The sequence below is a fragment of the Bombilactobacillus sp. ESL1187 genome (assembly GCF_058107155.1).
Genome location: NZ_JBYLTZ010000001.1, coordinates 1,038,084 through 1,153,426, shown reverse-complemented (window position 1 = coordinate 1,153,426; position 115,343 = coordinate 1,038,084). Strand labels below are relative to the sequence as shown.

77 protein-coding genes, 1 tRNA gene and 2 pseudogenes (2 of these 80 cut by a window edge) are annotated in these 115,343 nt (G+C 39.1%); 7 read left to right on the top strand and 73 right to left on the bottom strand.

From position 1 onward, the window contains the following. From AC3B5B_RS05375 to AC3B5B_RS05365, 3 genes are all read right to left on the bottom strand, one after another. A protein-coding gene (locus tag AC3B5B_RS05375) for a DHA2 family efflux MFS transporter permease subunit (protein WP_489769532.1) crosses the window boundary here: on the bottom strand, positions 1 to 1,290 show its 5' portion. It extends 102 nt beyond the left edge of the window; only the first 1,290 of its 1,392 coding nucleotides appear in the window; it begins with the start codon at positions 1,288 to 1,290; its stop codon lies beyond the left edge, outside the window. After that, positions 1,280 to 1,711, bottom strand: coding sequence for a MarR family winged helix-turn-helix transcriptional regulator (locus AC3B5B_RS05370; protein WP_489769531.1), 432 nt, complete (start codon positions 1,709 to 1,711; stop codon positions 1,280 to 1,282). Before AC3B5B_RS05370 ends, AC3B5B_RS05375 begins: the two co-directional genes overlap by 11 nt. Positions 1,712 to 1,879: 168 nt before the next feature. Further along, on the bottom strand, positions 1,880 to 3,259 hold the full coding sequence (locus AC3B5B_RS05365) for a cytosine permease (RefSeq protein ID WP_489769855.1): 1,380 nt from the start codon (positions 3,257 to 3,259) through the stop codon (positions 1,880 to 1,882). A gap of 306 nt (positions 3,260 to 3,565) precedes the next feature. Here AC3B5B_RS05365 and AC3B5B_RS05360 point away from each other — a divergent pair, with 306 nt between their 5' ends. Then, entirely contained in the window at positions 3,566 to 4,972 is a 1,407-nt protein-coding gene (locus AC3B5B_RS05360) for a basic amino acid/polyamine antiporter (RefSeq protein ID WP_489769530.1), read from the top strand. 115 nt (positions 4,973 to 5,087) lie between these two features. On the opposite strand, the gene AC3B5B_RS05355 is transcribed toward AC3B5B_RS05360, so the two are convergent. Next, positions 5,088 to 6,290 carry a metal-dependent hydrolase family protein gene (locus AC3B5B_RS05355; RefSeq protein WP_489758146.1) on the bottom strand — a complete coding sequence of 401 codons (1,203 nt, stop codon included), beginning with the start codon at positions 6,288 to 6,290 and terminating at the stop codon, positions 5,088 to 5,090. A gap of 175 nt (positions 6,291 to 6,465) precedes the next feature. Between AC3B5B_RS05355 and AC3B5B_RS05350 the strand changes: the two genes are divergently transcribed. Then, complete coding sequence (locus AC3B5B_RS05350) at positions 6,466 to 7,641, top strand: hypothetical protein (protein WP_489769529.1); 1,176 nt, start codon at positions 6,466 to 6,468, stop codon at positions 7,639 to 7,641. 106 nt (positions 7,642 to 7,747) lie between these two features. Here AC3B5B_RS05350 and AC3B5B_RS05345 read toward each other — a convergent pair whose 3' ends face one another. The 14 genes and pseudogenes from AC3B5B_RS05345 to AC3B5B_RS05280 form a co-directional block, all read right to left on the bottom strand. Beyond that, on the bottom strand, positions 7,748 to 15,883 hold the full coding sequence (locus AC3B5B_RS05345) for a mucin-binding protein (RefSeq protein WP_489769528.1): 8,136 nt from the start codon (positions 15,881 to 15,883) through the stop codon (positions 7,748 to 7,750). 174 nt (positions 15,884 to 16,057) lie between these two features. Next, positions 16,058 to 16,795 carry an amino acid ABC transporter ATP-binding protein gene (locus AC3B5B_RS05340; protein WP_489758143.1) on the bottom strand — a complete coding sequence of 246 codons (738 nt, stop codon included), beginning with the start codon at positions 16,793 to 16,795 and terminating at the stop codon, positions 16,058 to 16,060. Beyond that, a complete protein-coding gene (locus tag AC3B5B_RS05335) occupies positions 16,792 to 18,228 on the bottom strand; it encodes an amino acid ABC transporter substrate-binding protein/permease (RefSeq protein WP_489769854.1) in 1,437 nt (478 codons plus the stop codon). The genes AC3B5B_RS05340 and AC3B5B_RS05335 overlap by 4 nt, the downstream gene beginning before the upstream one ends. Positions 18,229 to 18,651: 423 nt before the next feature. Then, positions 18,652 to 18,936: pseudogene (locus AC3B5B_RS05330) on the bottom strand (transporter substrate-binding domain-containing protein); the annotation flags it as partial. A 278-nt stretch (positions 18,937 to 19,214) separates the two neighbouring features. After that, positions 19,215 to 20,576 carry a threonine/serine exporter family protein gene (locus tag AC3B5B_RS05325; RefSeq protein ID WP_489758142.1) on the bottom strand — a complete coding sequence of 454 codons (1,362 nt, stop codon included), beginning with the start codon at positions 20,574 to 20,576 and terminating at the stop codon, positions 19,215 to 19,217. 138 nt (positions 20,577 to 20,714) lie between these two features. Beyond that, positions 20,715 to 21,014 (bottom strand): glycine cleavage system H family protein, encoded by a 300-nt coding sequence (locus AC3B5B_RS05320; protein ID WP_489758141.1) that lies wholly within the window; start codon positions 21,012 to 21,014, stop codon positions 20,715 to 20,717. Positions 21,015 to 21,070: 56 nt separating this feature from the next. Then, entirely contained in the window at positions 21,071 to 22,192 is a 1,122-nt protein-coding gene (locus AC3B5B_RS05315) for a 5-methyltetrahydropteroyltriglutamate--homocysteine S-methyltransferase (protein WP_489769527.1), read from the bottom strand. A gap of 405 nt (positions 22,193 to 22,597) precedes the next feature. After that, a complete protein-coding gene (locus tag AC3B5B_RS05310) occupies positions 22,598 to 23,740 on the bottom strand; it encodes an ArgE/DapE family deacylase (protein WP_489769526.1) in 1,143 nt (380 codons plus the stop codon). 10 nt (positions 23,741 to 23,750) lie between these two features. After that, positions 23,751 to 24,509, bottom strand: a complete 759-nt coding sequence (locus AC3B5B_RS05305) for an amino acid ABC transporter ATP-binding protein (RefSeq protein ID WP_489758138.1) — start codon at positions 24,507 to 24,509, stop codon at positions 23,751 to 23,753. Beyond that, the gene (locus tag AC3B5B_RS05300) at positions 24,496 to 26,001 is read right to left on the bottom strand and encodes an ABC transporter substrate-binding protein/permease (RefSeq protein ID WP_489758137.1); all 1,506 of its coding nucleotides are present in this window, start codon (positions 25,999 to 26,001) and stop codon (positions 24,496 to 24,498) included. Before AC3B5B_RS05300 ends, AC3B5B_RS05305 begins: the two co-directional genes overlap by 14 nt. Positions 26,002 to 26,259: 258 nt before the next feature. Then, positions 26,260 to 27,192, bottom strand: coding sequence for an NlpC/P60 family protein (locus AC3B5B_RS05295; protein ID WP_489769525.1), 933 nt, complete (start codon positions 27,190 to 27,192; stop codon positions 26,260 to 26,262). Between the two features lie 230 nt (positions 27,193 to 27,422). Next, complete coding sequence (locus AC3B5B_RS05290; protein ID WP_489758135.1) at positions 27,423 to 27,776, bottom strand: iron-sulfur cluster biosynthesis family protein; 354 nt, start codon at positions 27,774 to 27,776, stop codon at positions 27,423 to 27,425. A gap of 95 nt (positions 27,777 to 27,871) precedes the next feature. Beyond that, positions 27,872 to 28,525 (bottom strand): HXXEE domain-containing protein, encoded by a 654-nt coding sequence (locus AC3B5B_RS05285; protein ID WP_489769524.1) that lies wholly within the window; start codon positions 28,523 to 28,525, stop codon positions 27,872 to 27,874. A 5-nt stretch (positions 28,526 to 28,530) separates the two neighbouring features. After that, entirely contained in the window at positions 28,531 to 29,178 is a 648-nt protein-coding gene (locus AC3B5B_RS05280; RefSeq protein ID WP_489769523.1) for an HXXEE domain-containing protein, read from the bottom strand. A gap of 104 nt (positions 29,179 to 29,282) precedes the next feature. Between AC3B5B_RS05280 and AC3B5B_RS05275 the strand changes: the two genes are divergently transcribed. Continuing rightward, positions 29,283 to 29,831 (top strand): TetR/AcrR family transcriptional regulator, encoded by a 549-nt coding sequence (locus AC3B5B_RS05275; RefSeq protein ID WP_489769522.1) that lies wholly within the window; start codon positions 29,283 to 29,285, stop codon positions 29,829 to 29,831. Between the two features lie 70 nt (positions 29,832 to 29,901). Here the strand turns inward: AC3B5B_RS05275 and guaA are convergent, their stop codons facing one another. Both guaA and AC3B5B_RS05265 read right to left on the bottom strand, forming a co-directional pair. After that, positions 29,902 to 31,449, bottom strand: a complete 1,548-nt coding sequence (gene guaA, locus AC3B5B_RS05270) for a glutamine-hydrolyzing GMP synthase (RefSeq protein ID WP_489769521.1) — start codon at positions 31,447 to 31,449, stop codon at positions 29,902 to 29,904. A 19-nt stretch (positions 31,450 to 31,468) separates the two neighbouring features. Continuing rightward, positions 31,469 to 32,140 (bottom strand): hypothetical protein, encoded by a 672-nt coding sequence (locus tag AC3B5B_RS05265; protein WP_489769520.1) that lies wholly within the window; start codon positions 32,138 to 32,140, stop codon positions 31,469 to 31,471. Between the two features lie 171 nt (positions 32,141 to 32,311). Here AC3B5B_RS05265 and AC3B5B_RS05260 point away from each other — a divergent pair, with 171 nt between their 5' ends. Further along, positions 32,312 to 33,013, top strand: coding sequence for a hypothetical protein (locus AC3B5B_RS05260; protein ID WP_489769519.1), 702 nt, complete (start codon positions 32,312 to 32,314; stop codon positions 33,011 to 33,013). Between the two features lie 161 nt (positions 33,014 to 33,174). Here AC3B5B_RS05260 and AC3B5B_RS05255 read toward each other — a convergent pair. The 3 genes from AC3B5B_RS05255 to AC3B5B_RS05245 form a co-directional block, all read right to left on the bottom strand. Further along, positions 33,175 to 33,247: transfer RNA gene (locus AC3B5B_RS05255), tRNA-Thr, on the bottom strand. A gap of 89 nt (positions 33,248 to 33,336) precedes the next feature. Next, entirely contained in the window at positions 33,337 to 35,187 is a 1,851-nt protein-coding gene (locus tag AC3B5B_RS05250; protein ID WP_489769518.1) for a cation:proton antiporter domain-containing protein, read from the bottom strand. Positions 35,188 to 35,306: 119 nt separating this feature from the next. After that, positions 35,307 to 35,822, bottom strand: a complete 516-nt coding sequence (locus AC3B5B_RS05245; RefSeq protein ID WP_489769517.1) for an HdeD family acid-resistance protein — start codon at positions 35,820 to 35,822, stop codon at positions 35,307 to 35,309. 96 nt (positions 35,823 to 35,918) lie between these two features. Between AC3B5B_RS05245 and AC3B5B_RS05240 the strand changes: the two genes are divergently transcribed. Then, complete coding sequence (locus AC3B5B_RS05240) at positions 35,919 to 36,578, top strand: metal-dependent transcriptional regulator (protein WP_489758126.1); 660 nt, start codon at positions 35,919 to 35,921, stop codon at positions 36,576 to 36,578. 114 nt (positions 36,579 to 36,692) lie between these two features. Here the strand turns inward: AC3B5B_RS05240 and AC3B5B_RS05235 are convergent, their stop codons facing one another. The 48 genes and pseudogenes from AC3B5B_RS05235 to AC3B5B_RS05000 all read right to left on the bottom strand — a co-directional run bounded on the left by AC3B5B_RS05235 (position 36,693) and on the right by AC3B5B_RS05000 (position 111,251). Continuing rightward, positions 36,693 to 37,427 (bottom strand): DUF975 family protein, encoded by a 735-nt coding sequence (locus AC3B5B_RS05235; RefSeq protein ID WP_489758125.1) that lies wholly within the window; start codon positions 37,425 to 37,427, stop codon positions 36,693 to 36,695. Between the two features lie 23 nt (positions 37,428 to 37,450). Further along, the gene (gene tyrS / locus AC3B5B_RS05230; RefSeq protein WP_489758124.1) at positions 37,451 to 38,713 is read right to left on the bottom strand and encodes a tyrosine--tRNA ligase; all 1,263 of its coding nucleotides are present in this window, start codon (positions 38,711 to 38,713) and stop codon (positions 37,451 to 37,453) included. Between the two features lie 64 nt (positions 38,714 to 38,777). Beyond that, positions 38,778 to 39,761, bottom strand: coding sequence for a glycosyltransferase family 2 protein (locus tag AC3B5B_RS05225; protein ID WP_489769516.1), 984 nt, complete (start codon positions 39,759 to 39,761; stop codon positions 38,778 to 38,780). Next, positions 39,758 to 41,215, bottom strand: coding sequence for a hypothetical protein (locus tag AC3B5B_RS05220; RefSeq protein WP_489769515.1), 1,458 nt, complete (start codon positions 41,213 to 41,215; stop codon positions 39,758 to 39,760). Before AC3B5B_RS05220 ends, AC3B5B_RS05225 begins: the two co-directional genes overlap by 4 nt. Beyond that, positions 41,215 to 42,396 carry an aminotransferase class I/II-fold pyridoxal phosphate-dependent enzyme gene (locus AC3B5B_RS05215; RefSeq protein ID WP_489758121.1) on the bottom strand — a complete coding sequence of 394 codons (1,182 nt, stop codon included), beginning with the start codon at positions 42,394 to 42,396 and terminating at the stop codon, positions 41,215 to 41,217. Before AC3B5B_RS05215 ends, AC3B5B_RS05220 begins: the two co-directional genes overlap by 1 nt. Positions 42,397 to 42,536: 140 nt before the next feature. Then, positions 42,537 to 43,325, bottom strand: coding sequence for an alpha/beta fold hydrolase (locus tag AC3B5B_RS05210; RefSeq protein ID WP_489769514.1), 789 nt, complete (start codon positions 43,323 to 43,325; stop codon positions 42,537 to 42,539). A 217-nt stretch (positions 43,326 to 43,542) separates the two neighbouring features. Then, complete coding sequence (citX, locus tag AC3B5B_RS05205; protein ID WP_489769513.1) at positions 43,543 to 44,085, bottom strand: citrate lyase holo-[acyl-carrier protein] synthase; 543 nt, start codon at positions 44,083 to 44,085, stop codon at positions 43,543 to 43,545. Between the two features lie 238 nt (positions 44,086 to 44,323). Further along, entirely contained in the window at positions 44,324 to 45,013 is a 690-nt protein-coding gene (locus tag AC3B5B_RS05200) for a DUF6198 family protein (protein WP_489769512.1), read from the bottom strand. Positions 45,014 to 45,017: 4 nt separating this feature from the next. Further along, positions 45,018 to 45,569, bottom strand: a complete 552-nt coding sequence (locus AC3B5B_RS05195; RefSeq protein WP_489758117.1) for an ECF transporter S component — start codon at positions 45,567 to 45,569, stop codon at positions 45,018 to 45,020. Further along, positions 45,566 to 46,384: a PfkB family carbohydrate kinase gene (locus AC3B5B_RS05190; RefSeq protein WP_489769511.1), complete on the bottom strand. Its 819-nt coding sequence runs from the start codon at positions 46,382 to 46,384 to the stop codon at positions 45,566 to 45,568. Before AC3B5B_RS05190 ends, AC3B5B_RS05195 begins: the two co-directional genes overlap by 4 nt. Then, on the bottom strand, positions 46,371 to 46,934 hold the full coding sequence (efp, locus tag AC3B5B_RS05185) for an elongation factor P (protein ID WP_489758115.1): 564 nt from the start codon (positions 46,932 to 46,934) through the stop codon (positions 46,371 to 46,373). Before efp ends, AC3B5B_RS05190 begins: the two co-directional genes overlap by 14 nt. 414 nt (positions 46,935 to 47,348) lie before the next feature. Further along, entirely contained in the window at positions 47,349 to 47,618 is a 270-nt protein-coding gene (locus AC3B5B_RS05180) for a hypothetical protein (protein ID WP_489769510.1), read from the bottom strand. Further along, a complete protein-coding gene (locus AC3B5B_RS05175) occupies positions 47,611 to 47,874 on the bottom strand; it encodes a hypothetical protein (protein WP_489769509.1) in 264 nt (87 codons plus the stop codon). The genes AC3B5B_RS05180 and AC3B5B_RS05175 overlap by 8 nt, the downstream gene beginning before the upstream one ends. Before the next feature lie 690 nt (positions 47,875 to 48,564). Continuing rightward, on the bottom strand, positions 48,565 to 49,254 hold the full coding sequence (locus tag AC3B5B_RS05170) for a 2,3-diphosphoglycerate-dependent phosphoglycerate mutase (RefSeq protein WP_489758111.1): 690 nt from the start codon (positions 49,252 to 49,254) through the stop codon (positions 48,565 to 48,567). 67 nt (positions 49,255 to 49,321) lie between these two features. Further along, on the bottom strand, positions 49,322 to 50,308 hold the full coding sequence (locus tag AC3B5B_RS05165; RefSeq protein ID WP_489769508.1) for an acyltransferase family protein: 987 nt from the start codon (positions 50,306 to 50,308) through the stop codon (positions 49,322 to 49,324). 167 nt (positions 50,309 to 50,475) lie between these two features. Beyond that, on the bottom strand, positions 50,476 to 52,203 hold the full coding sequence (locus AC3B5B_RS05160; RefSeq protein ID WP_489758109.1) for a hypothetical protein: 1,728 nt from the start codon (positions 52,201 to 52,203) through the stop codon (positions 50,476 to 50,478). 72 nt (positions 52,204 to 52,275) lie between these two features. Beyond that, positions 52,276 to 53,286, bottom strand: a complete 1,011-nt coding sequence (locus AC3B5B_RS05155) for an AI-2E family transporter (protein ID WP_489758108.1) — start codon at positions 53,284 to 53,286, stop codon at positions 52,276 to 52,278. Positions 53,287 to 53,298: 12 nt separating this feature from the next. After that, positions 53,299 to 54,777 (bottom strand): hypothetical protein, encoded by a 1,479-nt coding sequence (locus AC3B5B_RS05150; protein WP_489758107.1) that lies wholly within the window; start codon positions 54,775 to 54,777, stop codon positions 53,299 to 53,301. 333 nt (positions 54,778 to 55,110) lie between these two features. Then, on the bottom strand, positions 55,111 to 56,481 hold the full coding sequence (locus AC3B5B_RS05145; RefSeq protein ID WP_489769279.1) for an IS3 family transposase: 1,371 nt from the start codon (positions 56,479 to 56,481) through the stop codon (positions 55,111 to 55,113). 478 nt (positions 56,482 to 56,959) lie between these two features. Then, entirely contained in the window at positions 56,960 to 59,719 is a 2,760-nt protein-coding gene (locus tag AC3B5B_RS05140; protein ID WP_489769507.1) for a hypothetical protein, read from the bottom strand. Between the two features lie 534 nt (positions 59,720 to 60,253). Next, the gene (locus tag AC3B5B_RS05135; protein WP_489769506.1) at positions 60,254 to 62,893 is read right to left on the bottom strand and encodes a hypothetical protein; all 2,640 of its coding nucleotides are present in this window, start codon (positions 62,891 to 62,893) and stop codon (positions 60,254 to 60,256) included. Between the two features lie 463 nt (positions 62,894 to 63,356). Beyond that, positions 63,357 to 63,836, bottom strand: coding sequence for a sigma-70 RNA polymerase sigma factor region 4 domain-containing protein (locus AC3B5B_RS05130; protein ID WP_489769505.1), 480 nt, complete (start codon positions 63,834 to 63,836; stop codon positions 63,357 to 63,359). A gap of 173 nt (positions 63,837 to 64,009) precedes the next feature. Beyond that, complete coding sequence (locus AC3B5B_RS05125; RefSeq protein ID WP_489769504.1) at positions 64,010 to 64,804, bottom strand: hypothetical protein; 795 nt, start codon at positions 64,802 to 64,804, stop codon at positions 64,010 to 64,012. A 170-nt stretch (positions 64,805 to 64,974) separates the two neighbouring features. Further along, positions 64,975 to 65,895, bottom strand: a complete 921-nt coding sequence (locus AC3B5B_RS05120) for a peptidoglycan recognition protein family protein (RefSeq protein WP_489769503.1) — start codon at positions 65,893 to 65,895, stop codon at positions 64,975 to 64,977. A gap of 230 nt (positions 65,896 to 66,125) precedes the next feature. Continuing rightward, on the bottom strand, positions 66,126 to 67,238 hold the full coding sequence (locus AC3B5B_RS05115; protein ID WP_489769502.1) for a GH25 family lysozyme: 1,113 nt from the start codon (positions 67,236 to 67,238) through the stop codon (positions 66,126 to 66,128). Positions 67,239 to 67,240: 2 nt separating this feature from the next. Further along, a complete protein-coding gene (locus AC3B5B_RS05110) occupies positions 67,241 to 67,582 on the bottom strand; it encodes a hypothetical protein (RefSeq protein WP_489769501.1) in 342 nt (113 codons plus the stop codon). A 118-nt stretch (positions 67,583 to 67,700) separates the two neighbouring features. Further along, entirely contained in the window at positions 67,701 to 68,975 is a 1,275-nt protein-coding gene (locus AC3B5B_RS05105; protein WP_489769500.1) for an NlpC/P60 family protein, read from the bottom strand. A 28-nt stretch (positions 68,976 to 69,003) separates the two neighbouring features. After that, positions 69,004 to 69,279, bottom strand: a pseudogene (locus AC3B5B_RS05100) (hypothetical protein); the annotation flags it as partial. 984 nt (positions 69,280 to 70,263) lie between these two features. Then, the gene (locus AC3B5B_RS05095) at positions 70,264 to 70,713 is read right to left on the bottom strand and encodes an ArpU family phage packaging/lysis transcriptional regulator (RefSeq protein ID WP_489769499.1); all 450 of its coding nucleotides are present in this window, start codon (positions 70,711 to 70,713) and stop codon (positions 70,264 to 70,266) included. A gap of 113 nt (positions 70,714 to 70,826) precedes the next feature. Beyond that, positions 70,827 to 71,021 (bottom strand): DUF1492 domain-containing protein, encoded by a 195-nt coding sequence (locus AC3B5B_RS05090; protein WP_489769853.1) that lies wholly within the window; start codon positions 71,019 to 71,021, stop codon positions 70,827 to 70,829. A gap of 368 nt (positions 71,022 to 71,389) precedes the next feature. Further along, entirely contained in the window at positions 71,390 to 71,734 is a 345-nt protein-coding gene (locus AC3B5B_RS05085) for a hypothetical protein (RefSeq protein ID WP_489769498.1), read from the bottom strand. A 37-nt stretch (positions 71,735 to 71,771) separates the two neighbouring features. Next, positions 71,772 to 72,116: a hypothetical protein gene (locus AC3B5B_RS05080; RefSeq protein WP_489769497.1), complete on the bottom strand. Its 345-nt coding sequence runs from the start codon at positions 72,114 to 72,116 to the stop codon at positions 71,772 to 71,774. 51 nt (positions 72,117 to 72,167) lie between these two features. Beyond that, positions 72,168 to 72,515: a hypothetical protein gene (locus tag AC3B5B_RS05075; RefSeq protein WP_489769496.1), complete on the bottom strand. Its 348-nt coding sequence runs from the start codon at positions 72,513 to 72,515 to the stop codon at positions 72,168 to 72,170. Positions 72,516 to 72,628: 113 nt separating this feature from the next. Beyond that, positions 72,629 to 72,973: a hypothetical protein gene (locus tag AC3B5B_RS05070; protein WP_489769495.1), complete on the bottom strand. Its 345-nt coding sequence runs from the start codon at positions 72,971 to 72,973 to the stop codon at positions 72,629 to 72,631. 54 nt (positions 72,974 to 73,027) lie between these two features. Then, complete coding sequence (locus tag AC3B5B_RS05065; protein ID WP_489769494.1) at positions 73,028 to 73,375, bottom strand: hypothetical protein; 348 nt, start codon at positions 73,373 to 73,375, stop codon at positions 73,028 to 73,030. 649 nt (positions 73,376 to 74,024) lie between these two features. Continuing rightward, entirely contained in the window at positions 74,025 to 75,101 is a 1,077-nt protein-coding gene (locus AC3B5B_RS05060; protein ID WP_489769493.1) for a glucosaminidase domain-containing protein, read from the bottom strand. Between the two features lie 199 nt (positions 75,102 to 75,300). Further along, complete coding sequence (locus AC3B5B_RS05055; RefSeq protein WP_489769492.1) at positions 75,301 to 76,827, bottom strand: hypothetical protein; 1,527 nt, start codon at positions 76,825 to 76,827, stop codon at positions 75,301 to 75,303. 422 nt (positions 76,828 to 77,249) lie between these two features. Continuing rightward, the gene (locus AC3B5B_RS05050; RefSeq protein WP_489769491.1) at positions 77,250 to 79,703 is read right to left on the bottom strand and encodes a DUF1542 domain-containing protein; all 2,454 of its coding nucleotides are present in this window, start codon (positions 79,701 to 79,703) and stop codon (positions 77,250 to 77,252) included. A gap of 269 nt (positions 79,704 to 79,972) precedes the next feature. Next, positions 79,973 to 80,509, bottom strand: a complete 537-nt coding sequence (locus tag AC3B5B_RS05045; RefSeq protein WP_489769490.1) for a TetR-like C-terminal domain-containing protein — start codon at positions 80,507 to 80,509, stop codon at positions 79,973 to 79,975. Positions 80,510 to 80,720: 211 nt separating this feature from the next. Next, a complete protein-coding gene (locus AC3B5B_RS05040; protein ID WP_489769489.1) occupies positions 80,721 to 91,433 on the bottom strand; it encodes a DUF1542 domain-containing protein in 10,713 nt (3,570 codons plus the stop codon). A 246-nt stretch (positions 91,434 to 91,679) separates the two neighbouring features. Next, positions 91,680 to 93,569, bottom strand: a complete 1,890-nt coding sequence (locus AC3B5B_RS05035; RefSeq protein WP_489769488.1) for a mucin-binding protein — start codon at positions 93,567 to 93,569, stop codon at positions 91,680 to 91,682. 168 nt (positions 93,570 to 93,737) lie between these two features. Next, positions 93,738 to 106,268, bottom strand: a complete 12,531-nt coding sequence (locus AC3B5B_RS05030; protein WP_489769487.1) for a DUF1542 domain-containing protein — start codon at positions 106,266 to 106,268, stop codon at positions 93,738 to 93,740. A gap of 262 nt (positions 106,269 to 106,530) precedes the next feature. Further along, positions 106,531 to 107,064, bottom strand: a complete 534-nt coding sequence (locus AC3B5B_RS05025; protein WP_489769486.1) for a TetR/AcrR family transcriptional regulator — start codon at positions 107,062 to 107,064, stop codon at positions 106,531 to 106,533. A 181-nt stretch (positions 107,065 to 107,245) separates the two neighbouring features. Then, positions 107,246 to 107,953 carry an MgtC/SapB family protein gene (locus tag AC3B5B_RS05020; RefSeq protein ID WP_489769485.1) on the bottom strand — a complete coding sequence of 236 codons (708 nt, stop codon included), beginning with the start codon at positions 107,951 to 107,953 and terminating at the stop codon, positions 107,246 to 107,248. 150 nt (positions 107,954 to 108,103) lie between these two features. Continuing rightward, positions 108,104 to 108,316 (bottom strand): DUF2922 domain-containing protein, encoded by a 213-nt coding sequence (locus AC3B5B_RS05015; protein WP_489756682.1) that lies wholly within the window; start codon positions 108,314 to 108,316, stop codon positions 108,104 to 108,106. An 11-nt stretch (positions 108,317 to 108,327) separates the two neighbouring features. Continuing rightward, the gene (locus AC3B5B_RS05010; RefSeq protein ID WP_489756683.1) at positions 108,328 to 108,546 is read right to left on the bottom strand and encodes a DUF1659 domain-containing protein; all 219 of its coding nucleotides are present in this window, start codon (positions 108,544 to 108,546) and stop codon (positions 108,328 to 108,330) included. A gap of 300 nt (positions 108,547 to 108,846) precedes the next feature. Next, complete coding sequence (locus tag AC3B5B_RS05005; RefSeq protein ID WP_489769484.1) at positions 108,847 to 110,526, bottom strand: hypothetical protein; 1,680 nt, start codon at positions 110,524 to 110,526, stop codon at positions 108,847 to 108,849. After that, a complete protein-coding gene (locus AC3B5B_RS05000; RefSeq protein WP_489769483.1) occupies positions 110,526 to 111,251 on the bottom strand; it encodes a MucBP domain-containing protein in 726 nt (241 codons plus the stop codon). The genes AC3B5B_RS05005 and AC3B5B_RS05000 overlap by 1 nt, the downstream gene beginning before the upstream one ends. 340 nt (positions 111,252 to 111,591) lie before the next feature. On the opposite strand from AC3B5B_RS05000, the gene AC3B5B_RS04995 reads away from it, so the two are divergent. Further along, positions 111,592 to 112,464: a hypothetical protein gene (locus tag AC3B5B_RS04995; protein WP_489756686.1), complete on the top strand. Its 873-nt coding sequence runs from the start codon at positions 111,592 to 111,594 to the stop codon at positions 112,462 to 112,464. A gap of 109 nt (positions 112,465 to 112,573) precedes the next feature. Here AC3B5B_RS04995 and AC3B5B_RS04990 read toward each other — a convergent pair whose 3' ends face one another. After that, positions 112,574 to 113,752, bottom strand: coding sequence for an NADH-dependent flavin oxidoreductase (locus AC3B5B_RS04990; protein WP_489769482.1), 1,179 nt, complete (start codon positions 113,750 to 113,752; stop codon positions 112,574 to 112,576). Positions 113,753 to 113,837: 85 nt separating this feature from the next. Next, positions 113,838 to 114,212 (bottom strand): winged helix-turn-helix transcriptional regulator, encoded by a 375-nt coding sequence (locus AC3B5B_RS04985; protein ID WP_489756688.1) that lies wholly within the window; start codon positions 114,210 to 114,212, stop codon positions 113,838 to 113,840. Between the two features lie 291 nt (positions 114,213 to 114,503). Between AC3B5B_RS04985 and AC3B5B_RS04980 the strand changes: the two genes are divergently transcribed. Beyond that, positions 114,504 to 115,343 carry the 5' end (the start) of a hypothetical protein gene (locus AC3B5B_RS04980; protein WP_489769481.1) on the top strand. 1,716 nt of this gene lie beyond the right edge of the window, so only the first 840 of its 2,556 coding nucleotides appear in the window; the start codon lies at positions 114,504 to 114,506; its stop codon lies beyond the right edge, outside the window.

Here is a 115,343-nt window from a genome sequence, read left to right as displayed (position 1 = left end):
TTGAGTCAAAGATAGATTCTGCTGTAATTGACTCTGAGCCACAATCGCAGCGACTAAAGAAGTGCCCACAGCACCCGCTAATTGCTGCAAAGTATTCAGCCAAGCATTACCATCCGCCTGTTGTTGATTATTTAACTGTTGTAAAGCACTAGTCATAATGTTGCCATAAGCAATGCCAACGCCACCCATATACAGAACATACAAACAGATTAATAATCCTGAGTTCAGATGAGCGGTTGCTAGAGTAAAGATCAACAAGCTCACAATTGCTAACAAAACACCACTCAAAATTGGTTTCCTGGCACCAAAGTTATCTAACAATTGGCCGCCAAACGGTGCCAAAATAGCTCCTAAAGCTGCGCCTGGCAAAACTAATAAACCGGCAATCGTGGTACTTTGATGATTCACCAATTGAATATAATTAGGTAATAAAAACGAAGTTCCCAAACTAATAATTTGAAAACAGAAAAAACTAATTAGATGTCCGCTAAAACTAGCTTGCTTAAATAAACCTAAGTTTAAGACCGGTTCTTGGGTGTGTTGATAGCTAATAATAAATAAGATGAGACCAATAATTCCTAATAGCCAAGCACCGCTAACTGACCAACTCCACAGTTTTTTGGTTCCTAAATTACTAAAGCCAAAAATTAAGCCCACAAAAAAGATTAGTAAACTAATGATCCCCGACCAATCAAATTTAGTTTTGACCAATTGACTGACTTGCTGGATACAACTTAAACCCAAAATTAAAGAAATTACTAGAATTGGCAGTAACAAAACAAAAATAAAGCGCCAACCCCACAGATTAACGACCACTCCGCCAAAAGTTGGCCCAACGGCTGGTGCTACTGCGGTAATTAAGGAACCAATTCCCATCATAAATCCAATTTTTGCCGGCGGAACTTCTTCTAAAATAATGTTAAACATTAATGGTAAGGCAATCCCTGTTCCTAGTCCTTGAACCATCCGTCCCAAAAGCATCACTGGAAAAATTGGTGCACAGGCATCAATGATTAATCCAACAATAAATAAAAAATTAGCTGTTAAAAAGAGCTTTTTAGTTTTAAAGTTTCGTTTTAACAAAGCCGATAGCGGTACTACGATTGCCACCACTAATAAATAAATCGTCGTCATCCATTGAACAGTAGCTGTGGAAATGTGAAATTCGCGCATCAAAGTGGGAAAAGTAATATTCATGGCCGTTTCCACAACCACCCCACAAAATGACATTAACCCCGCAGCTACAATGGCGCCGATGACTTTCGGCGTAATGGCTTTATCAGTTTTCATTTTTTTTGCGTCCTCCTTGTTGATAATAAGTTAAAATCTCTTCAAATATTTGCACCTGTTGGGTGGAAAAATGTTGTTCTAATTGTGCTTGTTCCTGTTTCATATAACGCTTAATCACTTGCACAATTGCTTGACTATGTTCAGTCAAAAATACTGCCCGTTGGCGCGCATCAACTTGACTAGTTTGGCGCACCACTAATTGCTTTTTTTCCATACGCTGTAAAATTAAAGTCGCCGTAGAACGCCGAATATTGAACTCTTGCTCCAAATCCCGTTGTAAAACCTCAATCTGCGAATGATCACTTAAGTAATCAATAAATGACATCTGCATACTAGTTAAATCATATTTTTTAGCAAATTGGTCAAAATCATTCGTCATTTGCCGCGCAGCTTTTTGTAATAACCGACCAGTGTTGCGCACTAGATTCACCTCACATTTCAAACGTTAGCTAGCTAACCTTTCAAAAAATATATTCTACACTTAACTAAACGATTGTCAAGAATTAAAAAAGTTGGGACAATCAGCTTAATAATCGGTCCGCAGACCCGTTATTAATACCTGATGATCCCAACTTTACCTACTAAGAGATTAAGCTTTTTTCCTGACTACCTTGCTTTTCATTAAAGCCCAATAAATTATGGCACTCACTAACATGGCAATAAATGTTGCACCAACACTGTCATTAATGATTGCCCAGCGCCGCAAAACAAAATACAAAATCACTCCTACAATCCAAGTTCCAAAAGCATTGATATTGATACCGTGATGATACCAATAACGACCGTTGGGCCGATCAAAGTCATCAATTTGATATTGCCGGTGATTTAAAATGAAATAATCAACCAAGAAAATTGCAATTTCGGGTCCTAAGAACATACCCACTCCATCTAAAAAGAGTTCAAAAGTTTCTAAGAAAGTTGTCACATAAGCCGGAATAAATGTTACTACTGTCGCAACTAAGGTCACAATCCACAGTGCAACCTTTAATTTTAATTTTGGGAAAATATTCGTAGCCGCTGAACCAGCGGCCATCAAGTTCACCGCATTCGCCGTCGTACTAGTCAGCATGATCACAATTAAGGCCAATGCACCCAAGCCCAATTTGGTAGCAATCGTACTTGGATCGGAGTTATTGGGATCAAATTTATTCAGACTAATCGCGGTCGCAATGGTCGCAACAATGCCCATTAAAGCAAACCAAACTAAACCCAAGTTGGCGCCAATAAATGACCACCAAGTGGCGCCCGATCTTTTCTTGGCAAAGCGACTAAAGTCCGCAGCGGCGGTGACCCAAGCCAAGTTAAAGGCAGCAATCGTATCAATCGCTACACCATTAGCTAAATGTAATTTAACCGGTGGTTGCCAAGATAAAATTTGGCTCAAGGGCACCATTCTTAAAACAATAATTGATTCCCAAAGAACAAAAATGGTGACCAAAATAATGCCAATGCGTTCAATCCATTTAACTGACTTTTCGCCTAACGAAATACTACCTAAATGTAGTAAGGACATAATCAGAATGCCAGCAAATAAGCCCCACCGATTTAACGTTTGATTGTGCGAGGACCAACCAAAAATTTCCCGCAAAATATAACTTACAGACACTGCCGCAATGTAAGTATTAACCGCAGCCCAACCGATAAACTGAACAATATTAATCAATGACGGTAGAATCGACCCCTTAACTCCAAAGGAACCGCGCATTAACGTCATCGTGTTTAAGCGACTTTGATATCCGGCTAATGAAACCAAAGCCAATAACAAATAGGAAATAATCCCCACAATAATGAGTAACGTTGACGAAGTCAAAAAACCACAAGCGGCAATGACCCCGCCTACATACCAAGTACCGTTATTGGCGTTTGCCCCAATCCAAGTGGCAAACATATCCCAATTAGACATATTTTGTTCAGAACTGCTGATGACGTTTTGCTGTTTAAATCCCAATTTTAAATTCTCCTTTGTCATTTTAGGTACAAAAAAAGCTCGCAAGTTCAAACCTCCGAGCAGAACTGAAACCGTGCTCCTTTCTTAATCTCACAGGATTAGGTTAAAAGGACTAAACTTATGACCTAGGTTACTGATTTAAAATGTAAAAGTCAATGGATTTTTCAAAAAGATTTTAGTTAACTGCTGAAATTTGCTATGATAGTAAGGCTTAGTTTTCAACCTCAATTACAAATCATCTCAAAGTTCAAACGTTCTGGAAAAACTGAAGCTATTGATCAATCAACTTTTCACCATTTGAAATAGTATTAAGGAGAAATTGCTTTCATGGAAAATAAAGCAAAAAAAATTAACGGTTTTACCTTAACAACGCTGGTTGTCACTACTGCGATTGGTTCGGGAATCTTTGCCTTAAGTAGTGATTTAGCCAAAGCGGCCGCCCCCGGTCCAGCATTAATTGCTTGGTTAATTATTAGCGGTGGTATTTTATTATTAGCTATGACTCTCAACGATCTCTTACAAAAGCGGCCCGATTTACAGGGAATCTTTAGTTATGGTCAATCTGGCTTTGGCAATTTTTGGGGGTTTATCAGTGGTTGGGGCTATTGGATGTCCGGTTGGCTTGGTAATGTAGCTTTTTCAACCGTTTTTATGAGTACCTTGGGCTATTTTTTTCCCATTTTTCAAAAGGCCAACGGTTGGCCAGCAATTTTAGTAGCCAGCCTGTGTTCATGGTTACTGACGTTATTAGTGAATCAAGGCGTGGAAAATGCTGCCTTGATTAATTCCTTAATTACCCTGTGTAAACTCATCCCTATTTTCGCCTTTATTGTGGCATGTTTACTCGTTTTTAATACCCATGTCTTTAGTTCTCAGTTTTGGGGTAATCTGCACAACAATTTGGTCTGGAGTAGTGTTGCTCCCCAGGTTAAAAGCTGTTTTATGATTATGATGTGGTTGTTTGTCGGTATTGAAGGCGCGACCGTATTGTCTTCACGCGCTAAGAGTCAAAAAACTGCTGGTAAAGCAACAATTATTGGTGTTAGCTGTTTGTTGCTGATTTATATTCTAGCCTCTATCTTACCTTATGGTTACTTTAGTCGAGCTCAATTAATTCATGCGCAGCAACCGGTGATGGCTTACTTATTTCAAAAAATTGTGGGCCCTTGGGGTGGAACTTTCATTAGTATTGGTCTTTTAATTTCCATTTTTGGCGCCTGGATTTCGTGGACCATGTTGCCGGCTGAAACTCTCAGTACCATGGCACAGCATCATCTCCTGCCCCAAATCTTAGGTAAGAAGAATCGTCATCAAGCGCCGACTTTAGCGTTAATTGTCACCGGCTTAATGGTTCAAATCTTTTTATTAACCCTGCTCTTTACTGACCAAGCTTACGAATTAGCTTATAGTTTAAGTACCGCAGCAGTAATTGTTTGTTACATCATTGTCGCCGCTTTTGAAATTAAGTTTTCATGGCAACAAAAAAATTGGCGGACCTGCTGTTTGGGCTTAGGAACCATCAGTTTTGAAATTATCGGGATTACTTTATCCGGACTACAATATTTACTAGTCTGCACCATTATTTATTTGCCCGGAATTTATTTATACTATCATGTTAACCATCACGAATTAAATACTCCCTTATCTCCGAGCGAACGCGTAGGCACCACCAGTTTAGCTATCATTGGTTTACTGGCATTAGTCTTGGTGAGTTTTCACCGATTAATTTTGTAATTAATTAGACAAAAATAGGCTATGGCATCTGCAGTTAGTTTTAACAAGTAGTTGAACTTTGATTCACTTCTTATTAATCCGACTACACAATGCTTTAGCCTATTTTTCATTAAATTTAATATTGGCGGATCCCTTGTTGATAGACCTGCTTGTCCTTTTGGGCAATAGCTTGAATGTCAGCTAAAGGATTTTGCTTCAAAACGAGAAAGTCCGCATATTTACCAACTTCCAAAGTTCCATACTCTGCGTCAATCTTCAACAATTGGGCCGCGGATTGACCAGCTGCCTGCAATGCTTGAAAATTCGTGGCACCGACTTGCGTCATTAATTGAAATTCTACTGGGACATCCGTAAAATCATTAAATGGCGTTCCTGAGTCGGTTCCAAAAGAAATCTTCACACCAGCTTTGATAGCTTTACCGATATTAGCAAAATAATCATCTAAAAAAGCACTCGCTTTATCAAGCATATATTGGGGCAACTTGCCTTGACCATAGGTTGGAATCGTATAACCAGCAATCAAGGTTGGCGTTAAGAAAGTTCCCTTTTCTAACATTAACTCAATGTCTTCATCACTCACATAAGAACCATGTTCCACGGAATCAACTCCCGCAACAATCGCGTTATGGATGCCTTGACGTCCCTCGGCATGGGCTGCGACAGTCATGTGTTTAGAATGGGCTTCTTCAACCGCAGTTTGAATTTCTGCCAAACTCAACTCTGTATCATCAATTTGATCCGTCGGTGACATTACCCCACCGGTCGCCATCACTTTAATATTTTTAGCACCATGTTTAAACGCAGTGCGCACAGCTTTACGCATTTCATCTTGCGAATCAGTTAAATAACCCCAGTTCTTTTCACCATAAGTTCCTTCTTGAAAATCTCCGTGACCACCAGTCATCGACATTGGTCGTCCTGATGGGCAAATCTTCGGGCCCTTAATCTGATAGACGCCAGCTTGTGCGATTTTGTTTAATTTAATATCAACATCAAAGACACAACCACAATCACGAATATAAGTGACACCTGTTCTTAACAATGCTTGTAAATTCTGCAAAGCCGCCACAGTTGCATCTGTTTCATTGACGAATGAGATATCGCCGTCATTTGGATCCATCATAATATGGGTATGCACATCAATAATTCCCGGCATTACATATTGACCCGCTAAATCAACCGTTTGTTGAGCTTGAGGTGCCGTACCCGTTCCAGTTTGTGTAATTTTACCTTGGTCATCCACTTCAAACCAGGCATTCGCCAATACTTCATCTTTAGTACCCACAAACAAGTTACAATTTTTATAGACTGTTGTCATTAAAGAACCCTCCCTTTTAATTAAAATACAATTAAATATTTATACATTGTAATTTACCACGTTAATCGCATAAAGTCACGCTTGAATTTTTTATATTGTCGTTTTATGATTAAAAATAAATTAATTAGATTTGCTTTTATTAATTTTAAAGCAAAAATACAAGGGGGCTTTATCAATGAATTCTTTAGTTGCTTTAGGCATTGTGATGTTATTTTTACTAGTTGGAGAATGGGCTTCCAAATTTACCAAGTCTTATTTACCATCCGTCTTTATTACCGCCATTTTATTTGTGATTGGATTTTGGACAATTTTGCCTAAAGATATTGTTGCTAAAGCTTCTTTCAACACTAATTTTGCCAATATCTGCATCTCATTATTACTAGTACATTTAGGAACTTTAATGGATTTAAAAGAACTATTACAACAATGGCGCGCGGTTTGTATTGCTTTATTAGGAACCATCGGTGTTATTGCTTTAACCTTAACTGTCGGCACTGCTATTTTTGATTGGCGCACCGTGGTTGCTGCTATTCCACCGTTAACTGGTGGTTTAGTTGCCGCTTTATTAATGACGAATGGCTTAAAAGCTGCGGGCATTAGTACTTTAGTCACTTTACCAGTAGCCATGTTTGTCTTACATTCAGTTGTGGGCTATCCATTAACTTCTGTCATGCTCAAAAAAGAAGGTCGGCGCGTTTTAAAAGAGTACCGGGCCGGCAATATTGCTGATCCACAGCAAACGCAAAATGCGAATACTTCAACAACTCCCAAAAATGTGCTCGGCATTCCAAGTGATTATCAAACTTCAGCTTTTATTATTGTGCGGGTGCTCATTGTCGCCCTATTAGCCAATGGCTGTAGCATGTTAATTCATAACGCGATTAATGCGAATGTTATTTGCTTAATTTTTGGCGTAATTGCTCATCAATTAGGCTTTTTGGAAGACAATGCTTTAAACAAAGCCGGCGTCTTTCAATGGTTAATGTATGGATTATTAGCTTATATTTTCTCCCAATTAAGTATTACCACACCCAAAATTATCGCTGGCGTTTTAGTACAAATCATTGTGTTAATTGCTTTAGGTCTTTTAGGAATGTTTTTAGCATCTTGGATTTTAGCCAAACCATTTAAGATGAGTCCTGCGATGGCCTTTGCTTGTTCTCTAACTGCCTTATTCGGTTTTCCCGCTGATTATATTTTAACTACTGAAATTTGTAGTCAATTAGCTACCAATCCTAAGGAAGAAGCAGTTTTAAATGACCAAATGCTCCCCAAAATGTTAGTGGGCGGTTTTGCCACTGTTTCGGTGGCTTCAGTCATTATCGCTTCTGTGTTCTTAAAGATGTTATAACTACAATTCACAATTAAAAAGTTAAAAAATGCTTCATAGCAGTTGATTAAATTTCCAACTAGCTATGAAGCATTTTTCAGTTAACCTTTATTAATAATCCTTTTAACTATTCATCCCTTTCATCTTTTCGCTTCTTATTTGCTAAACCAAAGAAGCTTAATAATGTTCCTAACAATCCGAATCCCAATAATGACACGGTGCGGTCTTTTTGTTGATCATCAGACATTTGTGGTAATTTATTTTGAGCAGCAGATTGTGCTTTCTTTAAATTCTGTCCGGATAATGCATTCGGATCAAATTGTAGATTATGCGCTGCAGGCTGGTTGCCAGTTATCGTTCCATTAGGATTAGTTGCCGCAGAATTTGAAGTTTGTCCATTACTATTGGCACCTGTAGTGTTATTACCTGGAGTATTTCCAGTTGAATCATTACCTGAAGCAGTCTTTTGATAGTTAGCAACCACAATCACATCCGGATCGTTAGTATCAGCCACTGCACTGGCAACAACTTGAGTATCTGGAACATAACCTTGATTACTTAAATCTGGCACTACTTGTGTAGCAAAGTTTTGCGTGCGATTGATTTTGGCAAACGCTGCAGTTAAATCTTGGGTATCAACTTGACCATCACCATCAGTATCGTAACCTAACAGCTGACCGGTTGTTTTATTGACCACAGCAGCAATTTGATAAACAACTTGCTGCATCGTTGGTGAGCTCAAAGTATTACCATATTGATCTTGATACTTAATAATTCTCGTAACTGTCTTTTGCAGATCTTCTTGCGCAGTTCCTGTCGGCCAAACAACGCTTGGATTATTGCTGTCAATTGATTGACCTGGTTTAACATTATCGCTTGGTTTAACAACAATAATGTCATTGCTATTATTATCAGAATTATTGTCACTTGGCTGGTTATTATCAGGTACAGTTGGCGTAGTTCCACCACCATTATTATCAGCTTTATAAGTGACGGTCACGGTGCCAGCTTGTGTGCTTGCCGCTACGGTAGCTTGATCTGGCTTATAGCCTGAAACTGTTGGTGAAGTTACTGCAGCAAATGGAGCCTTAGCAAGTGCAGCAGCAATCGCAGCTGTCTTATCCTTGGTATCAGCTGTACCATTACCATCAGTATCGTAGCCTAAGAAACTACCATCTGCTTTATTCACAATTGCCGTTAACTGATAAGTCTTATTTTGGGTAATAGGAGTAGCTGCTTGAGTACCGTCACTCTTGACATAATTAATGATTCTTGTAGTTTCACCCGTTAAATTATTTGCCCAAGCTTCTTGTGGCATCTTCAGTGTAGTGCTATCACCGACTGGTGTTTGTGCATTGGCATTGTCAGCAACCGTTACTGGAATCGTACCAGTTTCTTCGGGTGGAGTAACTGAACCGCCATCGTTAGTGTAAAGAACAATAACATCACTAGGATCACTAGTTGCATCCACAACTTGTTGATTTGGAGTATAACCTGAAACTGGTGTCGATGTTATTGCAGCAAATGGGGTCTTTGCCAAAGCTGTTTTGATTGCCACATTCTTATCAGTGGTATCAGTTGACCCATTACCATCAGTATCATAGCCCTTAATTTGACCCGTTGCTTTATCAACAATTGCCGTTAAACTATAATCTTGGCTTTCTTGCTTAGCAACTGGAGCAGTAGTTCCATCACTCATGACATAACTAATAGTCTTTGTTGCAGTACCGTGCATAGTTACAGTAGTAATTCCTGTTGCTGGGGCGGTGCCCGGCTTTGTATAAACAACAACTATATCATTAGGGTCATTACTTGCGGCAACCGTAGTTTGACTTGGATCATAACCAGAAACACTTGGCGAATCTATCGCATCAAACGGTACCATAAATAAAGCAATTTTGATAGCTTCATCTTTATCAGTCGTATCAGCTGAGCCGTCACCGTTGGTATCATAACCCAACAATTGACCCGCTTTATCAACAATCGCGGTTAAACTATAATCTTTCGTTTGTAATTGTGAATCCGGAGCTAAACTACCATCATTCATGACATAATAAACAGATCTGGTGGCCGTACCGTTAATTTTGACTGAAGTCGTATCCGTTACTGGCGGTGTAGTTCCGCCACCATTATCAGCGGCAGTGTAAGTTACCGTCACTGTTCCGGCTTGTGTGCTTGCGGCTACTGTGGTTTGATCTGGTGTATAACCTGAAACTGTTGGTGAAGTTACTGCAGCAAATGGGTCTTGAGTAATGGCGGCAGCAATCGCTGTTGTCTTATCTTTCGTATCAGCCTTACCATTACCATCAGTATCATAACCTAAGAAAGTCCCGTCAGCTTTATTCACAATTGCTGTTAACTGATAAGTCTTACTTTGAGTAACAGGAGTAGCTACTTGAGAACCATCACTCTTGACATAATTGATAGTTCTCGTGGTTTCACCTGTTAAATTACTTGCCCATGCTTCTTGTGGCATTTTCAACGTAGTGCTATCACCTACTGGTGTTTGATCATTGGCATTATCAGCAGCTGTCACTGGAATCGTATCATTTTCTTCAGGTGGAGTTGTACCATCAGCAGTGTAAGTTACCGTCACTGTTCCGGCTTGCGTGCCTGCTGCCACTGTAGCTTGATCTGGTGTATAGCCTGAAACTGTTGGTGAAGTTACTGCAGCAAATTGATCTTGAGTAATGGCAGCAGCAATCGCTGTTGTCTTATCTTTCGTATCAGCCACTCCATCACCAGTTGTATCATAACCTAAGAAAGTCCCGTCAGCTTTATTCACAATTGCTGTTAACTGATAAGTCTTACTTTGAGTAACAGGAGTAGCTACTTGAGAACCATCACTCTTGACATAATTGATAGTTCTCGTGGTTTCACCTGTTAAATTACTTGCCCATGCTTCTTGTGGCATTTTCAACGTAGTGCTATCACCTACTGGGGTATTACCATTAGCGTTATCACCAGCAGTTACTGGGATTGTACCAGTTGCCATGTTATCAGGCGTATAAGTGACGGTCACTGTTAAAGTATTCTGATTAGCAGCAGCGTCACCGGCAGCATTTTTATCAGCATTACCATTTAAGACCGGTGCAACATTTTCAATCACTGCTTTATCAGGTTTATAGCCAGTAACGGTTGGCGAAGTTACAGAAGTAAAAGTCTTATCTCCAAATGATTGCCGAATAGCATCTTGCTGGTTCGTGGTATCAACTTTACCATCAGTATCAGTATCGTAACCAATAAATTTTCCCGTAACAGCATTGACAATCGCCGTCAAATGATAAGGAATTTCCTGCGAACTTTCTGCAGCAACCTCCGTACCATCAGCTTTAACATACTTAATTACCAATTTGGCAGAACCAGTCAAGTTTTCCTTCCAAGCAGCCGCCGGTGTCGGTAAGTTACTGCCGGTTTGCAATGGCGTATTTTTATCATGATTATCGCTATCTTTAATCGTAACAGTTGCTTGCGGTGTATAAGTGACTGTTACGGTTTCAGCATCCAAATTGGCAGCTTTTGAATCAACAACTGATTGATCAGGTGTATAATTAGCAATTTCTGGCGATTGAGCTTCATAGAAAGTTCGACCACTAATTGCCTTTTTAATAGCCTCGTTCTTAGCATCAGTAGCATTAGCTGCAATATCAACGTTACCATCACCGTCGGTATCATAGCCCAAGAAAGCCCCGGTAAAGTCCACAATGGCCGTCAAACTGTACGGTACCACTTGAACCACTGGCGTTGCTGCAGGGCTACCATCAGCCATGACATACTTGATCGTCCGCGTCACGTTCCCTGTTAAGTTATCCTTCGTAGCTTCTATTGGCGTAGTTGCTTTACTACCTGGTTCCACTGGTTGCCCTACGCTATGAGCTGCCCCGCCAGAAATCGGTAAAGTCCGATTCTTAGTGTAAGTGACTATCACATCTGGAGTAGCATTAGCTGCTGAACTTGCTTCTACAGTTGGTGTATCTACTGAATAGCCTAATTGTGTTGGTGAGGTTACCGCTGCAAACTCACTCTTGTTTTTTGTTAAATATTCATCAATCGCATAATCTTTATCTTGCGTATCAGCTTGCCCATCACCAGTCGTATCGTAGCCCATGAAGGCACCAGTGGAATCCACAACTGCTGTTAAATGATACTCAATACTCTGAACGTGATCTTCAGCAGCTGTTGAGTCAGGTAAGCTGGAGCCGTCTTTGGATTTATAATGAATAGTACGCTGAACAGTTCCATTTAATGCTGCTGGCTTAGCTTCATCTGGTAAAGTAATCGTTGTGCCTTCATGATCAATGGTCGTAGCATCACTAGCTAACTCTTCACCCTTAACCGGAATCAAATCATTCGCGGTGTAATAAACTTTAATATCTTTTGTATCACGGCTCGCAGCTACTTCTTTCGTACTTGGAGTATAACCAGTTACGGTTGGAGACGGTTGGTCATAAAAGGTCCGATCTTTTAACGCAGCCGCAACCGCCGTATCTTTATCCTGAGTATCTGCCATTTTATCACCCGTGGTATCATAGCCAAGGAATTTGCCGGTAGTGGCATCCACAATACCAGTCAATTGATAATTAACTGTCTGCTTAACTATCACATTATTTGAATTATTAGGATCTGGATCGACATTTAAGCCACTTGCAACTTCATTAGCCACGTCCTTATTTGGTGTAACATAAATAATATTCCGAGATACTGTACCATTTAAGTTAGCCCCTGTAGCTTCTTCTGGAACCTTATACTGACTACCAGGTTCAATTAAATCATCAGTAGTTTGATCACCACCAGTAATGGCAATCGTACGATTCTTTGCATATTTGACGGTTACGGTCAAATTATCCATATTTGCGTCAGTAGCAGCGACAGTTGCTTGATCAGGTGTATAACCTGCAACCGTTGGTGTTGGTTGAGCATAAAATGAACGCTGATTTTGATTAATATAGGAAGTGACAGCAGCTTTTTTATCTTTAGTTTCGGCGGTACTACCATCGCCATCGGTATCATAGCCAACAAAAGCACCAGTATTCGCATTTACCACGGCTGTTAAATGATAATCCACCAACTGCGGCACTGAAACGACCGTATTACCATCATCATCAGTTAATATTAGATATGGCACACCGACACTACCATCAGGTTCTTCTTGCTTACCTAAAGCCTCCTTGATCTCACTCAAAGCAGCTGGATCATCAGCTGGTACTACATAATTGATTGTCCGTTGCACATTACCCGTTAAGTTAATTTTCCAAGCTTCTTCGGGCATCTTCACCGAACTGTCAGTTTCTACTGGTGTATCACCCTTCGCATTAGCAGAATCCTTCACTGGGATAAAGCGATTTTTCGTATAGTTAACTGTTACAGTTTGATCGCTACTATCATAAGGAATTGCTACAGCTGCTACAGTGCCCACATCGGGAGTTCCATAATCTTGAGCACTTAAGTTCGGCGAAACAACAGCTGCTGCCGTTAATGATTGTGGATAGTTCTGATTGATAGCTGTCTGCTTATCAGTGGTTAAAGAACCATCTGGTAAAACGTAACCATCAAAGTGAATGCCGGTAACTTTACCGTCAGTCTTCTCTTCGGTAAATTGTGCAATCACCTGGTAATCAATAATTTGCGTGACTGGCTTAGAGACTTGAGCTCCTGTATCTTTATCAACATAATTAATCGTGCGCGTAATTTTCTTTCTTAAATTGCTTGCCATGGCTTCTTGTGGCCATTGAGGACTATCAGAGTCATCTTGATCAACAATATACCCCGGTTGTAAATCCATTGCAGCGTTTGCTTGAATTGTATCTTCACTCAAAACTGGTAATTTAGAATAATAAACTGTCACATCTTTTGTTCCAGGCACAGCCGAACTAGCAGTCACAAATGGTTGATCTGGAGTGGAATAACCTGATACACTTGGAGATTCTTGTTGTTGGAAGTTTTTAGCGACTTTCGTCACCGCCGCGTCTTTCGCGTCAGCAGTAGAAGCAAAATCACTTAACAAGACGTCAGCTTTGCCATCGTTATCGGTATCATAACCTAAGAATTGATCATTATTCCCTTTATCAATGACCCCCGTTAATTGGTAATCAGCCTGTTGGACAACATCCGGACTAATCGGAATCCCCGGTTTAGCTTGATCTTGATAATGAATGGTACGATGAACGGTATCTACTAAATCATCAGCTTTTACTGTATCGGGTAAATCATCGCCGGTCGTCACCATTGCTAAACCAGTATCGGGAAGCTTAGATTGAACATAATAAACATCAACATCATATGGTTCATCTTCTTGGCGCGCAATGGCTTGTTCTACCACCGCTTGACTGGGCGCATTGTACCCATCAACATTCGGTGAAGTTACTGCCGCAAAGCTCTTAGCATTAGGATTCGTTGTCGAGCCTGCTGCCCCAATGGTCTGCAATGCTTGGTTTTTATCTTTCGTATCCGCTTGGCCATCACCATTAGTATCGTAGCCTAAAAAAGTTCCATCATCACTCACAACTGCTGAGAGATAATAATTAACAGTTTGCGTCACAGTAGGCGCAATTGATTGATTAGTTGCACCATTTAAATAATTAATCGTCCGCGTAATTGGGACAACTAAGTTGGATTTATAAGCTTCTGCGGGGGCCGCAACACTGGTTCCTGGTAAATTACTACCTTCTACTAAATTATCTTGATCAGTAATGACTTGTTGGCCGGATTGTGCTACGGGTTTATAAACATAAGTAACCGTCTTACCACTCGTACTACTGTCTAAAGTTCCGGTTTTTGGCAGTCCCGTGGAATCTACAGCTACGTATTGATAACCCGCAATCTCTGGCGGTTCTTGGGCAGTATAAGTCTTACCATCTGCACTGATCGTAACTGTTTGAGAAACTGTTCCTTTGCCAATAGGATTACCGTTCAGATCAACATAATTCAAATTGACAAATTGGGCAGGTTTGAATTTAAATTGATCAATTTGGAATTCTTGTAAGTTCGTATTCCAACCTGTCGAAGCCGCCATCATTAAGGATACTGAACGATACATATCGGTATCTGGAATGTCTTTCGTCCAAACCATGGTGACACCATTAGTAGTCTTGAACGTAATTTTTAATTCACGAGTGCTAGCGGTATAAGTTACCGTAAAATCATGTAGCGAATTATTTAAATTATTATCGGCCAAACCTTGAACAGACTTTTGGTCAACAGTAGCCCACCAACGTGGATAATCTTTACCATCAGTTCCTTTGACATTTTTAAAAGAAGTCGTGACAAAGGCACCATAAGCGTAATAACCATTTGGCTGATCAGCATCCCAACCAAACTCATTATCAGAATTACTTGGATCGGGGGCTTGATAATCTTCATTTGGATAAGTATCTAGCTTAAAGCCAAAAGCATTTTGTAAACCACCAATCCCGAGGTTACCACCAAAGGCTCCAATATCATCGGTATTACCAGTATGAATGGCAAAGCTGACACCATCAGCACCACCATAATAACTGGGCTTATCGCCCAAACGAACTTTGCCACTTAACGAAAAGTCATTACTTAAATCAATCTTTTTCTTTAAGCTAAAACTGCCGACATGAGAACGATCATCTGGTGTAAAAGTAAACAAACCGGTACTTGGATCGTAGGAACCACTACCACTGTAATCAAAATAGTCTAAGAAATTATCTTTGGTAACGGTGGCAATCCCATTCTGGTCAATCCCCGAATCTCGTAAAACATCTTGATAGGAAACTTGTTGGGGTGCTGTTGCAGTAGTGCTACGTAATAAAGAATTAGTGGCGTTCGACTGTACAGCCGTTGAACTTGCTGGAGTAGTAGTTACTGGCTCATGAATAGCAGTTTGATTATTAGTTGTAGAATTAGTAGTTGACTGAACTGTATTATTCGACTGAACTGCTGTTGCTGCCGGAATTTGATTAGTAGTTGTTGTATTTGAATTAACTGTCACAGTGGATTCAGCAATAGGAGTGGCAGATGCTGGCGTTTGCGCCACTGGAGCAGGCTTTTCTTGCTCGGTTGGCACCGATGGTGTAACAGATGAAGTAGAACTATCAGAATTGCTGCTAGCCAGTACTTGATCGACGCTTTTGGCATCATCACCACTTACGGTTGCCGCTTGCGTTGTCATATTATTTAAATTAGCGCCAAACAAGAAAATAGTTGACGTCGTAATTGCTGCAAACACCCAGTGCTTCTTAGCTTTGTACATTTTATAATGAACTTTTTGGTCTTGCGTATATTTTGTATATTTCGACATCATCCAGCCTCCATTATGTCTATTGTTCAAAAAATAAGAACATTCTTAATACGCATTCATAATATAGCGTTTCCACCCAAAATAAAATTAAAACGCTTGTGAACAAAAAGCCAACTTGATCTTTTTTAGACCAAGTTGGCTAATAATACAGTATTAATTTTTTAAATCTTATTTTTAAACATTCAAAACTTTATCTAAAAAGTCCTGCAAACGTTGATTTTGTGGATGCTCAAAAATTTGTTGGGGTTCGCCTTGTTCCTGAATCTTACCCGAATCCACAAAGACTACCCGATCGGCAACTTCTTTGGCAAAACCCATTTCGTGCGTCACCACAATCATGGTCATTCCTCTTTTGGCTAAATCTTTCATAACTGCCAAAACGTCCCCAACCATTTCCGGATCTAGTGCTGAGGTTGGTTCATCAAATAACATGACATTCGGATCCATCGCCAAAGCGCGGGCAATCGCCACTCGCTGTTGTTGCCCACCTGACAAAGACTGCACAGTCGCATCAAATTTATCGGACAAACCGACCGTTTCTAACAATTGTTGGGCACTCTTTTGCGCTTGTTCTTTGGTTTGCTTTTTTAATTCGACTGGCGCCAACATAATGTTCTGGCCCACAGTTAAGTTATGAAACAAGTTAAAATGCTGAAAAACCATTCCAATATTTTCCCGCACTTGATTCATATTCGTCTTGGGATCAGCAATATTAATACCATCAACTAAAACACTACCTGAAGTTGGTTCTTCTAACTTATTAAGTGTCCGTAAAAGCGTACTCTTACCAGAACCAGAAGGACCAATGATGACCACAACTTCATTATCTTGAACCGTTAAGTCAATTCCTTTTAACACTTCATTAGTGCCGTAGGTTTTAACTAAATTTTTCACTTCGACTTTGGTACTCATCCTTGTGTCCTCCTTTGCACCCAATTAGATAACCAAGTTAATAGAGTAATTACAACGACGTAAATAATCGCAATAATGGTCCAAACTTTAAAGCCTTCTAAGTTTCTAGCAATAATAATTTTTCCGGTTTGGGTTAATTCCAAAATTCCAATAATAGATAAAATGGACGTATCTTTTAACGTAATAATAAACTGATTAATAAATGACGGAATCATAATCTTAATTCCTTGCGGCAAAATAACTTTACGCATTGCTTTACCAAATGGCAAACCTAAACTACGAGCCGCTTCCATCTGTCCCACATCGACTGCTTCAATTCCGCCTTTAACAAAAGCGGCAATATACGCGCCTTCGTTTAAGGTTAACGTAATCGTTCCAGCTAAAAAGGCGGGAATTTTTTGGCCAGTTAAGCTAGGAATTCCAGTATAGATAAATAATGCCAAGACTAATAGCGGCATGCCCCGGAACAGATAAATCACTGTACTAGAAATCCAATGACAGAATTTCATTGGCACAACACCTAATAAACCGATAATGACGCCAAAGATTGTTGCAAAAATAATGGCAACTACGGTTAACCACATGGTTTCAACAAAACCGGACCACAGCGCACCTTTATTTTGTTTCAACAAACCGATAAAGCTCCGATCTTCATGATCAGCTCCTGCTTTAGCAACGCCTTTATCTGCCTTACCACCAAGATATTTAGCTTTAATATCATCATAGGTACCACTAGCCTTAATATTGGTTAAGCCTTGATTGAAAGCTTTCAGTAATTCTTGATTTTGGCCTTTTTTAACAGCAAAACCATATGGTGCTTTTAATGCCGGCTTGGTAACAATTTTCAGATTAGTGCCTTTTTTAATCGCATATTGCATGACTGGCTGATCTTCAAAACAAGCCGCCGAATTACCAGTTAACACATCTTGGTACATGTTATTGGAATCATCAAACGTGACTGTCTTAAAACCATATTTGCGTTTAATACTATTAGCGTATTGCGCACCAGCCGTCCCCGTCTTAACTGCTACTTTTTTACCACGTAACTGGCTCAAACTAGTTACTCGACCCTTATCCGAAGTAGCCATGACGACCCCAGAATGATAATACGGATCGGAAAAATCTAATTTGGCTTGACGTTCTGGTGTAATTGACATGCCGGCCATGACCCCGTCAATTTGGCCAGATTCAACAGCTTGCACAGCAGCATTAAAGCCAAGCGGTTTGATCTTTACCTTAAAGCCTTGATCCTTAGCAATCTTCTTGACAACATCAATATCAATACCGACGTATTGATTATTTTTATTGGCAAATTCAAACGGTGGAAAAGTCACATCAGTCCCAATGGTAAAAGTCTGACCTTTAACTGCGGAGTGCGTCTTACCGCCCAAATACTTGGCCACAATTTTGTCATAGGTTCCATTAGCCTTAATCTTTTTAAAGCCGGCATTAAACTGCCGGAGCAATTCCTGATGCGTACCCTTTTTCACACCGAAACCGTACCAACCACCTTGTGCTGGTTTGGTAACAATTTTTAATTTCATACCTTGATTAATCGCATATTGCATCACTGGTTGATCTTCAAAACAGGCCACCGAATTGCCCGTTACAACGTCTTGGTACATGTTGTTAGAATCATCAAACGTGACTGTTTTAAAGCCGTAACGCTTCTTCAGCTTCGTAGCGTATTGAGCAGCCGCTGTTCCTGTTTTAATCGCTACTCGTTTGCCTTTTAACTGTTTAAAATCTTTGATGGAGCTATCTTTACCAACAGCCATGACAACCCCAGTTTTAAAATAGGGGGTTCCAAAATCAAACTTGGCCTGTCGTTCCGGAGTAATTGTCATTCCGGCCATGACACCATCCAACTGTCCTGCTTGTGCGGACTGCACAGCAGAATTAAAACCAACTTGTTTGGTATTGACTTTAAAGCCCTCTTCTTTAGCGACGGCATTAATAATATCAATGTCAATGCCGATATATTTATTTTGATCGTTTGCAAATTCAAACGGCGGATAAGTAACGTCGGTTCCAATTTGGTAGGTCTTAGCCTGGACATGATGACTAGTAAGACTAAAGCATGTCCAGAAGCTAAATATCAACACTAACCAACTACTTAGTGTTTTTAAATGACTTTTCATCAATATCACTCCATTTATTAAATAAATTTAAACCCTCCATTAATTCCTAAAGACTCAGTGGTAACTACTTCAACATCTCCTTTGCTAAATTATTCTAAATTAAAGTTTAATGATACACCATTAACGCTTCTTCAGCATAATAAATATTAAGTCATAATTTTACTCTAAAATAATTAAGTTGTCATTTATTTACCCGCAAATCCGCTCAAGAATAGGCAAACGCGCCGAGCTAGTCTAGACCAATTAACCCCATTCTTGAAAAAATTGCACTTTTGAGTTTAACTCGCCCGTCGCCAATCAGAATCCATCAAGACTCGCGCTAAGATTAAACCTAGTGGTAAAAAGATGACAATCATCATCGCATTCAATAGCCATTGAGAACCTTGTGAAATCGCACCGACGCCTAAATAATACATTGCTCGATACATATATAAACCGGGAACCATAATTACAATAGCAGGTACGGTTAAACTAATCCGCGGATAATGAAACTTTTTATGGATAATTGATGCTAATAAACCGGCCACTAAGGCCCCAACAAAAGCGGCCGCAGCGGGCGGCAATGTGGTTAAATCAACTAATTCTAAGCGTAAAGTATTGGCAATGGCGCCATTAAAAGCGGCCAGAGTCGCCATTTTTTTGGAACTGTTAAACATCACAGAAAAACCAAACACTCCACAAAAACTGGCCGGAAACCGAAGCACTGCTAACAACCACGGATTCAACCCTAAGGGCACAAAATTATCGGGCCGTAAGTCACTGGCTAAGGCGACCATCCAGCCGACTAAGGTCGCGACCATGATAATCGTGACAGCATGGACAAAGCGTTCAATGCCCGAGCGCATATCCAATTTAGCAATATCTAAACCACTGGTAATAAACGGAAATCCCGGAATAGCGAATAACATCGAACCAATGTAACCCGCTTCATGCGCCACATTGATATGCAAACTAAATTCTAAGGTTCTGGAAATGACTAAATAAGTTAAACAAGCCACCGCCACTCCTGCTGCTAGACCTGCAAAGAGTGTTAAATGCTTACTATTCATTAACGACCGGACATAATTACCTAAACCAGCCCCGACAAAAGTACAAAACATTTCGACTGGACCACCGCCCAACAAAAAGACGAAGGCACTACAAGCTACTGCCGCGGCTAGCCCCAATATCAAAGGAGAATAATTTTTGGGTCGCTGTTGAATTTTATCCAGTAAATGATGAATTTTGCCAACACTTAAAAAAGCGCCTTCTTCTTCAAAAAGCGCTACAAAATTTTCCATGGCTGCTAATTTAGTCGTATCTACCCCACTGCTAGCTAACGATAAAGCTTCTGTCACACTGCGGTACTCATCTTGCCCATCAAAACAACTGTACGAAATCGAAACCAAACCGATATCCGCTGAACACGTCACTTTTAAAATCCGCGCAATCGTATTCATTGAGTCGCGCACGCGCCACGCTCCCGTACCGGAAGCTAACATAATCATGCCCACTCGTCCAATAATCGTAGCTTTTTCCATCAAGGAAGCATTGACTGCAGTTTGCTTTAAATGCTGGGCCACAACTCGGGACCAGGGAATATCCATATGATTTTTCGCAGCTAAATGAAAATGGGGTTGTAATTTTTTATCATTAGGCACTAAATTCGCCAACCTTTTTTGTACAATTTAAAATTTAATCAACTGCTTTTCATTATAGCATACCTGTTTTCAGTAAAATGCTTCTACCAGTCGTGAGACTTTTAAGTAGCAAAATTGATCAACCATTAATATTTTAATTTAAGCTAATTCTACAATCCAATTATGCTGCTGATCAGTTTCGTTTAACAATTCTGGATGCTCTACCAAAGCTTGGTTAAACTGAACAACACGGCCAGCGCAGGGCGTATGCAACTCCGTCACTGCTTTATCACTTTCCACTGATAGTAAGAAATCGCCGACGTTTAATTCGCTAACTTGCGGCAAATCAACAAACCCGACACTTCCCACTTCCTCTTGTCCTTTAGGCGCCAAACCAACGCGTGTATGCCCATTAGTTAGCTTTTGCTGCCAAAAATAATCCGCTTCTTCATTATCCATTTGCTTGCCTCCATCATCTTTATTAAACATATTTTAATTATACTGCTCTTTTTAAACTACGCATCCCAAACTTCATGCGCCACGTCTTGAAGCAGCTGAATTTTAGCCCATTGTTGTTGTTCGGTTAAAATATTTCCTTCCTCAGTTGAAGCAAAACCACATTGAGGACTCAAAGCCAAGTTTTCTAATGGATGATACTGACTAGCCACCTGCAGCCGTTGAATTAATTGGGCTTTGTCTTCTAATTGCCCCGACTTGCTCGTCACTAAGCCCAAAACCACGCGCGTATCTGCTGGAATAGCTTGAATTACTTCTAAACTGCCAGCTCGCTTTGTATCATATTCTAAATAAAAACTTTGAACCTGCTCTTTTTTAAATAAAACATCTGCCACGCTCTCATAACCCCCGGCCACAAACCAAGTGGAATGATAATTACCACGACAAATATGCGTATTAATAGTTAACTCTGACGGAGCACAAGCAATCACTGCATTATTCAAATCGACAAATTGTTGCTTAATTTGGGCAATACGAGCTGGAGTTTGCGTTTGATGCAGCGTCCAGTCAATGATCTGCCCCCAAGAACAATCATCAAACTGAACTAACTGACAACCTGCTGCCGCTAAATCTGTTAAAACCTGTTGATAGGCAGTTGTAATAGCTTGCAGTAATTTGTCCTCATGAGGATAAAACTGCCGCACACTATCCTGATTTTCTGGTCGACTTAACTCCGCTAATAATTGACTCGGTGCTGGAATGGTTTGCTTAACTAATAAATTATCCGGCGTATGCGCCTGTGTAAATTTAAAGTGCTCCACAAACGGATGTTGTTCTCCACTAATCGGACCGCTCAGATTAACGGTCTCATTTCGAGTTTGTTCACCATGAAATTGATAACCCGTTTGCGCTTGAGCCTTTTGTAAACCATTTAATCCCCAGAAAAAGTCTAAGTGCCACCAACTGCGGCGAAACTCGCCATCTGTCACGACTTTTAAGCCCGAATTCGCCTCTTGCTTTAATAAGTCAATAATCGCTTGATTCTCAACTTGTTTTAAATCCTGGACACTTATTTTGTGTTCAGTAAAAGCCTGGCGCGCCTGTTTTAAATTTGATGGGCGCAAAAAACTACCGACGATATCATAATGTAATGCTGCTAATGGATTAACCTGTTGTTTCATAATTATCCTCCTTAGATTACTGCGAAATCGGCCTTGGCGAAAATCAAAAAAAGCGTCCTACATGAATTCATGCAGGACGCACTTAGCGTGTTACCACCTTTTTTTAGCAGTATCTCACAATACTACTCTTAATCAGTACCTTTCATACTGAAACAAGTTATCAGTTGTTAACCGCAAGTTAAACTTGAGATTGCTCCCAGACCATCTTCAATATCCGTTTTAAATCACTTTTCAGCCACCGTGACTCTCTAAATTAGCGTGATATTTACTCATCTTTTCTCAGCAATTTTTAATTATTGCAACTTTAAAACAGCAACAACTTTTTGTCAACCTTTTTCTTAAAAAGTAGAAACCAAATTTCTGAGTAATGAAACTTAACACAACAACTATTGTGAAGTGCTATTTTTAATTCATTTGCCAAAAATTTTGTGCCAAAGCTTGATAAAATTGGCAGCCTAACAAATAATTTTGGCCACTGACCCATTCATTAGCTTGGTGATCACTCACTCCTTCACCTGGACCACAAATGACAATCGGAAATTTACCAACTTGAATATATTCTGAAGCTTCAGTTGCTCCTTGACCCGCGATGATTTCGCCTGGCAAATGCAGTTGCTTTTGTAAAACAGACTGGGCTATAGTCACTAATTTACTTTGCGATTGATCCGGTAACGGTAACTCCGGATAACGATACTCAATGGTTAAATCGGCCCCTTGAGCATTTAATTGTTGAATTTGCTCATTTAAAAATTGATAAATTTGTTCATGAGTGTAAGCCGGCGTTGTCCGAATATTTCCCGTTAAACTTGCTTGTGCGGGGACGGAGTTAATCTGTTCACCGCCCTGGATTTGGCTCAGAACATGCGTCATTTTACCTAAAATAGGATCTGCTAGCTCAGCTTGTGCAAAATAGGCTTGCACTTTTTGAGCAAAGTCTATTAATGGCCAAATCGCATTTTTGCCCGCTGCTGGTGTTGAAGCATGAGCCGCCTTTCCCCGTGAAGTGACACAGTAATCAATGACGCCTTTATGCGTAACTTCCAGCTGCAAATTGGATGGCTCACCAATAACTAGTCCGGATAAATCATCGACTAAACCCAACTTGACTAATTGAGCTGCACCATATTCGCCCGTCTCTTCACCAACTGTGGCTAATAGTCGGACTCGTCCTGCCAACGGCTGTTTGGCCGCTAATAAATCAAGCATGGCCACAATCATTGCTGCTAAGCCGGATTTCATATCACTCGCACCGCGGCCATAAACTTTACCATTACGAACAGTTCCTGCAAAAGGCGGCGTTTGCCAAGCATGAGCATCAGCTGCAACGACATCTTCATGACCACTAAAACCCAAAATCGGTCCGGTTTGTCCAATTGTAACTAATAAGTTATCGCGTCCCGGAGCAAAATTAACGCGTTGAATTGCTACTTGATCGGCATACGGCTGAAACAACTGTGCAATATAGTCGGCGACCTGGCTTTCGTTTTGATCAACGGTCTCGATTGCAATTAAATCAGTTAAAATTTTTAACGCTTGTTGTTGTTCCATAAAATAACCCCTAAGACTCTAAAATCTTATCTAAAAAGTCCTGTGCCCGCTGAGTTTGAGGATGTTGAAAGAATTGTGCTGGTGTAGCAGACTCTTGAATGCCACCATCGGCCATAAACCAAACCTGATCAGCAACGTTACGGGCAAAACCCATTTCGTGAGTAACGACAATCATCGTCATTCCTTTTTGAGCCAGATCCTGCATTACTTTCAAAACTTCGCCCACCATTTCGGGATCTAAGGCCGACGTAGGTTCGTCAAAAAGTAGCACTTGCGGATCCATCATTAAAGCCCGCGCAATGGCCACTCTTTGTTGTTGGCCCCCTGATAAATTAGCCGGATAGGCCGTTTGTTTATCACTCAAACCTACTTGTTCTAACAGTTCTTGTGCTTTCGCAGTCGCTGCCGTTTCTGAAATTTGCTTAACTTTCAGCGGTGCTAAGGTTAAGTTATCCAAAACTGTCATGTGAGGGAACAAATTGAATTGCTGAAAAACCATCCCCATTTGCTGACGCAACTGATCCAGCTGTTTATCCGCTAACTGTGTTAAGTCTTGCTCTTTGAAAAGGACCGCTCCCGAAGTTGGTTGATCCAATAAATTTAAACATCTTAAAAAGGTACTTTTCCCAGCTCCTGAAGGTCCAATTAAACAAATTACTTGACCTTCGTGTACTTGTGAATCAATATTTTTGAGCACTGTATTGGTGCCAAATGCTTTTGTTAATTGTTTCGTTGCTAACAAAACTGGCTGTTGTTTAGTCGTTTCCATGGCCCATTTTCCTTTCAAAATATTTCATTAAACGAGACAAACTGAACGTAATGATAAAGTACAAAATCATGGTGATGACTAAAGGCATTACGCCACGATACGTATCTGCCTGCACTAAACGCGATTGATAGATCAAATCTTTAACTCCAATTACGGACACAATCGAACTTTCCTTAATCAAAGAAATAAATTCATTACCTAAAGCGGGCCAAATGTTTTTCATTGCTTGTGGAAAGACGACATACCGCATGGTTAAAACCCGTGACATTCCTAACGAACGGGCAGCTTCTCTTTGCCCAACATTAACCGAATTAATACCGGAACGAATCACTTCAGCCACATAAGCTGCCGAATTTAGCGAAACCGCAATAATTCCCGATAATAAAGCGGGAATATTAACAACCACACCTAAACCAAAATAAATAAACAGTAATTGCACCATCAACGGTGTGCCCCGCACAAATTCAATATAAGCTCCTGCTAACTTTTGCGCCCAAGAACTCTGACTTAACCGCATTAAACCTAAGATGATTCCTAATAAGAACCCAAAGAAGACCGAAATTGCGGAAATCATTAAGGTATAACCCACACCAGCAACAAAGAAATCTTTATAAGCCCACATGGAGTTAGCTTTTTGCTTGGCTTTCTTAGATTTATTATTGGTCATATATTTACCAACTTTGGGTAAATAGACTTTATTAATTAAATTATCCTTGTGAATCGTATCAATGGATTTATTGGCTGCTTGTACTAAAGAATTGGCCCCTTTGGGAAAAGCAATTGCAGAACCCGCTGACGAAATCTTAAAACCCGAAGGAATCCGAACCAAACCATTAGTATTTTTGACAAAGGCTTTAGCGGTTGCCGTATCAACTGCCACTGCGTCAATCTTATGTGTTTGCAACGCCAAAACTAAATCATTGTCTTTATCCATGCCTTTGAGTTTCGAAGCTTTAGCTTGTTGTTTAATCAATGAATACTGAATAGAACCTGTTTGTGCGCCAATAGTTTTGCCTGAAAATGATCGGTAATTATGATACCTATGTACATCAGCTTGCCGAATTAATAAATCTTGCCCTGTTTGATAATAATCCTTGCTAAAAGCCACACTCTTCGCCCGTTGTGGCGTGTTATTCATACCTGAAATGACCATATCAACCTTGCCAGTCTCTAAAGCCACCAACAACGAATCAAAATCCATCCGCTCAATAACTAATTTCACACCCAAGTCCGACGCAATTTTTTGACCGACTTCGACATCCATTCCGACAACTGTTGATTTGCCATGAATATTTTTAACGAATTCATATGGTGGAAAATCAGGACTAGTTCCCATCACTAGCTCTTTTTTAGCTTGCACTTTTTGCAAATAGTCATCTTGCACTTGACCATTTGTTCCCGCGGCTTGCGCTTGTGTGGTCGCCGTCAATCCTCCCCAAATGACCGTCAAAATTACAATTAATACTTGTAACCAAGACTTATGCTTGTTCATAAATAATACCTCCTTTACTTAATAACTCACATTATAAAATAATAAGCAAAAATTGCAAGATTTTAATTAAATTTAAAATCAAAAAAATAACTTTGAAACTATTGTTCCAAAGTTATCATTAGACCGCAGTAACAATCAATCACCTATTACATTTTTTAAACGTAATTAATTTATGAGAAAAGTCTCAATTACCTTGGCTCACCAACGTAGTGAAGATTATTACTATTCGGTTGATTAATTTCCAATATTTTAGCAATTTTAACGAATTGGCCGCGCAATCGTTAACGTATAATTACCTTGTAATAAACTCAAAAATGACGTAGCAAAGCCATCTTCATTAACACCCTTAGCAGTAGTGCGACCACCCATCTGAATCACTGGTGTCATGTTACTACCAGGTGTCACATTCTGCCACGGTCCTTCTAAGATCGCAGTATGTCCATTTTGTCCAAAGCCATCATTGGTATTAACAATAACAATATCCCCTGCTTGAGCTTGACTAGGATCAATCGCTTGTAAATATTGGTGAGCACCCTTAGCATCGTTTTCCATGGTTTGTGTGTACCAACCCATATTAGCCGGAACACGATAACCAGCTTTGGCTAAAGCTAGCCAAACAAAACCAGAACAATCGGTAACACCATTAGGATTGGGATTGGCCACGGAACCGATGTTACCAATACCATGAGTCGCACCATAATTAAAGTAACCCAGCATACTCTTAGCCGTCGTCACTACATCACCATTATTAACTGGCGTAGCAGTGGTAGCAGGAGTATTGGTCACACTAGTAGCATTAGTAACTGGTGTTGGGCTGACTGGTGTTGTCACGCCGGTATCCAAATTCTTAGTCACTACGTTAGTGGGCGTGACGTTTAAAGAACTATCTTGAGCGCGTAACCACTCGTTAGGTGCAACCTGATACATCAAAACATTTTGTAAGTTTTGACTTCCACCTTGAAAATAAGCAACTTTACCAACGCGCCATTGCGTATTGGCCGGTAGTTGTCGATTAGGGATTACTTGCCCTTGGTTATTATATAAATTAACCGTACTCGTTTGCGCATTAGTTGTGGCAATCTTGGCATTGTAAGTATCAGCTTTAGTCGGTGAAGTTTGAGTCGTTACCGCCGCTACACCAGCCGCCATCAAAGTACCAGCTGCTAAAACTTTATTCAATTGTTTCACCATAAATCATCCCTTATCTCCACTCAATTCCTGTTGTAATTTACTAATACTAATTTACAACGAATTGTGCCAAATGTGAAGCAAAATGTTTAAGAATTTCTTAAGATGCTACAAAGCAATTTGTCAATTTCCATCAGTGTTGCAATAGTCGCCATTATTTAAAAAATAAAATACGCGTAATTAAAAAATTACACGTACTTTGTTTAAGATTAAGTAAGTGGTACTCCTAAATGTTAACGTTCATCGACAACTGGTACGCGACTAGCAATCATCCCCGCATGCGCCCCGGTCAACTGTAAAACACCACCGGCGGTAGCTTTTAATTGCATTTGTTCGTCTAAAAAGTCCTGTGAATAAGATTTGATTAAAAAGTCGCCGACCGAGGTTGTTAACATCTGTTGAAAATCATGATGATCAGCACTCTTTTGAATCACAGTCAAGTTAAAGTTCACATTTAAGGTACAACTAGCTTGCGTATGCGAATAATCACTTACCCCGTCATCAAAGTTTAATAGTATCAAAGCATTTGGATCATCCAAGTACGGTTGCAATTTAGTTTGTGCAGCTGAATCAACTTGTAAAAACATTCTACTTAACTCCCTTTCCTTTGAGCCTCATTGATTATGATAGTTAAAAAGCGGAGAATTGCCAAGCAATTAGAATTATAATCTGTTAAGCAGAGTTACTTTTGCCAGCTAGCAAAAGCTTTAACTTTACGATATTGTTGCACTTGCCAATCTGCGACTTTGTATGGTGAGTTAGGATTTTTGAGTAACTGCACTGGTAAAACAATAATTGCAACCATTGCCACAATCAATACTCCAACGCCTAACAACCAGTCTAATGGCACCACCAAGTTATTTTCTACAATATAAATGAAATAGCCCACACTGACTGGCATTAACAAACAAATCGCGGTAGCCATGCCCGGATTGTACCACGTCTTTAACGCTTTATTCATCATCAAAGCATGCCCGGGTAATTGAATCAAATTAAAGAACATAATCCCTAGTCCTAACCAAATCCAGTGGGGAAAAATTATTCCTAACAAGTAAAACAACCACGAAATGACATTAACTAACATGGAGGATAAAGTATTTCCCGGGAAATTGCGATAATTCTGCGGCTCATGATAAATTCCTAAATTAATCACTAAGGCTGCGCCACCAGGCAAAATGTATTCTTCAGATTGGTGCGCTAATAAAGCCATCAGACTCATAATCATAAAAACTTGCAGAGTGTTTAATTGACGGCCACCCCAAAAGCCCATATAAAACGCCAATCCCACAAACATTATTGCAGCTAAGTGCTGCCAGTGTCGACATAAAAATTTCATTGCTATTACTCCTTATTCATTTTCTTCATATAATACTGCGCACGGTTCACTTCTTCAGTAGTAAAAGAATATTGTTTCAGCGATCCTAACTTTTTATAGATTGGCGAACGAAAAGCGACCCAATAATTAAAAGCAATCCAAATCACAGCCATTACTAAATCGAGCCATGAATATTGCCCCTGTGGGATCGCACGCCATAAATAATTAACCGAAATGGGTAATAGTCCCAATAATGCAGTTAATAATCCCGGATTATACCAAACTTTCATGGCCCAATTGAAATAAAACAGGTGCATCGCAATTTCCGCAAAAGCAAAAATTACTGCTGTCAAGGCTAAAAAGTGAACTTGTGGTACAAATAATGGCAAAAGGTACACGACCACAGCGAACCATTCATTGCCAAAAAATGATGAAGCTTGATTTAAATCCCACTGACGAGAATCATCATCAGTTAAATGCAATTCAATTTTCATCCCGATCCAGGGAAAACCACCGGGAAAACCCATTTCTTCATAAAAATGTAGGTGTAAAACTACTAAAGAAGCCAATAACGTTTGTTGCAGCAATGTCCAGTCGCCACAAACCAAAATGACAGTCAACAAACCTGCCACATAAACTGCCCATTGGTACCAATGTTGAACTAATCGCTTCATTTCTGATGCCTCACTCGCTATTGTTTAGCTAATAACTTTAGATTATAATAACTGCAAATAATTTTGCATAGTAACTTAATCCAATGAGAGTGAGAATTGCACAATTGTCAAATAATGAGCCAATTTATCTTGCTAAACAAACCACTAAGTCCCGTCAAACACAGGCCGATTTTATCAGCGCATTGTTAGCTTTATTAACAGATCATTCTTTTAGCTCCTTAAGAGTCCTTGATGTGGTCAACAAAGCCGGTTATGCCCGCCGGACTTTTTACCATTATTTTCAATCTTTAGAAGATGTTTTAACGACTTATTTGAACCAGCTAACTTGTACCTTATTCAGCCAATTAGCCCAAGAAGATCACCAACAGTTTACTGAGATTGTTTTTTACTTTTTTAACTTTTGGCAACAACATCGCCAAATTTTGTTACTCTTACAAAAAAATAAATTACTTCATTTATTAGAACGTTCTTGGTTAGATAATTTACAACAGAGTGCCTTAGCCAACCTTCCCACGGACAACGCCAGTTATTTACAAAATTTTGCCATTGGGGGTATGTTTGCGATGTTAATTAATTGGTTAAACCGCGGTGCTACCAAGTCGCCCACTGAAATGGTGCAAATTGCCTTAGATATTAAACAACATTTGACTTAATAATCAAAAAAGCAATGTCATCAAAAATAACTGATTACATTGCCTTTTCTATTCAACAGATTAACAAATTTTATTCCCACTCAATCGTTGCTGGTGGCTTAGAAGTAATATCATACACGACGCGGTTAACGTGGTCGACTTCATTCGTAATACGCGTAGAAATTTTGGCTAACACGGCCCACGGAATTTGGGCAAAGTCGGCTGTCATGCCATCAATGGAAGTTACTGCGCGAATACCAACAGTATAATCATATGTGCGCCCATCACCCATCACACCAACACTGCGCATACCTGGTAACACGGTAAAGTATTGCCAGATCGATTCCTGCAAGCCCGCTTTTTTAATTTCATCGCGTAAAATCCAATCACTGTCCCGCACAATTTGGAGTTTATCCGCTGTGACTTCTCCCAAAACTCGAATTCCCAGTCCGGGGCCGGGAAACGGTTGCCGCCAAACTAAATCGTGGGGCATCTCTAATCTTTCGCCGAGTTCACGCACTTCATCTTTAAATAACGTCCGCAAGGGCTCAATCAAGGTAAATTGCAAATCCTCAGGTAAACCACCGACATTATGGTGGGACTTAATTGTTTGCGCCGTATTAGTGCCACTTTCAATTACATCAGTATACAAAGTACCTTGCGCTAAGAAATCAATGCCATCTAACTTACGTGCTTCATCATTAAAAACTTGAATAAATTCATTACCAATAATTTTCCGTTTTTGCTCTGGATCAGTAACACCTTTTAATTTGTCCATAAACCGTTGTTGGGCATCAACCTTAATAATATTCAGACCGAACTTACCCTCTAAGCTCGCCATTACTTCCTGCGCTTCACCTTTGCGTAACAAACCATGATCGACAAAGATACTAGTTAATTGTGAACCAATGGCCTTATGTAGCAGGACACCAGTCACTGAAGAATCAACGCCGCCAGACAAGCCTAATAATACTCGGCGCTTACCCACTGTGGCACGAATTTTAGCAATTTGTTCAGTGATAAAATCTTGCATGCTCCAATTAGCCGTAGCTTGGCAAATTTGAAATGTAAAGTTGCGTAAAATATCCAAGCCATACTCACTATTACGCACTTCCGGATGAAACTGGACGCCATAAAATTGACGTTGGGTATCAGCAACTACGGCAAACGGGGTACTATCGCTCACGGCTACTGCCGTAAACTCTTCCGGGATTTGGGTCACCCGATCGCCATGGCTCATCCAAACAAATTGCTGTTGGGGCAAGTCAGCAAATAATAAATTCGTGGTATCTGAAACTTCAATTTGCGCCCGACCATATTCTGGTTTGCCTGCGGCTTGCACTTGCCCCCCCAGATCATGCATCATTAATTGCATCCCGTAACAAATTCCCAAAATGGGAATCCCTAATTGCCAAATTTGCGGATCAATCGTTAAAGCATCATGATCATAAACGCTATTGGGACCCCCAGATAAGATAATACCTTGCGGTTGTTTCGCCTGGATCTCCTGCGCACTGATGGTGTGTGGTAATAACTCGGAATAAACTCCCATATCACGAATCCGCCGGGTAATTAATTGATTGTATTGACTACCGTAATCTAAAACTAAAATACTATCAACTTGCTTCGACTCTGTCATGCAATCACGTCTCCCTTTTTTAAATCAAAATCACTCGTAAAATAGCTACAAAAATTCCTAATAACAAACTAATCTGAAAATTTTGTGTCGCTAAATAAACCACGGCTAATAAACAACCAATTGCACAGTAAATAAAGAAATTAATAAAATGAAAGACTTCCATATTCAGTAGTCCATACAAAATACCACTAATAATAATGCCTAATAAAGCATTGGTTAAAGTATTTTCTCGAAAGAAATAATTAAAGAAAAAGCCCGTGACAACAAATTGTTGTTCCACAGCCACTATAAAAGCAGAGGCCAACAAATCAAACCAAAAAACTAACAGTCCCCGATCCAGATAGTCTGAGGAGACCCTTAATGATGGTAACCGCCCTTGCGCTTTTAAATAACTAATCAGGAATAAGAAAATACCAATAATGAGCGCTATAAAAGTCACAAAGCCAAAAAACAACCCCAATCCTTCGAATAAGTTGGGGGCTGAGCCTTCAAACGATAGCTGCTCATGGCGATAGCGCCCGACCATCATTAACAAAAAAAATGCTGAAACAATCAAAAAAAGCACGGCATAAGCCCAACGGATCGACTTACTACCAATACTTAATTGTTCCAAATGCTGCGAAATTACAACCATTATTAACCAGATGACATACCAAATTCCACGTAAAGTTGGTGATTTTAAAACATTCATATTATTCTCCATTTGTAACAGTTATCCTTAGCGAATTATACCATTATCAAAGTCGCGACTACAACTTAATTATCAAAGTCAAAAGTTTTGTGACTCATCATAGGACTAAACGTGAAAAACTGCTATAATGTGATTGTTAACAAATAAAATGAAAGTGTGGTTAGAACAACAATGTTTAATAAAAAATTAACTGTTGCTGTGGCAGGTTTTGCATTCTTATTAGCAGGCTGCTCAAATTCAAATAATAGCGCAGATAATAAGCCCTTTAGCGCACACAATACTACGGGCACTAAAGTTTTTAAACAAGAAATTACGGGTAATTCCAACAAAGGTAGCAAAGTTTATTACCAAGTTGCAGATAATCCTAAGCAAAGTGTGACTGTCAAAAACGATAAGTATACGATTTCTTTACCAGCAGCAACTAAAAAGCGTCAAGTGAAAGTTAGTCAAAGCAAAGCTTTGAAAAAGCCAATTAAAGTAACGGTGCAAAAGCCGAAGAAAATTTTATCTTTGCAAGATTTTGCTAATAACTTTAATAATTCAAAGCAACTACAAGCTAAGATGGCTGCTAAATTGCCAAAATTAAATCAACCAATGGAGCTTTTATTTAGTCCAACAACGACTTATAAAATGCTCAGTGATGGAACGAACCTCTATCGGGTTGCTTTAACTTTCAACGATTATAAGAGTAACGAAGTCAAAGCTAACGTCAATGCTTTTGCCAGTGGGTTGAAGATCAAACGGGCTGACTTGAATAACCTCGTTAAAAAAGCTAAAAGTAATAAAGGACAACAACAAAATCAGAAGTTGAATCATTACCAAGTAACCGCTGTTGTTCAAGGCAAGAAGTTAAGTATCGGTGTACTTAAATAATTAGTTAAATTGATGCCGTTTAAAAAAGATTGTGACCAAGTTTGAAACAACTTTGGTTGCAATCTTTTTTTGTATAATCCAGACCCGCTCAACTAAGTTAGGAGTTGCATTTTTTAAACACAAAAATAGGATGAGATCAAAAATCTCATCCTATTACCTTAAGCCATCTATCGGGTTTGAACCGACGACCTCCACCTTACCACGGTGGCGCTCTACCTACTGAGCTAAGATGGCAATTGAGCACTTATTTATATTAGCAAACAATTACCTATTTGCCAAGCCCAATTTGTATTTATCGCAAAATTATTTTTATCTCCGTGTCCTTAATTCTGTTCACCCAAAGTCGTCCGTAATTTTACAATCGACTCCCATGGTCCCGTCAAAATTAAGTGATCATTTTGCTGCAACAACGTTTCGCCATGTGGAATTAACGGCTTGCCGTTGCGAATAATGCGACTGACCACCACATCTTTCGGCAATTGTGCCACTGTTGTTCCAGCAAAATTAGGGTTAACCAATTTAAATTCAAAGATGCGTGAATGCTTCGAAGTAATTAACGGTAAAATTCGTGAAGATTCAATGGCTGAACGCAAAACGCCTGCGCCCACATCAAAGGTATTGAAGAACTCAACATGCGCTTGCGTCAATTCTTGGGCCATCGTGCCAGATTTATCAGGATCTGGATTATCTAATCGAACCAAGACTCGCGGGACACCATATTTTTTAGCCGCTAACGCTAATTGAAAATTAATATTTGAATGAATGTGTGAAATCACCAAAATATCAGTATCAAAAATGCTGGCGGCAATTAATTTGGAAACATCTAAGTCTGGCAGTAAAGTAATGTCATAACTAGCTTTAAATGTGTCATAACTATCCTGATGGTTGGTATAAAGCGCCACTTCATACCATTCTTTCGGCAATTGTTGAGCGGCGGCTACTGCCAACGCAGTTGTGCCAATAATATGCACATTCGTCTTCGTCACTTTTTGTTCTTGGGGTTGATAATATTTCTTAAACAATAACGGTCCCAGTAAACAAGTGATAATTGCCGCCAAAGTAAAAGCGCCACTTTGCTGACTGGTCAAAGCATGAATATCTTGGGCAATGGCTACGCCGGAAATCACTAGGGTCATCGTCGTTTCCACTAACCACGTTCCCGCGATCGCATTCGACTTAGAAAATAGACGTTTGAAGCTCCAATAAGCTGGTAATTTAGCTACTAAGAAGGCCACTAATAATAGTGGAATCAAAATTAAAGTCTTTTTCGAACTTAATAATGTTATCAAATTCAGCTTAACTCCCGTTAAGATAAAGAAAAAGGGAATTAAAAAGCCATAACCAATGGCATTCAACTTCACTTCCGTGGCCTTCTGTGGCTCCAAAAGTTTGATCACAATTCCTGCTAAAAAGGCCCCCAAAATATTTTCGGCCCCTACCGACATGGCAAGCACTACCAAAATAATAATTACCAAAAAGGCAAAGCGCATATCTAGTTGTGTCGTCGATTTATTGAGCTTAATGACACTTTTAAAGAAATTCCGAAAACGTGCTAACAAAAAAGCTGCCGCTAGAAAAACTAAGGACAATAACCACAAAGTCGTACCATGGCCACCTTTAATGGCTGAGAAAATCGTCAATCCCATTAAGGGAATAATTTCTCCTAAGACACCAAACAATAATAACGTTTGACCATAAGTATTACCCAATAAATTGTTTTCCTTTAAAATTCCAATCATGACGCCTAGAGAAACTGTCGCAAATAAGATTGATGATAAGAAAACGTCCTTAAACAAGCCACCCACGGCAAATAAAATTCCTAAAACAATACAAGCCACTAACGTTGAGCCATAAGCGATGGCTGCCGTTTTTAATGGTGAGACATTGTCTGCTGTTTGGGCCCGCTTAATTTCTAAAGTGGTGGTCGGTTCCGGTTTTTTAAATAATGAAAAATCAATTTCCATCCCGCTTAAAAACAACAACATGATGGTTCCCAAAGTAGCGAGCGTATCTAAAACAGAATTAATGTGAATCACATTCAAACAACTTTTGCCTAAAATCACTCCAACAATAATTTCCGCAATGTTAGACGGTATCAAAGAAACTTTGAACCGCGCCAAAATCGTTGGTGTCAAAAAAGCCGCCAACGCCACAATAACTAATGAAAGATCCATGCTAATAACTACCCCTCTGTTGACTAATATGTAGTACCATCAATGATTTGCTGAAACAGCAAAATTGACAGCATTAATTATACTATGAATTGTCAACTGTCGGTAGTCTCATTAACAATTTAAAAAGCTTCCACGATTTCTAATATACCAGCGACAAAGAAATAAGTTGCCGCCAACGCCACGATCAATATGGCAGCTAACATTGGACGAAATAATAAGCTGACGCCCGCAACGATACTCAAAATTGCCAGCCCAATAATTAGCCAATGATAACTTTTGCCCATAGTATGGTATAAAGGCGCAATACTAATTTCTGCCAGACCATCAACAATAAACCAAATGGCAAAAATATAAATTAAAGTAGAAACTGCCAATGGTAAATTGAATAAGAAGATAATGCCCAAAATGATATCTACAATGGCTGCAAAAATTAACCACCCCGTCTGCCGTTTTGTCACTTTCCTCAAGCGGTAGCTTAACCATAATTGATAAACGCCACGCACGAACGCAAAAATACCAACTACGACAATGATGGACAATAAGCCGGTCAGAGGATGGCTCATAATCAAGTAGCCAACATACAAAGAAAATATTCCAATAATTAGACTAAAGAAATCAAACTTCCGGGTCTTCATCAACTATTCGCCTCGATTTTTAAAATTAAATTGCACGTTTTTTACGAACACTTTATAATGAGCATAGTATCCTAAATTATAGGGGGTAGCAAGAATTTGTCACCCAGTCAAGAAAATTATTTAAAAAACATTTTTGAATTACAGCAAAGCGCACAAAAAGTTACGAATAAGCGCTTGGCAGCCATGATGAATGTTAGTGCCCCATCCGTTACTGAAATGCTCTTGACCCTCAGTCAAAATGGTTTTATCGAGCACACGCCATATAATTCCATTGCCTTAACTGCCAAAGGTCAAGCTTTAGCAGAAAAGTTAGTCCAGAAACATCGACTTTGGGAAGTCTTTTTAGCTGACAAATTACACTATCCATTAGTGGAAGTTCATCCGGAGGCCGATGCTTTAGAACATGCGACTGATGCCCAAATGACGGCTGCTTTAAATCGTTATTTGAACTTTCCGCAAAAGTGTCCACACGGCGGTATCATTCCGGGCAATGGTCAAGGCGAAACCGATGCCGATGATCTCATTTTAAGTCAGGTGAAACCTAATCTGCCCGTTAAAATCGTGCGGATTTTTGATAACCGCGACTTTTTGGCACATTTTGCTAGCTTAGGCTTAAAATTAAACCAAGTCATTACCGTTACGGAACACTCCAGCTTTGATCACTCAGTTTTAATCATTACTGATGAGCAACAAAAGATTTCTTTAAGTCAAAAATTAGCTAATTACATTTTTGTCGAACCAGTTGATGAAGCATGAGTAAGGTTGCTTACCAATTAAGTATTTCTTCAAATTACAATGAACACAAAAAAAACAATACCAGTTCAGACTAATGGTCCTTTCTGGTATTGTTTTTTGTTACTTATTATTCAGCTAAAATTGAGATTTCATGCGAACAGCCAAAATATCTTGATAAAAGGCGGCATAACTAGCTGCTTTATAAGGTGCTACATATAAGTTAGTCAACCCGAAAGTTAAACCATTCAGTATATCCCAGCCTAAAAAGCTCAGATCCAACATAAATAACCGCCATTTATTGCCCCGCATCATTTGCCAACTAAACCAAAGAGTTTTCAAAGTCTGGGTCCAAGATAGTTTTTGAACTTGAGAAAGATCTTTCAGGATAAAGTAAACCATACGTAAACCATAACTAAAATAAAGCCCGAAAATCCATAATAGTTGCAAACCTAATTCAAAAATGCCATAGCAAATCAACCATAAAAACAAAACGCGAAAGAAATACACTCCCGAAAAGACTTGTAAACTTTGCGATACGCCGCCTTTATAATTCAGACCACGCGTCCAATTTAAAGCTGCGAACTGAGTGCCAATCGCTACTAAAGCGTAAGCTAATTGTGCTTCAAGGCTATACCATAATAATTTAGGGCTGGCACTAACGAACTGCTGCACAACACGATATAATTGCTGTGAATCTAACCCACTAGGTAATTGATTAGTTATTTTTACGGCTAAACAAAAAATTAAATAAATAATCAATATTAATACTAGAGTTGGTACTAATCCTAAATACAACCAACTGCGCGGATGTTTCGCTAAATTGAGACGGGCTTGACGCTTAATTTCATAAATATTTTGGGGAAGTCGCAATCTTTTTTACCTATTCTTTCTAACTACCCTTGGATGCGAACCAAAGTGTACTTCTTTTTACCTTTACGAATAATCACAAATCGCCCATCAAACGCCTGGGTTGGATCTAATTCATAGTTAACGTCTTGTTGACGTTGACCATTAACATAAATTGCTCCGTTTTGAATATCTTCACGAGCTTGACGTCTTGAAGGTTCAATTTGGGTTTGATCAACCAAAAATTCCACCAAGTTACTAATTTGACCAGTAACACTCACTGATGGCACCGAGCTAAAACCTTGTTCAATTTCTTGCGCAGATAAAGCAAGTAAATCTCCACTAAACAAGGCAGCTGAAATTTTTTCTGCTTCATCAACAGCCGCTTGACCGTGCACAAAGCGGGTAACTTCTTGAGCTAATACGCGTTGGGCTTCCCGTTTTTCCGGAGCTGAATGCATTTGTTGTTCTAATTGCGAAATTTGGTCTTGATCTAAGAAAGTAAAGTACTTCAAGTACTTAATCACATCTCGATCATCAGTGTTAAACCAAAATTGGTAAAATTCGTACGGGCTAGTTTTCTTCGGATCTAACCAGACTGCGCCCCCTTCCGTTTTACCAAATTTAGTCCCATCGGCTTTCAGTAAGAGCGGAATAGTTAAGCCAAAGACTTGCGTATCATTGCCTTCAACTCGGTGAATCAAATCAATGCCCGCAGTAATATTGCCCCATTGATCACCGCCACCAATTTGCAAGCGAACTTGATGTTGGCGATAAAGCGTTAAGAAGTCAATCGCCTGTAAAATTTGATAAGTAAATTCAGTATAAGAAATCCCTACTTGTAAGCGCGAAGAGACAATCTCTTTATTCAACATTGTATTGACATTAAATAATTTGCCGTAATCTCGTAAAAAGGTGAGTAAATCAATTTTTGACAACCAATCATAGTTGTTAACAATTTCAAAGTTATCAGTTCCAAATAAAGCCACCATCTGCTTAGTTAAAGCCGCTTGGTTCTTTTGCACTTGCTCCATTGTTTGTAGAACACGTTCAGATTTTTTACCCGACGGATCGCCAATTGAACCCGTTGCTCCGCCAATAACGATCACTGGTTTATGACCTAATAATTGAAATCTCTTTAAAATCATAAAAGTTACTAAATGACCCACATGTAACGAATCACCGGTCGGATCAACCCCACAATATAGTGCAATCTGATGATCTTGAACATAAGACTTTAAACCTTCTGCATCAGTTTGTTGATTAATGGCACCGCGCCAAGTTAATTCATCAATAATATTTTTAGTCACGAACCTCACTCCTTTAGCAAGTATTTATCTTTCATTATAGCTAATTTTAACTAGAAAATTGACCCTAATTTTTTACTTTTGTGTTAGCTGATTCTTTAGCATGGTACAAATCTTTCTCAATTGTAAAACGCGGTCGTTGTTTTACTTCTTGAAAAATTTTCCCCACATATTCACCAATCACACTAATGCAGATCAGTTGCACACCACCTAACGCCCAGATTGAAATCATTAACGACGACCAGCCAGATACTACGGCGCCCCGTATTTTCTGCACAATAGTATACAGTAATAATAACAAGGCTACTAGCACAATAAAAAAGCCTAGACCCATGATTAATTTAATCGGCGCAATTGAAAAGGAAGTAATGCCATCAATAGCTAACTTCAACATTTTACTTAACGGATACTTGGATTCCCCTGCGACACGCGCTGCCCGTCGGTAATAGACTTTAGCACTCTGAAAACCGACTAATGGTACCAATCCCCGTAAAAACAAATTGCGTTCGGGATAATCTAATAGTACTTGAACAGCTCGTTGGCTCATTAATCGAAAATCTGCCGCATCCGGAATCATTTTAACTCCTAAAACACTCATCACTCGATAAAATAGTTCGGCCGTTGAACGTTTAAACGCACTATCAGTAGCGCGATTATTGCGTACACCATAAACTACTTCGTAGCCTTGATGATACTTGCCTACCATTTCAATGATGGCTTGGGGGTCATCTTGTAAATCCGAATCAATCGACACTACCATAGCGGAATCATGCACCACAGTACTTAAGCCAGCTAGTAGCGCACCTTGGTGCCCAAAATTACGGCTGAGCTTAACTCCGGTGACATTTTGATCCTCAGTACTATATTGTTCAATTAACGACCAAGTTTGATCTTTACTACCATCATCTACCAAAACGATTTGACTATCAGTCGCAATTTGGTGTTGAACAATCAGCTTTTGTAAGACTTGTTTTAAAACCGGAATGGATTGCGGCAAAACCGCCTGTTCATTAAAACAGGGCACCACAATACTTAATTTATTTGTGCTCACTGACCGCACCTCGACTCTTTTATCCCCATCCAAAACTGATTAACACCCACACTGGCAATGATCGCTAATATCGGCACGAACTCTAAGCGATAACGCCCTTGCACTTCGATGATTAGTTGCGCGCAAACGTAGGCAAATAACACCAGTAATAAGAGATTAAACTTTGAATTACTGGACTGCTTCAACCACAATACCACAGCTCCCAGCAACACTAATCCCATCTCAATCACACTAATCCCGTAAGCAATAATCGTTACCCACCAAGTATGTCGTGGCGTATGATTTTGGTCAAAAAGGGAAAAAGACAGCGTGTTAGACGGATTAGACCATAGAACAAAAAATTTCTTTACAAATAATTTCAGCCAGAGGTGATGCTTGTTCAAATAACGAATATGCTGCTGGGTGACATTTTTTTCTTTGTGTAACATCACTTGCCGGCTATCATGTAAATTAAACTGGTGCCGTACTTCATTTGAGTAAGCGCCAGCGGTCGGATAATTTAAGCCCATGACAAATTTCCATTCACTATCTCGATTACTTAATCCGTACGCGTTTAAACCAGATAATTTAATGGCGGAGCCCAAACTAGCCAGTAGCAAAAAATAAACTGCGACTAAACCCAATAGCTGAGCTATTGAAAATTTCCAGTTGCTTGGTACTGTCCACAACCGATAAATAAGCCAAAATACGATAATTCCAGCCACAAAAACGATCCCTAAGGGCCGTAAGACATTGCCGAGTGCTAAGCAAATTCCCGCTGCTAACCAGTGAAACGGTCTAGCATCAATTAGCAGAATAAAGGTCAACAAGAAAAAGATTAACGCCAAATATTGGCTGGTCACCCGATTGTTCAGTGCCCACCATTCCAGATTAATCCCAATAAAAAATACACTAAGGCGACTAATTGTTACTTGGTGGAATAACTTTTGTGCCAACACATAAGTTAGAGCTAGCACCACAACTTGTTGTACGACCGTGAACCATTGAAACAGTCGCAAATTAACACCAAATAATTTAATAAAACCCATTACGTAAACTAAAAAACCGGTTTGATAAGCCCACTTAGAAAAATAACTGTTATCAGTATGATAAATCGGATGTCCGTGAACTGCTTGAGCGCCCAATTTCCAAAATTTATGATAGTCACTAAATTGTTTAGTTGGTGTTTGATAAATCCAAGCTAAAAAAAGCCCCGCAAAAATAATTAATAAAAGTGTGACCACCGCTAAATTGTTAATTGGTTGATCGGGAATTTTGACTAATAACCAGGTGCAAACTGTGATTAAGCCTAGTAGTAAACACCAACTTACTACCAATAGCCACCGATCTGTACCTACCTGTTCTTTTAACAGCGTCCAACTATTTAAAATGGCTCCGACAACCATCAAGCCACTAAAGCCAATTAAAACCAATTTTAAAACTTTAGTCATCCATGATTGGAAAGTTGCACCCATCAAGCAATAGAACCTTCCTTTTTCTTCAAGTAATCAGCTAAACGCGTGACCGTCGTTTTAATTTTTTCCATGCTGGCAGCATAACTAATCCGCAAATAACCAGCACCTCCTAAACCAAAGAAACTGCCTGGTAATAAAGCCAACTTTTCTTGTGCAATCAGTTCTTGCGCCACTAGGACGTCATCTTGCGGCAAACTGGCTGGCAATTTAATAAACAGGTAAAAAGCTCCCTGCGGTTTAGAAGTTTGAAAACCTAACTGTGTTAAATGTTGGTATAAATAATCTCGCCGTTTTTGATATTCCACTTTCATAGCTTTTGTATCATCTTGACCAGCTGTCAAGGCCGCAATGGCCGCATCCTGACTAACTTCTGGAATGGAAGTAGTGACTAATTCATGCACATGTAATAAATGAGCCATAATTTTTTGGGGACCACAAACATAGCCCACGCGCCAACCAGTCATCGCATGCGATTTAGATAAACCGTTCATTAAAATTGTTTGTTCCGGTAAAAACTTCGCTAAACTAACGTGTTGAACATCATAAGATAGTTCACTATAAATTTCGTCACTCAAAACAAAAATTTCAAATTGCCGTAACACATCAGCTAACGCTTGTAGCTGCTGTTGATCATAGGTTACCCCTGTCGGGTTATTCGGATAATTCAAAATAATAGCCTTAGCTTTCGGATGTTGTTGTAACAACGTTAATAAAACTTGAGGATCAATCCGAAAATCAGTTTGTGAAGTATCTAAATAAACTGGTTTTGCTTGGTTTAATAAGATATCCGGTTCATAAATAGTAAAACAAGGTGTCGGTAAAATTACTTCATCACCAGGATTTAATATCGCTGTTAAAGTGGTATAAACACTTTCCGTCACACCAATTGTAGTGACAATTTGTGTTTTGGGATCATATTGTAGATCATATTTGGTCTTTAAAAAGTCCGCAATTGCCTGTGTTAATTCAGGTTTGCCTTCCGGAATTGTATAGTGCATCTTATCATTTAAAATTGCTTGACTAGCCGTTTCACGAATATGCTGGGGCGTAATAAAATCTGGTTCCCCGACTGTCATATTCACAATGCCTGGTGTTTGATTAGCTTGAGCATTAAACAAAAAAATATCTTGTGGTTTTAACTGCAATGCAGCTGTACTCATTTTGGATTCTAAATCACTCATGTCAATCTTCCCTTCTTGGATTACCTAGAACAATCAGTTGTCTTTTGAAATTCTTTACCATTAGATTCTGATTGCTAACTTATTAGCAAACTCTGTAAGCTTTTATTATACAGCTAAACCCGCTTTTGAACCAATAACTCTCAAACTACCGTTTGCAAAAACGTTAATACCCACTGATTAAACTGCGACGCTTCTTCTAAATGCGGTAAGTGCCCCGAATTTTGAAAAATCTGGGCATAACCTTTGGGAGCTAACTGCAAGCATAAGTCGACATAACCGGGGTGCCAAATCGGCGAATGCACACTACCTAAAAATAATTGCGGTAACAAACAGGTAGCAATCACATCGCGCCAATCTTGCAACAAGTGATTAGTTAATAAGGGAGCATTTAATTCTGGATCAAATGGATGCGCCTGCTGTTGTGCTTTCAATGCTTGCCAAATTGGTGTTGGTACTTGTTGATAAGTCATTTTCGTTTGTAAAATGCGCTGTTGCTGTTGCCGCACAGTTTCCCAAGTTAGATCTAAAGCTCCGTATTGCCAATGCGGCGTATTCAAAGCTTTAGGGGATTCATCCACATCAACTAGCGCTTTTATGCGCTGCGTTCCAAACAAACTAACATAACACCACATCACGGCTGCGCCCATGGAATGACTAATTAAAACTGCATTATGTAAGTCCAAGGCCGCAAATAATTCCGCCAAATCGGCGGCCAAGCGAGCAATTCGTAAATTATGCCGCGTCCGTTGTGATTGACCGTGATTGCGTTGATCAATCGTCACTACTTGGTAGTGTTGTTGCACAAAAAAATCGACTTCTTGTTGCCATTCTAACTGCGTTCCAGAATAACCCGCAACAAAGACTAAAACTGGTCCCTGCCCACGGACTTGATAATTTAACTGGATTCCGTCACTTGTTGTCAGCCACATCCTAAGCATCTCCTAAAATGTTCAGCATTAAAATTAACTAATTTTAAACTACACTTTTTTGGAAGGGGGTTCAAGTCCCAAATAACGGACTACACCACCGGATGAACAAAAGCTGAGCACTATAATTTTCACCACTAAAATAAGACTGCAACAAGCCGAAATGGTTCATTTTTGAACACTAACTTTGCTTGCTTCAGTCTTATACTTTTACTAAAAATTATTGACCAAAATATGCCCAATAGCACTGATCAACTGCTAATTTTAATTGCTCTAAGCTATGCTTTTGCTCGCGACAACATTGTTGAGCTGGTTGCGAACAAATTAAGCACTGTCGTTGTCTACGACCAACATCGGTCCGTGATAAACACTTGTCTGAACCATACGGCCAAATATCAATTTTAAATAAACAGCCTAAAGTAAATTGATCTTCAAAGCGAACCATTCGCCGTTTAATTAGCACTGAGCTTTCTGACAAAATCAAAAAAGCTTCTGGCCCTGTCAGTCGATGTAAATAGTTCTCAAAATAAATTATAGGCAGTTGTTCTTTGGAACAAATTAATTCTAGTTCTTTTAAACCTGCAATAAAAACTCTACGTAAAGCTTCATTATTCTTGACATTGCCAGGAATTATCAACCGAATTGTTAAAAGTACATCCATACGGTAATTTTTTGTCAGAGTTGCTTGTTGTTGAGTACGCCAAATTTGATTCTGCTTCATGGCAGCTAATGTAATCGGCGTCCCGTGGTCAAGTATTGTCATCGTCTACTACACCTTATCAATTATCTGAAATTACAGATATGCTTTAATTTACTCGCGCTAAGTTTAACATAATGTTCATAAGACACAAGTTATTTTAATGATTAATTTGGAAGGCTAAAAGTCTCAGAAGTTATCAAAACTCTAATTAATTGCCAAAACTCTCACTTCTCATCATGTCCTAATTTTAGCACGCAAAAATTAGTGGTATAGACAACTACACTAACATTTTGCAGTTAGTTTATTCAGTCGGCTTAGTTGTAAAACGGTGCTGTAATTTGCTAAAAATGTGGTGATCAGCCCAGCCGATGACAAAACCTTGGCAAAACAATGAGAACAAAGTTCCGATGCCCACGGACTGCAATTGTCCTGAACGTACCCAGCAATAAATCATAATTAATACTGGAATAATATAACTAACAATTTGCCCCCACGCGGCATTTCCGTGAAAAAAATGAAACCGTAATAAAAAACTAAATTCATCATTAGGATGTAACATCACATTCACACGTTGATATACGGACACCGCCGTGGCAATTAAGCAAACACCTAAAATATCGAGAATTAAGCGCCAAATTAATGGTAATTGGGGAACTTTCAATAAAGTAAACCAATGATTACTAAATTGCACGAGATAACTAAAGCACAGTGCAAACAACATATTACTGATAAACATGGTCAAATCTAATTTTTGACTAATCAGAGTATTTAAGCACTGAACTAGCAATGCGTAAACCAACAAAATTGTACCTAAGCTCCAAGAAATCTGACCTTCGAGATTAACCGCTGAGGCCGTCCAAACAGCACTACCTAAATGAGTAGCAACTGTTAAGCCATTGGCCAGTGAATTTAAAATAATGGAAAAGCCCAAATAAAAAATCATTTCGGAACTTTTAAGGCGTCTTCTAGTTCCATCAGCTAATTCAATCATATGATTATATTTTCATCCGTTTCAATAAGGTTCGTTCCAATGCTACATAAATTAACGGTACTATGATAAAAGTCGCAAGCGAATTAATCAAAGTCGCTGGCAAACTAACAAACGCATTAATCATCGCTACGTGTAATTGCGTTCCAACCATTAACCCTTCAATAATCCCCGTACACCAAGAAGTTAACAACTTAATAGCCCCCGCGGCAAACGATACTACATACAACTTACTGATCCGCTTGTCAGTTACATAATGTACTCGTTTAAAGACCCAGGAAGTGACAAAGGCTAAAATCAAAGCTTCCAAAATGGTTAACCACGATGTTGCCGCATAACCATTGAGAATATCAAATAGTCCCAGACCAATCATCGAAGCTAACGCACCTGCTCGAAAGCCTAGCAACATGACTGAAATAACCGCAAAAGTATTGCCAAAATGAATAAAGGGCCGCCCCGTTGGTGCTGGCAAATAAATTCGAAACAGACTAATTCCAATAAAAATAATTGCGGCACACAAACCGGTAAAAATCGTTTTCCGTAATGTTTTTGATGTCATTTTCTCATCCTCAATTGTTCTAAATCGGCCGCGATTGTCGCTACTTGGACATCACTTTGCTCTATTGGTGTTAATGTTACTGCCTTCGTCGTTAATCGTGTTGCCGTTTGCACTGCTGATAACCAATCCATTTGCTGTAGTAAACAACCAGCCAAAATACTGGTAAATAAATCACCACTACCGCTCACAGAATGATGAGCTTTCGGATACGCTAAATATTGTAATTTTCCTGCTACAAGATAAGCACAACCAATCTTGTCCCGCTTAGCAACACCGGTAATCACCACTTGATTGCCTTTAATTTGTTGTGTTAATTGTTTCAATGCTTGAACTAATTGGTCTGGAGTCGTAATTGTAGTATTTAATAACAGCTGCGCTTCTGTGAAATTGGGGGTCAAAACATCAGCGAATGGTAATAACTGGCGTTGCGCTTTCACATAATCATGATTCAATAAACCGTACAATTGACCATGATCAGCCATTGCGGGATCAAGCACGACTAACGGCAAGCGATGTCTTGCTAAATATTTTTGCCAAATAGTAACTAATTGCTTCGTACCCAAATAACCAAGTGCCAAACCACTAAACGCGACTTGATCCCAATAAGTTAGCACTTGCTGGAGCCATTGACTCACATCTAATTTAGGCGCCTGCACATCATGTCCTGGATGCGTTGCCAAAAGGTTAACTGGTAAACTGACACTAGGTATTCCCAAATTTTGCAAGACAGTGGTCGCTACCTGCAAAGACATACTGCCCCAACTGGACCAATCTTCAGCTACTAAGAAGTGCTGATCTGGTCTACTTATTGGCACGTTTGACATAACTTCCGTCTTGCGTATTAATTTCCAGTTTTTCACCAACATTAATAAAATCAGGAACGGCGACCACCAAACCTGTATTCATTGTTGCCGGCTTATTAGAACCTGCTGCCGTAGCTCCTTTAATTAAGGGTTGCGTGTCCGTCACCGTCAATACAACAGTTGTTGGTAAACTAATTCCAACCACCTCAGAACCATAAAAATCAATTTTTACTTCCATATTTTCCATTAAAAATTTCATTTCCTGGGAAATAATTGCCAAAGGAACTTCATATTGATCATATGTTTCCAAATCCATAAACACTGCTACATCATCTTGCGTGTATAAGTATTGTGCCGCTTTTGTATCAATAACTGCTTGCTCCAATTTAACATCTGGATGCATGGTTGTGTCGACAATTGAACCACTGCGCAAATCCTTAAGCTTCAAGCGCATTACAGTATTGCCCTTACCTGGCTTATGATGATCAGCCTTCATTACCTTGATTAATTTTCCATCTTGAATAAATGTCATCCCAGCACGTAAACTTACTGCTTCAATCATAATGTCTCTCCTCCAAATCCTTAATTACCTATCATTGTAGCAGATCTAGCCAAATAGTTAAGTCTAGAACCATTAATTACGCGTGATTCTTTCTATACGTTGACAGTTAATTATAATAACTTTAAATTATTATCCAAAAACTAAAATAATCCCCTATAATCTTATCCAAAATAACAGTACAAAAAATGTTCACAATTTTCACTTGTGAGCAGCTTCTGCAGAAACGTTATTTTTAAATTAATTGAAAAAACTACTCATGCCATTCCTTAAAAGCATCCATAAAGTTAAGCGTTGGCAACAGTTTAACCTTAGAATCATTCAAAGCCGTAATCATTGACACGATCATTCCAACATACGGATAAAGCATCGCAGATCAATTAACAGCTAGATATTTTTTTATTTTTTCTATTTCTTTTAGCTCCTCACTAACTTCAAAAAAAAAGCCTCAACTTCTAAATAACATTTTCGATAAAGTTCTTCATCACTATGATTACCAAAAGTAACTTTAATTTGAACAACACCTGTATGCTCTTTGATTTTGTTACCTATACCTAACCCAACCCTAACGTTGGCTTTCCCAAACTCCTTTTTATACTGCTGTTGATCGATCACTTGATAATCTATTCTATGAATTTTATAATTTTTAAAACTAATAATCGGTTCAGAATTGGACAATTTATTCACACCGCTTCCTTGTCAAATCATTGATTTCACTGTCATTTTGATGTTTCAATAAATCACATTCATTAAATTCAGAAGACAAAGACTTAAAATTTTCATTAGCCACCATATCTGACAAATATAATTCAGCAGAGTACTCATATTTACCATGATCCGACGTCATTTCTATGAAATTGGTCAAATCTTCAACTGTTAATTGTTCCGCTATTTCATCATTATGTTTTAGTAAGGCATCATAGCCCTTTAAATATTTAGCCATGTTCTCAATCCTCCTCAAATGATATTTCTTCAACATTATAAATGCTGTTTTTATTTCGAATACAATACTCTATCCAATTAGGAATATAACTATGAATCGTCTGATATAAGTTAGTTGTTGTAGCACAACAAACATAGTCAATACAAATATACTCTTTATTACTTTGTATAAAGTACTCTAACAAAGCTCCATCTAATTCATGCTGAGTAATCTTATTTTTATACTTGTTATTCAATTGACCTATGATTAATTGCGTTTTGGGATTCATCAAAAATTCTCTAAAAGCCCTCATATCATTTAAATCATCGACAAAGTTTAAACATTTATCCTCATCTATATCAACCTCAAGTTTTAAAATTGAGCAATTTTTACTATTTTGTAAGCTATCCCAATAATTTCTTGCTAAATTCTTATCATTATAAAAACCATAAATGCCATATCCTAAACTGCCTGGCTATTTCAAGTATTTACGATATGTATTTCCATAAAGATAATTCCAATTAATTTTTTTAATATTAAAACCATTAATTAATATTTTGTCCTTACTAGAATTATCGGTTGCATGATATAAGACAACTTTACTCATTAGACTTTCCTTTATTCACAAAAATAAATAGTACTTAACTTTAAATTTCACAACAAAAAAAGAAACCTCCCATTTAAGGAAGTTTCTCTTAAAATTACTGATTTCTAGCCTAATTTAGTCTTGCTAATGATATTTAATTGATCATCTAAATCATAAACTACAGGTTGACCAGTAGCCATTTCAACATCCATGATGTCTTCATCAGAAATGTCTTCAATATACTTAGTCAAAGCCCGCAAAGAGTTACCATGAGCAGCAATAATCACATTCTTGTTGTCTAACAACTTCGGCGCAATCTTATCTTGCCAGAATGGAATAACCCGTTCCAAAGTAACCTTTAAGTTTTCGCCACCAGGAATAGCCCGTGGATCTAAGTCAGCATAACGCCGATCTTGTGCTGCAGAACCTTCATCACTAGCATCCAATAATGGTGGTAAAGTATCGTAAGAACGCCGCCAAATATGGACTTGTTCATCACCATATTTATCAGCTGTTTCTTGCTTGTTTAATCCTTGTAAAGCACCATAATGACGTTCATTCAAACGCCAAGATTTTTCTTCTGGAATCCATAATTGACCGGCTTCTTCCAATGCATAGTGCAACGTCTTAATAGCCCGCGTCAAAACAGAAGTATAAGCTTGATCAAACTCAATGCCTTCAGCCTTCAATAACCGACCCGCATTTTTAGCTTGTTCAACGCCTTCTTCACTTAAATCCACATCAACCCAGCCAGTGAATTGATTTGATAAGTTCCATTGGCTTTGGCCATGACGAATAAATACTAATTTTGCCATAATCGCAATACCCCTTTTATTAGGTTTACATTCTCACAAGATATTATATGTTTTCAGTAAACTAGTGTCAATAAGACCACTTGACCAAAAACCGCAACCGCGTGTGCTGTAAACCAAGTATCAACAAGTAACAAAGCACAGCTGCAATAACGACTAAGCCATAACGTAACGTTGTACTATGAATTTGATAATACAAAAAATTGTAACCAATTTTCATTAATAAGTAATGACTAAAATACATCACCGTACTTAAATTGCGCCACCATTTAGCATGTGGAAAATGGAGCGGTATTTTCAAAGTTATCATAAATAACACGGGAGCTAACAATAAGTAGCTCACTAATTGATCACTGTGACCATGTCCTTGTAAGACAAAATGTAACTCACAGTAAGCTATGATAAGCGCGGCAACCAACGTCGTGCCCAAGATTTTCCAACTTGGCAAAGTCGTTAAATGGGCAATAAATTGGCCCAAATAAACATAAATCGGACCGACAAAAAGTGTGCAAGCGATTAAAATACCGGTGTTCACAGGTACATAGGCACTAAAGAACACAATCGTCAAAAAAATAATTAAGGCAATGCTAAAACCCAATTTAGGTCTTTTACGTCCCCACCAATAAACAAACCAAACTCCAAATAAGAGTGCATTTAAATACCAGCCTACTAACATGGTCCAAGGACCCACCAGTAACCATTGACCACAAGTATATAAAAAACGTGGCAAATTCCAACCATATATGCGAAAGCTATCCCACGCATCACGCCCAATATAATACCCGTATAAGATTAACCAAAAAATATACAACTTACCAATCCGCACCGTATAATTTTTTAAAGCTGGCAAACGATCATGATGGACATTAATATGACGCGCCAATAAAAAACTTGCAGCAATAAAAAATAATGGCACAGCCATCCGAACTGTCAAAGTAAAAAAATGACTGTGACTCAAGCGGTCTAAAACATTAACAAAGCCCGTATGAATGCTAACTACTGCTAAAGCAGCTAAGATTTTCATTGCATCCAGACTATCAATTTGCTGCTTGCGCATTAATCAAAAGATCCTTTCCTAACTTATTTAACAAAATAGATATCACTTTATATTTTAGCATGGATTGCAACAGCAAAAAAAAGCTGGCGACTTTCGAATTAATGACCAACTAATGCTGCTTCATTAATCGCCTTGTCTCAGCTTTTATAAATTATAATTTAGTATTCTTACTGTTCATCATCCGCATTCACAATGGAAACATTAACTTGCCCTTGCGTCAATTCACTTAAACGTTTTTGATCATCAGCCGATTTAACTAAAATTCCAGCACTCAAGCGTTCCGTCAATGGCAATAACTGTGAAACTTCAGTTTGTTGCTGTTTAAAATCATCAATATAAGGCATTACTTGATAATTAGCATCCGGATATTCTAGCAGAATCATGCAAACCGGTGAGCTCAGGGGAACAATAATCGTCGTCTTATCATTTAAGACCTTATTGACCAGCCACCAAGCTGCAAAATCTTGCTCCGTTTCAAAAGCTTGGACTAAAGAATTATTATGATTGAAGACCTGAACCCGCGGTTGGGATTCTTGATAATTCAAAATCACCGCCAACGTGCCATCTAAACGATAAAAATTCTTACGCAACAATTGATCTTTCGCCCGACTATCAAAAAACTCTGTTACCAGATTAATTCCTGCTTCATTTAAATAGTCTAAGCTTAACAATTGACCGTTATAGTAGTGGTAGATATTAGCTGGTTGCCCGTCTTCATCCTTGACCACCTTCATCACTAAACTATCTCGCTCATAAATGCGATCAATATTTTGTTGCGAGTCCGTTTCTACACGTGCATGAGGGCTAATTTCAATGCCCATCCCAGAACGCTTCACATTGGCTTTGGCGTCTGCTTCAGTTTGAAAATATTGGTACAAGTTTAATAATTGTGATTCGGGATTAACAACCCCTGCGTCCAGGTTATCTTGCCAATTGGCCGCTAATTCTTCATCAAAGTTTAATGTCACTAAATTAGGCAACACATGAAATGAATCTAAATAAAAATTCAAATTAGCTAAATCATCAGTACTTTCATCATCCGGTTGGGCCAAACGTTCTTCTAAAACTAAATACTGTTGTCCTTTTTCAAACATAACCTCACCAGAAATAGCATCGGTTCCAAACCAGCGTTTCAAAGAATCATTAATTTGTTGAATTTGTTGCAAGTCGTAATTAACATTTTGAGCATATGGGTCGTCACTCTCTTGCTTTCTTTGAAGCGTTTGATGATAAAAAGTCCGACTGCTCAGTAATTGCCCCTTCAATACGTGCTTCAATTCTTGTTGTTCAGACTTGAGATTGGTTAATTGTTCTTCAGTTTGACGCCACTGATCCCAACCGGTATTCTTCGAAGCCGTTTTTTCAGTGACTTCATTAACTGTCACATTGGGCTTATTAAAATTACTGGAGTGATATAAATTGGTATCATTATTCTGAGGCGCAGGATTTTGCACGGGATATTCAGCAACATCTTGAAAATAACCCGAATTATTGGCGTTAGCCGCGTTTTGATCATTGGCCGGCGGATTTTGAACTGGCATCTGCTGAGTCGGTTGGCCCATGGAAGCATTCGGGTCCTGGACGGGCATTTGTTGTGTTTGCTGATTCAACGCCGCGTTGGGATCTTGCACTGGCATCTGCTGCGTTTGTTGATTCAAAGCTACGTTATTCGGGTTTTGGACCGGCATTTGTTGTGTTTGCTGGTTTAACGCCATATTGGGGTCTTGGACGGGCATTTGCTGTGTCTGCTGACTAGCGCCACCATAATTGTTATTATTCATCGCCTGATTTGGCATCATATTCGGATTAGGTTGTTGATTATTAGCCATTTGTTGTTCTTGCGGCTGATTAGAATCCGATTGTTTATTAGAATGTTGCTTATTAAATAATGACATATAAAATACCTCACTCTATTACCAACTAATATCAGTTTAACATAAAAGTAATATACAGAACACTAACTTTCATCAGACTTTAATTGTTTTAACTTTTAGTAAATCCAAAAAGAAAGTAAAAATTGGAATACCCACAATTAACCCCCAAGTACCCCACATTTTTTGGGCAATGAGTAACACTACGAAGGTCACAAAAATCGGCAAGTTGGTGCGACTAGACATTAACTTGGGATTTAAGACATAGGTTTCTAGCGTATGAATTAATAAAACAGCAATCCAGATATAAATCATTGGTTGCCAACCGCCCACAGAATAAGCCACGATTGACAATGGGACCAAGGAAATAATTACACCCGCTACCGGAATCATGGACAACACAAAAATCATGACTGCTAAACTCGGAATACCTGGAAACTTCAAAATAATCATGACAATACTCGTTAAAATTGTATTGACAACTGCAATCACCAACTGGGCTTCTAAAACTACGCCAAAGGTGTTCACAAATTTTTGGGCAAAATAATTAATATCTTGAAAGAACCATGCCAAGTGTCCCTTTTGAAAAGAACGCCCAAAATCATTCATTTTATCCGCATCAAAACTATAAAAATAACTCAATAAAAAGGATAAAACGATTGTAACACCTAAAGCCCCGACACTAGTCAAATATTTCACTACTTGAGCAACACCTTTTTTGAGCTGGTCATCTAATTTTAAACTTTTCAGACTATCGACGATGTAAGCCAAAACTGAATTATTTTGCACTTGATTACTATTATAAAAACTAAATAATTTTTTGGATAATTGCACCGTGGAATTAATAATATTAGGAATATAGTGCGTCGCAAACAGATAAATCACCCCGATAATAATTAAGTACAACGGAGTGACAATCCAAAATGGCGACCAATGCAGGCGTTTTTGCACCCACCGGACAAAATTAATGGACAAAAAAGTAAAAATAAACGTTAACAAGACGATACTCATGATCCCTCGCATTAACCAAATAACAAAAATGCATAATAACAGCACCACACTCCGGCGCAGTTGCTGATTTTGTAAAAACTCTCGATATAATTTCATGTGGTCACCTCATTAATTCCACGTAATATTCGCAATTGGTAATTTTAATTTTAGATTCTTAAACCCCGTCCACGTAGTGGTCGTGGAATCACTATCGGGTTGCTGTAATAGATATAAACGCTGTTGATAAACACCAAAAACCAAGAATTGACCAGCGGGGGTATTCACGGTATGTTTACTTTTTTGATCTTGCAAAATAGCCGGTTCTAATAACGCCACGTATTGGCGAGTTGGTTGTTGATGACCTTGACGATCAATTCCGGTAAAGCTTTTAGCATCTTGTGTAATGCTAAATTTGCCCGCCAAATTAATACCAATTCCCGCTAACGTATTATCATGTTGACTAGCGCTAACTGCAACATATTGCCTTAAATCTGCATTCGAGGTAACTGGCGCTTTCTTTAAATCTTGATAATGCTGATACAACCTATCGTACTGCTGCTTTAAAGTGGGGCCTGCTTTGGCATTTTCATAGAGCTGAACACCGTCAGTCGTGGACTGATTTTGATCAGTCCATGCTGCTAAGTCTTGATTATAAAGCATTAGCCCTTGATCCGTTTTTTCAATGCGGTACTTGGCCAATTTAATATTTTGACCATATCTCTTGGAATTAGTCGTCAAATTAAACGACTTAATCGCCGGATTTTCAGGATTTTGCCCCGCTGTAAAGTATTTGACACTTAAAACATTAGCCGGCTTAAAATATAATTTACCATATAAACTTGTTAAAATTCCAGAAATTGTCTGTTGTTCTAACATCACTGGATTATCTTGGTTAGGATTTTTCACGCTTTGCTTGGCGTGAACATATAAAGTATTCGTAAAATGCCCTTTGGTATCAATACTTAAATGCCCGTAAACCCGACTCATGCCTAACAGGGCGCGATAATTATACTCGCCCGCAATTGATTGATTATTTAATTGGCTACTTGCATTTTTCAAAGACGGTGTCACCAAATGCTTTAATAAAGTTGGCCCTAATTGATCTGATTGCTTCGTCGTTAACTGTGCTTGACGCTGTTGCTTTTGATACTGACGATACTTCTTATTTTTAGCGTGATTAACTTTTGTAATCTGACCCAACTTCCACTTTTCACCCTGATAAGTCACATCAAAGCCGGTTAGTGTGTAACCAGCTTTTTGTTCATGGTAGGCTTTTTTAACAGCTAAAATCATTTTCGGATGAGTCGTATTAATCGTGATTTCTTGACCATCTTGATTGAGCTGATAGGTAGGATTCGCAAACTTAGCATTCAACACGCTTGAGCCATGGCGATCGCCCAATAAGCTAACATGTTGCACCCCTACTGTCTGATTGCGATAAAAACGCAAGCGTTGCACATTTTGATTGGGCTTTTGGTATAAATACCAAGCTGTTTTCGATTGCGTAATTTGTTGATTAACTGCCTGCTTGTGACACCCAACTAACAGCAGTCCCAACAAACTGCAAATTATTAGCAATCCTGTTCCCCAACTTCGCTGTTTCTTCATTAAATAATCCCCTCATTATTTGACCAATGAATTGCGCTTTAATGCATATGTAGATAACAAGCTTCATTATAGCAAAATATGAAAAGTAGGGATAATTAATATTCGAAATTTAATAATAGAAAAGTAGCCTCAAGCTCATCAATGCGATCCTTTGGCATGAAATCTATTTCCAACTATGTTATTATTTGTATGTAAGAAAAGGTCAGTGCTGTAACACTAACCTTTCCGTAAAGTTGCCAAAGCGGTGACTATTCAAAATTTTAAACCTACTTTAAATAGCTATCTAGTCTGGCGTGGTGATATGAACCCAAAAAGTAAGACAGTTTTTAAATTTTAACTTAGGACTAATTTCCGATACTCAATCGGTGTTAGTCCTTTTAATTTTATCTTGATTCTCTGATGATTATAGTAATGAATATATTCCTTGATTGCTACCTCTAAGTCATCTAAGCTTTCAAATTGTTTCTCAAAGCCATAATACATTTCTCGCTTGAGTATACCAAAGAAGCCCTCCATTAAGCCATCGTCGAGTGAATTTCCTTTACGTGACATGGATTGTTTGATTCCACGTTGTTTTAACCATGATTGAAATCTTTGGTGTTGATACTGCCAGCCTTGATCAGAGTGCATAATGATACCTTTCAAGTTTGGATATTTATGCTCTGCTTTTTCCAACATAGTCATTGTTTGTTGGAGATTAGGACTACGAGAAATGGTGTAGGAAATAATTTCTTGCGTACACCCATCCATGATAGGCGATAGATATGTCTTCTGACCATGAAGATTGAACTCAGTCACGTCACAATACCACTTATGATTAGGTTTATTTGCACTAAAATTGCGTTGAATTAAATTGTCTTTGATATGACCTTGGCGTCCACGATAACTGTTGTACTTACTGTGCTTTTTACTAACTATTCCTGAAATTTTTAGTTTGTTCATTAGGCGTAAGACCTTTTTATGATTGACGATAATACCTCTGCGTCTTAACTCACAAGTAATTCTACGATAACCATAGCGATGACAGTTAGTTTCATAAATCTCTTTAATCTGGATCATTAAAGCTTGGTTTTTGGTATCTTTATCAGTTTTATTGATTGTATAGTAGTAGTTACTACGGGATAAATTGGGTAAATCAGAACATTCATTAATGATTTTAAGGACATACTCAACGCTGACGCGGAATTCTTTTCTTACCTTGATAATTGCTTGAACTAGTTCCTCTGATCGGACTGGTCGATCAGAGTATTTAACTTTTTTCTTAATTCGATCTCGACATGCATTTTCAAGTTCTGCTGCTCTAAGTCTTGGATTTTTTGTTGGAGAAGCTTGATTTGTTGAGCTTGATCGTTCATGAGTTGGTCTTCCTCTCTTATGATTAATCACATTATACCCGTCTGTTTTGTATTTGCGTATCCAAGATTGTAATATCGATCGATTTTTTAATCCTAAATCAATAGAAACCGAGTAGATGGTTTCGTGATTCAGTAATACACGATTGATTGCTTGTTCTTTAAATTCTACAGAATGGGGCATATATGGGCGATCCAGCAGTTCAATACCGTGTCGATCAAGTAAAGCCACCAAATATATAATAGTAGATCGCTCAATCAAGAACTTTTCGGACAGTTCCTTAATTCCGTATGAATAATTTTTCCATAAATTGTAAATATCAATTTTGTCTTGTTTAGATAATCTGCTCATAAAAAATGCCTCCAAAAATTAAGATTGTTGTCTTAATTTTTGGGGGCATATCATGGCTAAGGACAGCTATTTTTTTGTGCTTTGCTTGACCATCCAAACGAAACTTGCGACATCGATAATCGTATTGATTATTTGGCAAAAATCATGAATGTTCCAATGAAACACTTTGCTACTCCCTTCTTTAGGATTTATGTTTACAGTTTTTACACCATAAGCACCACCCCATTTCTGGAATAGCCACCGCCTTAGCATTTAACTTTACTTATTAAGTATACCATCAAAAATGGCTAAATCCTTGATTTACAAGGATCTAGCCACTTTATTGTATCTCTTAAATTAATTTGATGAACTATTTTGAACCAACAAACAATTACTATGGTGAAAACTAAAAACACTGCTATTATGACTCGAACCAGAATTTTAGAAATCTAGCTCCTAATTGAATACTGAGTCTTTTTACGTCAATATTTTCTAAAACTTAACTCAGTCCATTTACTGCTGTCCAAGTGATAGTACCACTGTAATCACTATTTTGAGGGCGAACCTTAGGAACTGTCAATTTCCATTGGCCTTTACCAACTTTGTTAGTTAAATCAACAATGCCATCCGTCGTAGTATTACCGGTAAATTCAGTCTTTTGGCCCAACTTCGTTCCAGTCTCCACTGGCAGCCAGTCTTGATCTGTTTTCAAATCTAAGCTCCAATTTTTAGTAGTTTTTTTGTTTTTACCGACTAAAGCTTGATTAAACGAAACTTGCACGTTAAAATTCTGCGAACCTGTGGCCGCATTAGTACTGTCAGGGCTAAAATGTTGAATTTTTAAATTCCCCACGGTCGAAGCATTTGTCCCACTATCTTTGGGGATACGAATTTTATCAAACTTGATTTCCGACGGTACTTCCTTAATCGTCAGCACGCCCGTCCGTGTCAAAGTTACATTAGCTTCGGATGATTGCTTAGTACCATCACTACTAGTGCCACTTAATTCACTGTGATTGACTAAATTAACATAATTATCCTGTGCGGAAGTTTTTGCTTGAAAAGTAATTTCAATCGAACTGCCCGGCGGAAAGATCGTTCCGGAAGGGCTGTTCATACTAAAATCTAAGGGCTGTGCTGCGTCAGCAACACTTGGTGTCAAATTATACTTAGTTCCACTAGGATTAGTTAAACTGATTTTGAGACTGCCCGGAACATAGGTTAAACCCGTTGGCAAATGATCACTAAAAGTAATTGGTGAAGTCAAGTTTTGACAGGCATATGACTTATCATCCATTTGATAATCCATTTTAAAATTGATTAGATCACCCGGTTGAAAGGTCGTTGTGGTATTATAGCTTGTTTGTTCTGCTCCTTGAGTTGCTTGCGTTAATTGTCCTTGATACGGTGCATTATAATAATCGCCAAAAGCCACATCTACAGTTTTCGAAACATTGCCCGCGCGATCCACCGTGGCAACGTGTAAAATTTTCGAGCGTCCTTGCGCACGGTAAGCGTCAAAACCCACATTCAAATCATTGATGTTTGGTACCAAATGTTCACCACTTCCGTCCGGACGATCTACATTTGTCAGAGTTACATTACCGTAAGCATCATGGCGTGGCGTGAGTGTTTCCGAATCTTGATCATCAATCTTATATAAATAGCCCCAGACGCCACTTTCCACTTTTTGGTCAATCGCATCTGATTCAATTTCACTATCTGAAAATTGAGAAACATTGGCTTGAATTTTAAAACAATAGACCGACCCATTATCACCATCTTGAGTAGCATAGGAATTGTTAGCTGTCACTTGCTTATCTAATGTAATATGAATTTTGTCTGGATCAGTTGGTTTAGTAGCATAAATAGTAGGCGTGTTCGGTGCGGCCTTGTCTTGAGCAGTTTTAATCGTCGCTGAATTAGTCATTGACAAAGATGAAACATAATAAATTGTGTTGACAATAATCCTCGCTTCATCCGGTGTACAAGCTCCCGTAGTATGACCCGTTTGAATCATAGCATAGTTATTTTTGGTAATTAAATAATGATTATTATCACCTAAATCACTAGGCGCTGGATTCTGCTCCACCGCTAATTCGTACAAATTATTAGCACTATTAATCGCAAACGGATGGCTATTTTCTGCGTCCGAATACGGCTGGTCAAATTGCATCCAGCGTTCTGCCTGACCACTATACATATAATATTGGCCAAAAGTGTGCGACTCAGAAATGGTGTAATCGCGATCAATTGGTAATTCATTGGGGTACTCCGTCAAAAAACCAGTATGCACAAATTTCACTTGTTGTGAACCCACGCGTGGTTGGACTTGGCCATCAGGGACTTGAACAACTTTAATACCTAATTTATCAGCTAAATATTTGTTAAAGTTGGTGTGTTGGCCAATTGAGTGATTACCCGCCACGACATCATGACCAATAATGACCGCCCGACCAGCATTGCCAAACTTCGCCACTTCCTGACTAGCAGTAGTACTAATATCTTGGTGTAGATTACTATCTCGCGAGCCAAAATAAATGGCATCATATTGGAACGCACCCGAACTATGATTAGTATACAAATAATAATCAGGATTACTGTTAAAATCAGGCAACGAAACTTCCGTTACATTCAACATACTTTCATGAGCTGATGCCGGATCAGGATTCTTATCATAGCCCGTCAACCAACTTTTTAAAAAACGCCCGTTGTGTTTACCATCATCAGGATAAACGTTCAAGACTTTCAAATGGCGCCCGTAATTAATGGGCTCAATAGTCCAAGTTTTGGCACCTTGTAATGCCGAATTAACCTTATAACCACTATTTAACGTATATTTAGAATTAGGAGAACTTAAATCATCCCAGTTCAAAGTAACATCACAACTTTTCGATTGTGGATCCCAAGTACTATGACCCTTTAAACCAAACTTGGATTGTCCATAAGTCGTAGAGTTATAGACCGGCTCGGGAACTGCCGTTCTTGCTAAATTAGAAGCAGCTTTTGTAGGCGTGTGAGCAACGCGAATCGCTTTGGTAGGCGATTGTTGCATCGTGGGTGTGGACTGAGCAACTGGTTGTCCCAAATTTTGCACTTGGTCAATCATTGATTTTAAATCAGTGCTTGTTTGCTTTTTGGCAGAACCTGCGACTTGAACTGGTTGGGCACTAACTGGTTCTACCCCAACATTAATGCCTAAAAATCCGATTGCCACCACTATGATTGTTTTTTGAATTAGCTTTTGTAATTTAAACATCATTACACCTTTTTTCATCGCGACTGACATTTAGCAACTAAAACCAACCAACTCTGAACTCACATTCGATTCCAGCAAGACTATTTTTTACAATAATTAAAAATATTTCCGAAGATCATTTTCAAAATAGCATTTATTTAATAAATAAAGCCTAATTTTAATTAAAAACACATGGATTATTTACGCAATAATTTTAATGCAAAATAATTATTAAAGTCAATAAAAATCCAATTACTACGCAAACATTGATTGAAAGAAATAACTTTTTTGATATCGAAGCAAATTTAATTTAATTATCATTTAGAATCCACATATTCTTGTGCGTGAATTTACTTTCTTTCACCAAATAGATTCTTAGTGCCTCTTGTCAGATCTTAGTTTTTAAAAACTATGTAAGTTGCAAATGAAAAAGGTTGGAACAATAACGAGGTTTAAGGCACTATCAAAAGAAAATGTCCGTTGAAATTGACGAACAATCCTTTTTACCTCAACCTCTAATTATTTTGTTCCAGCCTTTGCTAAAATGTCGTTCACTTAATTGATTCCATTGACCACGCTCCAAGTGATGGTTCCTTGATAATCATCACTTTTCGGATGTGTTCGGGGAATGGTTAACCGCCATTTACCGACTCCAATTTGCTTAACAAAATCGACGATACCTCCCTGCACATTACCACTGAATTGCGTTTGTTGACCCAAGTTTGTCGCAGAAGTGACCGATTGCCAACCATTGTCCGTATCCAACTGTAAATTCCACCCCGTTACCGGCGTGAGCAATGAATTACGTAATTGCTGATTAAACGCCACTTGCACATTGAAGTGCTGACTAGCAGCAGTAGTCGAACTAAAATGCCGCACTTTCAGATCACCAATCGTTTTAGTATTATCATTGTTGACTGGTGCGCTCTTCACAGTCCCAAAGGCAATCTCTTGGGGCACACTCGTAATTTCTAACACACCAGCCCGCGTCAGCGTTAGATCACTAGTGGCCTTTTGGGATAGTTGATCACTACTCTTGCCCGTCACTTCGGCATGATTCATGATTTGGACTAAATTATCTTGCGCTGACGTTGCAGCCTGAAAAGTTACTTCAATTAAACTCCCCGGTGGAAAAATAGCCATTCCATCTGGACTCAATAAACTAAAGTCCAGTGGCTGATTAGCCTGTAATTGCTGTGGCGTCAAAGTATAACTTTGTCCACTAGTTGTTCGCAGTGTTACCTGTAAGCTGTTAGGCACATACGTTAAGCCGACTGGTAAATGATCACTGAAGTGGATGGGTGCTTGTAAATCTTGATAACTATAAGCTTGATTTTGCATCTGATAATCACTCTTCAACTGGACAGTCGCGCCGGGACGAAAAGTTGGTGTCGTTGAAGCAGCCTGTCCATCCACTTGCCCTGTTGTCGTTAAGGTGCCTTGATACGGCAAATTATAACTATTCAGATTCACCGTTTTAGTTGTGGAAACATTACCCGCCCGATCGACGGTAGCAACATGCAAAAATTGCGAATGGCCGAGTGAACGTTGGGCGGTAAAACTAACTTTTAAATTATTAATATCTGGTGTCAGGTGTTCACCACTCCCATCACTGCGGTCAATGTCGGTTAAAGTAACATTCCCATAGCTATCATGATTGGGCGTCAAAGTGGCGGTAGGCTGATTATCAATTTGGTAGAGATAACCCCAAACACCACTTTCAACCTTTTGATGAATAGCATCCGAATCCAGTTCTTCATTCCTCCCGGCAACATTAGCCGTAATTTTAAAATTATAAAGATTACCATTATCGCCGTCTTGCGCGTTATAACTCATTCCAGTAGCCACATGCTTATCTAAAGTAATATTGAGGCGGTTCGGATTACCAGGATTAGTATTAGCCAGGCTCACGTCGGGTTCATTGGGCGCTGTCGTATCTTTGGCGGTTTTAATATTAGCGGTATTCGTCGTCGTTAAGGACGAAACATAATAAATGGTATTCACGATAATCCGCGCTTCATCAGGGGTACAAGCTCCTAAAGTGTGACCGGTCTGAATCATCGCATAATTATTTTTGGTAATTAAGTAATGATTGTTATCGCCTAAATCGCTCGCCGCTGGTGTTTGACCACTGCTTAATTCATAAGGATTACTGGCAGCGTTTAAGGCAAAGAAATGACTATTTTCAGCATCTGAATAAGGTTGATCAAATTGCATCCAGCGTTGGGCTTGCCCGCCATAGAGATAGTACTGCCCAAAAGTATGCGATTTGGAAATCGTATAATCTTGATCCGTAGGTAATTCATTAGGATACTCAGTTAAAAAACCGGCGTTCACAAATTTAACTTTGGTCGAGCCTACCCGCGGTTGCACTTGCCCATCGGGCACTGCCACGACTTGAATTCCTAATTTATCGGCTAAATATTTGTTGAAGTTAGCATGTTGTGCTAGCGAATGATTGCCTGCGACAACATCATGACCAATAATCACTGCGCGACCCGTATTCCCGAACTTGGTCACAGCTTGGCCCGCCACATCACTAATATCTTGATTCCCATTGCTATCTTTGGAGCCAAAAAAGAGGGAATCATATTGATAGGCACCATTTTGATGATTTTGATATAAATAATAATCGGGATTTTTATTAAAAGTCGTCAGTGGCACTTCAGTGATATCTAACAAACTCGAACCGTCAGAGGGATCTTTATCATAGCCAGCAAGCCATTTTTTCAAAAAATTCCCTTTATCCGGATACACATTCAAAACTTTGAGGTGCTTGCCATAATTGATTGGTTCCATCAACCAGCTCGCATTACTCGCTGATGAAGAATAAACTTTATAGCCACCATTAAGCTGATATGGTGCCGCTGGTGCTGTCAAATCATCCCACTTTAACGCCACATCACAGCTTTTCGACTGCGGATTCCAAGTACTCGTACCAGTTAAGCGAAAGTTTGCCGGTTGATAAACCTGCGAGTTATATACAGGTTCACTCATCCGCATCCAAGGCTCTGTTGCAGTTAAACTGGTAGTTGGCGCTTTGCCGAGTTGCTTGCTAGTCCAAGGCAACAATGACGAAATTTGCGCGGCCACCACTGTGGGATTACAACTTTGCTGATTAAATAAAATAACGCTCACTAAACTAACAGTTACCAAACCAATGAAAATTTGGAAAACTTTTTGTCTTTTTAACATCACTACACCTATTCTCACTGCATCTCTCATGGTTCTTGATGCAAAATTAAACAATTTTTCCAGTAAAGATTTACTTGAAAAATAATACAAATTATCAGTGTCTTTGATATCAAAGAATTTATTTAGCTATAGCATTTAATCAAAAAATAATTAATTATTTTGTAAAAAAGTTCAATAAACTGTTTGTGCATCAACTACTACGTAACAATTGATACTCCATTTTAGTGCTCATTAATTCACCAAGTCAATGAAACTTTCCCCTTTAAAAAATCACTTTATTTGATATTAAGGCAAACAAACTGAGTATATATTGGCAGTAAACCATAATTCATTTAATCTTAAAATCCTTAATAATATTTATGTTATTCTAAGCAGGATAATTATTAGAAAAATATTAAAAAAAACACAATTAAAGTTATTCAAATGTCTTTAAACTTTAGTTGTGTTTTTTCAATCAATCACTTTATGATATTAATTTCTGACGAACTTGGGCGCGAATTTTACGTAAATACCGCGGACTTTTATGAACCTGTTTCGCCAATTGCGTTAGTGGTACTTCTAGAATACAGGCTTGCAATACTTGCCGTTCTAATGGTCCTAATTGCCGAGCCTTTTGGTGTAACACTACCTGCCAGTCGCTAAGTGCCGTGGTCGTCTGATCTGGTAAATAAAAGAGTTCTTCCACCGACTCATGTTGCTGGCGGTGACTTTGGCGCAATTGATCTTGCGTGCGCCAGACAATCTTTTGAAAAATATACGGTGCAAATTGACCAGCTGATTGCTCAAATTGGACCCACGTCGTGGCATACAGTACTAAGGCATCCTGAAAATAATCTTCATAATTCAGATTATTGCGCCAAACCCCAGCTTGTTTCAAGGCACCGCCAATTAAGCGTTGATTAGTTAAGGCTAAATCAAAACCTTGCTGTAACGAATGTTTCACTAGTTCAAACTCCCATCTTAAGTTTGCACAAGCGCTTGTGTAGCTTTAAGATAACAAGAATGAATTTCTCATAAAACACGCGTTAAACACGACTACCAAAGGATTGAATACACCTTTTGTGAATTAATTACTACTGGTTGCACGCAACTAATCTGCAACCGCGGGCGCAATTACTACCATAAATAGTGCGCCGCATGTAAATTACTTTGCCAAAAGCGCAGCTGCTCTTGCTGCAATTGTTCATTTAAATCCAAGTCGGGATCTTTTAATAAGTGGGTTAAAGACCAAGTCTGAAAACTTTGTAAAAAGTCTTTAACTTCTAAGTATGTGGTTGGTAATTGACGATGTAAGGAGCAGTGACAGTTAATCACCTGCTTCAATAAGCTACTCCAAACGATCGGTTTAAGTTCCAAGCCTAACTCTTGAGCTGCCAGTTCAAATGCCCGCACATTATATTGCGCGTAAAAGCCAGCTTGATGAATTGCCGTCCACAAATCATGCCGGCGGCTATAAGTAAATTGTAATTGCTGTCCGGACTCATCATAAAAAGTTGCTTGTTGGTGTTGAAGGTCTTGTGCACAATCAATCTGCCCGTGCAAACCGACCCAGTCGCTGTTGCCATGACCAATCGCCCCTAATGGAAAATACACCAATGAACCTAAGGACAGCGCCAATAATCGTGAGTGCCCATGATATTGAATCAAGCGGCGGGTATGGTACAAATCGAAGATATGTTGGTGAAAATAGTTATTCCAAATTTGACGAGTCGTTTGGCGAAGCCCAAAATAGCCCAATTGGCGGTCAAAAATGACGGTTGGATATGCCGCTTGACCTTGTAAATCAAATAAAGCAATGGTTTGTGCCGTTAATTGAAATTCCTGGCGAATGGGTAATTGTTGGTGCGCAATCGCTGCTTTTAACACCTCTTTATTCATCACTGGTACTTTGGTTAAATCGTAATCTTTCATATCCCAATACCTCTTCCTTATGATTGGAGCAGCCGCGTGTTAACGGTTGCAACAATAACAATTTAACGCGAATTACTTAAAAAGACTACTCTTTTTGGTAAAAAAGATCACAAAAAAAGACTATTAGCAAAAAACCACTAATAGTCTTTAAATAATTATGATAGTTCTTTTTAGTGTGTGGAATAACGTAAAATTGTTGTTTGAGTACTAATAGCCCATTCGGTTGGGTCAACTTTGTAGTACGTAATCCCCTTATCAACAGCAGACTTGTTGTAAACCCACTTTGTATTAGCAGGAATTACCCGTGCATCACTCTTAGTAAAAGTTCCATCAGAATTGCGTGTATACAAATTGGAATAAGTTTGATCAGAATTTACTTGAATAATACCATCTTTACTGTTGCCAGCAGCCGCATTATTGGCAGTATCGTTCAACTTATCATATTGACTTTGAACCAATTGATAGAATTGATCCATGGAGTAACCCCATTTACTAAACCAACCAATTGGGTCAGTATGCCCACCAGCCGAAGGGTGATACTGATTCACCGCATTATGTGACCAGATCGTACCACTACCAGTATGATCAGCCAATGACGGCTTCAAGCCATATTTCTTCAACATATAAGCAGTAAAGTAAGCTTGATTATTCACTGAACGAGCAAAACCATCATAAGTGTTTTCTTCACATAATTCAATTTGGATAAAGCGTTGGTTCGCCCAATAGCCAGCTCCCCAAACACCATAGTCAGTATTATGAATTTGTAAAATGTGGTTAGCATCCGCAAACGCATGTACATAAGTTTGGGCGGTTTGCCATTCGCGGTTGAAGTAGGTTACTTCATCCCAAGCAGTAGCCCCTGGAGTTGCAGTTTCATGGATAACGACCCCTTCAGGTTTACCAACACCATTTTCATAACCAAACATTTGGTCAAAAGTTCCATTGACCTGTTGAATATTACTTGGTTGAATATTATTGCGCTGAATGTATTCATTAACTGTTTCAGCTTTTGTGTTTTGGCTGGTGAAGCCAAAGCCAATAACTAAACCAAACATCAACGAAATAATTATTTTTAAATTTCGTTTCAGCATTTTTATTTCCTCCATTTTTAATCTTGTAATCATTTTAACAATAAATAAATTTCAGAACAATATCTTTAACATTTGTGTAACATAAACGCAAAAGACTTATAATCTCGATAATAGTCATTGAGATATAGATGTTAAATTTTGACATTGAACTAAACCATCATACCATTAATATTGATTCGTACTCGGAGGAAAATAATTAATGGAACATTAAGCCCTTTATTTTCAATTAATTATCCTTTAAATCCAGATCCAACTTGATACTTCGCTGCGACATATTCATTTGCTGCCACTTTATAACAATAGCCAACCCCAGCAATATTATACAGTTTATCATTCGTTTTCCATTGTGTTCCCCCTTTAAAAGTTAAATTGGAATTGGCAATTTCCTTACCAGTACTATCGACAGCATTGGGACCATAACCGTTTAAATAATTAATCGTCAGTAAGCCTTTAAGATTAGTATTTCTTTGTGGTAGATAACTATCACCGCCGACTAAAAACATCGGACGATTATTGTTATCAGGTATTATCTTAGAAGCTGCCCAACTAGTATTATTTAATAACGGCGTCGTATCAAAAGCAGAACTATCACCGTGAAACATAGTTGCAGCATTCTTATCCGTGGTTTGAGTGGTAACAACATTATTAATAGTATTAACAGTCTTTTGTCCAGCAGTGTAAAAATCATCATATAAATTAGATACATCAAACTGCCCATAACTACCAGTAAACGACATATCTGACGCAAATTGCCAAGCATGATGATTACTATAAGAAGTTAAGTTCCAAGGATTAGCAGGATATTGAGCGATCCACCCTTTAGATACGGGAAATTTGACCCCTACCCAACTAGCCATCGTATAGATATTCGGACGATAACCATATTGCTGAACAACATTCTCAAACGCTTCATTATTGGCTTGATTTTGCGAATAGCTCAGTGCTTGTTGTTCAGAAGCTTCAACATCTGCTACCAAAACAGCCCCAACAGGTAAGCCATCAGCCTTAGCGGTTTGACAAGCATAGTCTGCCTCGTTTTTAGCTTGTTGAACCGTTTGATAGCGGGCAAAATGATAACCATTAATATATAGACCTGCTTGCTGGGCAGTTTTAATATTATTAGCTGCCGTAGGGTCTTGATAGTCAGTTCCCTCACTAATTTTGGTGACCACTGATTTAACGCCATAATGGTCGCGCATATCTACAAAATTAGCATAAGTCATATCGCCATTATGATTAGATACATCCACCATATCAGTATTAGCAGCTTGAACTGACATAGTAAAAAAGAGTAGTTCCATAACTACTCCCCAAAACAAATTCACATAAACTTTTTTCAACATCATCACTCCTTATCATCATCTAAAATTTTTAAAGCTAGCACTTTATTGTAGAGAGTTTTACCAGTTCCATCGCCGCCGACACTTGCATAACCTTTATACAAGTGCTCAATATTATCCAACTCCGTTAAGGAAATTGAACCTTTACTAATAAAAAAAGTACATCGTTTATACAAAGAATCATGCAGAATTGCTTGAATAGCTTGTTCTGTATGGGTGACGCGCGCATCCATTTTAGAGACACGTGAATTATCATGCATAGATTTTAGTGCTTTTTTACATCCCAAATAGGCTGCTGGAATTGGTAATAAGGCGATAATTATTTCAATCCAAGACCACAGACTCATTCAGATCATCTCCTTTAACTCCTAAAACAAAAAAAGCGATCAAACAAATAGAAATGCAATTCTATTTCTTTAATCACTTTTTCTCCTAATTTAATTCTAGTCACTTGATTTACCTAATTTAGATAGGTCGAGCCAATACTTGCGATGCTCCAGCATTTAATAAACTATAAAATGCATTACCCACCGTCCAAGTATTGACACCATTGGCATTAGGGTTACCCCCCATTTCAATAATCGAAGTGGCATTGCCATTCCAGTTGCTAGTTAAGATCGCAGTATGTCCGTTGTTACCTGCTCCCGAACCAGAATTCATAATAATAATATCACCTGGTTGAGCTTCACTAGTTGAGACCTGCTTTAACCAATTGTGATTATAACGAGCATCACTTTCCATAGATCCCGTGTACCATTGCATATTGTCCGGGACATTGCAGCCAGCCTTTTTAAGAACTAACCAAACAAAACCGGAACAATCGGTTTGACCATAACGATTAGGATTGGCAACCGAGCCAATATATGATACTCCGTGAACCTGACTATAAGTGAAGTAGCCTAACATGCTTTCAGCAATATTGACAATCTCACTACCGGAACCACTCACCGTTACATCTAAACCGGCAACCCAATTAGCGTAGCCTACATGGTACCAACTATAATTCCAGTTATCAACAACTCTCGTATCATATTTATAAGCTAAACCCACAGTCAAATTATGTCCTGAACTAGAACCATTCGGAGCAAAACGAACTAAAGCTCCATTTGAGTTTAAGGTTCCTTTTACATGAGTAGCACTTTGGATTTGATCGCCCACTTCTGTTTCACAAACCCATTGGCCACCGCCAACATGATACCAATTACGTCCTTGCTTATCCACGGCGGTAGAATTATATTTCCATTGCGTATTAAAGGCTAAGGTTTGACCAGTTAAACTCCCATTAACAGTAGCATAGACTTGTGCTTTACTCTCTAGCACAGTAACAACTCCTGAAGTTTTTAAGGTAATATCCAAGCCGGCAACCCAATTAGCGTAACCGACGTGATACCAAGTATACCCCCAAGCGTCAACCACTTTAGTATCATAAGAGTAAGGTTCATTGGCTCCTAAATTAAAACCAGCTCCCGAACCATTAGGAGATATCCGAACAAAGGCTCCACTAGAACTTAGTACTCCTTTCGTGTGTGTAGCACTCTGAATTTTCACGCCAACTTCTGTTTCACAAACCCATTGGCCACCACCAACATGAAACCAGTTGCGACTTTGGTCATCTGTAGAAGTATTATTATATTTCCATTGCGTATCAAACGCTAGAGTTTGTCCTGTTTTACTACCATTAACAGTAGCATACACTTGAGCCTTGCTTTCTAAAACTGTTACAATTCCTGAACTATCCATAATATCTTTCCTCCATTATTTTATAAACTTAAAGAACATAAATCGTTGCATAAGTGACGCCATAAGCTGGAATTTGCGAATTAGGCAAAGCAATATCAATTTGATTTGGATTTTGATTAACAAAAGTTCCAGTATCATTCACCTGGCGATAAAGTACTGTTTGTCCATTAACTGGTTGATCCAAAACAATCTTCAAATTAGTTCCTTTAGGATAAACATTTAAGTTGGCCGCAACACCACCATATCCCATCGAAGATCCCAAAACTGCTGGATCATAGAAAGTAACTTTCACACGCGCTCCATTACCTGGTTTGGAACTAGCCAAGATGACATCGTTAGCTGACACCCAATTAGCAAATCCCACGTGATACCAAGCATTACCATTAACATCAATGGCCTTAGTATCGTATTTATAAGATTCTCCTGCTGTTAAGTTAAAACCAGCTCCCGAACCCTGAGGCGCATGATAAACAACGGCGCCATTGGAGGACAAAGTTCCACTGACATGAGTTAAACTTTGTAACTGATTGCCAACCTCTGTTTCACAGACCCATTGACTACCACCAACGTGATACCAATTACGTCCTTGACCATCAATAGCCACCAAATTATACTTCCATTGCGTATTAAAACTTAAAGTTTGACCAGTAGCACTGCCATTAACGGACGAATAGACTTTGGCCTTGCTTTCCGTAACCGTCACAACCCCCGAAATGTTTAAATTGACATCCAAGCCGGCAACCCAATTAGCAAAACCGACATGATACCAAGTGTAGCCCCAAGCATCGATTACCTTGGTATCATATCGATATGACTCTTGAGCAGTTAAATTAAAGCCTGCACCAGAACCATTCGGTGAAACCCGCACAAAAGCACCATTAGATTTTAAAGTTCCGCTAGTATGAACGGCGCTTTGAATTTTCACGCCAACTTCTGTCTCGCAAACCCATTGACTGCCACCAACATGAAACCAATTCTTACCTTGACTGTCAGTAGAAGTAAGATTGTATTTCCATTGCGTATTGAAAGCTAATGTTTGGCCAGTTAAACTACCAGCAACAGCTGAATAAACTTTGGCTTTACTTTCTAAGACAGTCACAATTCCTGAATTATCCATTTATAAAACTCCTTTCTACATCCAAATTATTGAAATATATAATTAATCCATAACAACCACCCCCTTTCCGGGTACAAAAAAAGCACTTCATTAGAAGTGCTTTAACTAGCTATCTTTTTCTACGCTATCATTATGCAATGATTTAAATATCATAGGTATTTCAAACTTGTCTTAAATTTGTTTCACTTGTTCATTGTAAACTACTAATTCTTGAACAACAGGTGGCCAAAATTCGGCAAAGTCACACAAAGCTAACTTACGATGGCGATAATAACTAGAACGTTCATAATGTAGACGCTCCATTATTTCCTGATCACTATCTAGCGGAGTTAAATAAGTGTACTTTAAAATTTGTGCATGCTGCTTGTCATTAATCATCTCGTTAATAATCTGTTCACACCAACCACAAAAAGTTTTTTCATCAATATGTGACACTAATCGATCTTCTACATGATTCTTAGAATGATCATTTTGGGTAACGGTTTCAAAACTAGGCGATTGAATGCCAAAGTTCCATCTTTGAAGTAAATCCTTCTTATGTTGATACTGACTTAAAATATTATCTGCATTAATAGCTGTTTGTTCAATATTAAGTAATTGTGACTCTCTTCTTCTTCTCATTGTTAACCTCCTTGTAATGTCTTTCAAAACTTTCAACAATACTATTATGCAATGGATATTATCCCAAGAGTGTTCCTTTAATGTGTCAAAAATATCCCAACTATTATCAATGTTTAATCATATACTTTTAACGAATCAAAGCGATTGGGCCAAAATTCCGCAAAATCACATAGGGCTAACTTTCTGTGACGATAGTAACTAGAATTACTATAATTAAGTTTTGTCATGATAGCCCTATCATTCTTTAAGGGCTTTAAATAGGTGTATTGGAGGATTTGGGAATGTTGTTGATTAGAAATTCTTTGCATAATTATCTCTTCACATATATTGCAAAAGCATTGATTGATAAAATATTTTAACATCAAGTATTCTGATAATTTTTGCGAACGAGACGCATCAATCAGATAAGAGTAAATCAGATTATACCTAATCACAGCAGCTCTTTTAGTCTGATATTGAATTAATAAGTTATTAACATTAATTGATGTTAAATTCTGATTTAAAGAATTATTATTTACCATAGTTATATTCATACCTTTCTTACAAAAACCACCAAGCTGTTTATATTAGTAATTAAAGTAATTAAATTGAATAAAAAAGACCCCTTTTATGTAAGAGGTCTTTAAAGCTAATAAGTAAATTGTGATCACAAAATTACATTACAGTTTTTAATTAATTAAGAGAATACTACATCAGAAGCGGACAACCACTTATTAGGAGCAATCCGAAAGAATTCTTCACCTGTGGATGAGTTATAAGCGATTTTATCAGTTTTCCAAGCTGTTTGATAATAGACACCACAATCAGGCACCATTTCTAGATTATCATTATAAAAATGAGCAAAGTTAGAAGTTACAGTAACCACGCCCTTAGTTGGGCTAATCGTGATATTTCGAGTGCTAACTTGTGTTACATCGGGGGCAACCGTATCTGCTGAAACAGCAGTTAATCCAGTCGTCACAACAGGGGCAAGCATGGCTGCACTAGTTACTAACATCATCAAACTTGACTTGAATCTCATTATAAGCTCCTCCTTACAAATAAAACTTTACCAATTATTATGAAAAAACAACGTCATAAGAATTAACCCATTTATTAGGTGCTACGCGAAAGTATTCGTTACCAGTAACCGTATCATAGGCAATTTTATCGGTTTTCCAAGATGATTGATATTTGAAGGTTAACCCTTGGACAAGAGCAAAACTATCATTGTAAACTCGACCATTTGCTGCAGTTATGGTTACCGTACCTTTGGTTGGACTAATAACCATGTTACGGGTGCTGATTTGTTCTGAAGTGCTGCTAACAGTAGCTGCATTAACACTAGTTAAACTAGTACTGATAGCAGGTGCTAACATCAAAATACTTGTTGCCAATATGGTTAAATTTGATTTTAACTTCATAATTCTTAGCCTCTAACTCTATCAATCAAATTAACAAATAATACAACTAAATTAATATGAAAATACTACATCATCAGAAATTACCCATTCATTCGGTGCAATACGAAAATATTCTTTTCCTGTTGCTGAATCGTAGGCAATCTTGTCAGTTTTCCAAGCTGTTTGATATGGCAAAACCCTAGCAGTCTCCATTTGAAAATTATCATCATACATTCTCCCTATTCGTGCTGTAACAGTAACAACACCACTAGTAGGACTAATACTTACATTACGGGTACTAACTTGGGTTGAATTGTCATTAACCGTATCAGCACTAACACTAGTTAAACTTGTACTAATAACAGGTGCTAACATCATAGTACTAGTCATTAACATCATTAAACCTGACTTTATTTTCATAATATTCATCCTCCATAAATTTAATTTTACTTAAAAAATATCAATGCTAAATATTAATTGCAAAGCTGCAAGTATAGCAGAAAACCTTTTCATCTGAAAATAGTATAAAAATATTAAGAAAATACTACATCATCAGAAATTACCCACATATTGGGAGCAATCCGAAAATACTCTTTTCCTGTGACTGAATCATAGGCAATTTTATCTGTCTTCCATGATGATTGATACTTAATATAACGCAATGTAATCTGTTTAAAATCATCAGTATAGAGACGACCATTTTCTGCAGTAACAGTTACTACACCTTTAGTGGGACTAATAACAACATTACGGGGACTAACCTGTTCAGAATTATCATTAACAGTGTCCGCACTAACACTAGTCAAACTAGTACTAATAACTGGAGCCAACATCAATACACTTGTTGCCAACATCATTAAATTTGATTTAAGATTCATGATTTTTTAATACCTTCTAACTTAAAAGAAATATTCCAACCGTCAATAACTCAATTAGTATGAAAATACTACATCGTCAGAAACTAACCATTCATTCGGTGCAATCCGAAAGTATTCTTTCCCTGTTGATGAATCGTATGCAATTTTATCAGTTTTCCAAGCTGATTGATATGTTACATAACGCTCAGCTACCAGATCAAAATTATCCGTAAACAGACGTCCTTTTGATGCAGATACGGTAACTACACCTTTGGTTGGACTAATAACAATATTACGAGTACTAATCTGCGCAGAGTTATCATTGACTGTATCCGCACTAACATTAGTCAGTCCTGTACTTATTACCGGGGCAGCCATTGTTAAACTTGCAGCTAGCACTACTATCTTTGATTTCCAGGTCATTACTTTTTCCTCCTTATAATACCTTTATTTTGAAACCGATTAAATTATAACACCAAAAATTAAAAAATTAATAAAATCCAATTAAACGCTATGTTTTTATCTCTTAACGTTTTTATTTTTAGCAAAAATTTATAATTTGATAAATTTAAATCAAAAAAAGAAAAGAAAATATTTATGGTTAATAAAAAAATAAATTATAGCTAATTTAATTTGTAAATTAATATAATTCCATTTTTTTGACGTTCAAATCATAAGCTTAAGATCCTACAATTTCATAACTGATATTTCAGATATAAATAACAATTAAAAAAACAAAATAAAAATATCAGTTTGGTTGAAATTGGATTATCATTATTCAAAAAAATTAATCCTCTATGTCAGATAACACAATCAAGAATCTTTCAATATTTAACTAATTTCTCTCGAATAATTTTGTATCACTTGATATTCAAAACCGTAGTGATGCCCATATAGTCATACTGTTAACTACTAAATTGAAGACTTGATTAGACTTGATTTGATAATATGGAAAAATCCTTTTTTAAATTTGCTTACATAAAAAGGATCTCCGAAGTTATAATAAATTCAGAGATCCTTTTTGCAAGCATTAATTATACACAAATATAAACAAATAAATTAAAAGACAAAATTACTGCATTATAGTTACATCATTAGCTAAAACCCATTCATCACCAGCTACTCGATAATAACGATAACCATTAATATTTTTAACTTTATCAGCTTTCCAATCGGTATTCTTAGGCAAAAGTCGTGCTTCGATTCTAGTACCATTTTCATCATACAACCAAGCATACGACACAACGTTCGTTGTCCGCACTACATGCCGAAAAGTCTGAACTTGACCCGGTTGCAGATTATCAATGGTATTGTCAGTTGCTGAAGAACTACCACTTGGTACAGTTGCATCAGCAGCAGCTGTATTATCATACTGTGTTAAATTATACGTATCAATAATATCATTTAACTTGCTAGCATAAGTTGGATCCGTTGCATAACGTCCTTGCAACCAAGCTGTTGCATCGCGATAGCTAGTTGTATTCTCACGCCAAGTACCACTGTAATAAGAGCTATCCCAACTGACGCCATAACGTAATTTATCCCCATTATCATTAAAAGATTCCAAATAACTAGGATATTTACGGAAATAGGCATCAACTGAAACATACTGACCGTTAATCCACTCTAAAGTCGGCATATCCACTGAGGCACCATTATAACTCCCCTTAATGCCAAATAAATTGTAATTAGGTGCTTGGGACAAAGCTGATGTTCCCCAACCACTTTCCAAAATAGCTTGAGCCATCATGACTGATGGATATAAATTGCGCGAATTAGCAGCTTGTTGGGCGTATGGAGCAATTTGTTGAATAAAAGCTTGCTGTGTACTAGTTGTCGCAAAAGTGCCTTCAGTAACCATTTTAGGGCTAATTGCCGGGGTGGCTGCTGGTGACACTGGACTAACCGTTGGATCGCTGTTTTGTGTTGAGATAGCATGACCGCTATCTTGTGTCGCTTGCGTCGCCTGTGCAGCCGTTTGATCAGTAACTTGTGAATTATTAGTTACTTGTTGTTTTGAACTAACCTGCTCATCACTAATAGTTGATGAGTTATTGTCAGCTGCTTGCGTTAAATTAGCTACACTTGGTAAAGCGGAAGTAGTTAACAAAGCAGCTGTTAAAGTTGAAGTAATGAATGTTTTCTTCAAGAAAATCCCTCCAGAATTGATTACACTTTGATATTAAAGTTTTCACTAAGTGATTGCAAGTCATTAGATGATTTGTAACTAAAATAAAACATATATTTAATGACCGCTTCATAGAAGTTGCTTTGAGATCAACATTCATTTATTGTACAAAAAAAAGCCTCTCAATCAGAGAGACTTTTAAAATTGAAATTTAATTCAATTATTTAGCAGGAACTGCTGTACCAGAAACAGATGAAATCCATTCTGTAGGTGAAACTTTATAATAAGTTGTACCACCAACAACAGCCTTCTTGTCATAGCTCCATGAAGTGTTGCTTGGAACTACACGTGCTGGATTAGCAACAAATTTACCATTTGTTAAGTTAAAGAGACCAGCATAAACACCATCATTTGTTGTGTTAAATACACCTTTTTCTTTAGTTGTTGTAACAGCTGATGAAGTGTTATCAGAATTAGATGTTGAAGAATTGTCAGTATCTGAACCAGCAGGTGTAAATGTTACATCGGTAGCTGCAACATATTCCTTAGGAGATACTTTGTAATATACTTTATTATTAGCTAATTTAGTTAACTTACCATCAACTGCCCAGCTTGTGTTAGCGGGAAGTACACGGCCAGCAATGACATTACCTTGTCTGTCAACCAATTGAGCATAAGTTACATCAGAGTTAACTACAGCAACACCCTTAACTTTAGCAAGAGTTGTTCCTGTTGTATCTTCAGCAGCTGAACCATTAACATTAATAGGAGTTGTCAAAGTGTAAGCTGTTGTATCTGCTTTAGTAACATTAGCACCGTTAGCATAAACTGTTGATGGTTTCATTCCTGTAGGAAGAGATACTGTAGCTAATTGACGATAGCTATAAGTTACTTTATTACCGTTGGCATCTTTGCCATCTTTAGCGAAGTGACTGCCAGCAGCAGTTGTATCTGCATCTGTCCAAGCAGTTGTTGTGCCATCAGCATTGTTAACTTTGTATTGGACAGAAGCTTTCACATTAGCACCATTAGCAAATGCAGCAACTGCTGCACCGTTTTGGTCTTTAGCAGCTACTTTAGCAGAGTCACTGTAACTAAAGTCAGAAAGTGATTCGCCAAACTTAGCATCGAGAGAAGCAGGTGTTGTCAAGTACAATGCAGTTACTTGACTAGCATCACCAGCAGCAGCTTTAACATTCATTGTGAATGTCTTAGAAGCAATTGTTGAAGTATTCTTAGCATCTTGAATAGCATAAGTAGCAGTTAATGAACCACCCTTGCTTTCAATTTCAGCAACTTTATTATTTAATTCATTTTGAGAATTTAATGTTAAGTCACCTGACTTAAAAGTAACCTTAACTACGTTATCTGCAATACCATTGGTCAAAGTTGAACCATTAGGAGTAGCAGATTGGAAATATTGTAAAAATCCTTCAGCTTTGTTGTTAGCATCCATGATCTTAGAAACAGTTGTATCACCATAAGCAGTAGACAAAGCTGTCTTAACATTATTGAATGCTGTAGCATTTGAAGTAGTATCTGTATTAGAACTACTCAAATCGTAGTTAGCACTTGTATTTTGGATTCCTGCAAAAACCTTGTTTGCAGCAGCAGTTGCATCTGATGTAGCATCAGCTTTAACAACTTGTGTACCAGAAACGGAACTAATTGCTGGGGCAGCAACTGGAGCAACAGCTAACAAAGCAGCTGCTACAACACTAGCGCCCATTAATGAAGTTTTCTTCATAATTGGTATTCCTCCTCGAACTATTATATTTATAGAAGATACTGATATTATAACATAAAATAAATAACTGTTAAAATGTACACTAAATGATAGTAATTGGTAGTCGTCGATGTATCATTTTATCAATTATCTATGATCAATATCTATCTTTACCAACAATGCTATTTTAACTCATTTATGGGGTTTTGCAAGCGATATTCTTTTATCTACACATAATATTATCAATTCGTAAATATTTTGTTACACAAATAACATATTTAAGAAGCGTACTCATCTCAATTTAATAAGTCTAAAAATGAAATCACTGTAAAAGCCTTATTTAAATGGGAAAACAAAAAAAAGCTCAAGACAATTTCTAACAAAAAATCATCTCAAGCTTTTATTAAAAGCAAGTTAAACTAATTAACTAATTTCACAATCTATTATCTAGGGACTGCTGTACCAGAAACAGATGAAATCCATTCTGTAGGTGAAACTTTATAATAAGTTGTACCACCAACAACAGCCTTCTTGTCATAGCTCCATGAAGTGTTGCTTGGAACTACACGTGCTGGATTAGCAACAAATTTACCATTTGTTAAGTTAAAGAGACCAGCATAAACACCATCATTTGTTGTGTTAAATACACCTTTTTCTTTAGTTGTTGTAACAGTGCCGGCAGCTTCAAAGTTAACATCACTTGCTAAAACATATTCGTTAGCAGCAACTTTATACATTTGACGTCCGTCAGCTAAGGTAATTAATGCATTAGTCTTCCAAGCACTATTATTTGGTAATAAGCGAGCACTTACAGCATTACCAGCTTTATCATAAATTTGTGCAAAACCAGACTTAGTAATCGTTACAACACCATGCTTAGCAACTGTCGTGCTTTCGCTAGTATTTGTCGTTTCAGATGTTGTTGCTGAACTATCAACAGGTGCTGAAGGTGTAGTGTTACCTGGGGTTGCTGGTGTCGTATTATTGCCACCTTGAGCAACAGTTTGGTCCACAATACCCTTGATATTACCAATAGCAGTAGCTTCAAACTGATTTACTTGGTCAATTGATGTTGCACGATCAACATCGTTTAAACCAATTTCATAAGCCTTCTTAACTACATTATGAGCAGCAGACTTCAAAGCATCAGAAACATTCAAACCATCAATTGATTTATCTGTTCCATCGGCAACAGCTTTCAATTCAGTCTTAGCCATCTTTTGAGCATCTTCCAATGAAGAAGCTTGACTAATAACACCCTTTAAATTAGAAATTAAATTAGTTTCAGCATTTGTAACATCATCTAAAGTCTTAGCTTTATCAATGTTGTTAAGACTCATTTGATATGCTTCTTTAGCTGTCTTTAAAGCTGCACTCTTCATCTTATCTGATAAGTTAGAAGCATTGATTTCTTTGTTAGTGTTGTCAAGAATTTGCTGAGCTTCTGTCTTAGCTTGATCTTTAGCATCATTTAAAAGACTATTAGCACCTTGAGTATTAGTTTGATCTACAATACCTTTGATGTTACTAATAGCAGTTGCTTCAAATTGATTTACTTGGTCAACAGTAGATGCCCGATCAAAGTCATTTACACCAATTTCATAAGCTTTTTTAACTGCATTATGGGCAGCAGACTTATAACTGTCAGAAACTTGTAGGCCATCAATTGCCTTATCTGTTTCGTCAGCAACAGCTTTTAAATCAGTCTTAGCTTGATCTCTTGCATCACTTAAACCTGTTGTTTGAGAAACAATAGATTTAATATTATTAATAGCAGTTTCTTCAGCTTGATCTACTTGAGCTTGTGTTTCAGATTTATCAATATCTTTTACTCCGATATTGTAGGCATCTTTAACTGTAGCATGAGCAGCGGACTTCAAACTATCTGAAACCTGTAAACCATCAATAGTTTTATCTGTTTCATCAGCGACAGCTTTTAATTCAGACTTAGACATTTCTTTTGAACTATTAAAATCGTCGGCTGTTTGTGATTGAGTATCAATACTATCTAAGTTGGATTGTAAAGTATTCTCAATATCAGTAATGTTATCAGCTGTTCTAGCCTTCTTCAAATCATTTAAAGATTGGTTATAAGCAACCTTAGCAGCATTATGAGCAGCGGACTTCATTTTATCGGAAACATTCAAACGATTGATTGCACCGTCTGCTTGATTGTAGATTTGTTCTAATTTACCACTAGCATTATCGCGAGCACCAGAAACATGTAGTTTCAAGGTAATAGTATTAACAGTTGCGCTAGGATTATCGTTAGGATAAATAGCGATCTTTTCTACTACATCACCACCAATTGCTAAAATTCCGTTTACGGTGTTAGTCATCTTTGATAAATTAGCATTCGTAACTTCATAAGTATTAGCTGAATCGTTATTAAATTCAACTGTTACCTTTTTACTATACTTATCAGCAATCTTCCAAACATTTGCTGCGTCATCATTATCATTTGTAATACCATCAGATGAGCCACTTTGTGTATCACCACTATAAAAACGTTTGGACATTCCGCTTAGTTTTCCACCTTGATCAACTAAGCCATCCTGACCATTAGTTACTCCTAAAGCACCACTTCTATCTAAGAACGTTTCATTAAGACCCATAGCAGCAGCTTGTTGGGTAGTAATATTAGCCGTATCTGTAGAAAAGTGACTTACAAATTTGTTAATAGTTGTTACATCACTAGCTGCAGTATCTGTAGCCGTTACATTACTATCAGCGCCTGTTGCTGTCGAAGTTCCGTTAGCATTAGTTCCTGTTGTTGTAGATGCTGTGTCACTAGCATTAGTATCAGCAAAAATACTTGTTGCTTGTGTAGCAACTGGAGCAACTGCTAATAAAGCAGCAATAACTACACTAGAATGCTTTAACATATTTTTATTCATGTTAAATTACCCCTTCACAATTTAAATTTAAACACATCATAAAATAATTAGTTTCAAATTTAATTATAACCACTAATTAATTTTTAGCAACCGCTTATTTTAGTAAATTTTCTAAAACCGAAAAATATTGTGTTAATAATTGATATCATTTCACAAGAAATATCTTTTGAATTATTTATAATAAGATTCATTTTCTTGCATATTTCTAATTTAAATCACAAAAATAAGTTTAAAATTTCTAATATTATTAATATGATTAACCAAATGAATCAATGATGATCAAACGGTCCCATTTCGATCATCAATTGGCTCAATTCTTCGGGGGTAATATCTAAGTCATTCTTGAGCCACAGTTGCACCATGGCTAAGCCTCCAGCAATTGTATAAATCTGCTGGTAAACATTCCCTGTATAGGTATTATTCTCCTGGGACAAGTTCAGTAAATCGGTGTGAAACTTATCATTGATCGGATAAGTAAACATCACTTTCATCTCTTCTTTATTTTGTTGCACAAATGTCAGAATTTTTAAATACAATTGATCCATCTGTGACTGATATTCGGCCATTGATAACTGCTTTTGTTGAAACAAATATTCTATGAAGGCATGCATGACGTGATCTTCAACTTCTAACAACACATCATACGTTGAATTATAATGCGCATAAAACGTCGACCGATTAATCGGAACCTGATCACATAGTTGCGTCACTGTAATATCATCTAAGTCATTTTTTTGCATCAAATTAATCAGTGTGTGTTGAATCTGAGTTTTCGTCCGTTGGACGCGCCGATTCTCTTTTGCCATAATATGTCTCCTTAATTGTTATTTATTGATCATACTACGATCTATCATACAACTTATCCAACAAATAGTCTAAAAGTGTATGAAATCTTTTTGAACTTTTCTGAAACCTCATTTTATGTTTTCATTTGATTAAAAGCTTAATTTTCATTCTAATTAAATAACTCCTGACAGCTTAAACTATCAGGAGTTATTTTCATTTTAAAGATTCAAATTAATTCAAAAGTACTTTGTCAGCTTCTACCCATTCATCAGCAGCCACCCGATAATAAGTATGGCCGTTAACGATTAATTGACGATCATAGCGCCAAGGGTTTTGGTTGGTAACTGTGCGACTATTGGACTTCACCATCAAACTGCGAGCCGGATCATAATGATAAACAGGCGCGCTGGTTTGATTAATGACTAAGGCACCCACTTTGCGATTCAGAATCATCGCTTGTGGTGTCCAAGTAACATCGTTGACAGAGACAAATTCATTTGGAGCCACTTGATAATAAGTTTGACCATTAATCGTTTGTTGATTATTCGTCAACCATTGCGTATTGTGACCTAAAGTCCGTTCGGCAATCACCTGCCCTTGGGCATTATAGACTGGCACTTGGGCTTTATTAGTTGTTACAACGCCATCTACAATTTGGTTATTGCCAGCTTGCTCTGGAGTCAAATCAACATCACTAGCTTTGACATATTCATCAGCACCAACACGATAATAAGTTTGACCGTTAATTATACGCTTATAATCAATCTTCCAAGCAGTATTCGCACCCAATACTTGACTATCAATCTGGTTGCCATCTTGATCATACAAAACAACATAACCATTAGTAACATTAGGTTTCACTGTGACCACACCTTTTTGCCGCTCCATTGTTGGTTGTGTTGGCTTTGTAGGTTCAGAACTAATAGTCGGAATAGTTGGTACTGTTGGCTGCCAGACTGGCATATTTTCCAGTTCATCATGCAAGGCTTTGAGTCTAGCTACACCATTATTTTGTGCTGCTAGGATAGCACTTAAGTTATTACTATCATGTGCCGTGATAATTTGTTGTTGAGCAGCAGAGTAAATATCATCAGCCTTCGCTGTCAAAGTAGCTTTATCTGTTGGTGAAATACTTGCTGCTGCAATATCCTGCAAAATCTGTTCATGAGCCTGATCCAAGGCTGCCATTGCACTTGCTTGGGCTTTATCAGCAGTCTCTTGATTAATAGCAGCGTCTTCGACTCCATTAATCTCTGTGATACCTGCCAATGCCGCAGCATTAGCTGTATCCGGCGTCGTAGCATTCTCAATCTGGGCCTTTGCAGCTTCAAACTTTTGTTCTAATTGATTTAACAACTCAGTCTTTTGTTCTTGCGTTAGGGCCATTGCATGGATATCTTGTTCTGCTTGTTGTCTAGCACTGGTTAACGCTGCATCTGCATCCGTTTTGGCTTGTGCTAATTGTGCATTCGTTGCTTGTTGCACGATTGCTGCAATCGCTGTGACACCCGTAGAGCTAGCTTGTTGTGCTAATTGTGGCGTCTTAGCCTGTGCAACATTAGCAGCAGCTTGAGCATATTGATCTTGAACTTGTTGTTCAAGACCAGTTTTATCAGCAGTTGGTAACGTCATGTTTTCAATTAATTGTAATGCACTAGCTTGTGCGTTTTGTAAAGCTGTTAAAGCATTTTGCTGAGCATTAGTTAGATCAATGCCAGCATTTGCTTGATCAATCACCGCTTCAATCGCTGCTACCCCAGTTTGTGCTGCTTGTTGAGCAGCAGTAATTGTATTAGCCTGCGTAATATTAGCAGCAGCAGTATCATATGCCGTTTGCACTTGTTGCCGCAAAGACTGCTTTTGAGTAGCCGATAAGTTCATGCTATTAATAGCATTTTCAGCAGTTGTTTTTGCCGCTTGTAGAGTTGCTAAGGCGGTTGCTTTTGCCTGAGCCAAATCTTTATCTTGAGCCGCAGTTACAGCTTGGTTAATTGCAGCTACGCCAGCATCTTGTTGGGTTGTTACATCAGCAGGAGTTGTAGTGGCCTTGACCTTACCAACGGCCTGATCATACGCCGCTTGAATGGCTTGTTTAGCTGCCGCTTGTTGACTAGCATCTAAACTAGCAACCTGACTATCAGCATTCTCCTTGGCCGTTTGTAATGCTGCGAGGGCTGAGTCTTTTGCAGATTGTAACTCTTGAGCGGCATTTTGGGCATCTGTAACGGCTTGATCAATGGCAGCAATGCCGGAATCTCTTTGCGTAGTAATCTCCGCTGCATCATTGGCAGCACTGATCTTATCTACAGCATGGCCATAAGCCGAAAGAATGGCTTGTTGGGCCACAGTTGCAGCTGCAGGATCCAAATGGGCGTCAATAATCGCTTGTTGGGCGGTATCACGTTCATCTGCCAAAGCCGCTAATGCTGTATCTTTAGCAGCTTGTAAGGCTTGAGATGTATCTTGCGCATCCGTTACAGCTTGATTAATTGCAACCACACCCGCATCCTGTTGGGTTGTGACATCAGCTGCAGTCGTAGCAGTCTTGACTTTGCCAACAGCCTGATCATAAGCCGCTTGAATGGCTTTTTTAGCAGCAGATTGTTGACTGGCATCTAAACTAGCAACCTGACTATCAGCATTCTCCTTGGCCGTTTGTAAAGCAGCTAAAGCTGAGTCTTTTGCCGTTTGTAAAGCTTGAGCTGTATTTTGTGCATCTGTTACAGCTTGGTTAATCGCAGCTACGCCCGCATCTTGTTGGGTTGTGACATCAGCCGGAGTCGTAGCAGCCTTAACCTTGCCAACGGCCTGATCATACGCCGCTTGAATAGCTTTTTTAGCAGCAGCTTGTTGACTAGCATCTAAACTAGCTACTTGACTGTCCGCATTTTCTTTAGCCGTTTGTAAAGCAGCTAAAGCTGAGTCTTTTGCCGTTTGTAGTGCTTGTGCAGCAATTTGCGCATCCGTTACTGCTTGATCAATCGCAGTTATTCCGGCTGCTTTTTGCGTATCAACACTCGCCACATCTTGTGCATTATTAACTTGGTCAACCGCATGTCCATAAGCAGCAGTAATTGCTTGTTGCGCAGCAGCGGCAGCGTCCGGATCCAAATTAGCATCAATAATCGCTTGTTGGGCAGTATCACGCTCATCTGCTAAAGCGGCTAAAGCCGTATCCTTGGCAGATTGCAATGCTTGTGCATCACTTTGTGCTTGATTAATCGCAGCCACACCCGCAGTCTTTTGCGTATTAACCCCGTCTACATCACTAGCGGCGGTAACGGCAGTGACTGCTTGATTATAAGCAGCAGCAACTTGAGCTTTCGCCGCTTGCTTTTTAGCATCAGTATCTAAACTAGGATCAGCATCAATAACATCATCAGCAGCTTGCTGAGCATTATCTAAGTCCTGTAAAGCATTATTTTTAGCAGTTTGTAAAGCTTGAGCAGCAGTTTGCGCATCGCTTAAAGCCGCTTGAATAGCTTGCTTACCTGTATTCTTGGCATTAATCACGGCTGTGGCAGAATTAGCAGTTTGTACATTGCTTACAGCGTCATCATAAGCAGCTTGCGCAGCTTGAGTAGCGGCAGCTTTTTGAGCGTCATCTAGATTAGAATCAGCTGCAATTGCTGAATTCGTTTGGTCTAAGGTCTGTTGTAACTCAGCTAAAGCCGCTGTTTTATCAGCTGCTAATTCACTAGCACTCGTATTAGCGGCAATGACAGCCCCAGCAATAGCGGTCACACCATCAGTTTGTGCTGTATCAACTGCCTTCGTCGTGGTAGCGTCCTCTACCTCAGCTTGACTTTGCTTAAAGGCTTGGTCAACCGCCGCCAAAGCAGCTTGCTTCTGAGCGTCAGTTAAATTAGAATTATTAATTTCATTATCTGCATTATCTTTGGCCGTTTGTAAAGCTTGTTGGGCCGAAGTCTTAGCAGCTGCTAAATCTTTAACGGCTTGTTGAGCTTGCGTATAAGCATTAATAATGGCCGTTTGGGCAGCTTGTTGCGTCTGCGGCACATCATTGACATCACTCACGGCATTAATACCACTGACACCTTGATCGTAAGCTTGTTTAACGGCTGCTCTAGCAGCTTGCTTTTGTGCAGGTGTCCAATCAGCTTGGTCAATCTTGTTATATTGATCAGCCTGTGTTTGCGCAATAACCAATAAGGCCTGATTTTTCGCTTGTTGTAAAGCATCCGCCTTACCTTGGGCATCAGTCACGGCTTGCTCAATTTGTAATGTCGCACCGTCTTTAGCATCTGTAATATCAGACGTCGTAGTTGCGGTCTGAATGGCTTGCTTACCAGCGTCATAAGCGGCTTGGACATTAGCTTTAGCAGCAGCTTTTTGATCAGCATTTAAATTGTCATCCGCATCAATTTGATTATTAGCATCCGCTTGCGCCGTATCTAACGCGGATAAGGCAGTAGCTTTCGCATTTGCTAAATCAGCGGCCGCAGTTTGTGCATCCGTGTAGGCTTGATCAATTGCACTAATGCTGGCAGATTGTGCGCTGGTAACTCCAGCAGTATCGTTAGCCGCATTAACTTGCGCTACAGCTTGATCATGGGCTTGTTTAACTGCTTGTTTCGCCGCCGCTTTTTGGTCAGCATTTAAATTAGTATCATCGTCAATAGCCGTATTCTGCTTAGTTTGTTCATCATCTAAGGATTTGATGGCGTCCGTCTTCGCTGTTGCTAAATCAGCCGCAGCCTTCTTAGCATCCGTGACTGCTTGGTCAATCGCAGTGACACCATCATCCTGAGCAGTTTGAACAGCTGTCGGCGTAGCCGCTTGATCAACATTATTAATTGCATTGTCATATTGATCGTCCACCGCAGCTTTAGCAGATTGCTTTTGAGCTGGCGTTAAGTCAGAATCATTAATTGCTTGATAAGCTTGATTTTGTGCAGTCATCAAAGCATGTTTAGCAGCACTTTTATCATCTAATAAATCAGCCGCAGCTTGTTGAGCATTAGTTAATGCTGCATTGATTTGGTCTAAGGCTGGCGTTTTAACATGGTCAACTTCAGTCGTCGATGTGGCACCGTTAATCGCGTCTACTCCATCTTGATAAGCGGTAGCGACAGCTTGATGAGCGGCAGTCTTTTGGGCATCACTTAACGAACTAGCATCAATGGCTTGATCTGCTTGGCCTTTGGCTGTTGCTAATTCGGCAATTGCAGCTTGTTGCTTATTCTTCAAGGCTTGGGACGCATTATTAGCATCCACAACATCTTGTTGAATTTGTTGCACCCAAGTACTTTGTGCCGTTGTCACGCCAGTAATATCACTCGCAGCATTAATGGACGCTACCCCACTGGTGTAGTCAGCTGCGACTTGTTGATGAGCAGCTTGTTTTTGAGCCGCTGTTAAAGAACTATTATCAATATCATCGTCGGCCTTGACCTGAGCAGCTGCCAACGCTTGAATCGCATCTAAACGTGATTGTTTGAGGTTTTCAGCATCTGTATTGGCAGCAATTACGGCAGCGTTCATGGCCGTAATGCCGTCATCGCGGGCAGTATTGACATCAGCAATCGTTGTTTGATCGTCAATATTAGCTTGCGCCGCCTTATAAGCAGATGTGACTTGTTGGTGTGCCGCCGCTTTTTGCGCAGCCGTCAATTTCGTATTCCCATCAATCTGGGCATCAGCTTTTTGCTTAGCAGTCGTTAATTGCGTTTGCGCATCAGCTTGTGCTTTTTGCAAATCGTTTTGGTCAGCAGCCGTCGTCACGACATCATTGATTTGCTTAATACCAGCATTAGCAACATTTTGCACCGCACTAATCGCCGTTTGGCTAGCCAAATTATCATTAGCTTCTTTAAAGGCTGATTCAATTTGCTGAATATAATCTTGTTTTTGTGCATCCGTCAAATTAGCATGCGCATTAACCTGCTTTTCAGCGGTATCTTTAGCAGACTCTAATTGCTCCTTAGCCAAATCTTTAGCTTGCTGCAAGGCCGTCGCTGTACTATTGGCATCGGCAACCGCATTATTAATCTGCGTCACTCCATCTGCTTGCGCTTGGGCAATGCTTTGCACATTACCAGCTGCTTTGACATTAGCCACCGCTTGGTCAAAGGCAGTATTCACAGCAGTCGTAGCAGCAGTTTTTTGATCCGGTGTTAAATTCAATTGGTCTAACTTAGCTAAAGCCTGCGTCTTAGTTTCTTGTAAAACAGCAATGGCGTTGGCTTGATCATTAACCAAATTCTGGGCATCCGTCGCTGCTTGTTGCATTTGGTCAATACCCGTTTGTTGTTGAGTCGTGACAGCTGCGGTGGTGGTTGCATTATCAACAGCCGTTACGGCAGCATCATGGGCTTGGTTGACTTGCTGTTCAGCCGCCGTTTTTTGTGCTGGTGTGTTCCAATTTAATTGGTCAATTTTAGCTAAAGCAGCTGCTTGTTCTTGGTCTAAAGCTTGTTTGGCACTAGTTTGAGCAGTCGTTAATGCGGCTGTATTTTCTGTTTGGGCCGTGGTCAAAGCGGCTGCAATTTGCTCTTCGCCAGTTGTTTGTTCAGTGGCTATTTGAGCTGGATCAGTTTCCTTGCTAATTTGGGCAAAGGCCTGATCATAAGCAGCTTTAGCTTGATCTTGATAGGTTTTCTTTTGTGCACTTGTTAAATTAGTCAAGCCATTAATATCCGTGGTGATCGATTGTAACTTATTAGCTAACGCTTGTTGCGCATTGGTTTTAGCAGCAGCTAATTGGGCAGTGGCTAAAACTTGGTTGATGGCTTTGACGCCCGCGGACGTTTCCTGATCAGCAGCTGTTTGCGTCTTAGCTGCCGTTAAATTAGCTGAAGCTTCATTATAAGCAGCTGTCAAATCTTGTTGTGCTGTTGTCAAAGCAGTTCCTGTAATGCCAGCACTCGTCAATTGGGCTTCCACATTAGCTTTTGCGTTATCTAATTGGGCTTGATCTTGTAATTTATTAATAGCTAATTCACCAGCAGTTTGCGCCGTTGTAACATCATCGTTAGTGGTAGCAGAATCAATGTTTGATTTAGCACTAGTTGCGGCATTGTCAACCGCGTTTTTGGCAGCAGTAATTTGTTCTGGTGTTAAGCTCGAATTACTTTCAATTGCCGTTTTGGCAGCCGTAGCGGCGGCATCAATCGCGGCATCGGCATTATCCTTAGCTTGTTGTAACTGGTGCGCACTGACAGCAGCCGTAGCAGCTTGCGTAATTTTGGGCAAATCAGTACTAATTACTTGATTAACCGCACTTTGTTTAGTTGCTGCCGTCAAATTGTCAGTAGCTGTTTGATACGCTTGACTGATGGAAGCTTTCGCAGTACTTAATTCTGGATCTTCAGTAATGCCAGCGTCACTTAATTGCTGCAAAGCACTAGCTTGAGCATTATCTAATTGCGCCTGGGCTTCTAGTTTATTGATTGCTAACTTACCAGCGGTTTGCGCAGAATTAACAGCGCTTGTAGTTGTAGCAGTATTAACATTATTCTTAGCTTGATTGGCAGCAGTCGTAATTTGATTCTTAGCCGTATTACGTTGAGCTGGTGTCAGGCTCGTATCGTTATCAATTGCAGTCTGAGCAGCATTAGCGGCAGCATCAATGGCCGCATTAGCTTCATCTTTAGCTTGTTGTAATTGATGATCATTCACAGCAGATGTGGCCGCAGCGGTAATTTTTGGTAAATCAGTACTAATGACATCATCAACACCGGCTTGATCATTAGCATTCGTTAAATTCGTATTTGCTGTTTGGTAAGCTTGACTAATTGCAGCTGTTGCATTATCTAAGTCTGTCCCCGTTAGCCCAGCATCATTTAATTGCTTCAAGGCGCTGGCTTGGGCGTTATCTAATTGCGCTTGCGCTTTAGCTTTACTAATTGCCAATTCACCGGCTGTTTGAGCAGTGTTAATGCCATCGGTGGTTGTAGCAGAGGCAATATTGGTTTTAGCATTGGCTGCAGCATCATCAACCGCCGTTTTAGCAGCAGTAATTTGCTCCGATGTTAAGCTGGAATTACTTTCAATTGCCGTTTTGGCAGCACTGGCGGCGGCATCAATGGCTGCATCCGCATCAGACTTAGCTTGTTGCAATTGATGATCGTTCACAGCTGTTGTAGCCGCAGCGGTAATTTTTGGTAAATCGTTATTAATAACGGCATCGACACCAGCTTGATCATTAGCATTCGTTAAATGATCAGTAGCCGTTTGGTAAGCTTGACTAATGGCATTTTGTGCAGTAGTTAAGTCTGTTCCCGTTAGGCCAGCGTCACTTAATTGCTTCAAGGCGCTCGCTTGGGCGTTATCTAATTGCGCTTGCGCCTTGACTTTACTAATTGCTAATTCACCGGCTGTTTGAGCAACGGTAATACCATCAGTAGTCGTAGCAGAGGCAATATTGTTTTTAGCTGCCGTTACAGCATCATCAACCGCCGTTTTGGCAGCAGCAATTTGCTCCGGTGTTAAGCTCGAATTACTTTCAATCGCTGTTTTGGCAGCCGTGGCAGCAGCATCAATGGCGTCATCGGCCGTATCACGACTGGTTTGTAAAGCAGCGGCCACTTCAGGATCCACATTCAATGGTGTCAAACCGTCAACAAAATCTTTATTGGCACTGAAAGTTAAAGTGTCACCGGGTTGTAATGTATCAGCGGGAATATCAAAACTAAAGTTACCAGCAGCATCAGTCTTCGCCATATATTTAGGAGTAGTATCGCGCCAATAATCAGCAGCGACAGTACCTGTCATTGGTGTCTGCGTACTACCGTGGTTCACAGTCACGTAGATATAGGTATTGCTGAGATCAGCACCAGCAGTCTTCGAACTAACATGACCTGTAACGTGTGTCTTATCAGTATCAATAGCCACATTATCCACGTCAATAAACGGACCTGCGGAAATAAACTCTAACTTCTTACCTGTCAAACTTTGATCACTTAACCAACCAACAACTTGTTGTTCAGCGTCAGAAGTTTTGCCCACAATATCACTCGTCGCACTAGCATCACTAGGTGCATTAATTGTGCCAATAGTATTGTTATTAACTTTTAAAGATAACTTATCTAATGGACCGGAAGTTTCTGTTCCGTGAACAAACTTCACATCATTTAACGTTAAGGTACTATTGTTAATCAATTTAGCATTGGCGTTATTGCTGGCATCTAAGACAAAGTCTTTCGGGTTATCAATATTGACCTTGGCTCCAGAAATATTCAATAAGGTCATGGCGCCGGTACCATCAACCGCCACCTTAAAAGTTCCACCGGTATTATTGATAGAACCGTTGCTACTGATATTAACGATAGAGCCCTTAAATGTATCCATGTTCTGACCATTAATATTGAAGCTAGAGCCTTCGTCAAGGTTTAAACTACCACCAACGGATACCAAGTTTTGATAAATGGTACCATCACTATTGATGTTTACAGTGGAACCCGATTCAAGATTAATTTTAGAACCATTACCAATATTAATGGCTTGCGCTGTATCTTTAGCGTCTTCACCAGCTACGTTGATATTTAAAGTGGACCCATCTTTGGCATCAATAGTTCCTGCACCATTAATATAAATACCAGCAATATTACTATAAAAAGCTTCTGACCATTGGCCATGGCTATGAGGATTTAAGGTAACCTTAGAACCAGAATCTAAAGTAACATTGCCCCCAGCACCAATTTGAATAACTTGATCTCTGTAACTAGTACCTGTAAATGTTGCATTTGATTCAAATTCAACGGCACCAGAACCACTAATTTCAATAACTTGTTGCGGATTGTAGCCCGTGCTAGTAACCGTGCCCGACCCATCTGGTGCATCATAACTTGGAACTGACGTGGCTTGAACGTTGTTCCGAATCACCACGGTTTGCCCATTAGCGTGAATCATCTGTTTGCCGGTATAAGTAATATTGTCAAAAACAATGGTCTGACCACGATTAATACTACCATCACTATTAACAGTATTGGATTTACCTGATGGATTAATAATCCCCCAATAATTAGAACCATAGAAATCAATATTCTTAAAGGTAATTGTATTGTCACCATTACCTGTAGTAAAACGCATATCCCGCATATCCAAATAATAGCGATTAGTTCCAGCTGACTCAATTGTCACATCTCGATTAACTATCTGCATATCGGTATTACCAGTTAATGTCATATCATTGTCCAAGATAATCGTATTAACATTGGCATTAGCGGCAGCAGCAGCTAACTCTACTTGATTCGTGACATGTGCAACTGTGTCATCAAAATTACTAATTTGTGGCTTCGTTGTGGTGTTCGTTGCTGCCACTGCAGCAGGTTTAACTTGTTGTTCATTATTTGTAGCCGCAGTTTCATCTGGTTGCTCATTGGTTCCTGTATTGGTTGACGTGTCCGTATTACTACTTGATTCGTCGTTAGCAGTAGTCGGGGTCGCGTCAGTAGCACTTGCTGTCGTAGTTTGAGCAGTATTGGTGTCATCTTGAGTTGGTGCTGGAGTAGTTGTTGTATTGTTTGCTTCAGCCTGATTATCGACAGTTTTAGTTTGTAAGCTATTAGCTTGTTGTACAACGGTTTGAATTTGGGCTTTCGCCGTAGTTTGGATATTAGTTAAGTCAGAACTGGTTTGTGCTTGGTCAATTTGAGTAGCAAATTGCGTACTAATCTCCTGCAACTTTTGTTGCAAGGAAGATGTTTGCTCTGCTGCTAATTGCAAATCAGTAATTTGATTCTTGGCCGTTTGAACATTCAGTTGCAAAGCACTATTGGCCGCTACTTTACCAGCTGCTAAATCAGTTGTTTGATTCGTGGTAGACGTAGTGGTATCCGGTGTTGCTTGGACATTGGCTTGACTGGCGGCATTATTATCATCAACATTGTCAGCTGCGGCGTTAGTCTTATTAACGCTCAACCATAAAGTTGATGAAAATAATGTCACCCCTAAAGTCATAAGTAATTTCTTTTTCTTCATTATGAGTCCCCTCAATTCAGATTAAGTAATAATTGTCAGCTAATTGCTTTTTATTAGTTGCCAAAAATCGCAAAAATTATCGTTAAAATAAGAATATTAACTAATTTAATACTTAAATTTAACCACTTTTATATAAAAATAGCCAATTATTCGCATTATTTTTATTGATATATAACTTTATAGCAACAAAAAAGCGACAATTGTTGGAGTAATTGTCGTTTTTTAAATATTTTTAATTTAAATTAATTAGTTTTTTAGGTAGTAAATATCCACAATTTGATTAGTATCAGTAGCTACAACATCCTGCGCATCAACCTTAGACTGATTGGCTTGATAACCGTTAATTGTAGGAACAGTAACTGCAGCCCATTTGCCGGTATTCCAATCACCGTAAACTGTCTGTCCAGTATTTACATCAAGATCAACACTGCGATTGAGAACAACTACTTGGTTTTGTGTCTTGATAATGCCACTGGGATAATGAATATTGATAGTCCGCACCACCGTCTTCGTTTGCATTTGCGTTTGTTTAGCGACTGCAACTTGCAACACTTGATCTCCAGACGCATCAACTGTTACTGTTGCTTGCGGAAAATCAATAATATCGTAACCAGCAGGGGCATGATAATTGATATTCAATACATCACCAAGATAACCAGTTAATTTTTGAGTACCAACTACTTGACCAGCTAAAACATATTGAATTGTAACAGTTTGTTCAGCTGGTGTGTAATAAATATCCACAGTTTGATCCATTGAATCAGCTGTAATGTCAGTTGCTGGCACTTGTGTGACATTTGCTTGATAACCCGCAATCTCTGGAACATCATATTCTGACCATTGCACTTTAGACCAATCACCATAAGTTGTGGTGCCATCATCATGCTTAGTAACAACCCGTTGAATCATGCCTGTTTGCGTCTGCGTTTGAATCGAACCATCTGGTTGATGGAGATTAATAGTACGTGTTACTGCCCTAGCTTCAACATCTCTTGGAACTGGATTTTCAGTATCCCAATCATAAGTAGTAACTTGATTACGTCCTGGCATATTCATCAATTCATGAGAAGTGTATTTTGTGCCTTGATCTGATCCACTAGTTGCTATCCAATATGGTGATTGAACAACCAAATTGGTACCTGCTACTGGTGTTCCTTGCACAGGAACATCTGGTAAATCAGCATTACTAAATGCCTCCATATCATTATCATAATAATTATAAAAACGCAGGTTGCTTCCCAATACTAAATGAGAAAGATTAACATCATTAGCAAACATATACTCAAATTTATAATTCTCTAAATTATTCATTTTAAGACTGCTGAGATTGAGACTTTGTAAAGAAATATTATTATCAAACATCCCCATCATGTCGTCAACTTTATCAGTATTAAAAGTACTAAGATCTAAATTCTTCAGACTTCTATCTTGAATAAACATATAACTCATATCAGTCACATTAGACGTATCAAGATAATTTAAGCCGTTGATTTTCTGTAAATTGGGTAAGTAAGCAAAAAAGTACACTAAATTATCGTTTACCGACACACCTTGATCAAAATTTATTTCGGTTACTTCATTATTATATTCATCATATCCCAATACTTCATCATAAATTCCGGTTCCTCGATTTTCTATCTGTCCGGCATGAAAAGTTAAAGTATAGTCATTTCCTTGATGTATAAAATCCCAATTACTGGTTCCCCAAGTACCACTAGTAATTAACTCACTACTTGATGGGGAATTATCTGAAATAGAATTACTGTCCGGAGTAATTGTCACAGAAGTAGCTGGAGCAGTAGACTCCGATTGTTCACTAGTTGAATCAGTAGCTGCACTACCAGCTTGTAAAGCAGGACTATTATTTGCATCGTTAATATCACTTGGCTGCAAACTATTATTAGCCGCACTATCTGAGAGTACATTACTATCTGAAGTATTGGCAGCCACCTCAGTGGTCGCATCTGATGTTGTTGCCACAGGATTTACATCAGTAGTGGAATTTGTTGGAGTATTTTGAACTGTGGTTTCTGTAGTGGCAGTTGTATCGGCATAAATTTGTTGTTGCGTCAATACCAAACCACAGACTAATCCCAAAAAGACCCCAGCTGTTGTTATTTTTTTCTTCGAATTCATTCGTAGATTCCTTTTTTGCATATTTTTTAAATTATAATTAAATATTAAAACTATTAATTAAAAAATCAAGTATAATATTAAAAACATTGCAAATATGAATTAAAAATTACATTTTAAAGCATATAAAAAAGCAATTCTTCACATTAGAAGAATTGCTTTTCTTTGGTTCTAGTCACTTAAAACATTTTGTTGTTCAACCCATTCGTTAGCGGCAACTCGGTAATAAACATGACCATTAACAATTAATTGGTAATCATAACGCCATGCATTAGTATTCGCTAAGGTTTGAGTGGTCGATTTAACCATTAAGCTTTTGGCCGCATCATAAACATAAACTGCAACATTAGAATTATTCACTGCTAATGTGCCCACTTTTTTATTAATAACCATAGCTTGTGGTGTCCAATTAATATCAGAAGCTGCCAAGTATTCATTTGGTGCAACTTGGTAATAAGCCTGACCATTAATCATTTCTTGAGCACCATTAGTCAACCACTGAGTACCAGCAGTCAAACTGCGGTTAGCAATGATTTGTCCTTCGGCATCATAGACAGGAACGGTCTTTTGTGCTAAGTCTGAGCGTACGGTCAAGACTCCATCAACTACCGTTGCTTGCTTAGCCGTATTAAAGTTCACGTCACTCGCCTTCAGATATTCGTTTGGTGCCACGTGATAGTAAAGTTCACCATTAATCATGGTACGATTATTGGTCTTCCAACTAGTCTTTGCTCCGACTACACGATCAATAGCTTGACCATTTTGATCATACAAGGTCACAAAGCCCGCATTAACGTTTGGTTTAACCGTAACTACCCCAGAAATAGCAGTGTTCGTTGGTGTCGTAGTTGGTTGTTTATCTGCATCCGAATCATCTGTGCTTGGCAACGTAATGATTGGTGGTTGATTATCTAATACCATATCCCGTAATAAAGAATTAAAGTTTTCAATACCAGCAATTCCATTCAAGGCCGCACCCGTATTCGTAGTACTATCATTCACTTCTTGTTGCGCTGCAGCATGGTTATCAGCTAACTGTTGTTTTAACTGATCCTTCTTAGCTTGAGAAATATGCAAATCATCAATTTGCTTATTAGCCGTTGCTAAAGCCTGATATAAAGCTTGGTTGGCATCTGCTTTGGCTTGATTGACATCACTAGCAACATTTTGAACGGTCACTGCATGAATTGCTTGAATACCTTGATCACTAGCGATATGCACAGCTGCTGAAGACTGAGCTTGCTTGACTTGCAATTTGGCTTGATCAAACGCACTTTGGGCATTAGCCAGTAAAGCTTGCTTTTTATCATCGGTTACTGTCATAGCATTGATTAACTGATTAGCGTTAGTCAAAGCATTTTGTAACGCTGCAATGGCATCAGTTTGCGCTTGCGCTAAGTTGTGATTAGTATTGGCTGCTACCAAATCATTGAGCGCTTTAGAACCTGCAGTTTGCGCCGTTGTTGCGGCAGTAATTTGTGTAGCCTGATTAATTGCCGTCAGTGCTTGATCATAAGCTTGTTGAGCTTGCTGTATTAAAGCAGTCTTTTGCTTAGGTGCTAAGTTCATAGCATTAATAGCCTGATTAGCCGCATTCAACGAAGCTTGCAAATCGTGTTGAGCATTTAACTTGGCAGTTGCTAACGCATCAGCGTCAGCCTGTTGGGCGCTAGTCACAACCGCAGTCAATTGTTTTACACCGTCAGTTTGCGCTGTCGTTACAGCCATTGGTGTTTGAGCCGCATTTACTGCTGAAATTGCAGCATCATGCGCTTGTTGAGCTTGACTCTTGAAGTCTGCTTTTTGCTTAGCCGTCAAGTTGGATAATTGATCAATGGCCGCATTAACTTGAGCTAGCTGATCAGCTAAAGCTTGTTGGGCAACAGTTTGGGCATTAGTCAATTCAAAAGCAGCTATAGCAGTATCGGCAGTTGTAGCAATTTGCTTCGTACCATCAGCTTGGGCTGCCTGCAAATCAGTTGGATTATGTGTGTCATTAACTTTGGTTTTTGCTTGCTCAACAGCAGCTTGCACTTGTTGTTTTGCAGTGGCTTTTTGCTCGGCTGTTAAGCTGGAAGCATCAATTTTAGCATTGGCCGCCGTTTGCGCATTGGTTAATTCTGTCACTACGGCTGCTTGAGCTTGGCTTAAAGCATAAGCATCAGAACCTTCTGCGGTGTCCAAAACTTTGTCAATATTCGTCTTACCTTCAGCTTGGGCGCTGGTCACATCAGCAACCGTCTTTGCCGCATTAACTGCCGCTATTGCAGCATCATGCGCTTGTTGGGCTTGGTTCTCCAGGTCAGTCTTTTGTTGATCCGTTAAATTCTTGAGTTTATCGATTTGTGCATTGATATTCGATAATTCAGTATCTAATTTTTGCTGAGCAGCTGCTTGGGCATTGGCTAATTCACCCGCGGCAATGGCAGCAGCACCGGCTTGGGTAATTGCAGCCTGACCGTTATCTTGTTCTGTGGCTAGATCAGTTGGGTTAGTAGCCGCATTAACTTTAGCAGCAGCGACATCATAAGCGTCCTGAACTTTTTGTTTAGCAGCTTGCTTTTGCTCATCACTTAAGCTAGAAGCAACAATCTTATTATTAGCAGCTTTTTGTGCAGCAGACAAAGCAGCTAAAACGTCAGTCTTACTATTTTGAAGTGCCGTAGCATCAGAAGTATTGGCAGTATCCAAGACTTTGTCAATGTTCGTCTTACCTGTATTTTGTGCGTTTGTCACATCGCCTACATTCGTTGCCGTGTTAACTGCCGTCATCGCATCATCATGAGCCTTTTGTGCTTGCGCTTTAGCAGCAGACTTTTGATCAGCTGTTAAGTTCTGTAATTGATCAATTTTACCTTTAACTTTATCCAATTCAGAATCTAAGGCCGCTTTAGCTGCTGTTTGCGCGTTCGCTAATTCACCCGCGGCAATGGCATCAGCACCGGCTTGAGTAATCGCATTTTTGCCATCAGTCTGTGATTTGTTCATATCAGTTGGATTAGTAGCACTATTAACTTGGGCTGCTGCTGCATCATAAGCGTCCTGAACTTTTTGTTTAGCAGCCGTCTTTTGCTCATCTGTCAAACTGGAAGCAGCAATCTTATCATTAGCAGCTTTTTGTGCATCACTTAATGCAGTTAAGGCATTAGTTTGGCTTTGACCCAAGGCGCTAGCGTCATCACTCTGAGCCGTTGTTAAAGCAGCACCAATCTTAGTAACACCCGTAGTTTGTGCACTAGTAACATCAGCTACTGTGGTTGAATTATTAACCGCGTTGAGCGCAGCATCGTGGGCCTTTTGCGCTTGAGATTTAGCCACGGCTTTTTGGTCAGCTGTTAGATTCTGTAATTGATCAATTTTACCTTTAACCTTATCTAGTTCAGAATCTAAGGCCGCTTTAGCTGCTTTTTGCGCATTCGATAATTCACCCGCGGTAATGGCAGCATCTCCGGCTTGCATAATCGCATTTTTGCCATCAGTCTGTGCTTTGTTCATATCAGTTGGATTAGTAGCACTATTAACTTGGGCTGCTGCTGCATCATAAGCAACTTTAACTTTTTGCTTAGCAGCTTGCTTTTGCTCATCACTTAAGCTAGAGGCATCAATCTTATCATTAGCAGATTTTTGCGCATCATTTAATGCTGTTAAGGCAGCTGTTTTACTTTGACCTAAAGCATTTTTGTCATCAGTTTGAGCAGTCGTTAAGGCTTTGTCGATGTTTGTCTTACCTGTCTCTTGTGCACTGGTGACATCAGCTACTGTTGTCGCAGTGTTAACTGCTGTAACGGCATCATTATAAGCTTGTTGTGCTTGCGCTTTAGCAGTAGCTTTTTGCGTATCCGTTAAATTCTTAAGTTGATCAATTTCATTATTAACTTTATCTAATTCATTATCTAAAGCATCCTTAGCCGCAGACTGCGCATTCGCTAATTCACCCACAGCGATGGCATCAGCACCGGCTTGCGTAATCGCTGCCTGGCCAGTACTTTGTGCTGCTTGTAAATCTGCGGGATTTGTCGCTGACTTAACTTGTTGTGCTGCTTTATCATACGCAGCTTGCACCTGTTGTTTAGCCGCCGTCTTTTGCTCAGCCGTTAAACTGGAAGCATCAATCTTGGTATTAGCGTCGTTTTGTGCCGTCGTTAAAGCAGTTAAAACATTAGTTTGACTTTGACCCAAAGCGCTAGAATCATCACTCTTAGCTGTCTCTAAAGCAGCGTCAATCTTGGTAATCCCGGTATTTTGTGCACTGGTTACGTCAGCAATGGTTGTTTCCGCATTCACGGTCTTAATCGCATTATCATGGGCTTGCCGCGCCTGATTCTTAGCAGTAGCTTTTTGCGTATCCGTTAAATTCTTAAGTTGATCAATTTCATTATTAACTTTATCTAATTCAGAATCCAAAGTATCCTTGGCTGCTGCTTGGGCATTCTCCAATTCATCAGCAGCAATAGCATTGTCACCAGCTTGCGTAATCGAAGCCGTACCAGCACTTTGGGCAGCTGCTAAATCAGTTGGATTCGTTGCTAAATTAACTTGTGCTGCAGCCGAGTTGTAAGCAGCTTGCACTTGTTGTTTGGCAACTTGTTTTTGCTCATCACTTAAGCTAGAAGACTCAATCTTGGCATTAGCAGCGTTTTGTGCCGTCGTTAAAGCAGTTAAGGCATTAGTTTGGCTTTGACCCAAAGCCTTATTGTCATCAGTTTGAGCCGTTGTTAAAGCAGCGTCAATCTTCGTAATGCCCGCAGTTTGGGCACTAGTAACATCAGCTAACGTTGTTGCCTGATTCACAGCTGTGATTGCAGTATCATACGCTGTTTGTGCTTGGGCTTTAGCAGCAGCTTTTTGGTCAGCTGTTAAGTTCTGTAATTGGTCAATTTGATCCTTGACCTGAGATAATTCAGCAGCTAATTTTTGTTGAGCTGCTGTTTGCGCGTTCACTAATTCACCCATTGCAATAGCATCAGCACCCGCTTGTGTAATCGCAGCCTGACCGTCAGTTTGTGCTTGGTCCAAATCAGTTGGGTTAGTAGCGCTATTAACTTTTTCTACCGCAGCATTATAAGCAGCTTGCACTTGTTGTTTAGCAGCTTGTTTTTGCTCATCGCTTAAGCTAGAAGCCTCAATCTTGGCATTAGCATCGTTTTGCGCAGCAGCCAAGGTATCTACAACATCACTCTTACTACTTTGAAGAGCTGCAGCATCAGAAGCACTAGCAGTATCCAAAGCTTTATCAATGTTCGTTTTACCCGCATCTCGTGCAGTTGTCACATCAGCTACCGTTGTTGCCGCACTAACCGCCGTCATTGCAGCATCACGGGCTTTTTGTGCTTGCGCTTTAGCGTCGGCTTTTTGATCAGTGGTTAAGTTCTGCAATTGATCAATTTGATCGTTAACCGTCTGTAATTCAGCATCTAAAGTGCTGTGAGCTGCAGACTTTGCATTGGCTAATTCACCAGCAATAATCGCATTATTAGCAGCCGTATTGATGTCATTAACGCCGTTGTTTTGCGCAGAAGTTAACTCAGTTGGACCGGTAGCTGCTTTAACCTTATCTATTGCTGCATTATAAGCAATTTGCACTTTTTGCTTGGCGGCTGCTTTTTGTTCATCTGTTAAAGTAGAATTATCAATTTGACTATTGGCCGCAGTTTGCGCAGTTGTTAAAGCAGCAGTGGCAGAGTTTTGACTGTTTTGAAGATCACTAGCGTCATCATTATTAGCCATATTCAGTGCTGCATTAATATTTTCAATTCCCGTCTTTTGAGCATTAGTGACATCAGCTACTGTTGTCGCCGTGTTAACTGCCGTTACAGCATTATCATGCGCCGTTTGTGCTTGGTTCTCAGCGTCGGCCTTTTGATCAGCCGTCAAGTTCTGTAATTGACCAATTTGGCTTATGACATTGGCTAAATCTGTGTCTAAAGCAGTTTTAGCAGCATCCTGAGCATTGATCAATTCACTAGCGGAAATAGCAGCAGCGCCAGCTTGTATAATCGCATTTTTACCATCAGTTTGTGCCTGGTCTAACTCGGACGGATTAGTAGCAGTATTAACTTGGGCTACGGCTGCATTATAAGCTGCTTGAACTTTTTGCTTAGCAGCAATCTTTTGTTCATCACTTAAACTAGAAGCAGCAATTTCATCATTAGCAGATTGTTGAGCAGCAACCAAAGCAGCCAAAACATCATTCTTACTATTTTGGAATGTTGTTGCATCAGAATCATTGGCGGTCTTCAAGGCATCATCAATATTCGTTTTGCCTGTCTCTTGGGCAGCTGTTACGTCAGCCACCGTTGTCGCCGCATTAATCGTCTCAACTGCATCATCATAGGATTTTTGCGCTTGCGCTTGGGCGTCGGCTTTTTGGTCAGCTGTTAAGTTCTGTAATTGGTCAATCTGATCCTTGACCTGAGATAATTCAGCAGCTAATTTTTCTTGAGCTGTCGCTTGCGCATTCGCTAATTCACCAGCGGTAATGGCATTATCGCCAGCTTGCAGAATCGCATTTTTACCATCAGTTTGTGCTTGATCCAAAGCAGTTGGGTTATTAGCACTATTAACTTGGGCTACGGCTGCATCATAAGCGTCCTTAACTTTTTGTTTGGCAGCCGTTTTTTGCTCATCACTTAAGCTAGAAGCAGCAATCTTAGCGTTGGCATCGTTTTGTGCCGTAACTAAAGCATTTAAAGCGGTAGTTTGATTTTGACTCAAGACATTATTGTCATCAGTCTGGGCCGTTGTTAAGGTAGCATCAATATTGGCAATCCCCGTATTCTGTGCACTAGTGACATCAGCTACCGTTGTCGCCGTGTTAACTGCAGTTACAGCATTATCATGCGCTGTTTGTGCTTGATTCTCAGCGTCGGCCTTTTGATCAGCGGTCAAGTTCTGTAATTGAGCAATTTTACCTTTAACTTTATCTAATTCAGAATCCAAAGCCGTTTTAGCTGCTGTTTGCGCATTCGATAATTCACCCGCGGTAATAGCAGCAGCACCGGCTTGCGTAATCGCCGTCGTGCCAGCAGTTTGTGCTGCTTGTAAATCTGCGGGATTCGTCGCTGCTTTAACTTGTTGTGCTGCTGCATCATAAGCGTCCTGGACTTTTTGCTTAGCCGCCGTTTTTTGCTCAGTCGTTAAACTAGAAGCCTCAATTTTAGCGTTGGCATCGTTTTGTGCCGTAGCTAAGGCAGTCAAGGCCGTAGTTTGGCTTTGAGCCAAGGCACTAGCATCATCACTCTTAGCTGTCTCTAAAGCAGCGTCAATCTTAGTGATCCCGGTATCTTGTGCACTGGTTACGTCAGCAATGGTTGTTGCTGCATTTATGTCTTTAATCGCAGCATCGTAGGCCTTTTGTGCTTGTGTTTTAGCGGCGTCTTTTTGATCAGAGGTTAAGTTTTGTAATTGATCAACTTGATCATTGACTTGCGATAATTCAACAGCTAATTTTTGTTGAGCTGCTGTTTGCGCGTTCACTAATTTACCCGCAGCAATAGCATCCTCACCCGCTTGTGTAATCGCCGTCGTACCAGCAGTTTGTGCTGCTTGTAAATCTGCGGGATTTTTCGCTATCTCAACTTGTTGTGCTGCTGCATCATAAGCATCCTGAACTTTTTGCTTAGCCGCCGTCTTTTGATCAGCAGTCAAACTGGAAGCCTCAATTTTGGCGTTGGCATCGTTTTGTGCCGTAGCTAAGGCAGTTAAGGCATTAGTTTGGCTTTGCCCCAAAGCCTTAGTGTCATCACTCTTAGCTGTCTCTAAAGCAGCGTCAATCTTAGTAATCCCGGTATTTTGTGCACTGGTTACGTCAGCAATGGTTGTTGCTGCATTCACGTCCTTAATCGCAGCATCATGATCCGCTTTTGCTTGAGACTTAGCAACCTGCTTTTGATCAGCTGAAAGGTTTTGTAATTGATCAATCTGATCATTGACTTGCGATAATTCAGCGTCTAATTTTTGTTGGGCTGCTGTTTGCGCATTGGCTAATTTACCTGCCGCAATAGCATCCTCACCAGCTTGCGTAATCGAAGCTGTACCCGCACTTTGGGCAGCTGCTAAATCAGTTGGATTCGTTGCTAAATTAACTTGTGCTGCAGCCGAGTTGTAAGCAGCTTGCACTTGTTGTTTGGCAGCTTGTTTTTGCTCATCACTTAAGCTAGAAGCCTCAATCTTAGCATTAGCGTCGTTTTGCGCCGTCGTTAAAGTAGTTAAGGCATTAGTTTGGCTTTGCCCCAAAGCCTTATTATCATCAGTTTGAGCCGTTGTTAAAGCAGCGTCAATCTTCGTAATACCCGCAGTTTGGGCACTAGTAACATCAGCTACCGTTGTGGCCTGATTCACAGCTGTGATTGCAGCATCATACGCTGTTTGTGCTTGGGCTTTAGCAGCAGCTTTTTGTGTATCCGTTAAGTTCTGCAATTGATCAATTTGATCATTTACCCGAGATAATTCAGCAGCTAATTTTTGTTGAGCTGCTGTTTGCGCGTTCACTAATTCACCTGCCGCAATAGCGTCAGCACCGGCGTTCGTAATGGCTGTCTGGCCAGCAGTTTGTGCTGCTGCTAAATCAGTCGGATTCTTAGCACCATTAACTTGTGTTACTGCTGCATCATAAGCAGCTTGCACTTGTTGTTTGGCAGCTTTTTTTTGCTCATCACTTAAGCTAGAAGCTTCAATCTTGGCATTAGCGTCATTTTGTGCCGTAGTTAAAGCAGTTAAGGCAGCAGTTTGACTTTGACTCAAAGCCTTAGTGTCATCAGTCTGAGCCGTTGTTAAAGCGGCGTCAATCTTACTAATTCCCGTTTTTTGAGAAGTTGTGACATCAGCTACCGTTGTGGCCTTATTAACAGCCGTAACAGCAGCATCATGGGCTGTTTGCGCTTGGGCTTTAGCAGCAGTTTTTTGCGTATCCGTTAAGTTCTGCAATTGCTCAATCTGATCATTGACTTGCGATAATTCAGCGTCCAAAGCTTTTTTAGCACTAGCTTGCGCATTGGCTAATTCACCTGCAGTAATCGCAGTATCTGCTGCATTGGCAATAGCACTTTGACCATTCTTTTGGGCCGTTTGTACAACAGTTGGGTCAGTCGCAGCATTGACTTGCGTCTTGGCCGAATCAAATGCTGTCTGTACCTTTTGTTTAGCGGCTTTCTTTTGGGCAGCACTCAAACTTGAACCATCAATTTTGGTATTGGCTGTCGTCTGTGCTTGAGTTAAAGCTGCTAAAGCGGCTGTTTGGGCCGCATTCAAAGCATCACTACTATTAGCAGTATCTAAAACCGCATCAATATTAGTAATCCCTGTTTTTTGCGCTAGAGAAACTGAGGCGTGATCAGCAGCGGCGTTCACATTCGTTACAGCATCATCGTGAGCTTTTTGTACTTGCGCTTTTAATGCAGTGACTTGAGTGGTTGTCAGGTTTTTCAAACCGTCAATTTGATCATTAACCGTTGCTAACTCAGTATCTAAAGCTTGAGTAGCAGCTAATTTATCGTTAGCCAACACACCAGTATTAATTGCGTCCATGGCTGCTTGATTCATCTGTGTTTGACCAGTTTTTTCAGCAGTCGTGGCTGCCTGGCTATCAGTAGCAGCATTAATTTTCTTTTCAGCAGCTGTATATAAATTATCGACTTGAGTCATGGCCGCTACTCTTTGCTCAGCTGTTAATTTCGACTTGCTCAATTGATTATGTGCTGCCGTTTGCGCAGCCTTTAACGCAGTAATGGCATCCGCTTTAGCCTTCGTCAAAGCGGTAGTATCATCATCTTGCGCCGTCTTAGCCACGGCATCAATTGCGGTCACACCAGCTGTTTGCGCATTAGTTATATCAGTTGTATTTGTAGCAGCTGTTACTTGAGCAACAGCTGTGTCATGTGCTTGTTGGGCTTGGGCTTTTAAAGTAGTTTTTTGCGTATCTGTTAAATTCTTAAAACCATTAATCTGACCATTAACTTTCGTCAATTCATCATCCAAGGTCTTTTGGGCAGCAGACTTTGCGTTATCTAAAGCACCCGTTGCAATGGCTGTTTGCGCCGCCGCATTAATTGCTGCTACCCCGTTAGTTTGAGCAGTATTAATTGCATCAGCAGATGTAGCCAAATTAACACTCTTTGCCGCCGTTGTATAAGCGTCAGCAACGGCTTGTTGAGCAGTTTGTCTTTGAGCATCAGTTAAGTTAGCTTTAGCGATTTGGTCATTAGCTGCTGTTTGGACGGCTTGCAGTGCTTGAATAGCCGTATCTTTGGTGCTTTGTAAAGCTGCAGCCGCGGCGGCGGCAGCCTCTGGATCAAAGTCTAACGGTTCAATACTATCAACAAAATCCTTATTAGCTGACAGCTCTAAATGATCACCTGGTTGTAATGTATTGGCCGGGATGGCAAAAGAGAAATTACCTTGCGCATCACTTTGCGCCACATACTTAGGTGCACTATCACGCCAATACTTATCTGATGTGTCAAGCGTCCCCGGTAATGGCGTCGTTGTGCCATTACTATGTTTCACTACCACATAAATATATGCATTGGTGTTATTGGTATGACCTGATACAACCGTCTTATCTGGATCAATCGTTGCTTGGTCAACGTCCACAAACGGTCCTGCCGACACAAATTCGATTCTAGAGCCAGTTAAATCCTTACCACTTAGATCACTCACTACTGGTTGTTCGGAAGCATAATTCTCACCGACGATATCACTCGCTGCACTGGCATCTGCAGGATCGTTAATCGTACCAACTGTATCGCTACTGATATTCATGTTTAACTTATCTAGCGGACCAGAAACTGTACCATCAGCACTAATATATTTCACATCATTTAAAGCAAATTGCCCGTCACTAATTAAATGGGCATTACTATTTGTAGTGGCATCTAAGACAAAGTCTTGGGGGTTATCAATATTCACATGAGCACCCGCAATATTTAACAGCGTCGTCGCCCCTGTACCGTCAACCTGGGCTTTAAATGTCCCACCAGTTAAATTAATGGTACCGTTAGTGATATTCAAAATAGGGCCATTAAAGTCATTCATATTTTGGCCGACAATTTCAAAATCAGCTTTGTTATCAACCTGTAAGGTACCACTAATATTTACTAATCCCGAGTAAATAGAACCATTGTTTTTTATATTGACTTTGGATCCTTGTTCCAGATGTAAACTAGAACCAGATCCTAAATTAATCGCTTGAGCCGTATCTTTAGCATCATCACCAACAACATTAATATTCAAAATAGAACCAGCTTGAGCATCAATGGTTCCAGCACTACTAATATAAATTCCAGCAACATTACTACCCGAATTTTGAGCACTAAGCCCATGACTATGGGCATTAAGGTTAACAGTTGCGCCCTTTTCTAAGGTAACCGTTCCAGCCCCTTCAATATCAATTACATCATCTTTATAAGTTGTTCCAGTAAAAGTGGAGCCCTCAGTAAAGTCAACTTTCCCACTACCACTAATCTCAATGACTTGTTGATAATCATCAATTGGTTTAATTACACTATTATCGTATGGACTGACGTAACTAGGTACTGATGAAGCCGAAACATTACCCTTAATGATTACTGTTTGCCCATTGCTAGCATGAATCATCTGGGCTCCAGTATAAGAAATATTATCAAAGGTAATCGTAGGTGTTCCTTGAGGATTAACCACCCCCCAGTAGGTGGAACCATAAATATCTAAATTTTGAAAAGTAATATCCCCCGAGGTAACAACTCGATTGCCACGCATATCTAAATAATAACGATGATCATCAGCTGATTTAACAGTTACCGTTCGATTATCTCCAACGTAAATATCACTATTAGACATATCAGATGCAGTGATTGTAATATCGTTTAACAAAACAATAGTTTTAATTTTATCAATATCAGCTGAATAACCCCCACCAATATTACGAGGAGCCAGCGCGGCTAAAAACTGGTGTGCTGTACTGATATAAACCGTTCCAGTATCGTCTGGTTGTAAAGCGGGATCATCGTCGTATAAGTAATTCGCGATGTGCGGTTTCGTACTTGTAATAGAATTAGATGCACTCGCTGCTGGCGTTGCATCAGTAGCAGTTGGAGTTGTAGAAACATTTTGACTAGCATCCGCGGCTGGCGTTCCAGAAACATTCGCTACACTGGCTGGCGTTTGATCAGTATTAGTAGTTGAAGTGGTATCCGTAGTATTAGTCGTCGCTGGTGCAGACGCAGGGTCAGTTGTGGACGTAGTAGTCACATTCGTATTTGTTGTAGATGTATTATTAGCATCTGACGCCGTATTAGTCGTGGTCAAACTCGTTGCTTGTTGCACAATCGTTTGCACTTGAGCTTGCGCCGTAGCTTGAACTTGTGTGAGCTCAGTGGTGGTTTGGGCTTGTTCCACTTGAGCGGCAAATTGGTCATTGATTCCCTGCAACTGTTGTAACAAGTTGGCTTTTTGCGTAGCATCAATGGTTAAATTGTTAATCTGGCTAGTTGCCGTCTGCACACTTAAATTAATTGCATTTTTGGCCGCAATTTTGCCAGCTGCTAAATCACTTGTTGTTGCAGTAGTATCAGCAGTATTTTGATTATCCGTTGTAGGCGTTACTTGATTAACGCTATCTGGCGTGGCAGTTTCATCAGCTTGCACGCTCGTTTTATTCGTAGCCAACCACAAAGTGGACGAAAATAAAGTCACACCCATAGTTGCTAAAATTCGTTTCTTATTCATTAGTACGTTCTCCCCAATTAAGCAAAAACTATTTCAAACAATTGACAAAAATAAATTACGTTAAAACTGACTTTTCATTGTTTAACGATTGGAAAATTCCATTTGTTTATCGGCAAATAAACAAAAAAATATGCGCTTTTTACATTAGCACAATTAAATTCAAAATCCAACTCAAAAAATTGTGACAAATGCAACAAACACATATCCCGTTAATTAATTTTAATTTATTTTTTATTTAAATAAGAAACGCTCATTCAGCTAACTAGTCATGACCTAATTGTGCTAATTCTTTACTTAATTGCTCCACTGGCGTTTGCATATCTTCTTTAAACCACATTTTTACCGCCGCTAATGTGCCAAAGATGATATAAGTCACTTGAAAGTTACTTAACTCGTTGCCCTGCAAACTACTAATTTGATTCGCCAAGCGTGCTAAATCCCTTTCAAATTTTTCTGAAACGCTAGAATTAATCAAGATCAGACTGCGCTTCGGGTAACGCTTGATATAATTAAAAAAGCGCACGTAATAGTCATACATCGTTAACGGTTGATTATGATTATCCACTAATTGCGTTTGAATAAAGTTATCGATGATCGCAATCATCTCTTGTTCCATTGCTTCCAACACTTCGCTAGTATTGCGATAATATATGTAAAAAGTTGAACGATTGATGCCCGCTTTTTCACATAACTTCTTCACAGTAATTGTCATTAAATCGCTATGTTGTAATAGTTCAATTAACGACGTTTCAATTGCTTTTTTTGTATATTTCACACGCCGATCTTGTGTCCTCATTTACTCTATAATCCCCTTAATTGCCAACAGATTGCTTCCCATTCAGCATTCAACCGGACTAGTAACTACTTTCATCCAGTTGTCGAATCCACCAAGTATCTAGCTAAACACTACTATTAGCTAAATTGTTCTTAGATTCCTGATTTTTCAACTACCTTTTTGCAAAATTTCCTATTACTTGTTAAACACTAATTGTTTTGATTGACATTACATTAGAATTCATTGAAATATCTTCAATGATATCAGAATAATTCATTTTACTAGGAATTTCAATCTCATATATATTAGTGTAAATGTGCTCGTCAGCATCCGCTTGTTGCACATTAAAATTCACATCACGCACCGTAATATTATGCTGATTAAAATACTCCTGAATAAACTCTTTGGTTTCTTTCTTGTGATGATACTGTATCATAATTTTTTTGACGGGTGTAATATGCAAAACACGTTTTAAAAAACCTAACACAATAAAGACCACAATCGTGCCCGCAATAGCAATATCATAATTCCCCATTCCAATTGCCAAGCCTAAACCAGCAACCGTCCACAAACTAGCTGCGGTGGTTAGACCACGCACCGTATGATGATGCACCAAAATTGTTCCAGCACCTAAAAAACCAACCCCACTAACTACCTGCGCAATCAAACGCGCATCATCAGCGCGTAACACGCCCGCATAATGCGGATATCTAGCTGCCATGTTCAAAGCATTAAACCCAATCTCTTTTTGCATCATCGCAATAATACAAGCCCCAACACAAACTAAAATATGCGTTCTCACACCAGCGGAATGATTTTTTTGCTGGCGATTATAACCAATTAACCCCGCACAAAGCACTGCTAGCAGTAACCGCAAGATGATTTCGGTTAAAGGTAAATGTAAATCCATACGATTCTTCCTTTCTTCTATAAAATTTAGGTACAATGCTTTTAATTATACTCATTTTAACTGTGAATTTAAAATATTTATTATCGATTACATAAAAAAACGCTTTGCAAATTTTTTCTTTTGCAAAGCGTTCAGTTTAAACTTATTGATTTAAAACAACGGTGTTTCGATTGTTTCGACATATTCAGCCGTAGCTGGTTGATGATAGAGATCCACACCATCTTTTTGACACAACTGAGCTTGGGCAATCTGTTGCATTTGACTTAACACAACTTGTGAAGTCAAATCTTGGGCCACATTCTTCAACGTCAAAGAAACAATCTTACCTTCTTGGGTAGTGAAATTCATTTTTAATACTTTCATCTGCTAACCTCCTAATTTGCCTGATCAAAAATTAATTGCGAATGGACTGTTAAAGCGGCATCAATTAAACTTGCCCCTGGATTTAAGGCCGCTAACGCCCGACCGACGGTTGCGATTTGGTCATCACTCGGATCAGCAATCACATTCGTTAAATTTTGTTTGAATTGTTGATCACCATTACTTAAGTTAAAAACGAGACTACTATCTTGCCAATTACGTTGTTCTGCCATATTAATTCTCCTCCCTATTAATAGCAGTGGTTACCGGCCGGTAATTACTTGCTACACTATTAATAACGTTTCACCAAATAAAAACGGAACCAAATTAGTCAAAAGAATTTCCTTTTTGTAAAATTTATTCTATAATGTAAAAGGTAGTTATCTTATAGCTTCATAATTTTGGTTTCTAACTCGAAATTTTCATCAATAAAAAAGCCTACTTCAATAAGTAGACTTTTTTTATTGATGAAAATTATTGTTTGATTCCACCATTATAATAGTGGATTAGCTAGCTTTCTCGCTCAACTGTCGTTACTGACGATCTCTTGTCACATCAATATGAATACAATTAACCATTACAAAAATCAGTAATACTAAGCATGAGACTTTAAAGCTCAACCGGTCAATTTTAGTTGGTTGATAAGTTACTGTCACTTGATTAGTGCGTCTAGTGGTCTGAACTGTCAATAATCCGTGCGTTGAACCATACGCAGGCACCAAATGCTGATTAAGTCGCACTTGATACAATGGTCCATAATAAATTAACGGTAACTGTACTTGCGCAGTTCGAGGTTTCGTTTGAAAGTGATACGTTAATTGATTTAACCCACCAACTGGGTGAAATAACTTTTTCTGATCATTCACGTATCCTTGCCCCCAAGGTAACATCTTAATGACCCTTTGTGCGGATTTAGGATAATAATCATTCGGAATTGGATTGTCAGCGTACTGAGCAAAATTAGCATCCGTTAAATTAATTTTATCCCAATTAAAACGGTAATTAACTACCTTTTGCATGGAATTTAAAGTTGCACCACAACTGAGTAGCAACACCAATGCAGTCATCACTAAGCGCCCGTTACGGGCCGTGATTTGTCCACAAGCTTGTGCGGTACACCAAGTAATGCCGAGAGTATAAAATAAATTCAAGCGAAAAGGAAATTGCAACGTATTAATCACCGAATTTTTAAATAAGAACCAAGGAAAGCTCGGCGTCGTTAGCCAAAAGCTCACTAAGCTTAATGCAAAAATCACTTTCCAAGCGCGGGATAATTGGCGCCAACGCACAATTAGATACAGCAGTAGTAGCAAACTCAGGCCGAAAATAACAGGACCCGCGGTATGAGCCGGAAAGGTTAAATTATGCCATAAGGCTACTTTTTGCGCTCCCCAAGAGTAAGCCTTCATTTGGGTAGGAGCTACTTGCGTGGCTTTCAAACCACTGGGGGTCATTAAATAATGCTGGATAAATGGTCCCCAATACCAAACGCTTAGCCCCAAAGTCCAAAGTGTCGCCTTGAGATAAGTTTTAGTTTGTGCCCAACCAAGCGTACGCCGGATTACTAGTCCGACATACCAAACAATCAAACTCACGATGACTAACAACGTGGTCAAGACATGGCTAAATATCAAACCCACCATTGCCAAAATTAGAGCTTTCTTGCCACCTTGTTGCCGAGCGATACAATAAAAGCTGGCAAAAGCGAGGGGCACAAACATCGTTGCCAAAAATTCGCCCAAGTCAAAGCGCGTATACAACACTTGCATGCGGTAAAAAGAAAAAGTATACAAAATGGCAAAACTGACGCTAACTAAGCGTTTTTTAGTGACCTTATAAGCCGCAAAATCACACAAAATTAAGCTCAATAAATTACAGAGTCCCACGTATACATAGAGCGCCAAGACCGGATGATGGGTTAATTTAATCAAAATCACTAGCGGATACAATAACTGCGCTGGATAAAATAGATTCACCAAATTACCGGTTTGCCCAAAAGTATGAGTCGCCAGGTAGGGAAATTGCGTGAGCTTCACTTGTAACAATTCACTCAAGCGTGCCATATGAAAACTAAAATCGTCGCCCCAAATAAATTTGCGGTACCGAAAATAAATATAACTAAAAACTAGCCCTAAAACTAGATATAGTAAACCGATCCACCAATTTATGGACCCTTTACTTTTAGTGGTAGTTATCGTTACGGTTGTATTCATTATTTTAAGACAACCCGATTGGCTTTAATCCAGGCGCTATCAACAATATGATAGAACAAATCTTGGCCTATTTGGATTTGCCGATCAATTTGCAACTCCGTGCCATTATCCAATAATTGCTCTGGCAAATGATTAGCCACCGACTGATTTTCATCAATTTGCCATAACGTCACTTGCATATTATCTGGAATATTTACCGTGGCAGTGGCGTTAATTTGCTGTTCACTGGGACCATAGTCTTCTTCAATTTCTGGACGCAACTCTACATCACTAGCTCGCAACCATTGGTCACTGCCAATGTTATACAAAATGGTATCGCCAACTTGCTTTTGGCGCAAATAATTTAGATACATCTTCGACCAAGCCGTGGTGCCTAATAACGGATGGTTATTTTCATCGACCACCGGGACACTATCACCTAGCTCGCCCAACACTTCCAATTTATTGCTCATTTTACGGGTGCGTAATTTCGAAACATGAACCATCTCTTGAAACTGTTCCACTGTTTGATAGCGTAGTTCAATTTCTTGCACTTGATCGGCAATAAAGACTGGTTGTTGATCCGCTTCAACATCTAACTCTAATTTGGAAAAGTACAAATAGCCTTCAATTTGCGGGATTTCATATTCAATCACCGTTCCGACTTCACCTTGCAAAGTTTTGGCCGGCAATAATTCTTGACGTTTTAAATCTAAATACTTCACGACTGCTTGACCTTGTGTCATTAATTGGTCCTCCATTACAGTTTTTCACTATGGCAAAAGCTCAAAGTCACGACACCATCCCCAGCTAACTGAAACTGAGACAAAAAGGCTTTTCCGTCAATTGAAACGAATATTTGCTTTTTTAGTGTCCCAATCCTTTGAATTTTTAACCTTAGTCTCTTTATTATACCAAGCACAATTTATTTGCGTGCAAGATTATGTGGGAAATCTGAAAATTTTTCCCATAATCAAAAAATTGGATTCTCGACTGCCGCCAACATCACTGCTAATTTTCAACCTTAGCTAGTTTTTCAGCCGTCTACTAAAACATGGTATAATGTGCTTATCGGAGGTTCATATCATGAAAAAATATTTAACGTCGGCTTTAATTCTAAGCGCTAGTATTTTAACCTTAACTGGCTGTCAAACCAAAGATAATAGCACCAATAGTCAGCCAGCCTATCACAATTTGATGACTAAAGCTGATCACGCCGTTCAACAGCACAATTACGCTGCAGCTGATGCCTACTATCAGGCCGCCGGTGCTGTCAAAAAAGGTGATAAACAAGCTAATACCAAGCAACGCCAAGCTCATTATCTCAAGCTGGCCCAAAGCTACCAAACTAATTATCATTTTGCAGACGCCAAAAACGCCTTAACCAAGGCCAAACAAATTGACGCTGGCTCACAAAAATTGCACACCATCGCTCAAAAGCAATTGACCAAGATTAAGCATGTGCAAGCCAAGCGCCAAAGTTTTAATCAACAACTCGAACAAATCGAGCAAGCTAATGATCACAATCAATTTAATGATGCCTACCAACAAGCAGTTAAATTGTTAAAAACCAACGAATTTCACCAAAAGTATTATAGTGATCTGTATAAGCAAACTGTTGAAATTTTATTAAATAGCTCACAAAAACTGCAACAAAAGACTGGCGCAACAACCACAAACAACAATCAGAATACCAATTCAGCTAGTCATGCCAATTCTTCTAACGCTAATAACCAACAGGCTAATAATAGTGCAGCTCCCGGCGAAACTGATATCGTTAAAAATAAAACAGCTAACGGTAAACAAATCACCGCAGCTGATATTCAAAAAGCTCGTCAAGAATTAAGTTCCCAAGGCATTCAAGAAAAAGCGGCTAGCGATAGTGATATTATCCGTGCTATTCAAAAAGCTGCCGCGGATGGTCGGAGTAAAGTCACACCGAAAGATATTGATTCCTAAATGGAATTAAACGTATGTCAAAATAAAAGAGATTGCAATTACCAAAATGCAAGTTTGTCTCATGACAAATCTGCGGTTGGTTATTCCAATCTCTTTTTTAGTCTTTAATTTATTTACGTCCTAAACCTTCCATCGGAGCTGGATGATGTAAATAATCATTAGCCGCCGTTTGATCAGTAAAATCAATCACCTGTAAAAATTCTGTTAACAAGGAGCGTTGCAAACCGCGCGGAATCTTGAGTTCATCCATTTCTGCTGGGTCTAGTTGATAGCGAATATTCTGTTCTTCACCTAACTGCACTTTATCTAGCCATAATGGTTCCCGAATTAATTCTCGACCGAGCGCCGCAAAACTCGCGCCACTCGCTAAAGCTTGATCAGCATCTTGCGGTGTCGCAATCGATCCCACTTCAATTAACGGCTTGCGCCCATTAAGCACCTGCAAAATCTTTTGGTTCAATGGCTCTAAATCCGCAGTATCATTTAAAGACGTTCGTTGATAATTACCCATCGAAGTATGAATATAATCAATTGGTTGTTGGGCCAGTTGATCAATCAACTGCAATGTATCAGCAATTTGAATACCAGATTTTTCAATTTCTTCCGGCGAAATGCGATAACCCAAAATAAATTGCTCATTACCATAACGTTCAATTACTTGCCGAACTTCTTGGATCACTGCTAGAGGAAAATTCATACGCTTAGCTAACGAACCACCCCAATGATCTTGACGCCGATTAGAATGTGGTGAAAAGAATTGTTGTAGTAGATAAGTATTCGCACCGTGTAATTCCACACCATCAAAGCCTGCTTGAATGGCGCGCCGTGTAGCCGCACCAAAGTCTTTAATCACCGTATCAATTTCTGCTTCACTTAAAGCCCGTGGCACTTGCGAATCACTGCGCGTGGCAGCGATGGCACTAGCACTGACTGGTTGTTGACCCCGCAAAATCTTACTATTAGTCATCCGCCCAGCACTAAAAATCTGCAAAACTGCTTTCGAACCTTTGGCTTTAATGGCACTTGCTAGTTGTTGTAAACCAGGGATGAAGCGATCATCAGCGACCGATAATTCACCTTCAAAACCTTTACCCAAGTCATTAACATTTGCAACTGCGGTAATGATCATTCCTGCTCCTGAACGTTGCCGGTAATATTCAATTTCATCATTCGACACGGAACCATCATAAAAACTAGATTTCGTTGTCATTGGCGCCATGACAATGCGATTTTGAATCGTTACCCCAGGCTTCAAGTCCATTGGTTGTAAAAATAAATGTTCTGTCATCATTAACCTCCTACATATTCACATCTCTCATTATGCAAGCAGTTTTAGTTAAAACAAGTAGGCACTTTTTTGTTCCTATCATTTTTTACATTTTTTCAAAACCGGTCGGCTCTGGATGCAGTAATTCAATCTCTTGTCCTGCCTGAATTTGCCGTTGAATTAGCTTTTCTCCCCAATCTGACATCGCCAACAAAATGGTCCGCAAACTTTTGCCTTCAGCAGTTAAACAATACTTCACCTTAGGGGGTACTTGATCATAAGAACAGCGTTCAATTATCTGATCTGCTTCCAACTCTCGCAATTGTTTCGTCAATATTCGTTGTGAAATTTGCGGAATTTTCCGCCGTAGTTCACCCGTTCGTAGTGGTCCCATGCCCAAATGACATAAAATAACGGGTTTCCATTTACCACCAATCACATCAATCGTCGCTTCTACTGCTAAATTGTAACTTTTTTTCATCTTGACGATTCCTTTCTATAATTTTCAAGATGCATCTCAAAATTATAATAACTATTTTTAATAAAATGTCTAAAATGCTGGATTTTAGCTATACAATAGCAAATAACCATCTTTTTTAATCATTTTTTGAGCTAAAAATTATATTTATCGTTTTAATTGTACTAGCATAAGGTCTGAAAAGGAGATCAAGGTTTGAACTATTAGTGATTGCCGTTGGCCGCGATGACGCTGGCTTGTTAGCGGTCAGTCTTATTTAACTGGCAAACGGCTTTGGATAAAGGAGATCTTCTTATGCGACGTTTCAAACATTGGTTATTTTGGCTAGAATTTATTAGTATCTGCTTTTGTCTCATCAGTCATCCTAACACCATTTTAGCCGATAGCATTGGTGAAGAAGATCCTAATCAAGTTGATTTTTCGGATAATGATTTAACACAACTCCCGCCAGACTTTCAACCGTTAGCTAAGCTCAACAACGCACACGAAGTTTCACCAACCAGTGCGCCTATTGCTGATGATACTTATACTTTTCGTCCCACCTTTACCCAACAAACACAAACTGATTTTACCGCCGATTCCGATACTGATGCCCAAATTTCTGAAGTATTCAATGATCCTCAAATGAATGGCAAGCCATATTTGAAATTAACTGCTCAAAATCAGGCCACTAAAATTGGCGCCACGACTACCTTTAGTCACGTTGGAACCTTTCAAGGTCAAGCTTTAGATTTGAAAATTCATTCAACTTTTAACTTGCCGGGTACTAGCAGCGAACGTTATGGCGCAATTGGCATTGCCGCCAATGATTTTTTAAATGTTCATCTCAGAGCTCGCGGAATCGGTTGGTCAGCTACTAATCAAATCCGTTTTTATAAAACTGGCACCAATCAGTTGGTCAACGTTCAAGGCTATTGGAACTTTTTAGGCATTAATAAAGCTAAAGTTTTAAATATTGATAGTGATGCCTTAGATAATCAGCAAGACCAACTTTATTATCCGGCTAACTCCACTTTCGGCTACCGCCATCTAGCTGGGCAAGCCTATCAATTCATGAGTCAGGAAAAAGCGGGCAAAATGGATAATCCGTTAACTTTGCGCTACCGCGCCACCCCCAGTACCAGTTTCACTTAC

What these genes read in the sequence shown, in the direction of transcription:
- citX (WP_489769513.1), bottom strand. Translation starts at nt 44,085, where the DNA reads ATGACAATACTTGACCACGGGACGCCGATTACATTAGCTGCCATGAAG.
- AC3B5B_RS05315 (WP_489769527.1), bottom strand. Translation starts at nt 22,192, where the DNA reads ATGAAACAACAGGTTAATCCATTAGCAGCATTACATTATGATATCGTC.
- AC3B5B_RS05170 (WP_489758111.1), bottom strand. Translation starts at nt 49,254, where the DNA reads ATGGCAAAATTAGTATTTATTCGTCATGGCCAAAGCCAATGGAACTTA.
- AC3B5B_RS05080 (WP_489769497.1), bottom strand. Translation starts at nt 72,116, where the DNA reads ATGAAGTTAAAATCAAATTTAACCATATTGGCAACAAGTATTTTGATG.
- AC3B5B_RS05135 (WP_489769506.1), bottom strand. Translation starts at nt 62,893, where the DNA reads ATGTTAAAAAGACAAAAAGTTTTCCAAATTTTCATTGGTTTGGTAACT.
- AC3B5B_RS05245 (WP_489769517.1), bottom strand. Translation starts at nt 35,822, where the DNA reads ATGAAGACCCGGAAGTTTGATTTCTTTAGTCTAATTATTGGAATATTT.
- AC3B5B_RS05125 (WP_489769504.1), bottom strand. Translation starts at nt 64,804, where the DNA reads ATGAAAGATTACGATTTAACCAAAGTACCAGTGATGAATAAAGAGGTG.
- AC3B5B_RS05055 (WP_489769492.1), bottom strand. Translation starts at nt 76,827, where the DNA reads ATGAAGAAAACTTCATTAATGGGCGCTAGTGTTGTAGCAGCTGCTTTG.
- AC3B5B_RS05070 (WP_489769495.1), bottom strand. Translation starts at nt 72,973, where the DNA reads ATGAATCTTAAATCAAATTTAATGATGTTGGCAACAAGTGTATTGATG.
- AC3B5B_RS05145 (WP_489769279.1), bottom strand. Translation starts at nt 56,481, where the DNA reads ATGAGCAGATTATCTAAACAAGACAAAATTGATATTTACAATTTATGG.
- AC3B5B_RS04985 (WP_489756688.1), bottom strand. Translation starts at nt 114,212, where the DNA reads ATGAAAAAAAGTTACAATTTAGCAGTAGAAGCGACGATTGATGTGATT.
- AC3B5B_RS05030 (WP_489769487.1), bottom strand. Translation starts at nt 106,268, where the DNA reads ATGAATAAGAAACGAATTTTAGCAACTATGGGTGTGACTTTATTTTCG.
- AC3B5B_RS05295 (WP_489769525.1), bottom strand. Translation starts at nt 27,192, where the DNA reads ATGGTGAAACAATTGAATAAAGTTTTAGCAGCTGGTACTTTGATGGCG.
- AC3B5B_RS05220 (WP_489769515.1), bottom strand. Translation starts at nt 41,215, where the DNA reads ATGGGTGCAACTTTCCAATCATGGATGACTAAAGTTTTAAAATTGGTT.
- AC3B5B_RS05035 (WP_489769488.1), bottom strand. Translation starts at nt 93,569, where the DNA reads ATGAATTCGAAGAAAAAAATAACAACAGCTGGGGTCTTTTTGGGATTA.
- AC3B5B_RS05090 (WP_489769853.1), bottom strand. Translation starts at nt 71,021, where the DNA reads ATGCAAAGAATTTCTAATCAACAACATTCCCAAATCCTCCAATACACC.
- AC3B5B_RS05310 (WP_489769526.1), bottom strand. Translation starts at nt 23,740, where the DNA reads ATGGAACAACAACAAGCGTTAAAAATTTTAACTGATTTAATTGCAATC.
- AC3B5B_RS05095 (WP_489769499.1), bottom strand. Translation starts at nt 70,713, where the DNA reads ATGAGAAGAAGAAGAGAGTCACAATTACTTAATATTGAACAAACAGCT.
- AC3B5B_RS04995 (WP_489756686.1), top strand. Translation starts at nt 111,592, where the DNA reads ATGAAAAAATATTTAACGTCGGCTTTAATTCTAAGCGCTAGTATTTTA.
- AC3B5B_RS05160 (WP_489758109.1), bottom strand. Translation starts at nt 52,203, where the DNA reads ATGTCATTATTTAATAAGCAACATTCTAATAAACAATCGGATTCTAAT.
- AC3B5B_RS05110 (WP_489769501.1), bottom strand. Translation starts at nt 67,582, where the DNA reads ATGAGTCTGTGGTCTTGGATTGAAATAATTATCGCCTTATTACCAATT.
- AC3B5B_RS05165 (WP_489769508.1), bottom strand. Translation starts at nt 50,308, where the DNA reads ATGCGCAAGCAGCAAATTGATAGTCTGGATGCAATGAAAATCTTAGCT.
- AC3B5B_RS05175 (WP_489769509.1), bottom strand. Translation starts at nt 47,874, where the DNA reads ATGGCTAAATATTTAAAGGGCTATGATGCCTTACTAAAACATAATGAT.
- AC3B5B_RS05350 (WP_489769529.1), top strand. Translation starts at nt 6,466, where the DNA reads ATGAATTCTTTAGTTGCTTTAGGCATTGTGATGTTATTTTTACTAGTT.
- AC3B5B_RS05285 (WP_489769524.1), bottom strand. Translation starts at nt 28,525, where the DNA reads ATGAAATTTTTATGTCGACACTGGCAGCACTTAGCTGCAATAATGTTT.
- AC3B5B_RS04990 (WP_489769482.1), bottom strand. Translation starts at nt 113,752, where the DNA reads ATGACAGAACATTTATTTTTACAACCAATGGACTTGAAGCCTGGGGTA.
- AC3B5B_RS05365 (WP_489769855.1), bottom strand. Translation starts at nt 3,259, where the DNA reads ATGACAAAGGAGAATTTAAAATTGGGATTTAAACAGCAAAACGTCATC.
- AC3B5B_RS05305 (WP_489758138.1), bottom strand. Translation starts at nt 24,509, where the DNA reads ATGGAAACGACTAAACAACAGCCAGTTTTGTTAGCAACGAAACAATTA.
- efp (WP_489758115.1), bottom strand. Translation starts at nt 46,934, where the DNA reads ATGATTGAAGCAGTAAGTTTACGTGCTGGGATGACATTTATTCAAGAT.
- AC3B5B_RS05020 (WP_489769485.1), bottom strand. Translation starts at nt 107,953, where the DNA reads ATGGATTTACATTTACCTTTAACCGAAATCATCTTGCGGTTACTGCTA.
- AC3B5B_RS05280 (WP_489769523.1), bottom strand. Translation starts at nt 29,178, where the DNA reads ATGAAGCGATTAGTTCAACATTGGTACCAATGGGCAGTTTATGTGGCA.
- AC3B5B_RS05040 (WP_489769489.1), bottom strand. Translation starts at nt 91,433, where the DNA reads ATGAAGAAAAAGAAATTACTTATGACTTTAGGGGTGACATTATTTTCA.
- AC3B5B_RS05010 (WP_489756683.1), bottom strand. Translation starts at nt 108,546, where the DNA reads ATGGCAGAACAACGTAATTGGCAAGATAGTAGTCTCGTTTTTAACTTA.
- AC3B5B_RS05260 (WP_489769519.1), top strand. Translation starts at nt 32,312, where the DNA reads ATGTTTAATAAAAAATTAACTGTTGCTGTGGCAGGTTTTGCATTCTTA.
- AC3B5B_RS05340 (WP_489758143.1), bottom strand. Translation starts at nt 16,795, where the DNA reads ATGAGTACCAAAGTCGAAGTGAAAAATTTAGTTAAAACCTACGGCACT.
- AC3B5B_RS05105 (WP_489769500.1), bottom strand. Translation starts at nt 68,975, where the DNA reads ATGGATAGTTCAGGAATTGTAACAGTTTTAGAAAGCAAGGCTCAAGTG.
- guaA (WP_489769521.1), bottom strand. Translation starts at nt 31,449, where the DNA reads ATGACAGAGTCGAAGCAAGTTGATAGTATTTTAGTTTTAGATTACGGT.
- AC3B5B_RS05075 (WP_489769496.1), bottom strand. Translation starts at nt 72,515, where the DNA reads ATGAAAATAAAGTCAGGTTTAATGATGTTAATGACTAGTACTATGATG.
- AC3B5B_RS05345 (WP_489769528.1), bottom strand. Translation starts at nt 15,883, where the DNA reads ATGTCGAAATATACAAAATATACGCAAGACCAAAAAGTTCATTATAAA.
- AC3B5B_RS05085 (WP_489769498.1), bottom strand. Translation starts at nt 71,734, where the DNA reads ATGAGATTCAAGTCAAGTTTGATGATGTTAGTAACTAGTGCAGCCATG.
- AC3B5B_RS05250 (WP_489769518.1), bottom strand. Translation starts at nt 35,187, where the DNA reads ATGGATCTTTCATTAGTTATTGTGGCGTTGGCGGCTTTTTTGACACCA.
- AC3B5B_RS05005 (WP_489769484.1), bottom strand. Translation starts at nt 110,526, where the DNA reads ATGAATACAACCGTAACGATAACTACCACTAAAAGTAAAGGGTCCATA.
- AC3B5B_RS05290 (WP_489758135.1), bottom strand. Translation starts at nt 27,776, where the DNA reads ATGTTTTTACAAGTTGATTCAGCTGCACAAACTAAATTGCAACCGTAC.
- AC3B5B_RS05300 (WP_489758137.1), bottom strand. Translation starts at nt 26,001, where the DNA reads ATGAACAAGCATAAGTCTTGGTTACAAGTATTAATTGTAATTTTGACG.
- AC3B5B_RS05265 (WP_489769520.1), bottom strand. Translation starts at nt 32,140, where the DNA reads ATGAATGTTTTAAAATCACCAACTTTACGTGGAATTTGGTATGTCATC.
- AC3B5B_RS05140 (WP_489769507.1), bottom strand. Translation starts at nt 59,719, where the DNA reads ATGTTTAAATTACAAAAGCTAATTCAAAAAACAATCATAGTGGTGGCA.
- AC3B5B_RS05195 (WP_489758117.1), bottom strand. Translation starts at nt 45,569, where the DNA reads ATGACATCAAAAACATTACGGAAAACGATTTTTACCGGTTTGTGTGCC.
- AC3B5B_RS05360 (WP_489769530.1), top strand. Translation starts at nt 3,566, where the DNA reads ATGGAAAATAAAGCAAAAAAAATTAACGGTTTTACCTTAACAACGCTG.
- AC3B5B_RS05050 (WP_489769491.1), bottom strand. Translation starts at nt 79,703, where the DNA reads ATGAATAAAAATATGTTAAAGCATTCTAGTGTAGTTATTGCTGCTTTA.
- AC3B5B_RS05200 (WP_489769512.1), bottom strand. Translation starts at nt 45,013, where the DNA reads ATGATTGAATTAGCTGATGGAACTAGAAGACGCCTTAAAAGTTCCGAA.
- AC3B5B_RS05045 (WP_489769490.1), bottom strand. Translation starts at nt 80,509, where the DNA reads ATGGCAAAAGAGAATCGGCGCGTCCAACGGACGAAAACTCAGATTCAA.
- AC3B5B_RS05210 (WP_489769514.1), bottom strand. Translation starts at nt 43,325, where the DNA reads ATGTGGCTGACAACAAGTGACGGAATCCAGTTAAATTATCAAGTCCGT.
- AC3B5B_RS05065 (WP_489769494.1), bottom strand. Translation starts at nt 73,375, where the DNA reads ATGACCTGGAAATCAAAGATAGTAGTGCTAGCTGCAAGTTTAACAATG.
- AC3B5B_RS05115 (WP_489769502.1), bottom strand. Translation starts at nt 67,238, where the DNA reads ATGTTGAAAAAAGTTTATGTGAATTTGTTTTGGGGAGTAGTTATGGAA.
- AC3B5B_RS05155 (WP_489758108.1), bottom strand. Translation starts at nt 53,286, where the DNA reads ATGAAATTATATCGAGAGTTTTTACAAAATCAGCAACTGCGCCGGAGT.
- AC3B5B_RS05025 (WP_489769486.1), bottom strand. Translation starts at nt 107,064, where the DNA reads ATGAGGACACAAGATCGGCGTGTGAAATATACAAAAAAAGCAATTGAA.
- AC3B5B_RS05355 (WP_489758146.1), bottom strand. Translation starts at nt 6,290, where the DNA reads ATGACAACAGTCTATAAAAATTGTAACTTGTTTGTGGGTACTAAAGAT.
- AC3B5B_RS05320 (WP_489758141.1), bottom strand. Translation starts at nt 21,014, where the DNA reads ATGGATAATGAAGAAGCGGATTATTTTTGGCAGCAAAAGCTAACTAAT.
- AC3B5B_RS05015 (WP_489756682.1), bottom strand. Translation starts at nt 108,316, where the DNA reads ATGAAAGTATTAAAAATGAATTTCACTACCCAAGAAGGTAAGATTGTT.
- AC3B5B_RS05150 (WP_489758107.1), bottom strand. Translation starts at nt 54,777, where the DNA reads ATGAAGAAACAGCGAAGTTGGGGAACAGGATTGCTAATAATTTGCAGT.
- AC3B5B_RS05120 (WP_489769503.1), bottom strand. Translation starts at nt 65,895, where the DNA reads ATGCTGAAACGAAATTTAAAAATAATTATTTCGTTGATGTTTGGTTTA.
- AC3B5B_RS05215 (WP_489758121.1), bottom strand. Translation starts at nt 42,396, where the DNA reads ATGAGTGATTTAGAATCCAAAATGAGTACAGCTGCATTGCAGTTAAAA.
- AC3B5B_RS05000 (WP_489769483.1), bottom strand. Translation starts at nt 111,251, where the DNA reads ATGACACAAGGTCAAGCAGTCGTGAAGTATTTAGATTTAAAACGTCAA.